This is a genomic window from Robertmurraya kyonggiensis, from assembly GCF_005116465.1.
In the GTDB taxonomy this organism is placed as follows: domain Bacteria; phylum Bacillota; class Bacilli; order Bacillales; family Cytobacillaceae; genus Robertmurraya; species Robertmurraya kyonggiensis.
Genome location: NZ_SWBM01000005.1, coordinates 57,672 through 173,014, shown reverse-complemented (window position 1 = coordinate 173,014; position 115,343 = coordinate 57,672). Strand labels below are relative to the sequence as shown.

The window sequence follows — 115,343 nt, the reverse complement described above, 5'->3', positions numbered from 1 at the left end:
TTTAACTCCTTCAATTGGAAGTTCATTCACAACTGGCGCTAAGAATCCATGAATGATTAGTCTTTCCGCTTCTTTTTGAGAAATTCCACGGCTCATAATGTAGTAAAGCTGTAATGGGTCTACACGTCCAACAGAAGCAGCATGTCCTGCTACTACATCATCTTCGTCAATTAGAAGAATTGGGTTCGCATCCCCACGTGCACCTTCACTTAGCATAAGAACACGAGATTCCTGTTGCGCATTAGACTTAGAAGCACCATGCTCAATTTTACCAATACCGTTAAAAATAGAGCTTGCTTGATCCTTCATAACACCATGCTTCAAAATAAAGCCTTCGGAATTTTTACCAAAATGAACTACCTTTGTTGTGAAGTTTTGAGTTTGCTCACCACGTCCAACAACAACGGATTTCGTGTCAGCAAGAGAACCATCACCAATAAGGTTTGTTGTATTTTCAGAAATTGTATTCCCATCGTTCATTAGGCCAAGTGCCCATTCTATTCTTGCATCACGACCAGCATGGCCACGACGATTGACATAAGTAGTTGTTCCTTTAGCAATTGTATCAACCGCACCATATTGGACTTTTGAGTTTGTATTCGCAATCACTTCAGTCACGATATTGAAGATTCCATTGGAAGAATCAACAGTAGAAATATAGTTTTCTACATAAGTAACAGAGCTGTTATCTTCAGCCACAACTAATACGTGGTTGAACATATTTGCTTCTACTTCATCATGAATAAATACGGCTTGAATTGGTGAAGATAATTCAACATTTTTCGGTACGTATACAAATACACCACCGTTTAATAATGCTGCATGAAGAGCTGTTAATTTATGCTCATCTACCTTCACGGCATCCTTCATGAAATATTTTTGTAAAAGGTCTCCGTGCTCTCTTGCTGCAGTGAAGATATCTACAAAAATAACGCCTTTTTCTTGAAGCTCTTTCGAAACTTTAAGAATAGAAGGACGGTTATTACGTTGAATATATAGATTCTGCTCTTCTACATCAACATCCACTAGAGCTTTCACATCAAAAGGAAGATCATGTAAAGATGCGAAATCATCACTTTTCACAATATGCTTTTCAAATTGTGTAAAGTTCCATTTATCTATTTTTGTTTTATCTGGTCTAGGTAGTGGTAAAGTTTCCACGCTCTCAAGAGCTTCTAGACGTAGAGCTGTTAGCCATTCAGGCTCGCCCATCTCTTTAGAGAAAGAGCTAACATACTCTTTATCAAATGGTAATTTAATTTCAGTTGTCATTTCGATCCTCCTAACGCTTATGCTTCTTGCCCAACTGTTTCGTCTTCAATGCCTAGTTCTTTCTTAATCCAGTCGTATCCTTCAGCTTCTAAACGAGTTGCAAGCTCAGGACCACCAGATCTAACAACACGACCTTGCATCATAACATGGACATGGTCAGGAGTAATGTAGTTAAGTAGACGCTGATAGTGAGTGATGATTAAGCACCCAAAATCAGGGCTACGCATTTCGTTAATTCCTTTTGATACAACTTTTAATGCATCGATATCAAGACCAGAGTCGATCTCATCAAGGATTGCAATTTTTGGTTCGATCATCATTAATTGAAGAATTTCGTTACGCTTCTTTTCTCCACCTGAGAACCCTTCGTTTAAATAACGTTGAGCCATTTCAGGATCCATTTCTAAGAATTCCATTTGAGAATCCATTTGACGGATGAACTTCATTAATGAAATTTCATCACCTTCTTCACGACGTGCATTAATTGCAGAACGTAAGAAGTCAGCATTTGTAACACCACTGATTTCGCTTGGATATTGCATTGCTAAGAAAAGGCCTGCACGAGCACGCTCGTCAACTTCCATCTCTAGAACGTCTTCTCCATCTAATGTAATGCTACCACTAGTTACTTCATACTTTGGGTGTCCCATAATAGCAGAAGATAAAGTTGATTTACCTGTACCGTTTGGTCCCATGATAGCGTGGATTTCTCCACCTTTGATTTCAAGGTTTACACCTTTTAATATTTCTTTACCTTCAATAGAAACATGAAGGTCTTTAATTGTTAAAGTAGATCCTGACATAATAATACCTCCGTAAATTAAAAGAAAGTTTTTATCTCGATTGTTTTTTCCAATCGTTATTCTCACTTTATTCTCATTACAATCTTATAACAAATGAAATTTGATAGCAACTCTTTAGCAACCTTAAAACAGATTAAAATATATCTTAAAAATATCTCTCCCATCTCCCTATGTATTACCTACAATCATTGAATTAATTGCCACGGTTTTCTACGGATTCAAAAATTTGTTCAATATATTTTCTCCATAACCACTTTATGTATGTATGCATGTTCTAATTGAGAATGAAGTTCAATTGAAATGGGGAAAAAGCGGTTCATTAAATGCTAGAATTGTGTATTGTGAATGAGAATGGTGGAAAACTGGATAACTTATGTGGATATCTTTTTTGTTTTTTTGGAATTTTTCGATTTTAACAGTAGTCTATGTGGATATCTCTGTTTTGGTCGGTAATCCTGGGGACATTTTTTCGTTTTCTACTGAGTTCTTATCCACATCAGAACATTTTGTGGATATCTTATCGGTTAATTCAGAAATTTTTGTCCACACTTCAAACCCATGTGGATAACCTGTTCGTTTTTCATCCGAATCGAGTAAAGTATAGGAAATCTCGATGCTTGTCCACATGATACCCACAAATAAAACCAGCGTCACAACAAATTCACGCTGGCTTGGCTTTTCATTATATTTGTCTGTTGAGCTGTCTTCTATCCAAATCAGCCACTAGACGTTGAGATTGAATATAGTCCTTTTCCCGTCTTCGCTCAACTTTCATTCGGACCTCGAGCTTTTGACTATAAGATGCGTAGGTCACCTTATGAGCACTGTGCATCGCCTTTTCCATTTCACTTGTGTAGTTCAGATTCAAAAAACTGATAGGGAACCATTCCTTTCGGTTTAGTTACATTTATTATGCTAGCAAACACATACCTGACTACACAAAGACGATATACAGAGATATCCACGCCTCACAACCACTGAGGCGCTATCTCCAAAGATTACCTAGCGCATCCTTACAATCGAAGCCAATTCCTTACAAATTGAAAAGGTACCTCTTAAAAGAGATACCCCACATCATTATTCAGATACTGGAACGACAGCACCTTCATATTTTTCTAAAATGAAATCTTGAATTTCTTTTGAACGAAGTACTTCAACTAGAGCTTTAATTGCTTCGCTATTTTCATCACCTTTATTAACCGCAATTACGTTAACATATGGTGAATCACTTTCTTCAATAGCAATGGAATCTTCAATTGGATTTAATCCAGCATCGATTGCATAGTTAGAGTTGATTAGTACAGCATCACCTTCATCATTGTTAAAGATTTGAGGTAATAAAGATGCTTCGTACTCAGCATCAAATTCTAATTTCTTTGGATTATCTACGATATCATCGATAGTTGCTTCTGTCTTTTCTACGCCTTCTTTAAGAGTAATCAAACCTTCTTTTTCAAGAAGAGATAAGATACGACCGTGGTCTGGAACTGAGCTACTGATGATGATGTGAGCTCCTTCTGGTAGTTCATCAAGGCTCTTATATTTCTTAGAATATACACCGATTGGCTCGATATGAATGCCACCAGCGTTAACAAAATCATAACCATTTTCAGCAATTTGTGCATTTAAGTAAGGGATGTGTTGGAAATAGTTTGCATCTAAATCCCCTGCTTCTAATGCTTGGTTCGGAAGAACATAATCCTGGAATGTTTCAATTTCTAGCTCTATACCTTTTTCTTCAAGTAAAGGCTTCGCTTCTTCTAAAATTTCTGCGTGAGGTACGTTCGATGCACCTACAACAAGAGTTATTTTTTCTTCTGTTTTTGCATCATCAGCATTTCCGCCTTCAGTTGCTTCTTCATCCTTGTTTGTACCGCAAGCTGCTAAAAATAGAATTAGTGCAAAAGGCAATAAAATCGTAAGCCATTTTTTCATTTCTTTCCACTCCTTATCTTTTATCTAATTTATTTGTTATAAAATCTCCAATAAATTGGAGGATAAACACGATAACTAAAATAACAATTGTGGCCATTAAGGTCACATCACCGCGAGAACGTTGGAAACCTTCGAGATAGGCTAAATTTCCAAGTCCACCAGCACCGATGACACCTGCCATCGCTGTGTAACCAACAAGGGCTATTGCCGTAACGGTAATCCCTGATACAAGAGCTGGCATTGATTCTGGAAGCAATACTTTGAATATAATTGTACTCGTCTTTGCTCCCATTGATTTTGCCGCCTCGATAACACCCTTATCAATTTCTCTTAAACCAATTTCAACCATTCTGGCATAAAACGGTGCCGCTCCGACAATTAATGCAGGCAGTGCAGCATTTTCTCCAATCATCGTATCGAGTATAAGCTTCGTAAATGGAATTAGAAGCACGATAAGAATAATGAAAGGAATTGAACGGAAGATGTTCACAAAAGCACTGATAATTTTATTGATAAAACCATTTTCCCAGATATTTCCCTTTGAAGTAAGAAACAGCAATAAGCCTAATAGAATCCCTAGAATAAAGGTTGCTAGAACAGAGATACCTGTCATATAGAGCGTTTCTCCAGTTGCTTCCCACATTCTGTCCCATTTTACATTTGGAAAGAGTTCATTAATCATTTTTTATCACCTCTACTCCAACCTGCTGTGCTCTAATAAATTCAATTGCATTAGATACCTCAGTTCCATTTCCATCTAGATGAATGAACAATGTTCCGTAAGAACCATTCTGAGTTTGCGAAATTTTCCCCTGCAAAATATTGACTGTTACATCAAACTTCCGAATCAAATTGGTTATAATCGGTTGCTCTGCTGATTCTCCGACAAACCCAAGTTGAACAACGGTTCCCTGAGGATATTGCTCAATTAAATGCTCAATCGTTTCTTTTGTTTCTTCCGGCTCTGTCACTTGTTGGACAAATCGTTTTGTGATTTGCTGCTGTGGGTTTTTGAATACTTCAAGAACCGGTCCTGTTTCCACGACTCTTCCGTCTTCCATAACAGCAACACGATGGCAGATTTTACGAATGACGTGCATTTCATGAGTAATTAAAACAATTGTTAATCCCAATCGCTTATTGATATCTACTAACAAATCCAAAATAGAATCCGTTGTTTGCGGGTCCAAGGCTGATGTCGCTTCATCACAAAGTAAAACTTTCGGATTATTCGCTAATGCTCTTGCGATTCCCACTCTTTGTTTTTGGCCTCCACTCAGTTGGGACGGATAGGCATCTTCTCTCCCATCTAGTCCAACGAGTTTGATTAACTCAGCCACTCGTTTTTGTCTCTGTCCTTTAGGGATACCCGCGATTTCTAAAGGAAACGCGATATTTTCTCTAACTGTGCGAGACCACAGTAAGTTGAAGTGCTGAAATATCATGCTAATTTCTTGGCGAGCTTTTCTTAACTCATTGCCTCTAATGCTTGAAACCTGTCTACCAGCTACTGTCACGGTACCTTCAGTTGGAAGTTCGAGTCCATTCAACATTCGAATTAATGTACTCTTCCCTGCACCACTGTAGCCGATCACTCCGAATATTTCGCCTTCATTTATCTCAATGCTGACATCATCAACAGCTGTCACTTTTCCGCGAATAGAAGAATAGATCTTTTTTACATTTTCTATTGAAATCAAGTGTTGTTCACCCCTTGCATATTTCCGATTATCCTCATCAATTTGCCCTGAATTATAAGCAATTGCTATCTTGCTAAACTTATCTTTAGCACCCAATTCATTTTCATTCACAATTCTAGGTACTGTTCTTGAAGTTTCCTGAAAATAAAAATGCCTTTCTGCAGACAAGCAGAAAGGCATGAAATATCAAGATTCCTTTCTCTCATCTATCAAAGCAATCTGCTTTGTGTGAATTGGCACCATTTCAATGTCGCACATTGACGGTTGCCGGGTTTCATAGGGCACTTCCCTCCACCTCTCTTGATAAGAGCGAGCTATGTAATTGTTTTTAAAGAAATAATAATCTGATAGTTATATTATCATGCCATAACAAGGGTGTCAAGTACAAAAGCGCAAGCGCCTTGCTCAGCCCCGACAGCTGCTTGCGGACCAGATGAGGAAGTTCGTTCTTCAACTTCATCATCTGGTCTGAAGCGACCAATGAAAAATTGAACTTTATTTTTCAAGAGAGGGGCTAGGCGCTGGAGCTAAACGTAGACACACTTAATAAAAAAGTTATACACAAAAGCGAAATCTACAATTTCCTATTAAAACGAAAAAGTTTTATCCCGCAATGAATTGATTTTGTTTCGGAATAGCCAGGATAAACAAGGACTCCAGTAACAACGAAGCTCGCATTGTAGATTTAAGATCGATCTCATTATTTTTGCTAGCAGTCCTAAGTTTAATCTCTCCTAAAACCAACTTGTTCAGGTCTGGATTCTTTCCTGAAATAACAACATCCACTCTTTCTTCCTGATTTTGATTCAAAATCAACTGGCCATTTTCTATTTTTAAAATAACTTCTTCCTCTTCTGAACGCAAAAGGACAGTCAATTGATTAGTTAACAATGAGGCAAGATGACCTCTTGTATTTACTTCCTCCACCAATACACGCAATAATTCCAACAAGCTAAATCCTCCTAAGTGTTGCTGGTTTCATACATATATTCGGCTAGTTCTCTTCCATTTCCTCTTATTTTCATTCGACAAAACACTTCGTAAGAGATCAGGAATCCACACAATTTCCCGAGAAATATGTAGTTTCATGCTATTGAGCTGTCTTTACTGTCGAAGGAACCACTTGGTTTAAGACTTTTGAACACTTTTAAGAAATAAAGAGAACCGACTAAGTACAGACCAGCCGTAATTGAGAAGACTATCGCATAGCCCCAGTAAGCACCATGCTCTATCACGATTCCGGTTGAGACAGGTCCCATAATCGCCCACCCCAGATTAAAAACCATCTGGTTTATGGAATTGGCTAGCCCTTTTACCGAATTATCGACCTTCGACATCATCAACGACGTCTGAATTGGATTACCTGCATTCATGAGCGCTTGTCTAAATAAGAACCCAACGGCAGCGAACCAAAGATTTTCGGTATAGGCGGTTAATAGGAGAAATGGCAAAGATGACAATTGTAAAATCACAACTGCTTTTACTTCTCCAAACCGTTTTACCATTAATGGACCTATGATCATTGCGACCGCAGTGGCAGCTTGACCAAGAGATATAATGAGTCCAATGACTGAATTGGAGGCGAAAAATCGATCTGCAAAATAGAGATTTAAATAAGGAATGACTAATCCCGCTCCGACACCTATGATTAATTGGGATACGGCAAACAAAAGAATAATTTTGACACCCTCTCGTTGTGAACGAAATTTTTCTCTTAATGGAATCTTTATTTCCTTTTCTTTCTTCACTTCTCTTACCTCATGAAAATTTGCAATAGGGATTAAAGCAATAAGAAAAATCCCTCCACCGATAAGTAAAGTAAGGCGAATGCTTATCAATTGTGAAAAATATATAGCAAAGAAATCCGTTAATATGCCTCCAAATAAATTCCCGATAACGCTCGCACCTGTCATTACCGCTGAGTAGATGCTAAATAGGTATACACGCTGACCAGGCTTTGAGTTTTCCGACAACCAAGGGATGGCTGACACCTGAAAGAATGCTATGGCTAACCCTGTTGCAAAAGCCAAACTTACCAATATGGATTGACTCTCAAAAATGCCTCTCATTAGCAACACGAGTCCTGCTAAGAACACTCCAAAAAGCATTGTTTTCTTTCGTCCAAAACGATCACTGAGTATCCCAGCTGGCACAAGGAGCAAAGCCGTTGCTAACGACGTCATTGAAATAACCTGGCCATTTACTTGCTCATCATAACCAAGCTCCCGAACATAAAAGTTATAAATCACCATGAAAACACCTAATCCAATTTGCACAAAAACATTGGCTAGTATCGTCAATCTGATGTTTTGATTGTAGCTTTTTATCTGTGAAGACCATTCTTTCAAAAATGGCATTAGAGTAATCTCCTTCTGATTATTTCGTATCCCTAAATATCATAATATCTCTCCATTTGAAAGTAAACAAAATTTTCGAAAAAATAAAAGACTCTACAAAAGAGCCTTTGCTATAATCGTTTCATACAAATAAGGTACTGAATGAAACGCATATAATTTTTCAATAATCTCTGATTCCTTGAAAATTAATAAACACGGGACACTTTCAACTTCCCATTCTAATGCCAATTGGGGAATATAATTTAAATCGCATTTTCCCCACGTTTGGTTAGGAAATAATTCGGCTACAACCTCAATCATTTTTCCAGCAACCTGACAGGTTCCACACAAGGGGGTATAGAGGTATAAAATAAAATTGCCCTCTCCCTTTAATTTTTCATTGATATCATCTTTATTCCATTCTTGCATTTAGTCCTCACCATCTCTATTTATCCAAAAACCATGCATGGACATCAATATTGGCCGCCAAAAGAACAGTAGCTAAGTGATGTTCCGGCGTCGTGGCAACCTCCCGATACATTTTATCAATATAGAGGTGTTCTGCCTCTGGAAGCTCCCGTATGAATTGTTTCCTTAGCTTTTCGCCAGCAGCATCGGCATCCACTAAAATGTACGCATCTTTTCCCGTAATATATTCGATTAGTTCATCTAACCGTGAGATGCTTATCGTTCCGTTTGTACAAATAATTTCAACAGGTTCTTTGACAATGCTTTGTACTTTTCGCTTATCAGTCGTTCCTTCAACGATAATGATCTTCTCTGCGTACATATCATTCATCTATATCACCTTTGGCATATTGGTAACTACTATTATATGTTTTCGAGAACGGAGAGTTCATCTCCTTCCTATTTTAGAAAAATACGAAGAATGATACTTTTCTCCTTCTTACAGCTAGCAGGTTACTATAAAGAGTGAACGTTCATATAGTTAGTGTTTCAAAAAAGCCAAAATAAATGAAAAACGCCCCTAAAAGGGAGCGCCGTTGAAAATTAGTCTTCGTTAATCATGCTTGCATACTCTTCTGCAGACATTAATTTCTCTACATCTGAAGCATCAGCTGGTTCGATTACAATCATCCATGCTTTTTCATATGGAGATTCGTTAACAAATTCAGGACTATCGTTTAATTCTTCGTTAATTTCAATAACTTTTCCGCTGATTGGAGCATATAACTCAGACACAGTTTTAACAGATTCCACACTTCCAAACGGCTCGTTCGCTGTCACTTCATCTCCTATTTCAGGAAGCTCAACGAAAACGATGTCCCCTAGCTCTGATTGTGCAAAATCAGTAATCCCGATACGTGCCTGTTCTCCCTCAATCTTTACCCATTCATGCTCTTTTGAATAACGTAATTCTTTTGGTGTAGCCATGTTAACCCCTCCATTATCAATTGATTGTTATATGTAGTATTACATTACATACTTTATTGCAAATGTCCTATTAATTAAAGAACTTCTCATACTCCTCTTCCTTGAAGCCCAATGTCACCTTTTCTCCATCAGTAAGTAATGGACGCTTAATCAGCATGCCATCAGTAGCAAGAATTTCAAGGAGCTCATCATCAGAGGCAGTTTTCACCTTATCCTTTAACCCAAGTTCACGATACTTCATCCCGCTTGTGTTAAAGAACTTTTTGAGGTCTATACCACTTTTTTTATACAGCTTCTCAAGCTCTTCTCGAGAAGGCGTATTTTCAACAATATGTACATCTTGATACGCAACATTGTGGGCATCTAGCCATTTCTTCGCATTACGGCATGTCCCACATTTCGGATACCAGTAAAAGGTTAATCCCATAATTTCACCTACCCCTGTAATGTTATCCAATTTTAGCTGAACACTGTTTTCGCATTGAAATGTTAAAATCCTAATACCGATTTTAGCGTAGTAAAAGCTATTTGGTGCTTCTAATTAAGTTTCCATACTCTTTTCTCATTAGTTTATCACTTAAAATCATTGAGAACATAAATTAATCCTTTAATTTTTCGTTCCCAAAAGCAACAAAAATGAGAAAAGAGCCTAGCTAAAAGTTTCTATTTGCATAGTACCATATTGGAATAATCATCACAATCATTCACGAAAATTATAAAGCTCCCCTCGTTAAAAGGGGAGCAAAGGCTGAGGGTTGCCTCTATTTACTTTTCTTCAATTTGTCTACAAACTTCTTACAGCACGTACTTTTCAGCATCAATTAGTTTTACAGATGCTTCACGTTTTTTCGCAATTACATTTGTTGGTGTGTGGCGAGTTAGCTTACGAAGTGTAGAAATCATCATACGAAGCATATCTCCATCCTCAGCAGCTACTAATGTTTCTTTTGCATCAGCTTCAATTTTATTAAATGCTTCTTGGCAGAAGATTTGAGTATAAAGAAGCTTCTGGTTACTCTTCTCTAATCCATTTTTCGCAATCGCTTTTTCCGTACGAAGCACGACAGATTCCATTGCATATACATTCGCAACAATATCAGCGATATTAACGAAGATTTCTTGCTCTTTTTCAACTTCTTTGCCGAATTTTTGAGCAGCTAAGCCAGCAGCAAGTAATGCGATTTTCTTCCCGTTATTCACTAACATCTTTTCTTGCGCTAATGGCTCATCACCTGGCTCTTCAGGCATTAACATCATCAATTCTTCTTGTAGAGCCATTACTTTTTGGAATAATGGCAGGTCGCCCTTAAGAGCTTTCTTCAAGTATGTTCCAAGTACTAATAAACGGTTAATTTCATTAGTTCCTTCGAAAATACGGTTGATACGAGAATCACGGTATGCACGAGCAATTTCGTACTCTTCCATGAAGCCGTAACCGCCGTGTAATTGAACACCTTCATCCACAACATAGTCAAGAACTTCCGTGTTGAAGAACTTTCCTAATGAGCATTCAATTGCATATTCAGCGATTGAAGCAGCAACAGCTTTTCCTCCGTTAACCTCTTCTTCAGTCAGCTTGCTCATGCGCTCTTCAAACAATCCAACAGTACGATAAATGGAGCTTTCAGCCGCATATAGTTTAGAAGCCATAGTAGCAATCTTCTCTTTTGTTAGGTTAAAAGAAGATAGTGGTGTTTTAAATTGTTGACGTTGGTTTGTATATGGAATTGTTACTTCCAAAGCACGCTTCGCTCCACCAAGAGCACCAACCCCTAATTTATAACGACCAATGTTCAAGATATTAAAGGCAATGATATGACCTCTGCCGATTTCACCTAAAAGGTTTTCCACAGGTACTTGTGCATCCTGAAGAATCAATGTACGAGTAGATGAACTCTTTATCCCCATCTTATCTTCTTCCGCGCCGGTAGAAACACCTGGGAATTCTCTTTCGACGATAAATGCAGAGAATTTATCTCCATCAATTTTCGCATAAACCACGAATACATCAGCAAATCCAGCATTTGTGATCCACTGTTTTTCCCCATTTAATACGTAATGAGTACCAGCTGAATTTAATTTTGCTACCGTTTTTGCACCAAGTGCATCTGATCCAGAGCTAGGTTCTGTTAATGCGTAAGCTGCAATCTTTTCACCAGTCGCAAGTTCAGGAAGGTATTTTTGCTTTTGGTCTTCGTTTCCGAATAACACGATTGGAAGTGAACCGATTCCTACGTGAGCTCCGTGTGTGATTCCGAAACCACCAGCAATCGCCATTTTTTCAGCAATAAGGGCTGAGCTTACTTTATCTAATGCAAGACCGCCGTACTCTTCAGGTACGTCTGCACCAAGAAGTCCTAATTCTCCTGCTGATTTTAATAGCTTTACAGAACGATCAAATTCATGCTTTTCAAGATAAGGTACTTCGGGTAATACTTCATTGACAACATAATCCTCTGTTGTTTTTGCAATCATTACTTGCTCATCAGAAAAATCCTCTGGTGTGAATACTTGGTCGTAGTTCACATCTTCAATTAGAAAGCTTCCACCTTTAATTAGGTTTTCAGTTTGATTTGACATGTGATTATTCCTCCATTCTATTTAGGAGGGGAGCAGAATCACTCCCCCAAAATTTGACTACAATAATTCAAATACTCCAGCTGCACCCATTCCTCCACCAATACACATCGTGACCACACCAAATTGTTGGTTACGACGTTTCATTTCGTGAATGAGAGATAGCGTTAATTTTGCACCTGTACATCCAAGTGGATGGCCAAGTGCAATTGCGCCTCCATTGACGTTCACTTTTTCTTCATCTAAGCCAAGCTCTCGAATAACTTGAAGAGACTGAGAAGCAAATGCTTCGTTTAATTCAAATAAACCAATATCAGAAAGCTCTAACCCAGCAAGTTTCAATGCTTTTGGAATCGCAACCACTGGACCGACCCCCATGATTTCAGGCGGTACACCACCAACAGCAAAGGACCTGAACTTCACGAGTGGAGTTAAGCCTTGTGCTTCTGCTTTTTCTCGATCCATTACTAAGACTGCCGCTGCTCCATCACTTGTTTGTGAAGAGTTCCCTGCTGTAACAGAACCTGTAACAGAAAAAGCTGGGCGAAGCTTCGCTAACGTTTCAACTGTTGATTCAGCACGAACACCTTCATCTTGGCTGAATAAGAATGTTTTTTCTACAAGCTTGTTGTTACTGTCCACATAACGATTCGTTACTTCAACAGGAACAATTTCATCCACGAATTTTCCTTCCTGAATGGCTCTAGCCGCTTTTTGATGACTGCGCACCGCAAAAGCGTCTTGGTCCTCGCGTGAAATTCCAAACTTCTTCGCCACTTCTTCTGCTGTATGTCCCATGCCCATATAGTACTCAGGTGCAGTTTCAGCCAATTTCGCATTTGGACGAACGACATGCCCCATCATTGGCACCATACTCATGGATTCCGCTCCACCAGCTAAGATTGTGTCTGCATGACCGATCATAATTTTTTCTGCTGCATAGGCAATCGTTTGAAGGCCTGATGAGCAATAACGATTCACGGTTACAGCTGGTACAGTATTAGGCAGTCCAGCAAGGGCACCAATATTACGAGCCATATTCAAGCCTTGCTCAGCCTCAGGCATCGCACACCCAATTATTAAATCGTCGATATTCCCTTCATAATTGCCAGCTCTTTTTAACGTTTCCTTAACTACAAGAGCTCCTAAATCGTCTGGTCGCACATTCGCAAGTGAGCCTTTTTTCGCTTTTCCGACCGGAGTACGTGCTCCCGCTACGATTACCGCTTCTCTCATCTCATTCCCTCTCTTTCATTCATATTCTGAAACTATCAATCTATATCCTATGAATACACCCATTTGTTATAAAACTTTTATGATTTTTGGAGATAGCAATGATTTTTGACGGCAGTCAAAAATCAATCCTCAATTAGTTACGTAACGGCTTTCCTTTTAAAAGCATATGCTGCATACGTTGCTGAGATTTCGGCTCTGCAACTAGGCTTAAGAACGCTTCTCTCTCCAAATCTAGCAAGTACTGCTCATCTACTTCTGTGCCATACGGAACCTTTCCTCCTGCAATTACATACGCAAGCTTCTTGGCTATCTTCATATCATGCTCAGAAATATAGCCAGAATAGAGCATAGTTTGTGCACCCAGTAATAACGTTGCATAACCTGGTTCGCCGACAACTGGCACTTTTTTACGGACAGGAGGCGTATACCCCTGTTCAGATAGGGCTAACACCACTTGCTTTGCATCATAAATTTGATGATCTCCGTTTACACTGATTCCATCAGCTTTGTTTAAGAAATTGTTATCGCGCGCTTCTTCTCCAGAAGTAGAAACCTTCGCCATCGCAATCTTTTCAAATACAGCATTGGCCACCTTTTGAAGATCAAATTCAACCCCATTTGGCAGACTGTTCAAATGCTTGATATAAAGCTCTTTGTTTCCGCCTCCACCAGGAATAAGACCAACACCCGCTTCAACAAGACCCATATACGTTTCAGATGAAGCTTGAATATGAGCAGCAGGAAGACAAACTTCAGCACCTCCACCAAGAGTCATACCAAATGGTGCAACCACAACTGGCTTACTGCTGTATTTGATTTTCAAGCTTGCCTGCTGGAAGTGACGAACAACCATATCAAGCTCAAATACATCGTCCTGTGCTTCCATTAGGATCATCGCAAGATTCGCACCTACACAGAAATTCTTGCCTTGGTTTCCGATTACAAGACCTTTGTAATTCTTTTCCACTTCATCAATCGCGAAATTAATCATCTGCAAAATATCTAGGCCAATTGCATTACTCTTCGAATGGAACTCAAGTAACGCTACGCCATCGCCGATATCAATTAAGCTCGCACCAGTGTTCTTTTTAATAACACCTTTTTGCTTTTTGATTTTTGCCAGATTCATAACTTTCAGATTTTCTTCTACTAATTTATATTCACCATTTTGGTAGAAATATAAGTCGCCATTCTCTTCTTCCTTATAAAAAGAAGTAAACCCTTTTGCAAGCATGTCTTTGACCCATTCTGGAACGGTTAAGCCTTGCTCTTCCATCCTTTGAACGGACTTCTCAATCCCAATTGCATCCCATGCTTCAAATGGACCTTGCTGCCAGCCGAACCCCCACTTCATTGCACGATCAATTGCTACAACATCGTCTGCAATTTGACCAAGAAGGTCTGCTGAGTAAACAAATACAGGACTATAAATATTCCACAAGAGCTCTCCTGCACGATCTTTCGCATAAACAAGCGCTTTCAATTTATTCGCTAAGCCTTTGGCTTGCTTTGCCATTTCAATCGAAGGTGCTTGCAGCTTTTTCCGAGGACCGTATACAAGTGTTTCAGGGTCTAATTCAAGAATTTCTTTTCCTTGTTTCAAGAAAAATCCTTGGCCAGATTTACTTCCTAACCAGCCATTTTCGATCATTTTCTGAATAAAAGCTGGAATTTCAAAGACTTCTTTTTCTGCACCCTCAACTTGGTCGTACACATTTTTTGCCACGTGAGCAAATGTATCAAGACCTACTACATCAAGGGTTCTAAAAGTGGCACTCTTCGCTCTTCCAATTAGTGGACCCGTTACAGAATCAACTTCCCCAACACTGTAACCACCTTTAACCATTTCACGAACAGTTACTAGTAGTCCATACGTTCCAATGCGATTGGCAATAAAGTTTGGTGTATCCTTTGCTTCAACAACACCTTTACCAAGAACATCTTCCCCGAACGTTTTGATGAAAGAAAGCACTTGTGGATCTGTATGCTTCGTTGGAATAACTTCTAATAATTTTAAATAGCGTGGTGGATTGAAGAAATGTGTTCCTAGGAAATGCTTTTGAAAATCCTCGGAACGTCCTTCGACCATTGCTTCAACTGAAATTCCTGATGTGTTAGAGCTGACAATGCTTCCAGGCTTGCGGTACTTGTCAACCTTTTCAAAAATCTGTTGCTTGATTGCTAGGTTTTCAACTACTACTTCAATAACCCAATCCACATCTTTTAATTGCTCTAAATCATCCTCAAAATTTCCAGCTTTTATTAGTGCAAGATTTTTCTTAGAAGTTAGTGGAGCAGGCTTTTGTTTTAACAGCTTTTGAATAGCTGTTTCACTAATTCGATTACGTACTTGCTTATTTTCTAGGGTTAACCCTTTTGCTTTTTCTACATCTGTTAATTCACGAGGTACTATATCCAGTAGCAAGGTTGGTATTCCAATGTTTGCTAAGTGAGCGGCAATGCCGGAGCCCATGACACCAGAGCCTAAGACCGCTGCTTTTTTGATTTGTTGGACCAAATACTTCTCCCCCTTTTTCGTTTGAATGAATGCTCATTCATTTTCTGTTCAAAAAATTTTCGAATTATAAAATTCGGGAATCCACCCTATGAAGGGCACAACAAAACTTATTAGACACTATAATCATAAAATATTTAGACTCTTTCTGCAATGATTTTTTTGAAAATTTAAACCGTTCATATTGGCAGTTAAGTTAGGGAATGTTATGGATGCAACTTTATTTTTGGAGGTGTTCGAATGGGCAAAAAACAGAAAGATCCATCAAAGGCTGGAGTTAGTGCTGCAAGTGTAGAAGGCAATGCTGGACCTGGCGCAGAAAAGGCACATAAGGATAAAAAGAACAGCCAGAACAACCAGTTTAAACGATAGACTCCTTACAAAGAGCCGTTTTGAATCATCACTCAAAACGGCTTTTGTCTTAAAATATATCTCCCTTTTCCATGCGGGATGCATAACGGAGTTCCGAATAACGGGTCAAAGGTTACCTCACACTCCATCCCAAATACAGACTTTACTAACTCGGAATTAATAACAAGTTCCGGTTTACCCTGTGCAAATACCTTCTTATTTTTAACAGCTACAATATTATGAGCATAGCGACAAGCTAGATTTAAATCATGGAGTACCATCACAATGGTTCTCTTCTCTTTTTCATTTAGCTCGAACAAAAGATCCAAGATTTCAATTTGATGAGTCATATCCAAATACGTTGTCGGTTCATCTAAAAGTAAAAACTCTGTATCCTGAGCTAAGGTCATAGCAATCCAAGCTCTTTGTCGCTGTCCCCCAGATAAGGAATCCACCAGACGATCCTTCAAACTTTCGATCCCCGTTGCAAGTAATGCCGCTGTTACCTTCTTTTCATCTTCCTCTGACCACTGCTTTAACCATGTTTGATACGGGTATCGACCTTGTTTAACAAGTTGCAACACCGTTAGTCCTTCCGGAGCAATTGGAGACTGCGGAAGAATTGCCAACTGTTTTGCAACTGCTTTCGTGGACATTTGACTAATCGCTTTTCCCTCTAAAAGGACCGCACCCGATTTCGGTTTCAAGAGACGAGCAATCGACCGAAGGAGTGTTGATTTTCCACAGCCATTTCCACCTATAAAAACAGTAATCTCTCCTTTAGGAATAATTAAATCCAACTCATCAATAATAACCTCATCCCCATAGGACAGCGTTAAATCTTTCGTTTCTATTGCCTCTGCCATGTTACACACTCCCTATGTATTCCTTGTTTTATAAAGCAGATAGATAAAGTACGGAGCCCCTATTCCCGCAGTAAATACTCCTGCTGGAATCTCTAATGGAGCAAACAGGGTTCTTCCGATTAAATCCGCGATCATCACGAGTATTCCACCTATTAAAGCAGATACTGGTAGTAACGCTCCAAAGGCAGACCCTACTAATCTTCTCGCCATATGAGGAGCCATGAGTCCCACAAAACCAATCCCTCCCGCGAAGGCGACAGAACTTCCAATTAGCCCTGTACTAATCATTAATAGCAAGAATCTTTGCCTCTGTATATGACTCCCAACTCCAACGGCAATTTCATCTCCAAGTTCTTGCACATTTATATTTCTCGACATCGTCCATGCAAGTACAACGAGGACGATAGTCCACGGAACAAGAATTTGAACATTTGCCCATGTTGAGCCATGAACGGTTCCAGTGATCCAAATATTCGCTTGATTCGCCCGATAAATCGGACCTAAGATCATCAGCAGGGTCGTGAACGCCTGCATCAGTGTAGATATCCCAATTCCTATAAGAACAAGACGAACGGGAGAGACACCATTTTTCCAAGCAAGAATATAGACTAGAAAAGCAATTACACCTGCCCCAATAAATGCAGCCAACGGCATCCATTGAATACTTACGGTAAGCCCACTTTTATCATCACTAAAAAAGGCTAAAAATCCAACAACTGCAACCGCTGCTCCTCCTGTAATTCCAAGAATATCTGGGGATGCCAATGGATTGCGAATCATACCTTGTAAAATCGCTCCCGCTACCGCCAAAGAAATGCCAACCATGAGTGCAACGATGATTCGTGGCAAGCGAAATGAAGTAACAACCAATCTCTCCAAATCTGCCCCGCCACCAAAAAAGACGTGTACAACGGTAAGTGGATTTATTTTCATATCTCCTAACCCAGTACTTAAAATAAACACTGCTATAGCCAAGAACGCCATCAAAGCAATCACTTTTCCAGCTTGTTTATCTAATAGAAAAGAAACTTTCTTATTGAACAATCGAATGCTTTTAAACGTATTCATTTCCCACCCCACCCCCTTCTTGCAATAAAAATAAAGAAAGGCGTTCCAATAATCGCAGTCATAACTCCGACTGGCACTTCCTGAGGCATAATCACATATCGGGCTAAAATATCCGCTACAAGTAAAAGTATACCTCCTAGAAGACCAGAAAAAGGGATAACCCACCGATGATCAATTCCAACCAAAGCACGTGTAATGTGAGGAACGACAATGCCGATAAAAGCAATTGGTCCAGCAATTGCAACCGCCCCTCCTGCTAATAAAATAATCACAATCGCTGTGACGATTTTTACTAGTCCTGTTTGAACACCAAGCCCTTTAGCAACATCCTCTCCCATGGAAAGGACATTCATTTTTCCAGCAAGGAGAATGGCTCCCAGCCAACCAATGATTAAGTATGGCAGTACAGCTGTTAATATTTCTAGCTTTCTTCCCTGTACAGAACCTGCTAACCAAAATAACACCTGTTCTAGCGCTGCTTCGTTGATGACGAGAAAGCCTTGTGTAAAGGACGAAAACATCGCGGCCATCGCGGCGCCAGCCAAGGTCAATTTCATCGGTGTTAGTCCTTCCCTACCGATAGTCCCAATAACATAAACACCAATGGCCGCTACAGCTGCTCCTAAAAATGCAATCCACGTAAATGCCTGCAAATTGCTAATTGAAAATAGGGTAACCCCTAACACGACTGCAAATCCTGCTCCTGCATTAACCCCTAAGATACCTGGAGACGCGAGTGGATTTTTTGTTAAGGTTTGCATTAATGCTCCTGCAATCGCCAGGCTACTCCCGACAGCTGCAGCAATGAGTGCTCTTGGAAGTCTAACCGTCTCAATCACTAAGTGCTCATTTGATCCATTGTTATTCTGTAGTGCCTCCCAAGCCATCCTCCACGTCGTATCCGTGTAACCATATACAATGCTTGCGCACATTAATAACAAAAGGAAAATAACTGTAAATAGGAGGCCAATAATTCTTTGACTATTATTCTTTAAAAGCATCAGTATATTACCTTTCCATAAGAAATTAATAATTAACTATCAAACTACTATCAAGTCTATAAAAAGGAAAATCTACTGTCAATGATTATGATAATCATTTTCAATTAACTATTGACACGTCTATGAAATCGCTTTAAGATAAATTTGTAATTGAAAATCATTATCACTTATACATATTAGGAGGTACTCATGAACCATCTTAAATCTATACTAACTATTTTCACGATCGTTTTTCTTTTGGCTGCCTGTGGCTCTAAAGAAACTAGCAGCGATACAAAAGGGGCAGCAACAAAGACTGAAGATACAAGTTATACAATCGAGCACGCTATGGGATCTACTCTCATTGATAAGGCTCCTAAAAAGGTTGTAATCCTAACAAATGAAGGAACTGAAGCTCTATTTGCACTTGGAATAACACCTGTTGGTGCGGTCCAATCCTGGACAGGTGATCCTTGGTATGATCATATTGCTAGTCAAATGAAAGATGTCGAGGTAGTCGGAACTGAAAGTGAAGTTAATCTTGAAGCTATTGCAAGTCTTCAACCAGACTTGATTATAGGAAATAAGGTGCGCCAAGAAGCTATTTATGAGCAACTCAGCCAAATTGCTCCAACCGTCTTTTCGGAGAACTTAGCTGGTAATTGGAAGGAAAACTTTGAGTTTTATGCAAAAGCTCTTAATCTCGAAGAAAAAGGAAAAGAAACACTAGCATCCTACGATGCTCGTATCGATGAGCTAAAAGGAAAACTAAGTGATCAATTAACGAAAAAGATTTCGGTCGTTCGCTTTGTTGCAGGAGATGTCCGTATTTATCAAAAAGATTCTTTTTCAGGCGTGATTCTGGATCAACTTGGATTTGCTCGACCTGAAAGTCAGGATGTCGATGAATTTGCCCTTAACGGTGTTACAAAGGAACAAGTTCCATTAATGGATGGTGATATTCTTTTCTATTTCACTTATGAAACTGGTGATGGTGCAGCAACTGAGCTTGAAAAAGAATGGTTGGAAGATCCTTTATTTAAGAATCTAACCGTCTCTAAGAATGGAGCAGTCCATAAAGTTGATGACGTCATTTGGAACACAGCTGGAGGAGTACTGGCTGCAAACAAAATGTTAGATGATATTGAGAACACTTTCCTAAAATAGATGATTGCTCGGCTCATACCCCTACAATAATGAGCCCCCTCTCGAAAAGAGTCCGATTTCATACGGGCTCTTTTCTCATTTCCCTCAAGAAAAATCCGGATAATCCTACCAAAAAAGGAAACAATATGTGTAGCTTTTTGGATAAGGGGATCTGCTCCGATGAAAATTCCATTCAAGAAAAAAAACACTGAAAAAGAAGCACTAGAAAAAGTCTTGTCTAAATCAAATGATTATAAAAATATTCATTTTACCAACGAGAAAACAAAAGTCGAGTTCTATCTAACTTTCATCGCAAGCCTCACGGATGAAAAAATCATTCACAAAGAGGCTCTCCCCTATTTGCTACATGGAGAGCTTTACAACCTAGATGATGTTCCAGAATTGATTACCATTGCTGAGACAGAAATTTCTACAAACCCAAAAGATATTGAATTAAAACTGTTTAATGGTTATGTTCTTGTTCAAGTAGTGGGAAACGAGGAACAATTGTGTTTCTTTGCCGCGCAAAGAGAAGTTGGTAGAAGTATTGGGGTTCCTGAGGTCGAATTTAGCGTTATTGGACCAAAGGAAGCCTTTGTCGAATCAATGAAACAAAATCTGAATCTGGTTAGAAAAAGGATTCCTGTTAAAGAGCTGGTGATTGAAGAATTAACGGTTGGAAAAATATCAAAAACAAAGGTCGCGATCATTTATCTTGAAGAGATTACTAATCAAGAAAATATAAATACGGTTCGGCAACGGTTACAGGACATTGACATTGACGGAGTTACGGATAGTTCCTTCATCGTTCAAATTATCTCAGATAATCAAAACTCTCCATTTCCACAGTTGCTTGACACAGAAAGGCCAGATCGGGTAACCGCAAGTATCATTGAAGGAAAAGTGGCCATCATCGTTGACGGTTCTCCTCATGCTTTGATCGGACCAACGACTTTAGTAGAATTGTTCAGTTCTTTTGAAGATTATTTTCTCAACTGGATTGTATCGTCCTTTTTCCGATTGATTCGACTATTTGCCGTAACCTTTTCCATTCTAGTTACACCTATTTACGTAGCAACCTTAAGTTATCATTATGAGCTTATCCCTCGTGATCTATTGAGTGCATTGGTCGCTTCACGACGGGCAATTCCTTTTCCACCAATACTTGAGGCACTCTTTCTTGAGTTAACAATTGAACTATTGCGAGAAGCTGGAGCAAGACTACCGACCAAGGTTGGCCAAACGATCGGTATCGTAGGAGGGATTGTTATTGGAACAGCAAGCGTAGAAGCTGGCCTAACAAGCAACGTCCTCTTGATTATCATTGCTCTAGCTGCGCTTGCCTCCTTTACAACACCAGTTTATAGAATGGGCAATACCATTCGCTTACTGCGATTTCCGTTTCTATTATTTGCGGAGTTGTGGGGATTGGTTGGAATTGTATTATCTTTTTGTATCATGCTGACTCATCTAATCCGTCTGACCTCCCTCGGGAGACCGTATTTAGAACCCTTATATCCACCGAGGAGACAGGATATGAAGGATGCTCTTATCAGGCTGTCATTTAAAAACCAAGCCAAACGCCCAGTTTTTTTACGTTCGAAGCATCCGTCACGATTGGATGAAAGAGATGCTAAACAGAAACAAGATATCGATGAATAGAGGTTTTGCATCATGAGTGTAAGCATTCCCGAAAACAAAAAAATCTCTCCTTTTCTCGTCTTCTTTGTCGTGCAAAAGATGCAATTCGGGATCGGTATATTAGGGTTTCAAAGAATTATCGCCAAAACCGCTGGGTATGATGCATGGATATCGATTATCCTGGCAGGAATAGCTGTCCATATCGTGTTATGGGCTCTTTTTAAAATGTTAGAAACCGTAAATGGAGATATGATTTCCATCCATACATTTGTCTTTGGAAAAATCGTCAGTAAAATATTCGGCCTATTTTTTATTCTTTACTACCTCTTATTAACAGTGACTGTCATAAGAACTTATGTGGAAATTGTACAAGTATGGATGTTTACTGACCTAACGACCTTTTGGTTTTCTCTAATCTTTCTTATTGTTGTGGTATACATCATTTTTGGCGGTTTCAGAACGGTAACAGGGATGGCTTTTTTCGGGATTGTCCTCCCCTTCTACGTTTTGGCACTCTTTTTATTCACACTTCCATATGCTGAATTCGATAATCTGCTTCCAATCTTAGATCACTCGATTTCAGACATTCTTTTAGGCAGTAAAAATATGTCCCTAACTGTGCTAGGGTTTGAGTCCCTGCTGATCTTTTATCCTTTTATCAAAGATCAAAAAAAATCAAAAAAATGGGCTCACTTGGCTGTATTTTCCACGACAATGATTTACGTATACCTAGCCATCCTTACCTTTGCTTATTTTCCAGAAAATCAGCTACAAAAGAACATTTGGCCAACCTTAACAATGTGGAAAATCATTATGATGCCTTTTGTAGAACGATTTGAGTATATTGGAATTGCCAATTGGTGCTTAATTATTTTGCCTAATGCAAGTATTGCTTTATGGTGTTCCAGCCGCATTGCCAAACGATTATTTTCAATCAAACAACGAACAACAGTTCCTATTTTGGCCTTTATTTGTTTAATCGCTACGAGCTTGCTGTTCACTCGAAAACAAGTCAATCTTCTAAGTGATTTAGTTGGACAAATTGGGTTCTACCTTAATTTTTTTTACTTTCCATTGTTACTGGTAGCTACCTTGATTGCGAAGAAGGTGAAAAAAAATGAAGTGGGTTCATAAAATCTTGGTTATAGCATCTATCGCATTTTTTCTGAACGGATGCGTTAAGAAAGAAATATTGGATGATATTAACCTCATTGAGGCAATTGGATTCGATTATGCAGGGGATGGAAATACCAGCGGAACAATTCTTTATCCCATTTACCAGCCGGACCAACCACCAGAAAACAAAACATTGACGGCAAAAGCACTTATTAAAAAGTCGATCCTGCAGGATATACAGCTTCAGGCGGCCAACCCAATCGTAACAGGAAGTATGGAGGCTGTCTTATTTGCAAAAGAGCTAGCCACGAAAGAAGGGGTTCTCGAATTAATCGATGCCTTTCAACGTGACCCTGGAGTGGGTTCAGGACTTTATTTAGCTGTAGTTGATGGAGAGGCAAGAGAACTGATGGATGGCAATTATGGAGTTAGAGGCAACGCTACTTTTATCTCAAATTTATTAGAGAATAACATTGAGAATGAAGATCTTCCGAAAACCAATTTGCAAAAATTCCTCTTTTCATATTATCAAGAGGGACAAACACCTTTTATGCCACAGTTAAAGAAAATATCAGATGAAAAGATTGAATTAAACGGAGTTTGTTTTTTTAAACACGGTAAGGTCGTTGAAACCATTTCATCGGATCAAATGTTTTTCTTTCGCCTACTCGTAGACAAATACAGCAATGGTTTACATAGGGTGAAGATAAAGGATGGAGAAGCTGCCGTCCGAAGCATTCGTTCTACCCACAATTTTGATTTGAGCAAACGATCCCCTTTAGAAATCACCGTAAAAATAAAGGTCCAAGGAATTGTCAATGAATATACAGGAAATGAAGTGAAGCCAGAGCAAATCAAGCAATTAGAAAATGCCTTTGGTGAAGAAATCAAAAAACAAAGTCAAGAACTAGTAGATATCTTTAAAGAGCAAAAAATAGATCCCGTTGGTTTTGGTCATTTTGTCAAAACTCGAAAACGAAAATATGATTTATCCAAATGGCTCGAATCTGACCTGAAAAATCTCACGGTCAAGGTTGTGCCAGATGTCACCATTACAGAAGCTGGCGTGATTGAATAAGGGGTATTGGGAGATCTTTAGAGGGCCGGTAGTGGCATTCTTTTGATTGACAACTATTACTCGGGACAGTCAATCTTGGTAATCAAACTGGCCTTGAGTGACAACTTTTTCTCGGGGGCACCTTATTTTGTCATTCAAATCACACTAGTTACCTTTTTTCAGACAAAGAACGGGCATCATGTACATTCATGATGCCCGTTCTTTCTGGAAAAACTATACGTCCTACTCTGAAAACATGTATTTTTTATAGTGATATCGAATCGAGAAGATTAAGCTGAGGGCGAGCATATTCCCCATCAACGCACTTCCTCCGTAGCTAATGAACGGCAGCGGAATCCCCGTAATCGGTAGAACCCCAATTGTCATACCGATGTTCTGGAAGACGTGGAACGTAATCATACTAATAACACCTACGCAAATATACGTGTAAAAAGCATTCTTCGTCTCCATGCCCACTCTTGTAATATGATATATCAGCAAAAAGAATAAGCTGATCAAAATACTTGAGCCAATAAAACCAAATTCTTCGCCTACGATACTAAAGATAAAATCTGTATGGCTCTCTGGTAGATAGACTTCTCTCGTTCCGAAGCCCTTCCCACTCGTTTGTCCTGAACCAATGGCAAGAAGCGATTTAGTCAATTGATAACCTGTTGTGCTAGAGTAATTGTAAGGGTCAAGCCAGGAATAAATACGGCCAAACTGATACTCTTTTACCCCTAAATACTTCTCCAATAAATCGGGCTTCCACAACACAAAGTAAAAAATAACGGAGATCAGTGAAACCCCAACCCCAAAGATTGGAACAAGGATTTTCCATGTGACGCCTGAAATAAATATCATTCCAAGCATGATCGCAAGGAGAACCAAGGAAGTTCCTAGGTCAGGCTGCTGCATAACGAGCAACAAAGGCGCTCCTGTTACGAACCCTATTTTCAGTAGGAGCCATACGTCCGTTTGGATCGTCTTATCCAAAGTCTTTTCATGATGATCAACAATCGTTCTGGCTAATGCCAGAATTAGAAAGACTTTTACAAATTCCGAAGGCTGTAGAGAACCTATGCCTGGTGCTCGGAACCAGCTTTTAGCCCCATTGATAACCGGAGCGATACTGTCCGGTGCGACAATCAAGAACGCAAGCAATGCTAAACCAAGCCCATATACATACCAGGATAGTTTTTTTAGTTGGTCTGAATCAAAGTTAATGACAACAGCAATAATTCCTGCGCCAATAACATACCAAACAATTTGCTTTAATAAAAAGTTTTCACCGTACTGCCCTGTTGATTGGGCACTATATATTGAAATACAGCTTGCAACAAATAGTAAAAACAAAATAAAGATTAAATTAAAGTCTAGCTTGGAGGACGTATTCTTATCGGTAGTCATGATGAATTCTCCTTAAGGTCTTGTACAATACTTCATTATATTTTTTTAAGAAAGAAATCACAACTTTTTATAAGGTGCTGGTTATTTTTACAAAATAACGTCTAGTTATATCCTCCCTTACCTGTTCCAAATTCGTTGGCACTTGTGGGATTGAGTACCCAATATAAAGTGGCGTTGTCACAAAACGCGGGACAATTTTCGCGAAAATAACATCGTCCACATGGTAAAAAAAGATGTTATAACTATTCGCTCGAAAAATAAAATCGTTCAAAATGTAATGGGCCGCTACTTGGATATATTTCGCAAAGGATTCTATTTGATTGAGGTCCGTCATTTTTACATTAAATTCATAAAATCCGACTTTCGGCTCGGTTGATAGAGAAAAAACAACACCATTTTCCTGATGAATTTCGTTTCCTTCAAAAACGGCAGCCGTCACTTTTTCCATATAGTCGATAGATTTCAAACCAATAATTTGCATATGTGGATGGGCAATCGTTCCTCCGGATAAAGGGCCATGGTTCTTGAAAAAAAGAACAGACTCAAAACGTCCACTTTTCTCCATTTCTAACCAATGCTTTATGGCAAAGGTGAACAATTTTACTAAATGCTCTTTTGCATACATAGAGAGCTCACTCGAACAATCATCTGTTTCAATTAATACTGTTTGATAAGCATTCTCCAGAACTGGGTACTTATTTTTTAGGAGAATAATAGAATCCTCTATAGCAATAATGTCAGTTAACGCTTCTCGAGCGCAAAATGGACAGCTTGTGTTTTTATTGCGAATGCTTTCTGGTTTCTGTACCCCAATAGATGTATTAAACAGTAAATGTGTATCCTTCATTCCCTCACCCACTTTATTTTCACATTTAATAATATGATTATGTTTTTTTCTATATTGTAGGGGATATTTATTAATTTCGCGAGCTTTTCAATTTGCGTTTAAATGTGAATAACTCGTGAACACTCTTAACAAAACTAAACAAAACTTAACGAAAAGTAACTTAAGTCACAGTAGCCAAACTTAAAGTTTAGTAAGTTGGAAATGAGAAAAATGCTGGGGGTGATTGTATTGCAAGATGAAACCTACACACCAGATGAACTTGCTAAGTTATTTAAGATATCCAAGCATACGGTTTACGAACTCATTAAACGAGGAGAGCTTCAAGCTTTTCGAGTAGGCAATAAAATGCGAATTGATAAACTTGAGGTGGAGCGATTTAAAAAGATCGATTCATCATCAGACATAAAAAATGAGCTTTCTACTAGTCTACAAATTGCTGGAAGTCACGATTTTTTAATTGAGCAGTTAATCAAGTATGTAACCAAACAGGCCGATTTTCTAACAATTCAGCCTACATACATTGGAAGTCTTGAGGGTTTGATGATGCTCTATCGCGGAAACTGCGATGTTGCAGCCCTCCATCTACTCGACCCATCATCAGGGGAGTACAATCTTCCTTTTATTAAAATGTTCTTTGTTCATGAACCACTAACTGTGATTCGGTTAGCAAGTCGCGAGCAAGGACTCATGATAGCAAAAGGAAATCCAAAAGGGATTCAGGATTGTCACGACTTAACGCGCAAGGACATCACTTTTATCAATCGACAAAAGGGCTCTGGAACTAGGTTTTTATTAGACTATACATTGGCAAATGAGAATATAGCCCCTTCTTCCATCAAAGGTTATGAAAATGAAGAATGGAATCATCTTTCCACAGCTTCACAAGTTAACCGAGGAATCGCAGATGCTGCTTTAGGCATACGTTCTGCTGCCGAACAGCTTAACTTGAACTTTATTCCTATTAAAAATGAACAATTTGATTTAGTCCTTCGTTGGAACAAAAAGAATGAAGAAGCACTACAGCATTTACTCGATATTATCCAATTAACTAGCTTTGAAGAAAGCATCCGCAATCTTGAAGGCTATAACACAGAAGAATTTGGGAAAATCATTTTTGAGAAAAAATAGGAGGCATGTCAAAATGAATTTTAAACGTTTATTATCAACATCCTTAATCGCATTCTTACTCCTATTCCTAGCAGCATGTGGGAATACAGACAGTACGAAGACTGAAGAGGCAGAAAGGGATACCGCAGCAACAGAAGAACAGGTGGAAGTCACTGACTTAATTTTAGCAACAACAACGAGTACGCAAGATAGTGGATTGCTTGATGCGCTTATTCCAATGTTTGAAGAAAACTTCCCTTACAAAGTGAAAACTGTTGCCGTAGGTACTGGTCAAGCTCTTGAAATGGGTGTTAATGGTGAAGCTGATGTCCTTTTAACTCACGCTCCTGCTTCTGAACAGGAACTTGTAGATAATGGCGATGTTCAAAATTACAAGCGTGTCATGTACAATGACTTTATCATCGTGGGTCCAAAAGCTGACCCAGCTGGTGTAAAAGGTCTAGAGGTTACAGAAGCATTCCAAAAATTATTTGATAGCAGTGCAGTATTCGTTTCTCGTGGAGACGATTCTGGTACACATAAGAAAGAATTAGAAATTTGGAAGTCAATCAATGTGACACCTTCAGAAAATGCTTCATATTTAGAAACAGGTCAAGGAATGGGGAATACTCTACAAGTTGCGGCTGAAAAGCAAGGTTATGTGTTAACTGATAGAGCTACTTACTTAGCGCAAAAAGCAAACTATCCTGATATGGACATTGCTATTGAAGGTGACGATGCTTTATTAAATATTTACCATGTCATGGAAGTGGATCCTTCTAAAAATGAGCAAATCAATAATGACGGTGCGAAGGCATTTGTTGAATTTATCGTAGATGAGGATACTCAAAACTTCATTGAAGAGTTTGGTAAAGAAGAATACGGCGAATCTTTATTCTACAAATATACAGAGTAATAGTAACAAAAATGCCTAGTGTTATAATAATGCTAGGTATTTTTTTGGAAAGGCAAAAAACACTCGATTAAAAGTGGTTTTGAATAAAAATAAGAGAAAAAATTCCGACTAAATCAAGAAATTCACCTAATTCTCTATTAATAAAAGGAATTTTTCCGGTTAAGTGGGCTCACCTGTCTGAACAATAACAGAGCCTTTTGAAAACCACATACAAAATACTTAGATTTTGTTTACAAAGAGAGTTGAAGTTGGATGGATTTACTACTAAATGGATTAAGACGAGCAATTGAGATGCTTGCCTCTGGCGATCCAGAAATCTATGAAATTACGTGGAGAACCTTACGGATTTCTTTGACAGCAATTTTGATTAGTACCCTCATTGGAATCCCTCTTGGCATTCTTTTTGGGCTAACCAAGTTTCCTGGAAGAAAGCTGCTATTAGTATTCATTAATATTGGCATGGGACTTCCACCCGTTGTCGCTGGTCTTTGGATAACCATTTTCCTTTGGCGGTCAGGTCCACTCGGCCACCTCTCTCTTTTATATTCGCCGATTGCCATCGTCTTGGCACAGGTGCTTGTCTCCTTGCCAATTTTAATCGGGCTTACATCAAGCGCATTTCAAGAAATTGATGAAAAAATGCGGATGCAAATTCGAGCCTTAGGTGCAACCAAGTTGCAAATGTTTAAAATCTTACTATTAGAAAACAGGGTTGCTATTCTTGCGGCTGTCATTGCTGGTTTTGGCCGAGTCATCGCTGAGGTTGGTGCTGCGATGATGGTTGGCGGTAACATCAAAGGCGATACACGCATTTTAACAACCTCGATTGTGATGGAGGTTTCCAAAGGGAATTTTGATATCGCTTTTGCTCTTTCCTTCATTATTATGACGTTAGCCTTTATTGTGACGTTTTGCTTAACGTTCCTACAGCAAAGGAGCCGAAAAATATGAGTACACTACTAAAATTAGAAAATATGACCTATGCTGTTCAGGATCGAACCATTCTTCGGGTCCCTTCTCTCTCGATTGAAGAAGGAGAAATCATCGGGATTATGGGTCCAAATGGAGCCGGAAAAAGTACTCTATTAAAGCTTTTGTCTCTACTTGATTCACCTAGTGAAGGTACTCTATTTTTCAAGGAAACGAAGCTATCAGCACATAAAGTCACGATCGAAATGAAGCGAAAATTCGCGATAGCCTTACAGCAATCCTTATTGCTAAACACATCAGTCTATCAAAATGTGGCCCTCGGCTTAAAAATTCGCAAGCTACCAAAGCAAGAAATCAACGCGAAGGTCGAATACTGGTTAGACAAATTTAACATCTCTCACCTTGCCAAAAAGCATGCTTATCACTTATCAGGTGGAGAAGCGCAAAGGGTCAATCTAGCAAGAGCCATGGTGCTTGAGCCTGAGGTGTTATTTTTAGATGAACCTTTTTCTGCGCTCGACTTTCCGACAAAGGTGCAGCTTCTCAAGGAATTGAAGGAGATTTTAAAAACAACCGAAACGACCACCGTATTTGTCAGTCATGACCTACTTGAAATAAAGTATCTAACCGATCGGCTTGCCCTTCTTATGAATGGGGAAATCAAGCAATTAGGGAACACCCTAGATGTCATTGAGCAGCCGAATGAAAGCACCGCTCCCTTCATTCAGGAGTGGAAGGAATTTATTCTTTGATTGAATGGAAAACAATTTAACATAAGCCCCCTGAAAAAGGCTCTTTTTCGTAATAAAATGAACATTCAATACAAAAATAGCCTATAAAAAAAGAGAGTAGCATGTGAGTTGAACATGCTACTTTATATATATAGGAGGTTTGGGTTGTTTGGGTTACTAACATACGGGAAAAATTACGTTTTGGCTATGCTTAAACTGGGTATAAGATTATAGAATATCGACTTGGATTAGGATAGCGATTAATAATTGAAGTAATAATTGGATGGATACTGCTACGTCGGTGTCAGTAGTTGATACTTCGATATCACGGGAGTTTTCAATGCAAATTGTTTGACGGTTAACTTGTTGAATTTGTGAGAATTGAAGTAAATCTTGTGTGATGGATTCAGCTTGTTCATCATCAGCAATCGTGATGTTGACAACAAGAGCAATCGCAATTTGGATGGCTGCTTGAATAGATACAGCTACTTGAGTATCAGTTGTTGTTACTCTAACGTCACAGCTATCTTTGATAACGATACGTTCATTTGATCTTTGTTCAATATCTGAAACTTGGTCAGCATTTTGAAGAATAGTAGCTTCGTTATCAGAAAAAGGGAATTGGCTAACTGGGTCTAGTGCGTTGAATCTTCTGTACTCGCCTCCTACATTGCTTCCACCGCATTGGCATGAGCTGTAGCCGCAAGTATTGCATCTGCTAGTTCCTTGTACGTACTCTGTTCTTCCACTTAACATTCATATCTCTCCTTTGCTTCTTAATTTTTCTTTCTTACTTTGTCCCTTAAAGTTTTTCGGGTTCTCTTTGGTTTCTCAACTGTTTCTGCTGGAGCAGTTTCTGTAGTGGTTTTTGATTTGTTTACAAATTCATTTACTTGCTGTTCCAAGTCTTTGTATAACTTCCTGATTTGATCTTTATCATCAGTTGAAAGTTCCCTTAACTTTAAGTCATCTTTTTTAAAAACATCCTTTACACGCAATCCAAGTAGTGTTTTGGACACCTCTTGCAGTTTGTCATTCATATCTCCCAACCATTTCACCCCCTTGAGCGCTTATATTAATTCATATGCCGTGGCCCCACTACGGTTGTGGGCTCTTCCACTAGTACTCATAGAAAAGGCGTTTGCACGATGGAAAAACGCCCTTGGTTCAATCTCCATGATTCACTTCTAACCAGCGGGATAATTCAATATATATAAAACAAATACAAGCCATTGATTTACTTTTTGCCTCTAAAAAGAAATGGAGGAATTCGATTGCACGATAGAATAAATTTTTCCCCTTATTTTAATGGTTGGTTTTTTGGAATAGTCTTCACTTTAATCATCGCTGGACTCATCTCTACTTATTCCCGCCCACTTACTTCAGGACATCTGAAAGATTGGTCTGATGAAGTTACAACAAATGATTTACTCGTTCGCATCCTCCAGACCGAAAATCACTATTTTTATCATGGCACCGAAGAAAGTTGGCCATATTCGTTATCCGACCTTGCCTTCGCATTCTTTACCAATGTTAAACCGACGGATATCCGTACTTTTCTTGGTAGAGAGCTCCCTGGCTACTCTATTTTTGATACAGAAATAGTCGTGGCTGGAGAAGGCACCGATTTCACGACTCTACCAATCGAATCTGCACCTCCAATGGAAGTTTTATTAAAAGAACGAGAGATTGCCGAAGAGAAATTGCAAACCGAAGAAAATGAAACGACGCCGATTGCACCTGGGAAAAGACCTGTCCTCACTTATCACACACATAGCTGGGAATCATTTATGCCGTTGTTGAAGGGTGTTACCGAGCCAGTTAATGCGGTAAGCTCTAGCGAAAAAGTAAATGTCGTCGGTGTAGGTAAAATGCTTGCCGATGCATTGAATCAAAAAGGGATTGGTACGGAGCATGATACAACGAATATGACAGAGAAATTGTTCGAGAATAATCTTGACTACTATGACTCTTATACTTTGTCTCGAAAAATCGTTCAGGAAGCAATGGCAACCAATAGTGATTTGAATTTTCTCATTGATATTCATCGTGATGCATCTGAGAGAAAGATCACAACGAAAGTGATTAATGGAAAGTCCTATGCCAAAATCTTTTTTGTCGTAGGTAAGGAGCATAAGAATTACGAACAAAATCTTCAAGTCGCTATGGACCTCGATAAGAAACTAAAAGAGAAATACCCAGGCATAAGCCGTGGCGTTTTAAAGAAAGGAAAAAATGAAGGAAATGGAGTATATAATCAGGACCTTTCTGATCGAGCATTATTAGTCGAATTTGGAGGCGTGGAAAATGAATGGTCCGAGCTTCAAAACAGTGTTGAGGCGTTTGCGGATATTTTTAGCGAATACTACTTAGAAGCCGAAGCTGTCAACGGGACCCCTTAGAAAAAAAACCTTTTTCCAGTATACTAGAGGAAAACAAAGCTGGTGACGAAATGAAATTTGCAATTATTACGGGAGCTTCAAAAGGATTAGGTGCAGCAATCGCCACAAGATTATTAGGAGAAGATTTTGGAATCTTCTCTGTTTCAAGAATGGAAAACGAGGATTTACGGAAGCATGCAGAAGAACAGAATCTGTTTTGTGCACACTTTCCATGTGATTTATCAGATCCAAAAAGCATTGAAATAACTTTTTCGGAAATTGTGGAAAAATTAGGCGATACCGACGAGTTATGGGTATTCAACAATGCCGGAGTTGTGGAGCCGATTGAAAAAGTTGGAAAGCTCGATACGGAGTCTGTCGTGCAAAATCTGAACGTGAATCTACTTGCTCCTATTCTTATTACCAACCTACTAACGCAACGTTTAGCGAAATCTAAAGTTACTTTTATTAATGTGACGTCGGGAGCAGCGGAACGACCAATTCATGGCTGGAGTACATACTGTAGTACAAAGGCAGCTGTGAATATGTTTACCCAAGCAGGAGCACTAGAGCAAGAAACCTCTAAAGGGAAGCACGTCATGATCGGCTTCAGTCCTGGCATTATGGACACAGACATGCAGCAAACGATTCGTTCTTCATCAAAGGAAGCTTTCCATGATATTGAAAAGTTTAAAAGCTATAAGGAAGAAGGACAGCTTCGCAGTGCTGCTACAGTTGCGAACGCACTAATAGATTTACTGTTATCGGGAAGTATTGTGAATGGCGAAATCTATCATGTGAATAAATTAATTTAGATTTCATGAATAAATCTCTCATATGGGGTAATACTATTAGCACAAGTGTAATTCCCCCTTTTTCTGGACCTCTTAATTGAGAGGTCTTTTTTTTTTTGCATAATTCACGAAATGAAATGAAACAATAAGGAAAAAAGGAGTTATGCATATGACGAAAAAATATAATAAGGGCAGTAAAAATCAAAACGCACCTGATACTGAATTCGCTCAAGAAGTAGCAAGTGGAGATAATAGTAAGGGAAACAAAAGGAATAAGGCTAAGCATGCTAAAACTGACGTAAAGAAAACTCGACCATAGTTAACTTGGTCGAGTTTTCTCTTATTTTATAGGGAAAGGGGTAATTCACATGTCAAAAGTTCCTACTTTAATTCAGCTAAGATCTCATCAATTTTAGCAAGCTCAGATTGTAAGCCGCCGCCACTTAGGTACCATAGTGGACCATCAAGATAGATAATGTGATTATTTTTATAGGCTTCTGTTTTCTTCACGATATCGTTTTCCATATCCGCATCGATATTTGACTCTCCACCTATAGCTGCAGTACGGTCGATTACGAATAACACTTGTGGGTTAAACTCTAGAATTGCTTCGAATCCGAAATTAGAACCGTGAGAAGAAGCTTCGATATCTTCAGTTACTGGCTTGAAGCCATAGATATCATAGATATAACCAAAACGAGAGTTTGTTGCGAAACCAGATAATTTTCCTTCATTATACATGGTCACTAATGACGTGTCATAGTTACCAGCTAAAGTCTTCACTTCTTCTAACTTAGAATCAAATTTTGCAAGATACTCTTTCGCTTCTGCTTCTTTACCAAATAGCTCTGCTGCAAGGTCTACTGAAGCTAAGAATGTATTCCAGTAGTCATCTTGAGAAGTACCAACAAAGACAACTGGTGCAATTTCTTTTAATTCTTCATAGTATGCAGACTGACGACCAGAGATAAAAATAACATCAGGAGCCATTTCAGCAATATCTTCAAGTAATGGTTCTTTTAAACCACCTATACTTGCATACTCATCAGAAGAATAAGCTTCAAGGTGCGCTGGTAAAGTAGAGTCTTTCGCAACTCCTACAATTCCCTCTACACCAAGTGCATCTAATGTATCTAGGAAACCATAATCAAATACGGCAATTTTTTCTGGCATTTTATCGAATGTCACTTCTTCGTAATTGATGGTTCCTTTGTCTTCACTTTCAGATGAAGCAACTGTTGAAGATACCGTCATTGGATAAACTGGACTTTGTTCCCCTGCTACTTCCGTTTCTGCTGATTGTTCTTCAGACGCTGTCGTCTTATCCGTTTCCTCTGATTTAGTTTCTTCACTTGAACTACATGCAGCAAGTGTTAAAAACATTGCTAGTAAAATGCTAGATAGTAACCATTTTTTCATGATTCTTCTCTCCTTATGTATATTCTTTTCTTCATTGGTAATGATAATCATTATCATTGATAACAATTCTCATTATAAAGAGAGGATTCTATTCCGTCAATACAATTTTGTAAATTATTGAAAATTTTATAAAATGGTTGATCTACACTTCTAGTACGCAATGAATACACCCCAACATTCTTATATGAGACTCATCACCACTAGGAGTTGTTCATGCGGACACTTTTCACTGGATTCTTGTAATAGTTGTCTTCATGACGGGTTCGATACAACTGAAAAAGTGTTAATTCTAGAAAAAGTAGCTTTTTTTGAGGTGCATAGATTTTCTAGTATAGAAACCTGGCTTAGAAGCGAATCCGATCGCCACTTTTTTCAAAACTCAAGTTCCATAATGCCATTCTCGCCTCTCATAGTAGGCGAAAAGTAGGCCTAGAGAATACAGTTCAACCAAACATTTCTCTAGGCTCTATCGAATTAAGTATGAGAATTGAAGTACACACAAATACGGCATCCATTCTGTTCTTGAATGGGAATATCCATATCGTAAATATCGCGCAATGCATCAGAGTTAATAATCTCGTGAGTTGGTCCATTTTTCACAAGCTTACCGTCCTTCAATGCGACAATACGATCTGAATAGACAGACGCGAAATTGATGTCATGTAAAACAATGACAACCGTCTTCCCAAGCTCATCTACAAGTCCACGTAAAATCTTCATAATCTGGACTGAGTGCTTCATATCTAAGTTATTTAGAGGCTCATCAAGCAAGATATAGTCTGTATCTTGCGCGATGACCATAGCAATAAATGCACGCTGCTTTTGCCCACCTGATAATTCATCTAAAAACTGATCCTCCATCTCACTCAAGTTCATATATTCAATCGCTTGATCAACGAATTTTTCATCCTCTGCTGTCAGGCGGCCTTTAGAATAAGGATAGCGTCCAAAAGCAATAAGTTCGCGCACCGTTAATCGAACATTAATATAGTTTGATTGCTTCAAGATAGAAACACGTCTCGCAAATTCATTCGATTTCCATTTTTGTACATTATTTTGATCTAGTAGTACTTCTCCTGTATCAGCATTTAATAAGCGGCTCACCATCGAAAGAAGTGTAGACTTACCTGCACCGTTTGGACCGATAAATGATGTAATCGTACCAGATTCTATTTTTACAGATACGTCTTCTACAACAGGCTTTTTCCCAAATCGCTTCGTTAATCCTTTGATTTCAATCATCCTGCTGCCCTACTTTCTTTTAATAATAAGTAAATAAAGTAAATACCACCAACAAAGTTAATAATGACACTTAACGTCGTGCGCAATTCTAAAATATGCTCAACCAAGAATTGCCCTCCGACTAAGGCAATAATACTAATCAAACTAGCGCCTAAAATTAAGACCGAGTGCTTATATGTAACCAAATACTGATAAGAAAGATTTGCCACAATCAAGCCAAAAAATGTAATTGGACCAACTAGTGCTGTTGAAGTGGCAATTAATACGGATGATAAAACCAAAATATTCATTACCATCCGGTCATAATTAACACCTAAGTTCATCGCATTTTCTCGACCCAATGACATGACATCTAGTTTTCCCATAATGCGATAACCGTACATAAACGCTAATATCAATATCCCAATTGAGATATACAATAAATCAGCTTTCACATTTGTGAAGGTTGCAAATAAACGACTTTGTAAGCTTAAATATTCCACAGGATCAATCAACACTTGTAAAAAGCTCACCAAACTACCTAACAGCGTCCCTAAAATCATTCCGATTAAAAGGAGTAAATAGATTGGGTGCTTATCGGCACGGAATAAGAATCGATATAAAACGAGTGCGAATAGTACCATTGCTAAAATAGCGATGCCGAAATTCAAATATCTATTCAATACCCATATCGACATGGACCCTGCGAAAAAGTAAATGATTGTTTGGACGACTTGGTACATGGAATCGAGTCCCATAACAGAAGGCGTTAGTATTCGATTGTGAGTTATTGTTTGGAATACCACGGTCGAATAGGAGATGGCAATCCCTGTTACGACCATTGCCGAAATCTTAATCATTCTTCTTGGAAAGGCGTAATCAAAACCACCTTTAATATCATAAAACGCATAAAACAACATACTAATAATTGCTAGAATCGCTAAGAGTATCAACTTCGTACTATTTTTTCGCATAGGCTCTCCCCCTAAATAACATAATTAAGAAGATCGCACTACCGATTACTGCCACTGTCACGTTAACCGGAATCTCATATGGATGAATAATTACTCGTCCTAGAATGTCACAAATTAATAGAAAGACAATTCCAAGTACAGCTGTGTGTGGAATTGTTTTTCGCAAGTTATCCCCCAAATAAAGAGAGACAATATTAGGCACAATTAAACCTAGAAACGGAATAACCCCTACAGTTAGTACGACGGTTGTAGAAATAATAGCAACAAGGATCAGACCCATATTTAAGACAAGCTTGTAGCTAAGTCCTAAATTTCTCGCAAAATCCTCCCCCATTCCAGCAACGGTAAATTTATTGGCATACAAATAGGCTAAAATAACCGCTGGAATACTGACATAAAGTAGCTCATAACGACCTGAAATAATCAGGGTGAAGCTTCCCATTAACCAAGATTGAATATTTTGCAGAAGGTCTGCTTCATACCCAAGAAATGTCGTAATCGAGGACAAAATGTTTCCATACATGATGCCGATTAGTGGTACAAAAATAACATCCTTGAATTTAACACGATCTAGAATTTGCATAAAAACGAGGGTTCCCGCTAAAGCAAATACGAAGCTGAAAATAATTTCCTGCAAATACGTCGTATTTGTAAAAAATAGCATAGAAATTAAGATTCCTAGTTTCGCAGCATCTAATGTTCCAGCAGTCGTTGGAGACACAAATTTATTCCGGCTCAATGACTGCATAATTAAACCTGCAATGCTCATTCCTGCCCCTGCCAATATGATGGCCATTAGACGAGGCACGCGGCTAATTAGGAAAATTTGTGTTTCATCTGACTCCCAATCTAGCAACTCACTCGGCTTAATATCAATGGCACCAATAAATAGCGATAGAAAAGACAGGACGATAGCTGCAATTATCAACATCCAAAGTCTCATGTATAATCCTCTTCATCTGGTTATTCTTGGAATGGTAATTGAAAATGATTATCATTCTAAGTACGGTTTCATTATAAATAAAAAATATTCAAAATTCAACCTTGAAACATGGGAATTAGAGGAAAAGTAGGCAACTAGTAACTTTTAAAAGTTTTTTGGCAATTAAAAAAGGAGCTCAACACGAACTCCCTACTCTTCATATATCATTTTCCTAGTCATGCCACCATCGATAATTAAATTCTCACCCGTAACAAAATCATTCTCCGTTAAATATATACAACCGCGAGCAATATCTTCTGGCTTTCCTACTCGTTTGGAAAAATGCTGAGCATGGTCCCTTGCAGATAGCTGGGTATAATCCCCTGTTTCAATCCAGCCTGGTGAAATCGCATTAACAGTAATGCGGTCCTCTGATAGCGATGCTGCTAGGGCATGGGTAATTGCGACGATTCCACCCTTTGAAGCAGCATAGGCTTCTGAATTCGGCTCCGACATGATTGCTCTTGTTGAAGCAATGTTAACGATCGCTCCTCCATCTGCGTTCTGGCGCATATATTTAGCACCTTCCTTTGAACAAATGAAGACACTTCTTAAATTTGTATTGAGAATATCATCCCATTCGGTCACCGCTAAATCATACACATTCTTAAACTTGCTGACGCCTGCATTGTTGATGAGAATGTCGATTTTTCCGTATTCTGCAATGGCCGTTTTCATTAAGTTTTGAATATCCTCTTCGCTTCTTACATCTGTTCGCACGAACTTAGCATTCATTTGGCGTTCTAACGCTTTGCCTTTTTCTTCGTTCATATCCGCGAGTACAACTTTTGCTCCCTTTTCTGCATATGCGAGGGCAATGCCTTTTCCGATTCCGTTTGCTGCACCAGTAACGATCACTACTTTATTCATTTCATTCCCTCCTATTTATCTTCATTTTTACAGAATAAGGAATCCTGTGCAAATACTAAAGGCGCTCACTTAGGTGAACGCCACTAGTTCGTTAATTATCAATCCATTTCGTCACTTCTGAAACAGACTTTCTTTTTCGAGGAGCGGGAGTCATATCAGGATAGCCCAGATAGACGAATCCGACTACTTCTCCCTTGTCTGATAAACCAAAATGCTCTCGCATTTCCGGGTCGTAAGTTGGCTTACCTGTTCTCCATACCGCTCCAAGCCCTAGCGCATGTGCTGCTAAAAGCATATTTTGCACCCCAGCATGAACAGCAGCAAACTCTTCCTGTAAAATAATCTTGTCCCCTTCACTTGGCTCAACTGCAGCCACGATAACAACTGGAGCACGAAATGGATTTTTCTTCGCCTTTTCTAGCTTGCCTTGATTTTCTTCTGTCGTCGGATCATCCATCCCTTTTGCTGCGATTCGAGCAAGAGTTTCTCCTAGTCCTTTACGTCCATCGCCTGTTAAAACAAAGAATCTCCATGGCTCTGTACGGTGATGATTCGGTGCCCAAGTAGCCGCTTCTATAATTTGTTCAATCAGTTCTGTTGGTACTTCCTTATCTTGTTGAACCTTCCCAATGCTACGTCTTGTTTCTAGCGCTTCAAATAGTTCCATTTCTCCTACCTCCAATTCAAATCTCTTAAAAGTATATGTAGCTTTTTTGTTAATTTCTCTTTATTCGGACATATCCTGCTGTTTCTAATAGTTTAGTATACATGATTTTTTATAGTGAAGTGGAGTCTCATATCGGAATTGCCCTCCCTCCGTCTCTATGGTTAGCTTTTTCTAAAATTCCAAAAAAAATCACTTTATTTAGATATAAAGAGTTGATAAAATAATATAATCAGTGTGTAGAGATATTGGTATTAGTTTTACTGACCAAAAATATATGTCGCAAGATACGTCTACCATCTGAAATTTTTTTTATTTCGGAGGGAAAGACATGTATAAGGAAGAAAGACTGCCTCAAAATGCGAAGGAAGGCATATTATTTTTATTGATTATTTCAATTATTTCAGTAAACACTATTGCCCCGATTATTATGGGATTAGAACGTGGCTTTAGTAAAGAAAATTATTTAGAAACGCTAAAGATTATTCCGTTTATGTGGATTATCGTTGTTTTGTTAGTAAGATTAGTTGCAGGGCCAGTAGTTGGTAAAGTGATACCAAAATTCGTAGGACAAACAGATGGATTTAATGCCAGAGTTTTAATGAATACGTTTATGAATGTTACCGTCTTATCAATTCTTCTAACTATTATTGGAACTTGGGTTGGCACAAAACATATTAGCTTAGAACCTTTTCAGAACTTCTTTCACAGTTGGTTCAGAAATTTTGGTGTAGCATTTTGGATTGAGTTGTTGATTGCTCAGCCAATAGCTAGATTGGCAATGAAAAAAATTCACGCAAGACAGTCTAGACAAGCTAGGATGATTTGAAATAACTTAGCATTTATTATTAATATAACGCTTGGGGTACAGTTCAAACTACCCCAAGCTTTTTTTGTGCTTTTTATATTGTTCATTAGCCTGTTATTTATCCTTCTCTCCACGTTATCGGAAATCAGATACTCTTCCAATTAACAAAACTCAAAGCTTCACTTTCTGCAACCTTAATGCATTTAAGACAACCGAAACCGAACTAAAAGCCATCGCTGCTCCAGCTAACCACGGAGCAAGGAATCCAAGAGCAGCGATTGGAATACCAAGAGTATTGTAGCCAAAAGCCCAAAAGAGGTTCTGCTGGATATTGCGAATCGTTTTTCGACTCATAAAAATGGCATCGGCAATACTATTCAAATCCCCTCGAATCAGGGTAATATCAGCAGCCTCCATTGCCACATCGGTTCCAGTTCCAATTGCCATACCAATGTCTGCCACTGCAAGGGCTGGTGCATCATTGATACCATCACCGACCATGGCAACTTTCTTCCCTTGCTGCTGAAGCTTCTTCACTTCATTCGCTTTTCCTTCTGGAAGAACCTCAGCGATATAATGGTCAATTCCCACCTTGTTCGCAATTGCCTTTGCTGTTTCCTCATTGTCCCCTGTAATCATGTATACGTCTAAGCCCATTTCTTTAAGGCGAGTGATCGCTGCCACAGATGTATCTTTAATCGTATCAGCCACCGCAACAAGACCTGCAAACTGACCGTCCACCGCAACGAGCATCGCCGTCTTTCCTTCTTTTTCTAGGGTGTTCATTTGCTCTTCTGCTCGACCGAAATCAATTTCTTTGAGCCCCATCAATTTTCGTGTTCCCACATAGAGCTCCTGTCCATCTACAATGGCCCGAATACCGTACCCTGGTATTGCCTCAAAATCAGACACATCTTTTAATTCAATTCCTCGACCCTTAATTCCTTCAACAAGAGCCACCGCTAGAGGATGTTCTGATTTTCTTTCGGCACTTCCTACCAATGCTAAAAATTCCGCCTCATTCATCTCTGTAAAAACATCGGTTAACACAGGTGTTCCATTCGTCACAGTACCTGTTTTATCCAAGACAACTGCTTGGATCCTGTGCGTCATTTCTAAATGCTCTCCGCCTTTAAAAAGAATGCCATATTCAGCAGCACGTCCAGACCCTGCCATAATCGATGTAGGCGTCGCAAGCCCAAGCGCACACGGACAAGCAATGACAAGAACCGCAATCAGTTTTTCCAAGCTTTCCGCAAAATCTCCTGGTGTGACAAAAATGAACCATATTAGGAAAGTTAGGACCGCAAGTCCTACTACTATCGGTACAAAAATTCCTGAAATCTTATCGGCTAACCGTTGAATCGGCGCTTTAGATCCTTGTGCTTCTTCCACGACCTTAATAATTTGTGCAAGAGCAGTATCTTTTCCAACCTTGGTCGCCTTCACCTTCAGGAATCCATTTTTATTAATCGTCGCTCCAATTACTTCATCGCCAACCTTTTTATCAACGGGGACACTTTCCCCAGTTAACATCGATTCATCGATTGCCGAAAAACCTTCCGTAATCATACCGTCGACCGGTATTTTTTCACCAGGCTTCACGTGAAAAATATCTCCGCTTACGACTTCTTCTAATGGAATTTCAACCTCGACTCCCTCACGCTCTACAATCGCCGTCTTTGCCTGCAAGCCCATCAACTTTTTAATCGCTTCAGAAGAACGGCCTTTGGCCTTGGCTTCGAACAGCTTTCCTAAAATAATGAGCGTAATAAGAATGGCACTCGTTTCATAATAGAGCTCCACTGTATGCCCAGTGTGTATACCAATTGAATCAAAAGATAAATACAAACTATAAAAATACGCAGCAGACGTTCCTAATGCGACGAGAACATCCATATTAGCACTCTTATTTTTCAAAGCTTTAAAAGCAGAAATATAAAATTGGCCCCCAATGATAAATTGCACTGGAGTCGCTAGCGTTAGTTGGAACCATGGATTCATAAATAGGTCTGGCACATAAATAAAGGATGTGAATTCAAAATGACCCACCATCGCCCATAATAGAGGCAAGGATAGTAGAACCGAAAAAATAAATTTCACGGTCTGCTTTTTGATCTCTTTTTCCCGATGGTCGACCGACTCTTTACCTTCGTCCTTCATGCGAGCTCCGTATCCGAGTGCCTGCACTTTTTTTATAATATCGGTTGTTGAAAGCTCAGTTGGATTGTACTCGACCGTAGCCTTCTCTAACGCGAGGTTAACATTGGCGATTGTTACGCTTTCTAACTTATTAAGACCTTTTTCAATCCTGGCAGAGCAAGCTGCGCAAGTCATCCCGGTAATATCGAATTCGGCCTTTTCTGTTACAACATCATAGCCAAGGTCTCGAACCTTTTTTTGAATAGCTTCTACATTGATTACCTGAGGATCGTATTTCACAGAGGATCGTTCCAAAGCTAAATTGACATTCGCTTCTTCAATTCCCTCTAGTTTTCTTAACCCTTTTTCAATACGAGTCGCACAAGCCGCACAGGTCATCCCTGTTATTTGCATATTTGTTTCTTTCATTTCGTTCGCCTCCATACCCCGTTAGGGTATATTAAAAGGATAAAAGAACGCGCTATTTGAATGGTAGCACGTTCTTTTATATTTTGTTATGCTACATCGTAGCCTTGATCGTCAATCGTTTCTTTAATTTGGTCAAGAGTAACCTCAGCGTTATTAAAATCGATCGCTACAGTACCCTCTTCAAGGTTTACTTTGACACTGTTCACGCCTTTAAGTTCACCAACGCTACCTTCAACTGCTTTTACACAATGACCACATGACATCCCTTTTACATTTAAAATCACATTTTCCATTCTGTATACCCTCTTTCCCTATTTTTTTATTAGCTTTTGAATCGTTACAAGCAACTCATCAATCGCTTCATGATCGCCTTCTTGAACTCTATCGACAATACAGCTTTTCATGTGGGCCTCTAGTAAAATTTTTGCCACACCATTTAAAGCTGCTGTTGTTGCTGAAATTTGCGTGATGACATCATCACAGTAGGTATCTTTTTCGATTAAACCTTTAATTCCACGAATTTGCCCCTCGATTCGATTTAATCGAGTCACTAAGCTTTTCTTCGTTTCCTCTGAATGGTGGCTCTTTCGATGATTATGCTCATGACCACAGTTTTCCTTCATCTCCATTCGCATAACCTCCTTTGATCTAAATATTACTATACCCTCATAGGGTATGTAAAGTGACAAATCTCAAAACTTTTCGGAGGATTACTAACTAAGACTTCAGCCGTAGTGCAAAATAAAGCTTAGGATCAATGATTATTATTACACTTTCTATTATGATGGGATTATAAATGAATTGACGGAGGAATTTTTGACAATGAAACGAATTTTACTGATATTTTTAATCATTGCTGGGGGATATATTCTTTTTACTAGCGTAGGAAGCCTTACCTGGTTTGCAAATAAAGATCAAACACAAGCAGATATTACTGATAAAATTGACAACATTGAGTTTAACATTGCATCAGCAAGTGTCACGATTATTCCGGAAAATCGGGATGATTTAGAAGCTCAACTAACTGGAAAAGGAAAGGTAACTGTTAAGCAAAAAGGCGATACGATTACAGTTGAATACAAGCAAAAGTGGTTCTCTTGGTTCCAATTCTTCAATCATTCCAAGCTTACCGTATATGTACCAGAAGACTATAAAGAAGACATGGTGATTGATATCGGCTCGGGTAATTTGGATGTGTCAGGGGAATCTTCTAAACAGCCTTATAAGGTAAACCATCTCATTTTAGATATGAGTTCGGGGAATGTCGAATTGAATGATTTAGTCGTGAATGAATTTGCTTTTAATGGCTCTTCAGGGAATGTCGAAATCCATTCACTTGATTCAAAAACGGCCAGTGTCGATGTTAGTTCTGGCAATGTAAAAATTTCCGATTTTGCTGGTGAGTTAGAGGCCGATATATCGTCCGGAAGATTTGACGCACAGTTTGCTGAGTTAAGGGATTCCATTAGCATCGATGTAAGCTCAGGGAATGTTTCACTAGATTTACCGGATAAAGCTGATTTTGCTTTGGAAGGAGAAACGGGCTCAGGAAATATTTCAACTAGTCTCCCATTAAAAATAGAAAAGCAAGACAAACATGAGATCAAAGGTACCCATGGTTCTGGTCAGCATGAAATTGAAATAGATGTATCTAGTGGAAATGTAGAAATCCACTAACAAACAAAGGCCCTCTGAATGGAGGGTCTTTTACTTTAGTTAAGAAGCACTTGCTAATGTTTCTGCTTCCTTTTTTCTTTTTATAAGGACTAGAGTGTAAGCAGCAATTAATACGATTAAGAACACAATCGAAAATCCATAAATGAAGTGATACCCCTTATAAGTCGCGATAAAGCCAAGTCCAGTTGAGCCGATGGCCATACCAAGGTCCATTCCGGAGAAATACATCGCATTAGCTGTCCCTTGCTTCTCTTTTGCCACTGCTCTTACAGCAATAGCTTGAAGTGTCGGTGTAACCACCCCATAGGCAATTCCATAAAACAATCCCGCTAGAAGCAATGTCCATGTATGTTCCGCAATCGATAATAAAAATAAACCAACGATTCCGCTGAAGACACCAGGATAAATAATTACTTTATGACCATAACTATCAAACAAACGACCAGATAGTGGACGTACAAGGACCATCATAATTGAAATGACTAGAAAGAAAAAGGGAACTGAATTTCCTAGGCCGACCTCTTTTCCCAATTCCCCCATAAAGCTAATGACACCGCCCAATGAGATCGTAAAAAAGATCGTCATGATTGAAGGCAATAATGCATTTTTATCAAAAGCATACGCTTTGAAGGAAATTTTCTTTTTTTCAGACTGCGATGCCTTTGAAGGTTTTACAAAAAAGGAAATTAGGATGGTAGCTAGCGTCAAAAAGCACGTCAAAATGATCATAAAATTATAGGAAAAGTACTGAAGAATGGAAAGTGCTAACATTGGTGCGATACTTGTGCCCACGCTTGTAGCCATGCCATAATAGCCAATCCCTTCGCCAAGGCGATTGGTTGGAATGATGTTCGTTGCCATTGTCGCGAGAACAGTGGTTAATATCCCGAATCCTACCCCATGAAAGGCTCGCAAAATCAATAGTGCCCCTACCGATTCCTGATTAAAGCTCAAGCCAATCGTAATGGCAACAAAGCTCAAACCTATAATGTTTAAAATCATCATGTTGACCTTATTCATCAAATAACCGATGAGGGGACGAGTAATAATGGCTGCCAGCATAAAGACCGTCGTCATTAATCCCCCTTGTGTTGGATTATCCTTTACATCAGTAATATAAGCCGGAAATCCTGCCGTTAACATTTGCAAACTAATGAAAAATAAAAAAGCCATTACCACAATGGCCACGTAACGTCCTGTCCATAATCTCGATGTTTCTTTCATAGATGCGCCTTCTTTCTTATTCTTCTTCTAGTAAATGTTCAATATTAGTTTCTAGTGAATGTAATACTTCCTGAAAAATCGCTAGCTTTTCCTGCTCAATTCCGTTAACGATTTTTGTGAAGATTTCCTCGATAAAATGGGTCAGTTCTTCAACTAAAGCTGTTCCCTTTTCGGTAATTTCAATTAAAAAGGAGCGACGATCCGTCGGATTAGGAATTCTTCTTACTAACTCTCGCTTTTCAATTAGATCTAAAATTTTCGTAAGAGTCGCCTGATCCTTATCTGTTTTAATAGACAATTCCTTTTGGGGGATTTGACTGGATTCATGTAATGTCCGTAAGACAGCCCATTGCTCAGTTGTTATATGATATGGCTTCAAATAATGATTGATAATGCGCGTCATTTTTTTACTAAGACGAACTGATGCAGAGCCAATAAATTTATCCATCGACATAGGTGATTCCCTCCACTTGAACAATATGCTTATTATAACCCCTATTTTAGTTTGTGTAAATATAGTTTGTACAAAAACTATATTTTATTGATTGCACGGGATTGGGCTTGGATTGCACGGAATCCAATGGGAAATGCGTATAATTAGTGGTTAATTGCGTATTTTCCAAAACAGGTCACTTTCAAATACCTATTTCAGGATAAACACAAAAGAGGAGAAAAACGCCCCTACGTTTTTCTCCTCTTCCTCTTATCTTTGTGTCTGTAATGATATTTCAGCTGTTTCATGACGAATGGTAGCTTGTGCGGCTGCGAGTCTAGCGAGTGGCACACGATAAGGTGAGCAGCTCACATAATCAAGACCTGTGACATAGCAAAATTCAATCGAACTCTTTTCTCCGCCATGCTCGCCACAAATTCCTGTCTTAAGATATGGCTTTGTTGCCCTTCCAAGCTTCACGCCCGTTTCAACCAGCTTTCCAACGCCATCTTGGTCGAGCACAGCAAACGGGTTTTCCGGCAACACTTTGTTTTCTATATACGCCTGCAAGAACTTCCCTTCCGCATCATCACGACTATAGCCAAACGTCGTTTGTGTTAAATCATTGGTTCCGAAAGAGAAGAAATCGGCTTCCTCAGCAATTTGATCAGCAGTTAATGCTGCACGTGGAATTTCAATCATCGTACCGATTAAATAATCAAACTCCTTCCCTGTCTCTTCTTGTACCTGAAGAGCGGCATCAATCACCAGCTGACGCATCTCTTTCAACTCATTAACATGACCCACAAGCGGAATCATAATCTCAGGCTTCACTTCAAGTCCTCTATCAGCTAAATTTGCAATCGCATAAAATATTGCTTCTGCCTGCATTTCGTAGATTTCAGGATAAATCATCCCGAGACGACAGCCACGGTGGCCCAGCATTGGATTGAACTCATCCAACTGACGAACCTTTTTCAACAATTGTTCTTTTTCCATCAATTCAGTAGAACTCGGATCAAGAATCTGTAGCTTCGTTACCTCAACTAACAACTCCTCTTTATCTGGTAAAAATTCATGTAACGGTGGATCTAACAAGCGAATCGTTACAGGAAATCCTTGCATTGCTTCAAATATCCCTTCAAAGTCTCCCTGCTGCATGGGTAATAATTCAGCTAGCGCCGACTCACGTTCTTCCAGGTTAGACGCTAAAATCATTTTTTGCACAATCGGAACGCGCTTGGCATCCATAAACATATGCTCCGTTCGGCATAATCCAATTCCGCCTGCGCCAAATTCAAAGGCCTTTTTCGCATCCTCTGGATTATCCGCATTGGCACGAACTCCTAATTTCCTAGCTTCATCCGCCCATGCTAAAAGCAATTGAAACTCCTCTGAAAGCTGTGGTTCAATCATTGGAATCTCACCAAGCATGATTTCACCGGTTGCTCCGTCAATCGTAATCATATCACCGTGATTCACAACAGTATCGCCGATTCGAAATTGCTTTTCCCTTAAATCAATTTTCAATGCTTCACAACCGCAAATACAAGCTTTTCCCATTCCCCTGGCAACAACAGCAGCATGACTCGTCATTCCTCCACGGCTTGTTACAACTGCTTGCGCCGCGATAATGCCATGGATATCATCTGGCGTCGTTTCAGGTCGAACAAGGATGACTCTTTTTCCATCATTCCCTAGTTGTTCCGCTTCATCTGCATCAAATACGACAGCTCCGGTCGCAGCACCTGGTGAAGCTGGCAATCCTTTGGCTAACTGATTACGTGGATAAGACTCATCAATTCGTCGATGAAGAAGCTGATTTAGTTGATCAGGATCAACTCGAAGAAGCGCCGTCTTTTTATCTATAATCCCTTCCTCCACCATTTCAACTGCAATTCGAATCGCAGCTTGTGCCGTCCTTTTTCCCGTCCTTGTTTGCAAAATGAACAGCTTTCCTCGTTCTACTGTAAATTCAATGTCCTGCATATCGTGATAATGCTGCTCTAGCAGATGGCACGTTTCCGCGAATTGTTGAAACACCTCTGGCATTTCATTTTCAAGGGTCGCAATTGGTTGTGGCGTACGAATGCCAGCGACCACGTCCTCCCCTTGGGCATTAATTAAGTATTCTCCGTACAGAACATTTTCACCAGTTGAAGGATTTCGTGTAAAAGCAACGCCAGTTCCTGACTCGTTTCCTGTATTTCCGAAGACCATACTCTGAATGTTAACTGCAGTACCTAAGTGGTCCGGAATCTTATTTAAACGACGGTACACAATCGCCCGCTGATTGTTCCAAGAATCAAACACACTATTAATCGCAAGAAATAACTGTTCTTTTGGTTCCTGAGGAAATTCTTTTCGTGTCCGGTCTTTGACGATTTTTTTATAACCAGCAATCACCTCTTGCCAATCTTCTGCTGATAACTCTGGGTCAGATGTGTATCCATGCTTTTCTCGATATTCTTCTAAAAGCTGTTCAAAGAAAAAGACATCCACATCAAGGACAACATCGGAAAACATTTGGATAAAGCGGCGATACGAATCATAGGCAAAGCGCGGATTGTTTGTTAGCTTGGCCATTCCCTCAACTGTTTCATCGTTCATTCCTAAATTCAAAATCGTATCCATCATTCCTGGCATCGAAAAAACAGCACCTGAACGAACAGAAACAAGCAATGGATTGGATGGATCGCCTAGTCGTTTCTCAGTTGTTTGTTCAAGTCGGGCCAACGCTTGTAAAATTTGCTCCTGTACGTCCGGAGAAATCTTTTTCCCCGCATCATAGTAAGCATTACAACTTTCTGTAGATATCGTAAAACCGAAAGGAACAGGTAGCCCAATCGAGGTCATTTCGGCAAGATTGGCTCCTTTTCCCCCTAGTAATTCCTTCATACTGCTGTTTCCTTCATTGAACATATAGACGAATTTTTTCATTGTAAAAGTTCCTCCCCATGTTATCTTTTCAGTATTTTTAAGATGGAATCAGCAGTTTCTTCGATTGCTTTGTTCGACACATTGATGACTGGACAGCCGATTCTTTTCATGATTTTTTCAGCGTACTCTAATTCCTCTAGAATTCTTTCAAAGCTTGCATAGTTCGCCTCAGAAGTTAATCCAAGGTTCTTCAGTCTTTCTTTTCGAATGGAATTCAGCTTATCAGGACTTATGATAAGACCCACGCATCTACTTCGTGGAATTTTATACAGCTCCTCTGGTGGTGCCACCTCAGGTACTAATGGAACATTCGCAACCTTGAATCCTTTATGCGCTAGGTACATGGATAATGGTGTTTTTGACGTCCGCGACACGCCAATCAGAACAATCTCAGCACGAAGCAATCCCCGAGGATCGCGGCCATCATCGTATTTCACCGCAAATTCAATTGCTTCAATCTTTTTAAAATAGGAATCATCTAGTTGTCTCATCAGCTTTGGCTTATTTTTCGGACTCTTATTAAAGGTTTTACTAAAGGCGGTCATCAACGGACTTAATAAATCCACGGTCACAAGCCCTTCCTCTTCGGCCCTTTTATCGAGATATTCCTTAAGAGACGGAATCACTATGGTGTAAGCAATGATAGATGGAACGTCATTCGCCATGACCAATACATCGTCGATATCAGCGAAATCAGCCACAAAGGCATTCCGTTTTACTTCCACAAAACCACCATTAAATTGTGTAGCCACAGCTCTTACGACTAAATCAGCTGTTTCTCCAACTGAGTCTGACACGACAAATACTGTTTCCTTTCCTTCCAAGATCCCAATTCCCTCCCATATCCACCTGAATAATGATGTTATATATCTGTGTCCACTACTAAATGTGTTATACTTATTAATATATAGTATATTATATTTATGTTCAATTTGGAAAATAGTTTTTACTTTTTTTATGACAAAATTAAGAAAATTCGATGCAACGCAAAAAAGCTCCCCCTCAAGCAACATGTGTCTTCTTGAGGGGGAGCTTTTCGATATTAACATCTTTGGAGACCCAACCATGACATCACCAAATTAATTTTCACTATTAGTCTCGATTAGGAGCTAACACGAGAATAATGATTTTTAGCGATGTGTGTTTGTTCCGAAGAAGGAATTAATTCACATGGTTAAAATGGAATTCAAACCCCTTAATGAAACAATCTTATCGGATTAGCACCGATTTAAGCTCTTTATTCCTTTATCCGGATTATGAGCATCTTCGCAAATGTATTCATTTTTGAAGGATGGTGAGATACCGAATGAATACCATACGTTTTTACCATTTCAATTAAATTTATGGTTGTGATCCACTTCATCTACGTACAAGAATTATAGGTAGATGATTATTTCATTCCCAGTCACTCAATTGAAAAGAATTGTATGATATTTTACCCTTCAAAAACTAGAACACCTGCTCCACCTTCCCGAACCAAAACTAGGAATAACCTTTAATACTCGTTCACAGTCGGAACGAACACGAATGGTTGAGCCTCCAAAGATGTTAACTTTTATCTCTTACACTTATATTATAACAAGTAATTTTTAGAATTATCGGAATTGTTTTGACAGAACTGTGAACTTTTTGGAAAAAGCAACGGGATGAAAACTTAATAGGTTCCGTTTTTCGCATCAAGTCTCGAAAGCGGCAGTTGGGGGTTATGGTTAAGCACCTGGTTCGAATTATAGACGGAAAAGTTCCGCTTAATTAGAAATTAGTATTTAAAAAGGCTTATATAGACGGAGAAATTACGCTAATTGGCTCGAAAAACTTCAAAATGAAGGATTTTTCTTTGTATAATCGGAAATACTCCGCTTATATATCCCGAAACGAGCTCCATTCTGTATATAACCGGAAAATCTCCGCCTGTTTTCCTATTCTGGTTATTCGACTGAGGACGTGAAATCATATTTAAAAGAGTGTGAACGGAACCCTTTCATCCAATTGCAAACATATCTAATGCACACCATTCTTCGGATCCCATGATTCTTGAAGCTTACGTATATAAAGAATTTGGCCGGTATGATATAACGCGTGATTCGCTAGATGAGCAATGTCTGTTGACCATTTCCTAATCGTTTGTTCATCCGCTGCCGCGACCGTTTCCTTCCATTCTGTCATCAGATTGGTGATTCTTGTAGTCGTCTCAGACCAAGTGAGTTCCTCCAAATTATTGAATGACTCATCATTATTTTCGACTACTTCTGGGTTCGGTATCCCTTTGACTTTATTCAAATATCGCTGATTGTAATAAATAAGGTGGTTTATAATTTCAAAAATCGAATTGGTCGAACCTGTTGGCTTCCATTGCGCCTCTTCCTCCGTCAACCCATCAAGTGAATTGAGCAAAGATACAAACCATGTATTCTGATCATGACAAGCACTTAATTGCAGTAACAAAATTTCTTTAGCATTCATTTTCATGTTCCTCTCTATTCGAATTTTTTCTTTCCCATAACACTTCTATTTATTTCTCGATTTCCCTCCCTAGAACATAAAAAAGAGCCTGGAGAAAACTCCAAGCTCATTTTTGATTAAAGATATATTCGACGTCATCATCTTTTGCTTCGATTTTAAGGTTGTACTCATCGATGAACCATGCATCTTTATCATTAAAGAAAAATGTAATTCCTTCGACTTCATCCTTCACCGCAATGTTTCCTGCTTTTCCGAATGAAATACCTAGAAAGTAATTCGGATGGACAGTCGGAATACCACCATATAATTTCACAAAAAATTGAACGTAGTCGCCTTCTTGTAAGTCCATTTCTTCTTTATACCACTTAGCTGCTTCTTGACTTACAGTAAAACTCATATTTTTCACCTCATTGATTGTCTGCTACTTTCTATTATCCAACTTATAAGGTGATTTTACTACTATTTCGCCTTAATTATGCCAAAGTAGAAGATTCTTCAATAATTGCTAAGCGCTCTTCTACTTGTTCAGGAGTTAACCCATGTTGGGCAACATAACGATTTCTTGGATGAACGCGGCATTCATGTGAACAACTACGTAAATATTTGTGTTCATTTTCTTCTGAGCTAAAAATTTTATCGTTACACTCAGGGTTTGCGCAATTCACATAACGCTCACAAGGTTCACCAGTAAAATGGTCGCGCGCCACTATAACATGCTCCACACGGTTTACAGGAACAGCGATACGCTCATCGAACACATAGCATTGTCCATCCCATAATTGACCTTGTACTTCTGGATCTTTCCCATAAGTCACGATTCCACCATGAAGCTGACCTACATCCTCAAAGCCTTCACGTACTAACCAGCCAGAGAATTTTTCACAGCGAATACCACCTGTGCAATAAGTTAGAACTTTTTTACCTTCAAAATTCTGCTTGTTTTCGCGAATCCACTGTGGAAGCTCACGGAAATTTCGAATATCTGGTCGAACCGCACCACGGAAATGACCTAAATCAAACTCATAATCATTACGCGCATCGATTACAACTGTATCAGGATCCTGCATAGCCTCGAAAAATTCTTTCGGACTTAAATGCTTTCCAGTAAGTTCGTTTGGATTAATGTCATCCTCTAAACGAAGCGTTACTAATTCATTACGTGGACGAACGTGCATTTTCTTAAATGCATGACCTTCTGCTTCGTCAATCTTATAGACCATCTCTGCAAAACGAGGATCAGCCTTCATTGCTTCCATATATTTTTCAGTTGCTTCAAATGTTCCGGAAACAGTTCCGTTAATTCCTTCATGAGCAACAAGAATTCTTCCCTTTAAACCTAGTTCCTTACAGAACTGAAGATGCTGTGCAGCAAACTCCTCATGGTTTTCAATTGGGACATACATATAATATAACAACACTCGGTATTGTTCTGTGTTTTCCATTTTTAAATCACCTTTCTGAAATAGATCTATATCAAAGGCATTTCGCCTCATAAGAAAAGCGCAAGGCGCCCGCCTATCGGCGACAAGCATAAGACGAGCCGGCGTAAAGGTTGTTCTTTAACCTTCTCGACGGATTGGCTTATGACCAAGGAAAAAGCGTACTATCTTTTTCATTCGAGCCGTTGGCGCCTGGAGCTAGACAATTCTCAAAGTAGAGATTTACACTTTCTTATATTACAAAAAAGCAGTACCTTTCCATTATAACGGAAAGGTACTTAAATGTTCACTTATAAAATTCTCCAGGAATTTTCCCAAATTTTCTTCTATGGTATAATAGCGGGTCCTTGTTCTCATTAACGATGTCGATTACTTCACCGATCAGAATCATATGGTCTCCTGCTTCGACCGTTTTATAAGTTTTACATTGTAGTACACCTAGTGCTCCCGAAATAATGGGAAGATTGTGTTCGGAAGTTTTCCATTCACAGCTGCCAAATCGGTCCGTACCTTTCATGGCAAAAAGCGAGCAAATATCGCTTTGATCATCTGCTAATACATGCACCGCAAATTTATCCGTATTAACAAACTGTTCATAGGAAGAAACTTTTTTATCAATCGACCAAAGGATCATCAACGGGTCAATCGATACAGAAGCAAAGGAGTTCACCGTTAGCCCAAGCGGGGTTCCATTTTCATCTATTGTCGTGACAACCGTAACGCCCGTGGGGTAATTGCCCATTACGTCTTTAAAGGTTGAAACTTGATCCATATCCTCAACTCACCTTTCTATTCTTTATAGATGCGCTTTACACGCTAATCACATTGTTTATATATATTAACTATTATGGCGGCTTTTTCTAGGTTTGTCGAATATCTGGATTCATTCATGAAGCTGCTTCTTCATTTTTTCCAACAGCGCTTCAGAAGTCTCAGCTGTCACAAACTCACCATTGATCATGGCGTAAGGTGCTTTCTTGCACTCCTTACACTTACTTTGACATTCATATTCTTTATAGTTCACATTTTTCTCGTTAAAAAAAGCATTGTATTTCGGGAACGTTTCTTCTGATAAAAAGCGATCGAGATTTTTTCCACAAAATTCAACAGTTAGCTTTTTTTCTTTCGAAAATAATTTAAATAGTTTCACGGACTACATCCTCTGTTAATCTTGAATCAATTTATTTATTCACTAATGGAGCTAGCTCTAAACATTAATAGATCGGATTTTGACGAATCCATTTGGTCGCCACCCATTTTTCCCCGACTACAACGGGAATGCTACTATGTACGGACAAACGATCGACTTGATTTTGGCTGTTCGTATAGTGAAAATAGACAGCCGAGCCTTTTTTCGGAACAATCGAGACACCAGCCTTTGGAAAAATCGTTTCTCCACCTTCTTCTACATCATTTAAGTAGAGTAATAGAGTTCCAACACGTTGTCCACCTTTTTTCTCATCGACTTTCCCAGAAGGAAAATAGTCAAAATGAGCCTTATACTCTTCTCCCACATGATAGTTCAGCACTTGGAGTCCTTCACCATTTTCAACCGGATACTGAGTAAGTTCTTCGAATCTTTTTTCAAGCTTTGTGACGAGATCATTTTCATGAATCGTATAATACATGCCTTTACTCGTTCGACCAGGTGCTACTCTTTCTTCTCCCGTTACCGAATCTACCACTCGTGACGGCTGTAATCTCTCTTTTGATAAACTGATTAGTTCATCACATTCATCATCACTTAGAACATTGTCCAAATGAAGGATGAACGGCTTTTCAATTCTTGCAAGCACCTTAATTTCACGGTCACTTGTATAAATCGTATTTCCTCTTTGACCAATCGCGGGTATTTCATATTGATATGGGAGCTCACTCTTTGCTTCAGGCGACTTTACTGCTCCATTTCCAACAATCTGAAAAAGACTTTCGTAAGCATACCTTGGATTAAAACCTTTTTTCACAAGGGCATCTGCTATGACAACCGGACTAACTCCACTATTAAGAGTTGTAATAATCCACTCTTTTAGTTCATCGGAGATTTGTTTGATGGTTCCCACCGCTATTCCTCCTCACAGGCTTGCAAAATTGAAAAATCTAACACAATTTTACCATATTCAGAAAAATTAGATGCAGTTAAAGCTTTGATAGCTAAATACCATTTCTGACAACAAAAAAACAAGGTTTGTAGTAGATTGTTCAAACCTTGTTTTTCATAAAAATCACAAGCACAATAACTCTTGCACTTCATTGATCTTCAATTTAGAAATATAAGCGTTCTTATTAGTCCCATAAAAGAATGCAAGATATGTCTCACCAGATGCCTCAATTTTTGCTACTTTTCTCAAGTTTACTAAATAGGAGCGATGTGTTTTGAAAAAGTTCTTCGGCAAACGTTCCATAAGGTTTTGCAGAGGATCTGACGTTTCAAATTGTTCTGACTCTGTATGAATAATGGTTTTTCTTCCTTGTTTTTCAATGAAAAGAATATCATCTAATAAAATGTATAAATAAGTATTATTCGACTTTATAGCAAGTTTACTAAAATTTTTGGGTGCTGAAATCTCAACTTTTTTCTGATACCCAATCATCTTTTTTGCCTTTTCCAAAGCAATAAATAAACGTGTTCTTTCAATTGGCTTTACTATATAATCTACCGCTGATAAATTAAATGCCTCGATGGCAAAATCATCGTGCCCCGTCGTAAAAATAACTTGTAAATTAGGGTGAAGTTCTTTACAAGCTTTTGAAGCTTCAACCCCATTTAAGTCTGGCATACTAATATCCACTAAAGCTAAATCGGGCTTTTCTTTCACAACCAATTGAATGAGTTCTTCTCCCGTTGTTGCTTCCCCAATGACTTCAAATTCAGGCAAAAGTTTTGTAAAATGCACTAAAATGGTTCTGGAAGAGAGGTCATCATCTGCTATTATCACTCTTATTTTCTCCATGTACATCTCTCCCCTTGTTTTGTTCATTATATGAAAGTACCCTAGAAAGTCCAAATACCGGACCTAAGTACATTCATTTTCAGTAAAATGAATATGAATTATTCATCGGATGAATATCCTTATCCTTATTTTGAATGAATTGGTTGATTCTAAATATCCCCACGTACTCCTATTCCTACAGTTCTTATAAAAATAGGAGACTCTTCCTATTCTTAAAATAACCATTTAGGATCAAAGAAAGCGATCTACATTAAATAGATCGCTTTAACCGCTCTTCTTTTATATCATTGGATTAATATATAGGAGAATTAAAGCTAGTAATATCCGCCTTACTATCGAATACTTTCAGAAGAACCATCGTAATATCATCTTTTTGTGGAACCCCTGATGTAAAATGGTTAATTGTGTCAATTACCGCTTTTTCCACTTCCTTGACATCTTTTTCTTTACACTGCAACAAGGTCTCTTTAAGACGTGTGATTTGATATAGTTCCCCTTCTTTATTTTGGGCTTCAATAATGCCGTCCGTATAGAAAAAGACCATATCTAAATCTTCTAGTTGAATGGATTTCTCATGATAAATTTGATTAGGGAGACCTCCGACCATAATTCCTTTTACTTTCGGAAGTTCTTCAATCGTATTACTTTTTCCTCTTATACACAAAGGAAGATGATGCCCTGCGTTCGAATAAGTGAAAGTTCCAGACTTCGGATCCCAATCAGCACAAAACAAAGTAACAAACGATTTTAATGTCCTTAAATCCTCATATATCGCTTGATTCATGGCTGTTAACGTTTCACCAGGACCTTGTGTACTTTCTGCTGCGCTTCGAAAAGCTCCCCTTGTCAAAATCATCAGCATCGCAGCTGGAATTCCTTTTCCCATCACATCGCCAATGACAATACGAATTTTCCCATTAACCAATGGATAAAAATCATAATAGTCTCCACCAATCAGCCTTGCAGGCAAAGAATTCCCGGACACTTGTCCTCCCTCAACCTTTGGAGTCTTTCCATTTAAAAGAGCCGTTTGAATATTCCTTGCAAGATTTATTTCTCTCTGTAAGGATTTTTCAAGTTCATTTTCAGGAGTACCTTGATCAAAATGAAAGGTGAAATTATCAAAATACATCAAATGTCCTCCTTATGAATTTCCTCTAAAATATGGTATAATCCCACCGTTTCAAATACTTGGTGTGTCATTTCATCGACACCATGAAAAGCTAGTTTGAAGTTCTTCTCCTTAGAAAGATAAATGGCATTCATGATGGAACCAATTCCTGTTGAATCAATAAATTCCAACTCACTAAAATCAAAAATCAGCCTCTCAATGCTATCTAGTTCCTCTAAGTAAGGTTCAATTATACTACTAGTAGAAATGTCCAAAATCCCTTTTAACTTTAATGTCTTTGTCGAGCCAGTTTGTATTCTTTGAATGATTAACTCCATTTATACTCCTCCCCACTTAGAGCTTCAACCTACTCATTTGATGCATCAAGTTGCTGGCAATTTCAGAAAGCTCTTGAGATTGGCCATACAACGATTGTAGTAAATCAGATAATGTTATCGTTGTATTCGTAGTTGCAGATGTTCTTTCATTGGCTACTTCGCGCATTTTGTCCATTTTAGCAAGGATGTCTTTCACCTGGTCATTTGAATTATGTGGTTCTAGGAAGTTCTCTACTGAATCCAAGAACTCCGTGATTTCGAATAATTGTTCTCTTGCCTTCATGGTCGTTTCTGTTGAGAGTGTATATATTTTCTCGACAGACTGTGATGCTTCCTCTTCTAATCCTTCAGATAGCATCTGTGTTTTACTTGCTTCCGTCTCAATTTCTTTCACCAATTGATTTAAATTATTCGCCATCTGGTTCAAATCAGTTGAAAGTTTCGTTAGCTCAGTTCCATCATTGACATCACTTTCCGCGGTTAAGTCTCCCTCTTTTAATAAATCAATTTGAGAAGTTAACTTTTGGATATTGATATAGATTCTATTAAATAATTGATAGATTAAGAGGAAAATACTTACAATCGCTATAATTCCCGTTACAATCAAAATAATGGATTGTTGATGTAAAGGTGCTATTATTTTTTCATAATCGAATGCAATATGAATAACCTGCCCATTCTCTTGCGGCAAGAATAACTTATAGACTTTCTTTCCATCAATCTTTTCAACAAATTTTTGGATCTTTGGGTTCTCTACCATCTTCTTCAAAATCTCTGCATCATTTTTTGTTTGATATTGAAAATCTCCATAAACAATTTTCTTCACCGGTGGCCAATATTGACTTTCTAACTCCGGGTTTTGAAAGACTTTTGGATCTAAGATGGAAATATCCTTAACGAAAGGATTTTCCTGCTCAATGTCTTTAATTATTGATTCTGGTCCAACACTTTCCGTAAATTGGTATACCTCATCTGCAGCAATATAAGGATTTAGAATATAATTTGTCCCTTCTTTATGAAAATAAGCATATTTGAAAAATACTGGTTTGTCTTGATAGGTTCCAGATTGCATAATGGGCAAAATAACTAGCCCTTTATCGGAGTATAATCCAGGAATTTGGATATCTTCTCCCATTAACACCTTTTCAGTTTGTTGATAAACCATATCACCGAAACTCCTCGTACTAAAGCCGATTTCATTTGGATCAGTAGATTTCACAACAACAATGTCATTATCCTTTTTCTCTAAAATTGATAAACCAGCAAGATTTAAGTTATCTTTAATCTTGATTAGTTCAGTATCCGAAAGCTCTTCAGCATTTGATTCATCAAGAATATCTCCAATATACTGTAGATATCCTGCCATTTTTAGATCTATTTGATGTTCGATACTTTTTGAAGCCAAATCGCTTCCATTTAGACCTTTATTAATACTATGGGAAATTAAAGTCGTTTGAGTATCGAGTTCATAATTAACTTGTTCTTTCATCAAGTATAATTGAACACCGCTTGATATAATTGAAATAATTACCATTATCCCTAAAGTGCGTGTTAAGAATTGCTTCCTTAGTGAAACTTGTTTTTTAGTCATCTGCTCACCTCACCTCTTATTCTTGCTCAGTAGCTTTCTTACGTAATGCAACTTTATCTATTTTCCCTTGCACCATCGGAAATTCTTCAATGAATCTTATTTGATCTGGTATCTTATATCTAGCAATACGAAGATTACAATATTCATATAGTTCCTGACTGTTTAGGTCGCTCCTATTCTTTTGCACAAACGCAATAATTTGTTCTCCAAAAACAGGATGCGGAATTCCAACGACAACTACTCTTAACACATCCGGGTGTTTTTCTAAGATGCTCTCAATCTCTCCTGGAATAACTTGTTGACCACCTTTTTTGATCATGTCTTTTTTGCGGCCTACAAGTTCAATTTTTCCATCATCGTTAGTTCTTCCTAGATCCCCTGAGAAAAACCATCCATCCTTATACACATCATTAGTCAAATCAGGTCGTTGATAATAACCTAAAAACGGTCGTTCTGATTGATATAAGAGTTCTCCAATTCTTTCTTCCGATTGAGAGTCAAATTTATATTTGATATTAGGTAACAACGTCCAATTCATATCATTGCGAATATCGTTTTCTGTGTACATTACCGTTCCAAACTCAGTAATCCCTAAAAAGCTCATGATCTTAGCTGGGAAGTCTGAATATGTTTGTAAAAATTCTTTGGTCACTAATTCTCCAAATACACATAGTAAAGATACTTGATTTAATACTTGCTTCCCTAAGGATTTGCTAAATAAGTCCATAGCTTTAAATAGAGATGGAGTCGAAATGAATTTTTTGCTAGCATGACTTTCGAAAAGTTGAATGATCTCTGGAAAATTGAAATTCTCCGATAGTACCAAATGTGTCTTGGACTGCATAGTTGATAGTATCCACGCTAGACCAAACACCCCCGTTGCCGGAGCTAAAAGAAATAGTTTATCATTTTCAAAAATATCCAGCCCTATGTTAATCCCTTTTCCTACCCTTTGGACGAAATCCACATCGTATACAATCCCTTTTGGAGTGCCAGTACTTCCGGATGTACATCCAATTATTTGAATTTGTCCTTCTTCAAGGGGATATTTTTCTCCGATATGAATAGTTTGGTTCCACTTCATATCCTCTTTATTTTCCAAAATAATTGTCTCTTTTAGATTTGAAGCAGCCCATTGATTAATTGTCTCCCATAAATGAAATCCATTATGTTCAGTCACTGTAAAGACTATGTGAGGACTAACAAAATCTAAAACAGAAATTAAATCTTCATGGCGTAGAAGCGGACTAAGGGGTACAGTGATTCCCTGTAATTTACTAATTGCCAATGCTAAAGAAGTGAAATCATAAACGGAAGGCACAATCAATGCGATTCTCTTCCCCTTTATATCCCCTAGCGTTTCAAACAACTGCACATATTCTGCAACACCCTGCTGGATGTCTCTATAAGAAAAATTGCCTCGTTGAGTAGAAAGGATCTCCTTATTGAGGTCAAGATCTTGTTCAAAAATCCAATCGTAGAAATTGTTCATTATTTGCTCTCCTCCATTGTCATCAATTGATACAATGATCCAACCGTTTCTAAATCTTTATCACTTTGTAAATTGAACGAACCTAAACCAAATCTAGCTGTAAGCTCTACGATTAAATTCACCATTTGTAAGGAATCCACATCTAGCTCATCTCGAAAAGATGCATCCTTATGAATTCTGTCTAATGGAACTTTAGAGACATCAGCAATGACTTGTCTAAACTCTTCAAAACTCATCCTTCATTCCCCACTTTCCTTGAAACCACTCAATCGCTTTCGTGCGAATTTCCGGTAACTTGTAATTGCAGCAATGCCCTTCATCTTCATACTCAAGTAGAATTTTTCCAGAAGGAAGATTCTCAAATAGGCCGTAGATATCTTCATCCTTCACCATTACATCTTTTTTCCCATGAACGAGTAAAACAGGTTTTTGTAGTTTAATCTGAGGATAGTCTGGAATGATTGTTTCGTCCGATACAGCAAACAATCTTTCCATGAAATAATCAGGCATTTGAATTTCTTCATTTCTAAATGCTGGTGAAACGGCAACTGCCTTAGAAACTTTTTCATTACCACTTCCATAAATAGCCCAGGCTGCTCCAGAACTTGTCCCAAAAAGGAAAATGTCATGAGCAGGAAAAGTATTTGATGCATACTCAATCATCATGTCTACAAATCGTTCCCAGCGAAGTCTTGTCGCTTTCAATCCATGTCTTGTAAACGTTTCTCCTTGTCCTGGTCCATCAAAGCTAACAACTACATAATTTTTTTCTACAAAATCCATCTCATAAGAAAAGAGCTCTTCTTTTGTTGAATCAATAGGATTGATAATAATGATAACCCCTTCAGGATTGTTGGGAATTCGAACTCGACCGTAATAACTGTTCTCATCGATAAGTAACTCCACATACTCAGTCTTTATATCAGAAAGTTGATCTGCTTTTTTAACAACTAGCAAGCTTTTCATCAACCAATCTAGTTTTTCCCCTCCATGTTCGGGAATTAACCATTGATTGAGTTGATAATAGAGGGCTGCTATGCGGTAAACAGATTCCGCTTGTTCCACAAACCCAACCTTTTTTATTGATTCCGCCATTGTGTATTTTTCCTCTGCTAGTTCACCCCAAGTTTTAAACCATCGTTCCTTTGCTATGATGGAGTGTCGTAGCTTAGCTAAATCGTGATAGGAAACCCCATGTACAATCCAACGGTCCCAAAACCCTTCAAATAAACTTGCCGTTAAGAGTGTCTTATCCATGGTGCTCATGATATTTTTGTGAATGTCAGTTGATAGCACTTAATTGCCCCTCCTTTTCTTCCCAAGCATCAAATGTCAAAATGATCGTAGACCCGCTTGGGGATGTATATAAGAAAATTTGCTTTGCCATTTTCATCATGAGGGTAAAACCTTGTCCCATTGATTTTTTCGTGGAATATCCCGCTAACAACACCTTTTTAGGTAACTGTTCAAGAGGAAAACCAGGACCCTTATCTTCGATCACAAACCTAATTTCATTGGCATCTTCATTTTCGATCAAGGTCATTTTTCCTTCTTCAGCATGCTTGATTGTGTTTGTAATGGCTTCGGACAATACAAGTAACCAACTCATCATCTTTGCTTTATTTAACTCTCTTTGTTCAAATCTCTCTTTTGCTAGATTACGATTTTTTGGAATGTCCGAACTTTCTTTAATAGTACCTTCGCAAATAACATCACCTTTTTTATATTGCGATAGCTCTTCTTTGGAAATGAGCAAAAATTTCCCTTGGCTAGCTGCATGGATGACATCACGATAAATTCTCCATTCCACATCGTCTTCTTTGACCGTATCTTCATTCCCTTTTACAGAAGACAGACGAGAAAATAAATCCTTTTGATGAATTTCATATGCCTTCAACATCGCATTTTGAAAATTCATATGGATGTTCAAACTCTTGATTTCTTTAACAATATCTTTTTGGTCCTTGTCCCATTCCAGCATTTGTTCCGCCAAGTAGAGAGTCATTTCAGTTTCCTTCAATTCTTCTACTGGTGGATAGGTCCCTGTTGAAAGAGACATATAAAACAAAGCTTCCCAATCTAGGGAATCCAGATTGAGATACTGACCCAATTTTTTTGCTAGAAAGCCTCGGTTGGTCTTAAAAATTAATTCTGCATATGATATATCTGAGGGCGGAGACGGAAGCTCTATATATTTTGTTTCAGTAGATTTTTTAAACTTACTAAAAAACCGTCCCAACTTTAAACTGGCCTCCTTATAATATTCCAAGAGGCGGCATAATCGTGATCTCGTCGACAAAGGCGCCTTTTGGCTGATCAATTAGATAAAGAAAATGACTAGCGATTGTTTCTACAGGAATCATGTTAGACATCTCTGGCTTCGGGTCGATTTCATCCCAAAAAGTACTACTTACTGAACCTGGTACGACCGATGTGACTTGAATCCCTCTATGTCTAAGCTCCGTTTGCAAAACCTTTGTTAACCCCATAACCCCGAATTTCGATGCAGAATAACCACCACAACCCTGTAATGCTGTTGTACCTGCTATCGAGGCTAAATTTATGATGTGACCGATGCCGTTTTCGACCATGTGCTTACCAAAATATTTACACGTTAAATACGTTCCACGTAAATTGACTGTCATCATCCGATCAAAATCTTCCGTACGAGAGTCAAGAACACTTTCAAAAACACCGAAGCCAGCTGAATTAATAAGGACATCAACCGTTCCAAACTGCTTAACAGCTTCTTCATAGAATCCTTTTACCGAGTCCTCATTAGTGACATCTAAGGGCAATTGCAAGACATTTCTCTCTAGCTGCTTTACATTGCTCCTACTCCCCAGAACGAGATTTCCACCGGACTGATGAATTGCATCTGCAATTGCTTTTCCAATTCCCTTACTAGAACCAGTTATCGCCACCGTTTTTCCTTTTAAGGACTCTCTATTCTCCATCTTCTTCTACTCCAGGACCGTAATATTCAAAGTAATTCTTTTCTGTTTCATACAAACCGATTTTGAACAACTTTGGTAGTTTTGGTGCAAGTAATTGCCAAATGACTACCGCTACATTTTCAGAAGTTGGGTTGAGTTCTTTAAATTCTTCCGTATCTAAATTCAAATGTTTGTGGTCAAACTTTTGAAGAATTTCACGATCGACAATTTGATCCATTTTCGCTAAATCAGCAATCATGCCAGTCACAGGATCTTGTTCTCCGCTAAGCGTTACCTCTAAATAGTAGTTGTGACCATGTCCATATGGATTATTGCATTTACCGAATATATCTAGATTCTCTTCATCAGTTAATTGATTACTATGCAATCTGTGAGCTGTACTGAAATGATACTTTCTTGTTAATCGAACCATAGGGGAATTCTCCTTTTCAGAATATAGGAAATCACTTTCTCTCAAGCGAATTTTGTGTAGTTGACAGTTTTCTAGTTTCCCATCTAATGCATTCCAAATATATGAAACTAAATTTTCTGTTGTTGGAATATTTTCTTTAAAGAAGTCATTTTCCTTATTTAAAAATTTTCCATTTAGATTTTCTTCGACAAATGCTTTTGCAACCTTATCTATATCCGTAATATTCACGACAATGCCTGAGTGAGAGTCAAGATTCCCTTTAACCATTACTTCCAATGTGTAATCATGTCCATGACCATTCTTATTTGCACAAGGACCAAAAATAGCTTCATTTTGTTCTTCCGTCCAATGCTCAATACGATAGGAATGCATAGCAGAAAAGGACAATTTTCTTGAGAGATAAAGCATATGTTTTCCTCCTATTAGTCTCTTGCAAGAGCACGCTCAAATTCTTCAACAAGAGCTACATTATTTTGAAACGCACCTCTTTTAACCGTAGTCACGGTGGCAGAACCAGGCTTCTTCACACCTCTTGCACACATACATAGATGCTGGCCTTCAACACTAACAATGACTCCTTCAGGGTTAAGGACATTCATAATGGCATCCGCCATTTGCGTCGTCATTCTTTCTTGAACCTGCGGTCTCTGCGATACTAGCTCTACTAATCTTGCGAATTTGCTTAAGCCGATAACTCTCCCCTTTGGAATGTACCCAATATGGGCTTTTCCAAAGAACGGAATGAGGTGATGCTCACAAAACGTATAGTAATTAATATCCTTCACCACAACCATGCCGTCATAATCTTCGGCGAATGTAGTTGTGAGTGCTGTCTCAGGATCGACTCCCACTCCTGCAAACACTTCCCCATACATCTTTGCTACGCGTTTAGGAGTTTCTAATAAACCTTCTCGATTTGTGTCCTCTCCAATTAAATCTAAAATTGCTCGTACATGCTCTTCGATTAATCCTTTTTTTATTTCAACGCTCATTTTTAAGCCCTCGCCCTCTTTTTTGCATTAAAAAACGCTCACCAAAAATGATTGGTGAGCGTCGATCGTATACAGGTTACTTGACCTATATATCAACAACTATTTCCAATCCTTTTCGGTAACCCGGCGGTCATAGCTCTATCTCCCATTTCTAGGTAATGAAGCCTTAGATCCGTAGCTTTGCGTCCTTATTTTTCAATAAGTTTGCTATTATCGAAGGAAACTATATTCTATTCATCGACATATACTAAATCTTTACGAAGCGGTACATTGTACCTTTCCATCCAATTGTTTCCTAAAAATTCAACTCGCACTCAATTTTGAAAGGAAATGACTTCATCACCTAAGATATCTTCAAGCTGAAGCATTTCAAATACTTCTTTAACCAAAGGTTGAATATTCTTAATGGTGACTTGAACTGCCTCACTATTCTTTTTTAACGTTTGTATCAAGTTCAATAACAGACCTATTCCTGTTGAGTCCACAAATGGGACTTCCTGAAAGTCAATTTCAATGTGAGAAAATGATTGAAGAGCAGGGATAATTTCGTACTCCATGATTTCTGTTACTTCAATATCCAAATCTCCATGAAATTGAATGGTTGCATATTGTTCATCTTGTTTTAGGTTATAGGAAAACATATTTAAGCTCCTCATCTCAATTTAAAAAACAATTCTTTCATTCTCATCTAGTCTTGCGGTTATATCCCTTTGTTCTTTTTGAAAAGTATATTTTGCTTTTCCTATCTGGATCACTGTTCCCTCTTTTGCAAGTCCAATTTTTATCTTTCCATTGCTCGGAACCATAATTTTGCTGACTACTCCGCCATCTGATCCTGCTTCTTTAATAATCACACCAAGTCTTGCATATACTTCTCCTCCCCTTAAGACACCGTGAATGACTAAATTTCCACCTGCATGAATCTTAGAGTTATAGCACCCTTGGCCGTTAATAAGGACATCTCCACCGGAAAAAATAAGACTGTTGTGGGCATATTTCATCTCAACTAGACAATCTTTATCCTTTTCTGGATCATGCTTCTCAATCATTTCTTCTATTCTTTTTAGTAGTGAACTTAATCCTTCAATTGAATGATATTCATTTGAAATCGATGAGAGGAAACATAATCTCAATTGTTCCTCTAACATAACCAATTCGCTACTTAATAACTGTCCTCCACTTTTGGTCAATTCGCTAAATTGCTTCACAGAAATAATTAGCGACTTAAATTTCTTTTCAACCAATATTTTGATTAACGAAAGAAGCCCCTTCCTGGCAAAATCGGTCGTTTTAAATGCAGGTAAGTTCATTAATTGTTTGATGGATGCATTCATTGCAACCATTTGTTCCTGAATTTGAGTTAAGATGAAAATCAATTCAGAAGCAAAAACATTTTGTTGTCCAGCCGAGATCGTACTATTGATCGAATTTCCACTAACGATCACTGTTTCTCGAGAAGTTACAGTACTTGAAAAAACATTCCGATATATACTGATTTGGCCATCTGCTTCAACTAGCATGCCATCCTCCACATTTCCAAGAACATCTATGTCTCCTTTAAAACGAAGATTACCCGATGTAAAATTGATATCTCCTGGATGAACAAGCTTTTGCATAATCGATACTTTGGTCAGCAAACCTTTCCCTTCAATTACTGGTCTCCCTGATTCTGTTGCCACTATTTTTGTCCCATTTTCGATCAATGACACTCCTTTTCCAGTATGTATCGTTAATGGAAAAGTTGGCTTTGGAGGAATCGGTTCATTAGTTACCGTAGCTCCTGGCAATCCAGGCTTTTGCATATGGACAAGAGCGATGACTTGCCCTTTTTGTACAGTAGGAATCTCTTTGACCTCGCGAAAATCAAGAGATCCATCCGCTCGTTCTTTAGGTCCCACCCTGTTTTTCGTTTCAGTGAGAATCTCTATCCTTCCGTTCTCACCATCCTTCGGTGCAATACCCGTGGCTATGATAAATTGACCTGGTTTTTCTGTATTCACGGCTTTCACGATTTCATTATGATTAAAACCATGGATGACACGTAATTCTTCTAACTCCTCCAGTATGCCTTTATATTCAAGATTATTAATAACCTCTATCTTCTCTTCTGCTTCAATATTTATGTGAAAGTCCGGCTCCACATCTTTAACTTTATAAGTCTTTCGTAGACCAGGCTTCACATGTAAAAACACATTTAATCTTTGCGCATCCATAGTGATTTCCCAACTAGGCTCGACCGTCTCCTCAATCGTCTCAATTTCAAATTGGTCATCTTTTGTCGCAACAGCTGTTCCTTTCACCAGTTCACCGTTTTTCAATAGCTTGATTTCTTTACAAACGGTAATCGTAGGATACTTCAGTTCAGTTGGTTCACAATAAATACGCCCGTCTTTGATCCAAACCTTCCCTACCTTATCCTGCGTTATGAACGAGCCTTGTTCTCTTTTGAATAAATCAGTAACTTCGGGGCTATATGGGACTTGTTCAATATTCTCTAAAACCTTTGAAATAGAATGCTCTATTTCTTGTAGTGAAACTTCAAAAGCATCCTCTATGACTTTTAGCCCTTCCTCTTCAAGTTTCGTTAGCTTCACAACTGCCTCTTTTGAGCGCAGACGCATAAAGCCTTTTGATTCTTGTTGAATAATCTCTATGGCAACCTGTTCTTGCTTTGTTCCTAATATGTCTAGTCCTTGCTGAATGGCTTCCTTTATGTCTTTACCTCTTGAGAGGATGGATTGTCCCATTTTATTCACCCCTTTGTCAGTCTCTCTTACCATTTTCGTCCGCATAAATATCACTAGCCTAAACTAGTAATATAAGAGGAGAGAACCTGCATTCTTTGTGACATAAATGTAACTTTTTTACTATTTTATGTCCATTTGATATTGGGCACGATAGGTCAATATATCGACATCTTGATACAATAGTCGGACACCAAGAGACAAAAACAGCACATTTCGACAAATCCGCAAAAAAAAGATATCCATAGTGGATACCTCTTTTACAATAAATATTAAATTCTAACTGATAAATTTCCCTTAATAACATTTAGTAAGTCGGAGAGATCAAAAGGCTTTGTGACGTAATCTTTAAATCCCATTTCTAATGCAGACCTAATATCCTTTTCCATCGCATTTGCACTTAACGCAATAACGGGAATCCCTTTAGTTTCAGCACTACATTGTAATTGTTGGAATACATCAAATCCGCTCATATCTGGAAGATGAAGATCTAACAAAATTAAATCGGGATTCTGATGCTTTGCAATCTCCAAACCTGTCTTTCCATTTAAAGCACACATTAAGGAGTAATTCGGTATTTTCGCAAAAATCTGCTCAACCAATTGTAGATTAGAATGTTGATCCTCAATATACAGAATCTGATAAGAACTTTCTTCTAGGAGTACAGTTTCTTGCGAGCGAACAGCTGATTTACTCATTTTTTCTCTTAGCATTTGTTCAAGCGGAAGTCGCACCCAAAAATCACTTCCCACTCCAGGTACACTGCTAACCCCTACTTCTCCTCCCATTAACTGAACAATCTGATGGACGAGCGCCAATCCTATCCCTGTTCCTTCAATATGAGCATGATCTAATCTGTAAAAAGGTTCAAATATCGTTAGTTGTTCATTTACCGGAATACCCACTCCCGTATCTTTCACATGAATTTCGATAAATGTATCCTTGCAATTGCAAAGAATCTCTACTTTACCAGCTTCACGATTATACTTAATGGCATTATCCAATAAATTAAGAATTATTTGCTTTAAACGCACTTGATCAGAGTAGACATATTTTTCATGACATTCACTTTTTTCACTCATAATCGAAACCTTTTTCATTTTTGCGGTTGATTCCACAATCCTGACACATTCATCAATCACATTCCCTATTTGGAATGTATCCTTGGTAATTTTCAATTTTCCCGTTTCAATTCGAGCCAAATCAAGAATTTCATTTATAAGACTTAACAAATGTCTACCGCCTTTTAATATTTCCTGATTGAAACTTTGCTGCTGAGAAGAGAGTGTTTGATCGAGTTCTAATAATTGAGAAAAACCGAGTATTCCATTTAGCGGCGTTCTAAGTTCATGACTCATTTTTGATAAAAAGTCTGATTTCGCCAAATTGGATTTCTCCGCTTCTTCTTTGGCTACGATGATGCCACGCTCCATCTTCCTTTGAATGGTGATATCTTCAAATATCCAAAGATGATGCTTATTCTCTTGATCAATATTAAATGGAGAATATAATCTCTTTAAAATTCGCTCTTTGTTGGTCACAATTTCATCAGCCTTTGGTTGATTATTGGCCAAAATTTCAAGATATCGCTCTTCTTCTTTTGGTTTATCTTTAAAAATAGTGACGGGTACATCATTGAGCATATTTTTCCCTATTAATTCAAGGATTGGTTCCTTCATTTCAAACATCTGACAGAAAGATAAATTTAGAGCAATAATATTCACGTCACTATCTGTTACAATCACTCCGTATGGCAAGCTATCAATCAAAGTTGTATTGAGGGCATTCACTTCTCTTAGTTTCATTTCCTGTTCTTTTTGCCAAGTAATATCCGACAAGGTCAACAGCACCTCTGGAGTACCTTCCTCCCACAAAGGTTCAAGAAATTTTGTATTCACTGAAAACCATTTGTTCTTACCATTTTTTTTGATACCAATTACTTTTTTCGTGAAATCCTCTCCCGTCTTAAAAGTGACATGCACTGGAGAGTTTTCTTGAGATAATGGACTTCCATTTTCATCGATCAATGAAGATGTTTCACCAACTTGGTCCCAATCAATTATGTCGCCCTTTGGAATATCAAACATATGATAAAAGTTATTATTTAATGGAATGGCTCTATGATCTTCTGTGCAAATCAAAATCGCTTCAGCCATTTCACTTAGAATATTTCGATAAAATTTTTCCCCTTGCTTATGAAGTTGCTCTGCTTTTTTCCGATCTGTAATATCCACACCAGAACCGATTACTTCAACCACTTTTCCATTTTTAACAACAGGACTTAAGGTAACGTAATAATCAATATTATTGAAGGCAGTCTCAAAGCTTGTGATTTCACCATTCCACGCTTTGTTATAACTACTTAGTATGGATAGCGCAGATTTCTCTGGAAGAAATTCCGATAGCCTTTTTCCTAAAACTTGCTTTGAATTTCCATGCAGGCGGTAAAATAACGCTCCTTCTGCTAACGTATGGATAAAGTCATCTCCGATTTTGATGAACTTTAACGTCATTCCTTGCTGCTTCCGAAGCGTATTCACGAGGCTTTTTTGTGATTTTTTTATCCGTTCCTGATAAGCAACTATATCACGATTGTCCCTTGCTATGACAAAGACACCTACGAATTGATGATCTAATATGATCGGTACAAATGTAATCATCATCGGAATCCATTTGCCTTCACCAGTCTTCATCCATGTTTCAAAATCCTTGTTATTTCCGTCTTGTAGGTTTTGAAACTTCTGTTCTATTCTTTTCTGATCCCCTTTCTTAAACAGGGTAAAAAGATCATTAGAAAGAAGGTCTTCTTTTCTGAAATTTAATATCTCTGTTACTTTAGCGTTGAGATCTGTAATCTTCCCAGTTGCATCAACGGTCAATACAACATTAGGGTTAAGTTCTACCATCGATCGATAATAAACTTCGGTAACTCTTTGCTGCTTCTGTGCACGATTTTTATCAAAATAGGTAACAATGAATAGAATAGAAATCATCACAGTTGTAACAAAACCTAATCCATACGCCCATGTATTGGGAGAGAACTCACTAGTGAACACATCAAAACCGATCGTATTATGAGGAGGATTTAATGGTTTTTTCCCAATGATTCTTACCGACTTAAGAGAAATATAGTGTAAAGATGACATTCCCAATCCCATAATAAAGGAGCTAGCAAGCATTTTTGAGATAACAAATCTTTGGCTTATCCAGTTGCTAAACAAAAGAAAACTTGTTACAGCAAGAATGATAAAAACAATAACCATCGAAATGATGATAAATGAGAAATTATAGTTGGTCTCAAGCTGCATGGACAGCATTCCCAGATTTTGCATCCCAATAATAGCTAATCCCATAACGGCAGCATAAAGACCTATACTTAATACAGAAAGATTAAAATATATTACGATGAAAAAACCTATAAAAGATAGGATGAATGCTACTAACAATGAAAGGAGCGTTAATCCTGCTTGAAAGGTAACAATTTGATGTGTATCATAGGCTAACATACCAATAAAATGCATCGTCCATATTCCCACGCCCATAATGAATGAGCTCAAAATCAACCACTTATATTTATTCTGCTTATTTGTTACCCGAAGTCTATCAAACATTGTAAAAGCAGCATATGACGCGATAATTGCAACCAATACTGACAACAATACAAGCTTTCCATCCAAATCCCCTGAGTATCCCATCGACTATTCTCCTATTTTTTCAGAATATCTCTCATCATATTAGAATTTGCTCGCTCAGACAACCTGAATCTTCTCTCCAAAACTGACAATTTCTACAGTTTTCGATAACCGTATAGACAAGAAATTCCCCTATACAATCAGCCATTCGGACATATTAGGCATCCATATCTCCATTTGCTCAATATTTCAAAAAAAATAGTCTTTCATTTGTTAATATTAAATTCAGCAATTAGGTCTAAAGATTTATTTTCCATAGTTCAGAGGGGTGTATAGGTAGATGAACAATATTTTTAGTAGCCAATACACAATTTTATCTATTGTGTTGGTATTACTCATTATGTTTGCCTTTTTATATCGAAAGACTCAATTTAAAAACAAGAAATTCAGTATAGCTTCATTTAATTCCTTAATACAGCATGATCCTGATGCGATATTCATATTAAACCGTGATGGCATAATCATTGATGGAAACATCTCCATAGAAAAAGTATTCGGTTATACCCTAGATGAAGTGAAGGAACGGAGCTTTCTATTTCTTTTGGAACACAAGTTTCACACTCTTTTCAGTTTACGATTCGGACAAGCGATCATTGGGAGTCCAAAGGAAAGCCAGGTTGTAGGATTCCATAAAGATGGATCCCGAATCATCCTAAGCTTAAAATGTACCCCTCTTTTGGAAAAAGAGAAATCACTCGGCGCTTTTGTCGTAGTTCAAGATATAACAGAACAGGAGCAAGTTCGAGCAACTCTCTATAAAACGAATGAAAAATTAACTTGTTTCTTAAATAACACAGCTGATGCTATTAACATCACAAATTTGAATAGCGAAGTTATCTTTATCAATCCATCCTTCGAGAAAATGTTTGGATGGTCAGAAGACGAACTTTTAGGGAAACCTTTACCTATTATTCCTTTAGATACAAAGGAAGTTGAGAAGGAAAAAAGACAGTCTTTACTAAAAGGTGATTCCATTAATAACTGGGAGGAGAAATTTATTCGAAAAGATGGCTCCCGTATCTATGTAAATACATCTATTTCAGCATTAAAAGATGAACACGGAAATATTGAAGGATTTGCTTCTATTACTAGAGATATTTCAGAACGCAAAGATGCTGAACAAAAGCTTCTTTCTAGCGAAGAGAAATATCGTCTAATTGCCGAGAACTCCAGCGATTTAATTCGAATTGTTGATAAATCAGGGCAAGTTTTATATGCCTCACCATCACATAAAGCATTATTAGGCTATTCTCCTGAAGAGATCGTAGGAAGACCTTTTCAAATAGACGTTCATCCGGAGGATGTACCACGCCTTCTCAAAGAATACGAAGTCATGAAAAAGATCCCGAAACCAACAACGATGGTTTATAGAAGACAGCATAAAGACGGTCATTATATTGATATTGAAGCATGCTGTTCACCTTTTCTAAGTGATAATCACGAGCTTAGTCACTATATTGTCGTAATACGGGATATCTCTGAAAGAAAACAATATGAAAAGAAATTACGAAACCTAGCGTATCATGATTCACTCACCAAAGTTCGCAACCGTAGATACTTTCACGATCAGTTGGTGCATACCTTACATGACTCTGAGAAAAACAACAAAAAGTTTGCACTTCTCTATCTAGATTGTGATCGCTTCAAATGGGTGAATGATACAATGGGGCATGATATAGGAGACGAACTCTTAAAGCAATTTGTTACTAGAGTTACGGAAGTAATTCCTTCATCTAATTCCATTTACAGACTAGGTGGAGATGAATTCGCCGTGATTTTACTAGATACACAATCGAAGGAACAAATTGCAGCGATTGCAGAAAGGATTAATTGGGAACTACAAAGACCGTGGGTTATAGACGAACATCGTTTCGTCACCACTAGTTCAATTGGCATTAGTATTTATCCTTATCATGGACAAAATAAAAGTACCTTAATATCTCATGCTGACCAAGCACTCTATCAAGCAAAGCAAGCTGGAAGAAACTCTTACAAGTTCTTCACAGATGAGTTCGAAAGAAAGTTCGATCGGTTAGTCATACTGGAAAACGACTTAAAGCAAGCTATTCGCAACCAACAGTTTCAACTTGCTTATCAGCCACAAGTGAATATTCGAACCGGCATGGCCAATTGTTTGGAAGTGTTATTACGCTATAACCACCCTGAACTTGGGAACATTGGGCCAGAAGAATTTATCCCGATTTGTGAAAAAACAGGGCTCATTGATGAAATAACCCTTTGGATAATCGAACAGGTAGGAAATGAATATAGAAAGTTGAACAAACATGGCTATTCACCTGTCAAATTTGCTATCAACCTTTCACCGATCTCGTTAAGTACTCAAGATGGTACTAAACAAATTATCCAAGCCATTACAAAAGCAAATATCCCACCTTATTTGCTAGAATTTGAAATTACGGAACTAGCGTTTCTAGATAACCTTGATGAAATATCACAAAGATTAACTGAATTAAAGCAATTAGGTGTTAGCGTTTCTCTAGATGATTTCGGCTCAGGATATTCCTCATTAATTTATTTCAAACAACTGCCAATTGACAAAATCAAAATTGATAAGACCTTTATTCAGGATGTTGTTAATGAAAATGGTAAAAAGGCACAAACTGTTATCAATGCGGTTTTATTTTTAGCAAAAGAATTACATCTGGACGTTGTATGCGAGGGTGTAGAAACAGAAGAACAGCTAATATATTTATTAAAAAGCAATCTAACCTACGCACAAGGCTATTATTTTAGTAAACCTATTACAGATATAGAAATTGAAAAGTTAAGATTTATGGAAACAAAGGAAACAGGCGAGAAAGTTATCTATTTTTAAACTACTCCACTCCCATGTATGTAAACTTACATGGGAGTCTTTCTTTTAGCCCCATGTTATTACACATAACTCTTTTTGAATTCGGGAAATGTAAGATATATACCTGAACTCAATTTTTTTCCTTCAATAGAGTTTCACATGGAGGTTACCAATGCATGTTTAACACATGGCTAAGCTATCCTAAATATTTTCGTTATAGCTTCTTTCTATTATTGAGTTTAGGAATTGTCTTGAACGGGTTTATTTTTGAAAATGAAAGCAATATGTATTTGTTGTATATCCTTAGTGTTGTTTTTTTAGGGATTGGTTTCTATAATAGTTCCGCTTTACTTATCATCCTTCTTACAACCATTGTAGTAATATGTAGGTTTTATCTCATTCCAGACGAATTTCCTACAATTACAACTTTCTTTACGTATTTACTAACTTACCTTTTAGTATCATTTATTTCTAGAGCATTAATGAGGTTTGCACAAAAGGTAAGAAATGACCATTTGGAACTTACGACAGCACTCGCCAATGCCTTGAATTCTAGAGATCCATATACTCGGCATCATTCTGAGAAGGTCTCGAAGTATGGCCTAGAAATTGCAAAGGAAATGGAATTATCTGCGGAATTATGCGATGTTATCCGGATTGGGGGGTTACTCCATGATATCGGAAAAATTGGAATACCTGAAGATATATTAACTAAAAAGGGAAAGTTAACTGAGGAAGAATACAACATTATCAAAAGCCACACAAGAATAGGTTATAAAATCATTCAGCATATATCAAATTTCGCTGAAAATGGAGTCTTAGACATTGTTCTTTATCATCATGAAAGATACGACGGTAGAGGATACCCATCCGGGTTAAAAGGCAAAGAAATCCCATTGGTGGCACGTATCATCGCAGTTGCAGATACATTTGATGCCATGACATCAAACCGTGTCTATAGAAAGAAATTAGACTTTAACTCTACATTAAACACACTTCAGCAAAATAAAGGGACACAATTTGACCCTGAAATAGTGGATGTCCTTTTGAGAGTACTTGAGAGAAAAAAGTAAAAAACGAGAGCCCACGCATCATTATTAATGTGTGGGCTTTTTATAGGTGAGATGCCGCTTAGATGAAAAACGAGTAGCTTCTCATCCCGTAAGGATATTCTCACTTGGATAACGGATTTTTGTGTTATCCTGTTTCGCTAAAGACATGACGAGCGTGAGTGGACCTAGTTTTCCTAAAAACATCATAAAGATGATAATTAATTTCCCCATTATCGTTAATTTTGCCGTTACACCCATTGAAAGTCCTACGGTTCCAAATGCAGATATGACCTCAAATAACAACGGCAAAAACGGTTCTTTTTCCGTAATATTCAACAAGAACACTGCCACAAAAATAAAGGCGAGGGCAACACTCGAAATCGCCAATGAGCGGAAGACAATTTCGTAGTCTATTGACTTTCTTCCAACAACTACTTCCTTTTTACCTCTTAGATAGGTGATCACAGCAAGGACAATGACAAGGAAGGTCGTCAGCTTGATACCTCCACCCGTTGAGGCACTGCCGGCTCCAACGAACATAAGCAGGAGCATTAAAAAGATCGTTGATTCATCTAAACTGGCAATATCTAATGAATTAAAACCTGCCGTTCGTGGTGATACCGCTTGGAAATACGAAGCCCACAATTTATCCCATAGGGAAGCTAAACCTCCTAAAGTATTAGGGTTGCTATACTCCAAGGTAAAAATGAGTAGCATGGAAACAATATTAATCACGAATGTCCCGACGATCATTAATCTACTGTGAAGGGACATTTTTTTATAGCTCTTTTCCCGCCACAATTCGATTAAAACGGTGAATCCTAATCCTCCAGTTATGAATAATAGAGAGATCACAATATTAACAATCGGGTCCCCTACAAAACCCATTAAGTTATCTGGCCATAGGGCCATACCTGCATTATTAAAAGCAGAAATAGAGTGAAAGAAGCTATAAAACAGCCCTTTTCCCCATCCCAAATCAGGTACCCATCTCAACGCTAAAAAGAGCATAGCAATCCCTTCAATGGCTAAAGAAAAAATGAATAAATTCCGAACTAAATAGATCACGCCACCGATGGATGTCTGATTTAGGGATTGTTGAATCAATATTCGATCCTTCAAACCAATTTTCTTCCCTAATGCCATATAGATTAGGACAGCAAAGGACATAATTCCAAGTCCGCCTAATTGAATTAATGAAACAATCACACATTGACCAAACAAGGTATAAACACTCCCTGTATCAACAACTGCGAGCCCCGTCACCGTCATGGCAGAGGTTGCTGTAAAAAGAGCATCAATGAAGTGAATCGGTTCATTTGTTGCAAAAGGAAGCATTAATAATCCCGTTCCAATGAGAATCGAAACAAAGAAAATCAAAATCAAAAGTTGCGACGGGGAAAGATTGATCTTCCTATAATCCATCATTAAACCCCTTTCTTGTCAAAGCGATTGATATCTTCGTTTCGACCAATTACCACCAGGACATCCCCTCTCAAAATTTCCATATCTGGCGGCGGTGAAACAAAGATTTCTTTTCCTCTTTGGATCGCGACAATATTACAACCAAATCTTGCGCGAATATCTAATTCAGATAACGTTTTATGGTTGATCAAATCTGATGCAACAACCTCAGCTATTCCAAATTCCTTTGATAATTCGATATGATCAATGATTTTTTTCGAAGCGATATGATGAGCAATCCGCAACGCCATGTCACGTTCAGGATGAATCACGCGGTCTACACCAATTTTTTCAAGAACTTTGGCGTGATAATCATCATGCGCTTTTGCCCACACTTGCGGGACACCAATTTCTTTTAATAGCAAAGATGTAAGGATACTTGATTTAACATTGTCTCCGAAGGAAACAATTGCACAGTCAAAATTACGTACTCCCAATTTTTTTAAAATGTTTTCATCGATTTCAGCTGCCACGACGGAATGGGTGGCAAATTCAGAGTAGGCGTTGACCTTCGCTTCATCAATATCTACTGCTAGCACTTCAATATCCGCTTCTGATAATGCTTTGACTAACGTGCCGCCAAACCTTCCCAAACCAAAAACAGCAAACGACTTCTTCATCAAATGACTTCCTTTCCAAATTCAACACAGTAATCTTTGTCAAAAAAATAGACACAAAAAAACCATTCCTAATTAAAGAATGGTCAATGTGATCATTAACCCTTCTCTCACACAGTGCTTACGAGGTTAGCTGTCGGATTAGGGATTGAGAGCACCCCTTCCTAACAAACTTAGTTTGTTAAGATTCACCCCAAGATAAACGCATGTTCATCAAAAATGGTTCCCCCGCTCATAAGATTCAGCAAAAAGGTTTGATTATTAAAATGGTAAATAACAAAAATAAGATACTCCTCTCGGGAATTAATGTCAACATTTTTCTAGTAAATATATCCACCGAAAAAGAAGTTATACTGAATTAGGAATAGTTTGGGGAATGGTCCTTTGAACAAACTAAATCTGTCTTTACTGCCCACCTTATTTACGAAAAGCACCTAATCCTCTGCTTATTTCCTCCGTTTGTTGATAGACCTTTTTATAAAGGGCAAAAAGCTCCCGATACTTCACCACATTTTCCTCAATCGGTTCATACGTTTTCACAACTCTCGAGAACAAATCAGCACAATCATTTATGGATGCATACCAACCGCATCCATATGCCGCCAGCATCCCGGCTCCGATCCCCGGTCCTTGTTCACTCGAAAGCTTTTGAATCTTCGCATTAAAAATATCAGCTTGAATTTGTAGCCACATATCATTCTTTGCCCCACCACCAATGGAGACGATCGTTTCGATATTCTTGCCGCTTTCTCTGAAAATTTCTATCGATTCATTTAAAGAAAATGTGATTCCTTCAATGACAGCTCTTACGAAGTCAATTCGTTTATGAGATCCATCGACTCCGATAAAGCTTCCTCTGATCAGTGCATCCGCATGTGGGGTTCTTTCTCCTACGAGATAAGGCGTAAACAAGAGTCCATTCGCGCCAATAGGAACATCTTCAATTCCCTTTAACACCGCAGAAAAATCTTCCTGCTCAGCAAAAGTATCCTTAAACCAACTTAAACTATAGCCTGCTGCTAGCGTTACTCCCATTGTGTAAAACGCATTTTCTTTCCCGTGATTAAAATAGTGGACCTTCCCACCGAAATCACGTCCTTTATCTTCTTCATATGATAAGACAACACCCGAGGTTCCAATGCTGCATAATGATTTCCCATCTGATAAAATCCCAGAGCCAATTGCTCCACAAGCATTATCCGCACCGCCAGTAAATACCTTCGTACCTATAGAGAGTCCTGTTTGTTGAGCAATTTCATTTGTGATCGTCCCGACAAAAGCATGCGATTCAACCAATGGTGGACAAAGTGATATATCCACCCCAACCGCATTACATATTTCAGAACTCCATTCCTTCTTGACCACATTCAGCAATAATGTGCCAGCTGCATCAGAGTATTCACTATTTAGCTCCCCTGTTAAACGGAATCGTAAATAATCCTTCGGCAATAAAAAAGTTTTTGCTTTTTTATAGATATCTGGCTCATATTCTTTAACCCATAATAGCTTAGGTAATGTAAATCCCTCTAAGGCCGGGTTTCTAGCAACATTTAATAATGTGTCCTTACCAACTAGCTCATAGATCATTTCACACTGCTTCGTTGTCCGAACATCATTCCAAAGAATGGCATTTCGAAGAACTTCATTATTCTGATCTAAGAGCACTAGTCCGTGCATTTGTCCTGAAAAGCTGATTCCTTCTATCGCTTCAATTTCACCCTCAAATTCCTTCACCAACACTGATAATGCCCTAATCGTTTTATGAACCCATTCCTCAGGATCCTGCTCACTGTGCCCTGATTTTTCTTGTATAAGAGGATAGACCTGCGAAACTTCTCCACACACTTCCCCTAATTGATTGAGTAATAAAACCTTCACAGCACTTGTTCCAAGATCTATTCCGATTACATATTTCATCGTTCCCACCTACCACCGTTATTTTAGATGATGAAAAATGTGCTGGAAAACGGAACCCCAGCACACTTTTGCAAAGATTTATCTTACCGAAGCCACCTGAGCTTCTAATAAATATTGATTGACAATCGCTTTTAAGCGCTCTTGACGTCCAGACTTATTCTTGATGTCCCCTAAAGAAAGAGCATGCTGCTCGAGTTTATGGAAATCTGTCTTACCTTGCACAATATCTAGACCAATTCCTGATGTATAGCTTTCATAGCGATCGGCGATAAAGTCCTCTAAAACGTGGTCCTCCAGTAGTCTGTTGGCCACTTTCAAACCAACCGCGAAGGCATCCATACCTGCAATATGTGCATGGAATAAGTCTTCTGGTTCAAATGAGCCTCTACGAACCTTCGCATCAAAATTCAATCCACCAGAAGCCAGCCCGTCATTTAATAGAATTTCATACATAGCAAGAGTTGTAGAATATAGGTCGGTTGGAAATTCATCGGTATCCCAACCAAGTAACATGTCGCCTTGATTGGCATCGACTGAACCTAACATACCATTAATTCTTGCCGTTCTTAACTCGTGCTCAAACGTATGACCAGCAAGTGTAGCATGGTTTGCTTCAATATTGAATTTGAAATGATCAGCAAGGTCATATTTTTGCAAGAAAGCTAACCCTGTTGCCACATCAAAATCATATTGGTGTTTTGTTGGCTCCTTCGGCTTCGGTTCAATGAGAAATTGTCCTGTAAAACCAATTTCTTTTGCGTAATCGACAGCCATATGGAAAAAACGTCCCAAGTTATCAAGTTCTAGTTTCATGTCTGTATTGAGGAGCGTTTCGTATCCTTCGCGTCCACCCCAGAATACATAGTTTTCAGCGCCTAATTCTTTTCCAATCTCCAATCCCTTTTTGACTTTAGCTGCGGCATAGGCAAAGACATCAGCGTTTGGCGCAGTTGCAGCGCCGTGTAACCAGCGAGGATTGGTGAAATTATTGGCAGTATTCCATAGCAATTTTGTTTTGCTTGTTTTCATATATTCTTTTATTCTTGCGACAATTTCATCTAAATTCTTATAGGTTTCTGCGAGAGTCCTACCTTCAGGAGCAATGTCAACATCATGGAAACAGAAATATGGAACATTCAGCTTTTCAAAAAATTCAAAAGCAGCTTCTACACGAGCATTTGCTTGATACATTCCTGATAAATGATCCCAAGGGCGCTGCATCGTTCCTACTCCAAATGGATCGGAGCCGTCCGCTGTGAAAGTATGCCAGTAAGCAACAGCAAAACGCAGGGTTTCTTCCATTGTTTTTCCGCCTATAACTTCGTCTGGATTATAGTGCTTAAATGATAAAGGATTCGATGAAGATGGACCCTCATATTGGATGTTACCGACATTTTTAAAATAAGACATGATACATACCTCCTAAAAATGATAGATTAATGAAATGGTTTACATTATGATATTAGTAGCCGATTTATTTTTAAAATGAATCGAGAAAAACCGCGATTAACTAAAGCTTCAGGAGCGATCAATTTATGAACAAGATGAGCAGTGTCCTCTACAATATCCTTGAGTGGATTACCCGATTTGCTTACCTTCAGCTCATATGGGTACTTTTTACATTAGTAGGAGGCTTCCTCTTCGGAATCTTCCCAGCCACCATGGCCATGTACGCTATTATTCGTACTTGGTTAAGAGGAGATACAGAGATTGCTATACTTCAAAGCTTTTGGAAATTCTATAAAAATGATTTCCTAAAAAGCAATCTACTAGGTGCAATTCTTCTGGTTATCGGCGCCATCATCGGACTTGATCTATACTATATTCAGCAAACAGGTGATACATTATTATCTTGGACATCTGCACCGTTGTTTGCTTTTATGATCTTATTTCTATTGTTTGTTTTCTACCTTTTTCCAGCTTTTGTTCATTATGATCTAAGTAATTTTTCAATAATGAAAAATGCGTTTTTCATCATGCTTATTCATCCACTTCATAGCTTACTTATGCTTCTTTGTCTGGGCTCACTCGCAGTCATCATGTACATAATACCTGCGTTAGCATTTATTTTCGGCGCTAGCACAGTTTCTTTTATCACGATGTGGCTTTCTCTCCATGTATTTAATCAAATATCAAAAAAAGGCTAATTATCCTTTTACAGCACTAGATGACAGACCTTCAACAACTTTGTTGCTAAAGAAAATAAAGGCAAGTAAGATAGGCAACACGCTAATGACCAAAGTAGCACCAATCGCTCCCCAATCCGTCATATATTGACCGATAAAATTCTGGATTCCAACTGTTAACGTCTTAAAGTGATCCGAGCTAATAAATGTATTAACAAAGACAAATTCATTCCAGTTATAGATCATGTTAATAATAACGGTCGTTGACATAACTGGAATCGTCATGGGAAGGATGATTCGAAAAAACATCTGTGGAACAGAACATCCGTCAATAATTGCTGCCTCTTCAATCTCACGAGGCAAAGTATAATAGAAACCAAGTAGAATCATAATCGTAATCGGCAAGTTATAGGCTGTATACGTGATCACAATTGACCAAGGACTATCGATTAAATTCACACTTAAAAACATTTTAAATAGAGGTATGATCGAAGAATGAATCGGAATCATCATCCCAACCATACATAATCCAAGCACCAGCTTACTAAGCTTCCACTTCATCCTCGTGATAGCAAAAGTAGCCATACTTGCAAATAAAACAGTGAAAAGAATCGCTAGTACAGTAATCCAAACACTGTTCCAAAAATAAATCCCAATTCCGCCTTCCCATACCTTCGTATAATTTTCCCATCTAAATTCGGATGGCAAAGCAAAAGGGTCCCCAGAGAAAATTTCCCGATTGTCTTTTAATGAGAACAGAAATAACCAAACGATAGGAAAAATTTGAAATATCGCAACAATAGTCAATGATAAATAGAGTAAAAAGGAACCTAACCGCTTCATAAGGAAAAAGCCTCCTTCCTAATACTGAATTTCCTCTTTTGTCGCTGTCAGCTTACGAACAATGTAGGTTACAACAAGAGTAATGATTAACAACAAGAATCCAATCGCACTTCCATATCCGAAATTATTGGTATCAAAGGCTAATTTGTACATATATGAGGCCATTACTTCACTAGCACCATTCGGTCCCCCACCCGTCATGACATAGATTAGATCAAAGTATTTTAAAGAACCAACCACTGCTAAGACAATCGTCACCTTCACAATCCCCATAATTAAAGGCAATTTGATCCGAAATGCGATTTGAACAGGTGATGCTCCGTCAATTCTCGCCGCTTCAATAATAGAATCAGGGATATTTTTAAGTGCGGCATAGTAAATCAAAATATAGAAACCTGCATATTGCCACAGAATGGGTATAAAGATGGCGTACAAGACAATCGATGTTTCTGCCAACCAAGCAGGAGGATTTTCAACACCAATTTTCAAAAGGATTTGATTTAACATACCACTTGTAGGGTTATAAATTTTAATCCACAGCTGAGCAATCGCCACAGACGACAAAAGCATAGGAATTAAATAAATTTTTCGCAATAGATCTGAACCTTTTATTTTTGATGCCAAAATTAGCGCTATCGCCAAATAGATTAATAGGCTTAAAGTAGAGAAAATTGCTAATAAAAAGGAATGCCAAGCACTGTCCCAAAATTTTGCGTCCTGAAGTGCTGCGGTATAATTTTCCAATCCGATAAACGTCATTGCACCAATTCCATCCCAATCCATAAACCCGTAATAGCCCGACAAGACTAATGGAATGAAAATAAATATTCCAATTAAAAGAAGGGCAGGAAGAACGTACAATGCGATGATCCATTTATTGGACATTACCTTATCCATATCATTCAACCCCATATCAGGTAAGTAGAAAAGGACACTTAACAAGAAAATGTCCTTTTCTCTTTCTGGTAATTTATAAGTTTAATATTTTCTTATTGTGCAGATAATGCTTCCTCATGTTTTTTGGCAAAATCTTCTGGTGTTGCTTCCTTCCCAAATAGTGCTTGGATCTGTGTTAAATGAACCTCTGCAACTTCTGGACTCATTTGTACATCAGCAAATAAGGTAATGTTCGTTGCATTACTTAATTCATTTAATACATCAATATACATTTGAGGAAGTTCTAAAGAATCTGCCTCAAGCTTTGTTGCAGGAATAACCCCTGCTTGTGTAACAGATTTTTCTCCCCACGCTTTAACAAAGTAGGAAACAAATTTCTTCGCCTCTTCCTTTACATCTGAATCTTCAGAAACAAATAAGCCTACCCCAGGACCACCAACATGGCTAGTAAGTTCACCCTTGCCATCAACAGTTGGGAAATTGAAGAATCCAATTGAATCTCTAAATTCTTTTGGAACATCTTCATTTGTTGTGTAGTTTGGCAAATCCCATGAACCAATTAAGTACATGGCAGCCTGGCCATTCATAAACATACTTTTCGCTTCTTCATCAGCCAAACCATTGAAACCCTTTACAAAAGCGTTCATGTCAACTAGATTCTGAACTTCTTTTGCAGCAGAAACGAGTGCAAGGTCTTCAAATGAACCTGTACGATTGATTGCACTAGTTAAAACGTCTGCTCCTCCAATTCGATCTGCTAGATACATATACCATAATGAACCTGTCCAACGGTCTTTATTACCGAGCGCAATTGGTGCAACCCCATTATCTGTAAGTGTTTTGATTACGTTTTTAAATTCGTCATATGTCTTAGGAGCTTCAAGGCCGTATTCATCAAAAATTGCCTTATTGTAGAAGATAGTAGCAATGTTTAACTCTAATGGAAGTCCGTAAGTCTTTCCATCAATAGCGTACGCTTCTGCCGTACCAGGTACAAAACTATCTTTTAAATCACTTTGAAGGATATCATCTAGAGGAGTAAATTTTTTGCCATCAACATAGGGTGTCAAATAGCCTGCTGCCCAAGTCATCCCTACATCTGGAAGTTCATTTGAGGTGGATAACACTTTAATCTTATCTTTATACTGTTCATTACTTAAAACTTCTACTTCCACATTCACACCTGGATTATCATTTTCAAAATTGCTAATGATTTCTTCTACGATTGTGTAGTGTGTTTTTGAACTGCCCTCTGGCCAAAGGTGCATAAATTTAATCGTTTTTTCGTTACCCGATTCACCTGAGCTCGAAGCTTTCTCTTTGTCTGAATTTGAGCAACCAGCAATTACAAGGATGGATAAAAACAAAGTAAATAGTAATGTAATCGCTTTCTTTTGTTTCATACATTAACCCCCTAAAAAGTGTATGATGCTTATTTTCTAAGCTCAAGATTAGAATATCAGAGAAAAGATCGTTTGTCTAGTGGATAAACTAAGTGTATAATGAAATTATTAAGTGTTATAATAGAACAAATTTTATAGAAAGAGTTGAACGGCTTATGAATCACAAAACATGGAACCAGCATGTTGTTAAACAGGAAAACAAAGCATTGGTTCTAAAAACGATTATCCAGCTCTCCCCTATTTCAAGAGCAGATATCGCACAAAAAACGGGCTTAAATAAGGGAACCGTCTCTTCTCTTGTCAGTGAGCTATTAGAAGAACAATTAATTTACGAATCTGGTCCAGGTGAATCTAGCGGTGGAAGAAGACCCGTTATGCTCCTCTTTAATCAAGTAGCAGGATACTCCATCGGGCTTGATTTAGGAGTTAACTATCTGCTTGGAATCGTGACTGACCTTCAAGGAAACATTACCCAAGAGAAAATCATAAAATTTAATAACTTGTCCTATGAGGACATTAAGAAGAAATTATTCGACATGATTGACAGTCTTATTTCTCTAACACCAGAAAGTCCTTACGGAATTGTTGGAATTGGAATTGGGGTACCAGGTACTGTTAGCAAAAGTGGAAAAATCTTATTAGCCCCTAATCTTAACTGGCAAAATGTTGACCTCAAATCGATTCTTAAGGAAAAATATAACGTTCCAATTATCATTGAGAACGAAGCCAATGCAGGTGCCTATGGAGAAAAATTATTCGGAGCAGGAAAAGAAGCCAAAAACATCGTATATGTAAGCGTTGGAATTGGAATTGGTGCTGGTCTTATTTTGAACAATCAACTTTATCGAGGGAATAACGGTTTTTCCGGTGAGATCGGCCATATGACAATTGAGATCAATGGAGCAAAATGCAGCTGTGGAAATATGGGATGTTGGGAACTTTATGCTTCTGAACAAGCACTTGTTAAAAACGCCAAACACTCTGGCCTATTGGACTCTTCAGCAGAACTAGATAATTTATTGGAACTTGCAGAGTCGGGTGATGAACTAGCGATCCAACAATTCGAACACATCGGGGAATACCTTGCCGTTGGGATTAATAATATTATCAATATTTTTAACCCTGAGCAAATCATTATTGGAAATCGCATGGCGTCTGCTGAAGGCTGGTTAAAGCATGCGTTAGAAAAAAGAATGCTTGCACGAACACTATGGTTTCAGCAAAGAGATTTAGAAATTAATTTTTCCGAACTATCCACTCATTCTGCAGCTTTAGGAATTACAGCCTTTGTCGTGGAGAATTTTTTCAATAGTGATCTGCAAAAGTTTTCTCAAGCACTGTGAGTTTTAAATTTTCAATATAAAAATTTATTTCAAGAGGTGGAGAAACATGGCAACGATTCAGAATCCAATTTTAACAGGCTTTAATCCGGATCCAAGCATTTGTCGAGCAGGAGAAGATTACTACATTGCAGTTTCAACCTTTGAATGGTTCCCTGGTGTAGGGATTTACCATTCAAAGGACCTTAAAAATTGGAGGCTAGTAGCACGCCCCCTCAATCGGGTCAGTCAATTGAATATGATGGGTAATCCTGATTCAGGTGGTATTTGGGCTCCTGCATTGTCCTACCACGATGACAAGTTTTGGTTAATTTATACGGATGTTAAAGTAACGGAGGGCCAGTGGAAAGATTGTCATAATTATCTTGTCACTTGTGACACCATTGACGGTGAATGGTCTGAACCAATTCACCTTAATAGCTCCGGCTTTGATCCATCGCTGTTTCATGATGAGGATGGTAAGAAATATTTTGTAAATATGCTCTGGGACCACAGAGTTGGACATCATAATTTTTATGGAATCGTTCTACAGGAATTTAGTGTCGAGCAACAAAAATTGGTCGGGAAACCTGAGGTCATTTTTAAAGGAACCGATATTATGCTTACAGAAGCACCTCATTTATATAAGATAAATGGGTATTACTATTTATTAACAGCTGAGGGTGGAACAAAGTATGATCACCAATCAACCATTGCTCGCTCCGAAAATTTACGTGGTCCATATGAAGTGCATCCAGAGAATCCACTGATTAGCTCGTTCGCTCATCCAAGAATTCCATTGCAAAAAGCAGGTCACTCATCCATTGTGCATACACACACAGACGAATGGTTTTTGGTTCATCTAACAAGTAGACCATTACCACGTGATGGTCATCCATTATTAGATCCTAGAGGCTTTTGTCCACTTGGAAGAGAAACTGCTATTCAGCGTTTGGAGTGGAAAAATGATTGGCCATATGTCGTCGGAGGAAATCGTCCGTCGTTAGAGGTGTCTGGTCCAAATATAGAAGAAGTAAAATGGGAAAGGGATTACCCTGAGAAAGATGATTTTGACGCATCAACGTTAAACCTTCATTTCCAATCACTTCGTATTCCATTATCAGAAAACATTGCATCTCTTTCAGACAATCCAGGTCACTTAAGACTTTATGGAAAAGAGTCCTTAACATCTAAGTTTACACAAGCATTTGTAGCGAGACGTTGGCAGCACTTTAATTTTAAAGCAGAAACGAAAGTATCTTTTCATCCAGATACATTCCAACAATCTGCCGGATTAGTAAACTATTACAATACGCAAAATTGGACATCTCTACAAATTACCTGGCACGAAACAAAAGGAAGAATTCTAGAGCTTGTCACTTGCGATAATTTTGTCTTTGCTCAACCTTTGAAGGGAAAAGAAATTATCATTCCAGACAATAATGAATACGCTTACTTACGTGTCGAGATTAAGACAAACGTTTATCAGTACTCCTATTCCTTTGATGGTGAAGATTGGAATACGATTCCGATTGAATTCGAATCCTATAAACTATCCGATGACTATATTCAAGGCGGGGGATTTTTCACAGGAGCTTTTGTTGGCATGCAATGCCAGGATACATCTGGGCAAAACAAGCACGCTGATTTTGATTACTTCATTTATAAAGAAAAATAGTAGTTTTAAAGATGAGACCAGGCACAAATGCCTGGTCTCCTTAGTTTAATAACTTCTCCATCGCCATCACATCAACAAACTTTCCTTCTAGCACACCTTGATTCTGAAAAATTCCAACCTGGCGATATCCTTGTTTAAGATAAAGTTTTTGTCCCGACTCATTAAAAGGAAATGTGAAAAGAACGATTTTATGGAAGCCGTTTGCACGTGCAGCCTTATCAAGCGAAGTCAATAGTTGGCTCCCTATTCCTTTCCCTCTTGCACTTCTCTTAATATAAACAGAAAGATCTCCAACACCTGCATAAGCACATCTGTTATTGTATGGGTTTAAGGATGCCCACCCGAGAATTTGGCTTTCCTCTTCCGCAACTATAACTTTATAGCGTTCTGAATGGTTTTGGAACCACTCTTCCATGTAAGCAAGATCCTTGGTTTCCGTTTCTAGCGTTGCAATTCTGTCTTCAATTCCTTCGTTATAAATGTTCTTGATCTCCTCTAGATCTTCAAAGCTTGCCTCTCGAATAAACATTTCTCTACACTCCTTCCCCTACTAAACAACCCTTCAATGCGTTGGTACTAAATGCTTTTTCATTAATTTATATCTGATCCATATTAATTCGTACATCATTTTCCAAAATCCTACTTAACTTTTGAAAAATCTCTTCTGCAAAAACTTTATAGCCAATTTCCGTTAAATGTATCCCATCATCACTGATTAAATCTTTAAAGTCACCAGCCCACTTAATGGCACTTCTTACGTCAATACTCATAACATCTAATTCTTCCGCCAATTTCTTGAGTGCACGATTGTAACTACTATGCCAGTGTTCAATTCCTCCAACTTTGCAGATCCAGTCACTTACTTGTGAGCTAAAATTCTCCGTGATTCGTTCATAATATCGAACAGGGTCCAATGGTGGCAAAGTTGATAGGATTGGAGTGATTCCCGCTTCTTTAATTTTTATCACGATGGATTTCAGATTGTTTATATATCGTTCAACAGGAACGGTTGCTTCATGTAAATCTGTCGGATTTTTTGCTACCTCCGCCCAGGCAAAGTCACAATCATTCCCACCGATTTCAATGATGACATAATTAGGTTTTTCTTGAATGACGTCACGATCCAATCTAGAAATAAGTAAATCAGAGTTGTCATTAAAAACGCCTTTATTCATAATTTGGATGTCTTCATCATATTGACCTTTATTGTTATTTAGAAATAACTCTTGCAAGACTTTTGGATAATTGTTCTTTAAAATTTTCAAACGACCTTTAACAAAAGATACGCCTCGAGTTAGACTATCTCCAAAGCATATTATTTTCATATCCAACCCTCCTCAAGATTCGATATAAATATAACAAAGTAAACTGTTTGAATACAATTCTTTGAACCTAACTTCATCAAAAATCCGCTCCTTAAACTGTTGAATTCGCCACATTTTTGAAGAAAAAATCAGCAATATTGGGGAGAAACATTCCGATACTTGTCCAAACCGATATTTATGAAAAAGAATACTCTATATTACCTCTTGATTAATGAGGAATTTTTTAAGAGAGGAGGCGATAGCATGAGTGCAGCAAGCGATATCCTTGCATCATTACCTCCAGGTTACCCTGTGGATCGAGTTTGTGTAGATGGTACTTTCCAAGATACTACAAACTTTGTCATCGTTAATAATGGACTAGCCTATTTCAATAGTCCACAGGGACTTCTAGTGTTTAACGTCAGCAGTATTGATGGTTTAGATTTAACTGCTTAACTAAGAAAGAGCAGAAGATTATCCAAAAGATCTTCTGCTCCCTTTCAATTTTGTATATGTTAAAACTTAATCCCATCAATTTTATTAGCATCAATCATCTTTATAGTTTCATTTTCTTTAAAATAAACCACATAGTCAGAAGTCATGGAAATGAACTCTGTAACCTGTATTGGTACTCCCTTAATTATAATTTGATTAACTGGATAATTAGGTTTTAACTTTTGTAGCTCTTGAATCAAGGGATTTTGTGCATTTAATAACTCGTCGATTTTCTCCTGTAATTCCTCAATCTTGCTATGCAATCTGCTTACAGCTTGCTCTTGTTCTTCATTTTGAACGTTCAAGGAGTTGCGGAGTTCATCCTTGATTTCTTCAACCTTATTGCCCAATCTGTTTAAATTCACTTCTTGTACCTTGTTTTGGCTGTTCAGTGACTCCGTTACACTTCCCTGTAACTCTTCAATCTCACTATGCAATTGAGTTACTTTCTCCTCTTGCTCTTGGTTTTGAGCACTAAGTGCGTCCGTCACTTTCTCTTGCACTTCTTCAATTCTGTTTTGCAATTCATTAGTCCGATTCACTAGTTCCGTATTCTGTGTGTTCAGAGCGTCCGTTACACTTTCCTGCACTTCTTCAATTTTGCTATGCAATTCGTTAACCCTATCTTCTTGTTCTTTACTCTGCGAGTTCAGCAAGTCCGTAAAGTTATTCTGTGCCTCTTCAAGGCTACTAGTCAATTCTTCTACTTTTCCCTCTTGCTCCTGGTTTTGAGCGTTAAGCAAGTCTATTAAGACTTCTTGTACTATCTCAATTTTACTATGCAATTCGGCAGATCTTTCCGCTTGCTCCTTGTTTTGTACATTCAGGGAAGCAGTTATACTTTCCTGCAACTCTTTCATTTTATTTAGAAGGTCGCTTACTTTTTCCTCATGCTCTCTATTTTGAACGTTAAGCAAAACTGTTACTTCCTCAATCTTACTATCCAACTGGTTAACCACTTTTTCATTTTCGATACTTTGTATGTGCAGCGCATCACGAAATTCATCTTGTATTTCCTCTATCCGACTATGCAGCTGATTCACATTCTTCTCTCGCTCAGCATCTAGTTTGTTTAGAGATGCTAGTAAATTCTCAATCTGTGTTTGCAACTTACCTATATTTGTCTTCTGTTCTTCGTTTTGCATGTTCAGGGAATCCATTAACTTTTCTTTTATTTGCGCAACCCTACTCTCCAATCGACTCTCATACTTCCCACGGGCAACGCTCTCGGCTTTCATCGAATCATAAAGCTTTTTCTGTAGCTCATCTATCTCAAAGCGCAATTCATTTAAGTTCTTCTTTTGCTCCATACTTTGTATCTTAAATGATTCGTTGACCCTCTCCTTAAACCGCCGAAGTCTACCTTGTAGACGCACCATCTGTTTTTCCAGCTGACTATTTTGCTCAGTGAACTCACTAAATGCTTTTTCAAACTCTTTCTTCATTTCTTCTGTTTTATTAAAAATAAATATCTTTTGATTTGAACTAATACCTAGTTCTTCTCGGTTTGTACACGTTAAGGGATAAACGATACAGGAATTATACCAGGGCAACTTACCTCTCTCCTTAGAAAAATATATATGGCCGGTTTTCTCTCGTTTATGTATCGTATGAAATCCCAACAAAAAAGGTTGGGCATCTGTTAAATACCCAACCTCAATTCAGAATGAATTACTTATTTTTATAAAAATATTTCACATCCATATCAATTACCCTGCACAGCAAGCATCTTTCTCTCCATCATTTTTCTCATTGCAGCAACTCTCATCTTTGACTTCTTCAAACTTTACATCACAGCAAGTTTTGTCATCGTTTTTTTTGAACCACGCCATTTTTTCTCACCTCCTTTAAATCAGATAAAATAGAAACCCAGAAATTGAAGCCATTAATACAACTGATACAACAAACGCGGACACCAACCGTTTTTGAAAAATCGAGTTTAGTAAAGTTACTTCTGGTAAGCTAGCTCCAGTTGAAGCAATCATCAAAGCCATTACTGGTGGAAAGGCCATCCCTTTTGCAATCAAAATCTGCGATAAAGGAATCATTGTTGATAAACGTACATACAAAGGGATACCGATAATGGCGGCAATCGGTACTAACCACCATTTGTCATCACCCAGATAGGATGTAATCCATTCTGTCGGTACAACCCCATGGATAAGTGAGCCAATCCCTGCCCCAATTAACAAAAACGGATAAACAGTTTTCATCAAGCCAATCGTTTCTTTAAAAGCACTTTTGAAGCTGAATTTTATTTCTTGTTCCGTGAATCCTGTCATTTTGACTTTCTTTACTGCCTTCGCGAAGCCAAGTTTTTCAAGTCCTAAACCAATGACGATTGAAAGAACGGTAGTTACAATTGTATAAACGACCGCAACTTTGATTCCTAGTAAAGCTGCCATCAACGTGATAATTGTCGGATCTAACACTGGTGATGCGAATAAAAAGACCATCACAATCCCAAAGCGAACATTCTTGTTTAAGAGATTCACAACAACTGGAATCGTCGAGCAGGAACAAAATGGGGTAATAAAAGCAAATCCAATTGCAGCCACCACCCCGATAAATGTGTTTTTACCCGATAAGAATTTGTTGAGTTTTTCGTAAGGAACCAATCCTTGCAGTAGACTTACAAGAAAGGAAATCCCAATAAACAAAACGGTTAATTCTAAAGCAATTGATAAAAAATCACGGAAAACCTGATAGAACATTTCGTAGCCCTCCTCTAATAGTTGTATTTCGCAACTATTTATTATTTGTAATTTGCAACTATATCAAATAAGGGGAAATTTACCCCTGGATATTCCCACAGCACATACTTGATTTTGCCATAGCATTATTTAAAAGCTTAATAGAGCGAATAACCGTTTCTTTTTCAAAATCATTCATATGAGAAAATACATCATTTAAGAAGAGATTCATTTGTTCATCAATCGTCGTAGCAACATACTTACCTTCTGTAGTTAAGGAAAGAATTTGAATTCTTCGATCCTCTGCATCTGGAGTTTTCTTCACTAAATTCATCTTCACTAATGACTGAACTTGGCGACTAAATGTTGTAATATCAATTCCTAACGTATCGGCAATCTGCTGCATCGAAGGATTATGCTGATGGTCAATCTCATAAAGAATATGACTTTGAACTAGGGAAATCTCAGTCCCTCCAGTAGTACAGCAATTCTTATTTAGAAAGCCAAAACGGCGTGTCATCACTTGAAACAATTCACGTAAATTTTCCATTTTTTCCACCTCTGACTTTATTATACAAATAAAATTGCAAAATGCAACTATTTATTTTAGAAAGATGCCTATCATCTTTCTAATCTTGCACCTTTTGCACTTTCACTTTCCATCAAAATCCCTTTTCCTCGCAGTTGGAGATTAATAAATCCATATACAGAAGACAAAATCATTATGCAGCCTGAAAATATATAAATCAATCGTACGCCAAGGAGATCTGTTAATGCACCAATGCCAAGAATTGAAACGAGCGAAACAAGCTGAATTAATGTTGATTTGGCTGCCAGTATTTTTGTTAAAGTGGCTTCATCTGTACTGCTTTGATATAACGTTTCTTGGGCTAAGTCCCTCATTTGATAGGACGGGCCCATTAATACGACCAATAGTAATGCCAAAATTGGGCTAGAAACGAAACCATATGCAAAAGTCAAAAGACCGAATGCCGCCGACCCGATTAACATAAAAGTGGTTAACCGTCCTTGAAAGATTTTTGAGAAGCGAAAAACTAAAATGCCTCCTACAATCGTTCCTAAGTTGTATCCACCATTAATATATCCCCACCAGGTCTCCCCTTTACCTAGTGCATCCTCCACATATGTTAACGTAACAGCCCCAATCCAAATCATACCCACCCACGCTTCCATGAGGTCCATCATGATCAGAACTTTAAGCCCTTTATGGTTAAAAAGATACTTCCATCCCATGGTTAAACGTTCTACGAGACCACTTTGCGCCTGAATATCGGTAGATTGATCAACTTTTACTAGTGATAGGCTGATGATCGAAATCAAAATTAAACCACAGGTAATATAAAGGGTTTGCTGCTTGCCGAGAAAAGCGATTAGTACTCCACCAAATGTCCAGCCAGCAAATAAAAACGTTTGATCAACGCTTGAAAGAAGACTATTGGCTTTCACACGTGATTCTTCTGGCACAACCACTTTTACAATGGATGATTTTATCGGTGCAAAGATCCCATTAAAAAAAGAAATAACCGCTAATACGATGAAAATGATAAAAATAAGCGAGGAAGTTAGCTCTTGAAGAAATAGTAATAACAAGATTGTCAGAAATACCAATTGAGTAATCTGTGAAAACCTTAATATATGAGTGGGTTTAAATTTTTCCGAAAGGATCGGTAAAGTCAAACTACTCATCATGCGAAAGAATATACTTACCAACGTAACTAATGCTGCTAATGTAGTAGAGCCAGTTTCGTCATAGAGATGCAACACAACAACCATCGTATACAAGGAAAATCCAAAATTCGTAGAGCATTGGCTCACTAATAAAGCATAAAAAGAACGGTTCATTTTAATTCCTCGATTCTTTACTTTTAACCTTATCTTTTTTTCCTACACACGTATATCATTTCATGACTAGCATTCGTTATCGAGGATTCATTCCAATCCCCATACAAGTGAACAATTTCAAATCCACTTCCCGACAAAATTCTCTCCATCTCTTTTGGAAATACATATCTTAGACTGATGTTGGTGCTTACCTCATCGACTATCTCTCCATCCGTATTCTTATATTTTCGGATAGTTGTATAATGTTGAATTTGCTTTAGGGAATCGTAGTTACTAATCGTATACTCATCTGCTGTATGGCCAGTTTCACTATCCGTATAACTTTTCCAATATTCTTCTGTACTTGGTTGCAACAATTCATCCCCCGTAGGAAACCTCGTCCCAAAAATGAAGACACCATCCATTTCAAAATGCTTGTGAACAGAGGCTAAAAATGCATCTTGCTCTTCAATGGTAAGAAAGTGTTGAAACGAGTTGCCCACTGAAAAAATCAATGGAGACTTTATATCTAAATCTAGTTTTGTACAGTCTTGCTCCACCCATCGAATAGGCAAATTGAGGTCCATTGACTTTTGTTTCGCTTCATCCAACATTCCTTTATGTACGTCTACTCCTACAAGTTCATGGCCACTTTTAGCCATAGGAATTGTAATTCTACCAGTGCCACATGCCAAATCAATGATTGGGCCCTGCTTTTTGGATACCCACTTCAATAACAACGGCAGCTCTGTTCTGTAGTGGTCATTTTCTTGATCATATAGAATCGGGTCATTGTATTCTTCTGTATTATCAATATTCATGTTTGTCTCCTAAATTAAGTTTAAGTTATTTTATCATAAATTTCTGAAAACAAAAGATAAAAATAAGGATATAGGGTTACTGTCTTATTCAAAAAAAATAAGCTGCTCATCAGCAGCTTCAATTAATTTTCCGCATGTTCTTTTCGAATGATGATGACAAATAGACTTGCCAGAAAACAGAAGATTCCAGCTCCTATAAAGGCGTAGGAGTAGGTGTCGTAACGCTCAAAAATGACGCCTCCTCCGTATGCTGCTACTGCGGCTCCCACTTGGTGTGCAGCAAAAATCCAACCATAAATAATAACGCTTTTTTCTAATCCAAAGACATTCCTTGCAATGTTAATTGTTGGAGGTACTGTCGCAATCCAATCCAAACCGTAAAAAACGGTAAAAATCATCAGCAGGGTAAGCGAACCTTGTTGGAGAGCATAAGGCAATAACAACAATGATAAGCCTCTTAATGCATAATACCAAAAGAGTAGCCATCGATTATCAATACGGTCAGACAGCCAACCGGATGCCGTTGTCCCGACTAAGTCAAAGACCCCCATGATCGATAAAAATGATGCAGCCGTAACAGCTACAATCCCAAAGGAAACGCATAATGATACAAAATGAGTACCGATTAATCCATTCGTAGAAAGTCCGCATATAAAGAAGCTTCCTGCTAACAGCCAGAACTCTTTATATTTAAAGGCATAAAAAAGAGTCTCGATAGCCGATTTGAACGGATTAATTTTAGTATGATTCGGCGGTTCTGAAGGTAGTTCCTCTGCGGCTCCATAAGGATTTAGCCCAATCTTTTTAGGCGAATCCTTCATAAAACTCCAGATCAGTATGAACATGACCATACTAAGAATTAAAATAATGATAATCGCATTTTTCCAATTAGAAACTTCAATGACATAGGCAAGCAAAGGCAGTAAAAGTAACTGGCCGGTTGCCGTACTTGCAGTGAGAATCCCTACGGCCAAGCCTCTTCTTTTTACAAACCAAGTATTGGCAATAAGAGGACTAAGAACCGTGAGAAAAAAGCTCGAACCAAGACCATTGAGCACACCCCATATCAAGATTAACTGCCATGGCTCCGTCATCAATAGCGAGAGGATCAAGCTTATCATTAGTGTCCCCATGGAGATGAGCATCATTTTTTTGATTCCGACGGATTGGACGATGGCTCCCATAAACGGTCCTGAGAAACCATAGATGAACAGGCTCAACCCGAAAGCAAGCGAAATCATCGAGCGATCCCAGTGAAATTCCTCTTCAAAAGGAATCACGAACACGCCCGATGAAGACCGTACAATCCCTGCCACGATGACCGAAAAGAAGGTCAAGAATAATATGATCCAGCTATAATGTAGTTTCCCCATATGCCCTCCTAATTGTATCCGTTACTTTGTTTCAAGCTTAACGAACTTCCTTTTACCAACTTGAATAATCGGTTCTTCTGATGTATCTACTTGAAGATATATGTCATTAACCTTCGCTTCATTAATCCGTACCCCACCATTTTGGATCATTTTTCGTGCTTCCGTTTTTGATGTTTGTAATCCTAATTCTACAAGTAGATCTACTATAGGAAATTTTTTATCCCCTTTCCATGTTACAACTGGAATTTCATCCGGCAGTGAACCTCTTTGAAACACAGCCTTAAAGGCTTCTTCTGCTTTTTCAGCCTCAAGTGCATTGTGGTAAATGCTTACGATTGTTCTAGCAAGAAGCATTTTTGCATCTCTTGGATGTAAATTCCCTTGCTTAAGCTCTTCTTTGATTCGACTCTTTTCTGCTAATGATAAATCCGTAACCAGATCAAAATACTTCGGAATTAATTCATCGGTTATCGACATTGTTTTTCCATACATATCATTTGGAGCATCATCTACACCAATATAATTATTCTTTGATTTAGACATCTTTTCAACGCCATCAAGCCCCTCAAGCAACGGAAGTAATACAACGACTTGCTTCTCTTTTCCAAAATGTTCTTGCAAATGTCTTCCCATCAACACGTTAAAATGCTGATCTGTTCCGCCAAGTTCTATATCACTTTCGAGTTCAACAGAATCATAGCCTTGCATTAAGGGGTAGAAAAATTCATGTAATGAAATTGGTTTTCCTGTAGCGTATCTCTCTGAAAAATCATTTCGCTCAAGTAACCGCGCTACTGTAATACTTGATGACAATTTTATAATCTCTTCCAGATTAAGCTCACTGAGCCATTTTGAATTGTAATATAGCTCTACTTTTTCCATATCTAATACTTTACTAAATTGTTCGAAATATGTTTTCGCATTATGAATGACCTCTTCATTCGTAAGTTGCTTTCTCACCGTTGCCTTTCCAGTTGGGTCACCTATTTTACCAGTAAAATCTCCAATGATAAGTTGGATGATGTGTCCGTTTTCCTGAAACTGCTTCAATTTATTTAACACTACAGTGTGCCCTAAATGAACATCCGGAGCAGATGGATCTAGTCCTAGCTTTACTTTTAAAGGCTGTTGTTTTAATAATAACCTTGCGATCTTATTCTTGAGTTCAATTTCAGGAATAATTTCTGCTACTCCATTGTTATAAATCTCAAATTGTCTCTCAACTTCTGCCACTTGCTCACTCGTCAATTGTTCTAAAAAGTTCGCCAAAATGTTCGCCTCCCATTATCGGAAAAATATAAAAAACCACGCCCCTAAAAAAGGGACGTGGTTTACGCGGTACCACCCTTATTGAAGATTTCTCTTCCACTCATAACGAATAACGGTTCGTCCGTTCTTTACTACTAAATGTTCGTAAAGAAAGCTCAAGGAGGTAATTCGCACTTATCTTTGTACTGATTCACACCTACCATCAGCTCTCTAAAACAGGGAGATAAGTTACTACTGTTTCCTGTCATCACTTATTTTCAAAATATTTCTATATATCATAACTTTGTATTGCAGAAATTTCAAATAAAATATTCCATGGCCTATTAGTTTTATCTACTTTCAAAATCTTGCTTCAACATCGAGTACATATACAAATCATCAAATTTCCCACTTGTGTACTCGTATTGGCGTAATAGCCCTTCTCTCACAAACCCTTGTTTTTCAACAAGCTTTTGTGATGGAAGATTTGGCGGTTCAATTAACGCTTCGATGCGATTCAAGTCCATATGTTCAAAGCTATACTGAAGGATCGCGCCAATTGCCTCGCCCGCGATTCCTTGCCCCCAATATTCTTGACTAAGTTCGAAGCCAATTTCCGTGCGAGAATGCTGAGAAACCCTGTTATGAAAACCACAGCTGCCAATCATTTTTCCCTGCTCTTTTAAACTAATTCCCCACCGGATGCCCGTTTTGTTTTCAAATATGGATTGGTACCATGAGATCTCGTCCATTACATCCTCAATTGTTTCAAAAGGATCTAATCCATAATATTTCATGACCTCTTCATCAGAAAGGTACTTCAAAATATCTTCAGCATCGTCTTTTGTTACTTTTCTTAATACTAGTCTATTCGTTTCCAGTATAGGAAATATTTCAATCTCGATTGTCACAGCAAATCATCCTTTTTTGAATATTTTTCTTTTTTCAATACACATCTCCATTTAATTCCACAAAAATAGCGTTAATCCTCCAAAGAATTAACGCTACCCTTTAATTTCAATATGCTGATTAGATATATTTCGCTGTTATCGACTGTTCACATTGCTTAATCTCTGCTGGTGGACCTTCATAAAGAATCTTTCCACCTTCTGAACCACCTTGAGGACCAATATCAATGATCCAATCACTTTGACGAATGACCTCTACATTGTGTTCAATCACGATGACCGTATTCCCCTTTTCGACCATCTCATTAATAATATGAAGAATATTTGATATATCGGACAAATGTAACCCTGTTGTTGGCTCATCAAGAATATATATATGTCCGCCTGCTTTTAACTCCTTCGCTAACTTCAGACGCTGGCATTCTCCACCTGATAATGTGGATAATGGCTGACCAATTGTAAGATAAGAAAGTCCAACCATTTCTAGACTTTTCAATTTAGCTTTGATATCCTTTGTTTCAAAAAAGTCTAGGGCCTCTTGTACAGTCATATCCATAACTTCGACTATATTTTTCCCTTTATATAAATACTCCAGCACGTCCTGTCGATAACGATTTCCTTGGCATTCACTACATTCCGTTTCCATCTTATCCATGAAGGATAAATTCAGTTCAACGGTTCCAGTTCCACCACAGGTTGGGCAAGCTCCTTTTGAATTATAGCTGAATAGCCCAGCATCTACTCCATTTGCATCCGCAAACGCTTTTCGAATCCCATTCATAATTCCTAAAAACGTAGCGGCATTTGAACGACTTGTTGTATGAATAGGATTCTGATCAATTTGTAAGGCGTCAGGAAAATCCTTCGCAAATACTTCGTTCACAAGTGTACTTTTCCCTGAACCAGCCACTCCTGTCACAACAGTGAATACGCCTTTTGGAACGCGAAGACTAACATTCTTTAAATTATGTAATGAGCTTTTCCGACTTTCATAGAATTCTGTAACAGTTCGTGGATTCGTATTAATAGGTGAATGTTTGTTTAAAAATCGAGCAGTTAAAGTATCGGTTTGCAGTAAACTAGAATAATCTCCACTATACATAATATTACCGCCATTGCTCCCTGCAAGTGGTCCAACATCAACGATATGATCGGCAATTTGAATAACATCCGGGTCATGCTCCACAACAAGAACGGTGTTTCCCTTATCTCTCATTTTCACGAGCAAATCATTTAACCGATAGACATCTCGTGGATGTAGCCCGGTACTTGGCTCATCAAAAATATAGAGAAGACCAGTGAGGTTACTCGAAAGGTATTTCACCATTTTCACACGCTGTGACTCGCCACCAGATAAAGTCGCTGTTTCACGATCTAAACTCATATATCCTAGGCCGATTTCACATAGATTCGTTAGGCGTTCAATAATACTATCAATGACAGGCTTAGCGTCTGGCACTTCCCATGTTTTCAACACATCAATTAATTCGTTTAACTGCAATGCTGTGACATCATAAATAGAATAATCGTGAATTTTAGAAGAAAGGACGTTGTCATTATAACGTTTGCCCTCACAAGAATGGCATATCGTATTCGTTGTGAACTCCTCTAATTGTTTCATCGCCTTCTTTGAAACTTCCTTTTCTCTATTAATGTTTTGGCGCATGAATCGAACAACTATGCCTTCATAGGTAGCATTAAAATCTCCAAAGGACTTCATCTTAACTTTTTCAGGTTCCGCATATAATAATTTCTGGCGCTCTTCTTCTGAATAATCTTTAATTTTTTTATCATTATCAAAGAACCCAGTCTCCGCATATGATTTCCATTGATAGGTTCCTGGAGAATAGCCTGGTAACAGAATGGCACCTTCATTTAGCGATTTATTCCAATCGATTGCTGCATCCACATTTAATGTGATAACCTTGCCAATCCCCTCACAAACTGGGCACATCCCACTTGGATCATTAAAGGAATACGCATTGCTGTATCCGAGATGTGGTATTGCAAATCGTGAAAAAAGTACTCGGAACAATGGGAGAATATCCGAGATTGTCCCTAATGTCGAGCGGGCATTTCCACCTAAGCGTTTCTGGTCCACGACAATTGCTGTTGAAAGATTTTGGATTTCATCAATGTCGGGGCGACTATATTTTGGAAGAAAGAGTCTCGTAAAATTACTGTAAGTTTCATTTAATTGACGTCCTGCTTCTTGGGCAATCGTGTCAAACACAATAGATGACTTTCCTGAACCAGATACGCCTGTGAAAACAGTAATCTTTCCTTTGGGAATTTGCAAATTGACATTCTTGAGGTTGTTTTCTCTTGCATTGACTAGCTCGATAAATTGTTGTTTCATTCAAGTCCTCCTTAAAAAATCTTCAACCTTTTGTACGGCTAATGTGGCTCATAAGTTCCCAGAAAATCCATCCAAATATCATTTTTTCGAATCTAATTTACTTAGAATCAACCAAATTACTCTATCACTCCTCAAAAAGACTTGAAATTAATTACCCCCAACCGATAAATGGGCGACCCCTCTCATTGAAGAATCGCCAGTTCGTTAGTTTCTATTTTCCTTATTTACTTTTAGTATTTCCTTCAAAGTATTATGTATATTTTGTAGACTGATCAAGATAACTCCAAGCATAATAAACGTTATGATTTCCCCTGTGTATATGGAAACGATCGCTAGAATTACCGCATATAATCCATATAGCAAACCATTCATTTATTCTCACCTCACCATTTTTTACAATTTTCATAAAAATCAAACGTGAACATGAGAAAAATCATTCTTGATTTTCCTTAGCCCACTCTAGCGCTTTCAATTCTATTTCTTTAACAAATGCATCCTTACCATTTATGTAGGATTCAATATCATAAGGAAATTGCTCTGCCAATTTCTCTTTGAGCGCACCATAACTTTTCCTTTCATGCGGATGATTTAGGAAATAGTCCCGAAATGCTAAATGCCGTTCTATTTCAGTACTTCCAACTTGATAGACATGAACATGATGAGTCCGATTGTCCCCACCCTTTTGAAAATACCTGCGTCCTGATATTCCATTCTCACCCTTCGATTCATATCCTATATTTTGCATCTCTTCATTATATTTATCAACGAGAGAAATATCTTTAACCACAGGCATGATGTCTATAATAGGCTTGGCTTTTAACCCTGGTACGGCCGTACTACCAATATGATGGATTGCGACCATTTCATTTTCAAATACAAGTTTTAGTTTATCTGCTTCTTCTGCAAAAAGCACAGCCCATTTCTCGTCATAAGAACTGACTTCAACCTTTCTCAAAGCAGCACCTCCTCCCTCTTTTACTTCGCTAGAAAAGACTTTAATCCTCCTTCCATTAAAGCACGATTCTTTAACATATAAAAAGGCTCGATTCCACTCACAAGCGTCCTCGAGCCTTCCCATTTATAAAATCAAATCCCCATCTTCAGCCGCTTCCTCTTCGTTCACAATTAGCTGATGACTTCTCATTAATTGGTAAAACCATTCACGATTTGCATAAGTCCTTCTTTGATTGATGTAACTTGACGTCCGAGAACTTTTTCAAAATCATTGCTTACAATTTCCAATGTTCCTTCACGGATATCCTTTTGAATGTTCACAATCATTGTGACCACAAAATCTGGTAATCCTGCTCCTTTTATGATCTCACTATAGGTAGCGTCATCAACTTGTTGAACAGATACCTCTTTGCCCAATACTTCTCCAAGTATCGAGGCTAGCTCTTCTTGTGCTAATAGTGGACCAGACAGTTCATAAACGGTATTTTCATGGCCCTCTCCTGAAAGAACTGCTGCCGCAGCTTCTGCATAATCCTGCTGCAACGCCCAACCAACTTTCCCCTTTCCTGCAGAAGTCACCCATGGTGCTCCAGCTAAAACTCCTTGAATACTAGAGATTTCATTCTCAAGATACCAGTTGTTACGTAGGAAAGAATAAGGAATGCCCGAATTTAAAATCGCTTTCTCTGTTGCCTTATGAGTTGGTGCCATGAAGTTTGTACTTTCTTGTGCATTCGTAATGCTTGTATAAGCAATGAATCCTACCCCTGCACGTTTGGCTGCTGCTACTGCATTGCCGTGCTGACGAATTCTCGTTTCATTATCTCCGTCTGCAGAAATAATAAGCAAACGATCAATTCCTGCAAATGCCGTATCCAATGTTTCTGTGTGATCGAAATCACCATGACGAACCTCAACACCACGTGCGCGTAAGCCTTCTGCCTTCTCAGGATTTCGTACACTTACTGCTAATTGCGTTGCTGGTACGGTTTCTAATAACTTCTCAACGATTTTACTTCCTAATTTCCCTGTAGCCCCTGTCACTAACCATTTCATGAACTATTTCTCCTCCCAAAACCTCATTATAGTTGTAATCAATACGGTTACATGTAACTATATTAATTACAATCAAGTACTATGTCAAGTAATCCAAACTTTTTATCGTTTTGGTATTCTTTTTGAGTATAATAATAGTTGTAACCATACTAATTACATGGAAAAAAGTTGGTGATTTATCATGTCCATTAGCAGCCGATTTGCTGTAGGTGTTCATATATTAACATTGATTGAGTTCAATAAAGATGGGGTGAGCTCATCTGAATATTTGGCTGAAAGTGTCAACACGAATCCTGCCCTTATCAGAAAAATTATCGGGATGCTAAAAAAGGCAGAATTAGTTGAAGTGCATCCAGGGATCGCTGGGGCAAATCTTGCAAAAAAATTATCCGAAATCACATTGTTAGATGTGTATAAAGCAGTAAATGTTGTTCCGGAAAATGAACTATTTAGCGTGCACGAAAATCCAAATCCCAAATGTTTGGTTGGACGAAATATCCAAGAAACAATTATTCCCATACTATCGATCGCACAACTCGCTATGGAAAAGGTACTTGGAAGCGTCACGATCGAAGACATCTTTGAGGCTATTGTGGAAAAAGAGAAGCAGAAATAACTTATGATAGGCTCCGTTACATGGTTAAGGAGCCTATCTTATAGGAACAAAATCTTACTATCAAAATGAATCCTATTAAAATGATGAACGATATAATATTGACAAGACAGCCTTTGATTTATCTCTTTCCTTATCAGACACTTTTCCCCCCTCCCTAGTCCCTTTCTTTTTCATTTCGAAAACTTTCATTCATCTAACTCTTCAAGCAAAAAATTAATGAGTTCATCAATTTCATATGTTTTAAAAACGACCCCCTTAGTATCAAAAACGGCATAAGCTGGTTCCTTTTCAAATTCAAATACTGGATGACTATCGATGGATTCATTTCTAATGAATGCAATTTTATTCGTGTTAATCCCTTCTCGCTCGAAATCATCATAAGAAATTTCAGTTCCTGCTACATAAATCGAATATTTTCCATTTTCATCAGAAAGAAGATCAGGAGCATACAAATTTGGAACAGAGGCGTCTTGATTACTACTTCCCACCATCATAATCGTCATCAAAAATAACAAATAGCCCAATCCATTTTTATTACGTATTTTCAATGGACTTTCTCACTCACCATAAATATATAAATCAATCCTCCTATTCATTCTTAGAGCTATTTTCTTCAGAAGAATAAATGTTTTTTGAGGCTGTAACCACTTATTCAAATGTAATCAATTCTGAAATATATCTATTAATCCCGCCTTTTAAAACCACTCCATGTCCTGTGCACAAATATTCTATTTCAAATTGGTTCATTGCTTTTAATCCCTTGATAAATGAATCAAAATCGCGCTTTTTTCTCATTTCTTCATTTTGAGACCATTCCGAAACGAATTTTTTAAACTTTTCTCCAGTTACATCTCCATCTTCAACAACCTGACCATTTATTGGTTCCCCAAAGAAACAAATATGGTCTCCACAAAACAATACCTTATCTTTTTTGTGGTAAAGGGCCACAGAACCTTTTGTATGATGACCTAGGAGTACATGCTCGAGATTGTCTACTTCTCTAAGATTCGTATTGAATTTTCCCCTGAGTTCCTCAGGTACCAACTGTAAATCTTTTTCGTGAATATATCCTTCAACATTTTCAAGGAATCGCACTCCTCCAATATGATCCCTGTGTCCATGCGTCGCTACGAATCTAGTAATATTTTCAATACCAATTTTCTTCATTTCTCCTGAAAGATGTTCAAAATGCTCTTCCTTTCCAGAATCAATCAAGGTGACTTCATCCCCTTCAACTAACACATAGCAGTTATTGAACGAATTCCAAGACTCATCCCAAAGCAAAAACCCATAGACATGATCCGTTATTTTTTTGAAATATTTTTCCATATTGATTTCAACTCCTTTTTCAAGCATTTTACTTCATTTAAATCATAAACTTGTAATGACTGACTTAGGAGGGATTGAATTGACGGAAAAAATTCTGCTTTTTGCAGATCCGGGTATAGACGATTCATTGGCGATTATTTACGCTCTTCTAAATCCGAACATTGAGCTTGTTGGCATTGTCACAAGCTACGGAAATGTTTCAAAAGAACAGGCAACAGCAAATGCGTATTATTTACTTCAGCTCGCTAATCAAACCCAGATTCCCATTATTCCTGGTGCTGCAAATCCAGTTGAGCAAGAAGAGGCATCGAATATCTACTATCCAGAAATCCATGGAGCGGAAGGGATGGGACCGATCCGACCACCAGGCGACCTGCAATATCAGGTTCACTCTTTTGAAACCATTAGAACCATCATAAATCGCTATCCAAATGAAATCGTTATTGTTGATACAGGCCGTTCAACAAGCTTAGCGACCGCATTGATACTTTTTAATGAAGAAATAAAAAAAGTAAAAGCATTTTATCTAATGGGAGGAGCCTTTTTTGTACCTGGAAACGTCACCGCATTAGCAGAAGCGAATTTTTATGGAGATCCTACAGCTACGAACTACGTACTAACACATGCACATAATTTAACAATAACTCCTCTTAATGTGACCCAATACGCGCTTCTCACTTCTGAAATGGTTCAGCGCTTAACACAAGAAGGAAATACTCCCTTTGGGGCATTACTTTCACCTATCTTCGAGTTTTACTATAATGCTTACCAAAAAAACATCCCTAATATTCAAGGTGCGCCCATACACGATCTTTTAACGGTGATGATTGTAGCCAATCCTACCATCGTGGAGTATGTTTATTATGATCCTAAGGTGATCAACGGGGACAGTGAAGCAAAAGGTATGTCCTTTATCGATATTAGACCCACCAGTCCAAAAGGAAAAACGAGAATTGCCGTGAAACTAGACTATGAGAAGTTCGTCGAGGAATTTTTAAACGTCATGTTGATATTAGATTAGGAGGGAGTAATCTCTCCTTGATCTATTTTAGAAGATTGAGCATCATATTTAAGAACGACCCTGCCTGAGAATCTTTTTCGGCTTCATCCTGTTTCAAGATTAACTCCTCCATGTAACTAAAAAAGTAAATCCCCTAAATCAGAGAGCAGTGTTGTCGTAACTTTAATTGTTATTACTGGTCCAGCTTCGATCGAAATAAACCTATCATCCATCTCAAGAATAATTGCAGAAAGAAATTCGCTGCCGTTCTCTTTAAATCCATATCCACTAACTCTTTTGATATTATTTTGTTCCAGAAAAAAGCTAGAACTCATGATGGTATGTTTTTCCTCAAGCCAATCTACTGATTCATAATCCAATGGTTCAGGAGTATCCTGTTCTTTTAGTAGCAGAATATCATCCCCTAAATCTGTCTCTTTCCAATTTATCCGCCAATAGATTGTTTCCGAAGAATCAGGTCTTCTTATTTTTAGAATGGGTTCCATACAAATTAGACTGATATCTTCAATGCTTTGGTATACGCCAAGTTGGTTCGCATAAATCCATAACAAGCTTCCTTCGATTGACTTAAAACTAGTCCAATCCTTTTTCATATTACACTGTCTCCTCTACGTTCTCCCAACCAAGCACAAGTTCAGGTAGCCACTTTCCTCCGATTTCTACTTCGACTTCTTCTATGTATTTCGCTCCAAGCGCTTCATAAAAATGCCGCGAAGGATTATCTCTTAAAACAAGGACCAGCATCGAGTTGAATCCCATTTCTTTCAATTCAACCGCAATTGGTTTCACTAACTCCCGTCCAATCCCTTGTCCCTGATACTCTTTTAAAATATAAATAGCATAAATTTCCCCAACGAACCCTGTATATTTTCCGCTTCTCTCTTTCCCACCAGAGGAAAAACCAACGATTTCACCAGACTCGGTTTCGGCCACATATACACCGCCATTAGGGATGTTCCGAATCCATCTCTGCTCGAAATTGTTATAGGATAAACCATTTAAGAAATCGTCTGGAACAATATTTTGATACGTTGTTCTCCAACTATCTACATGTACTTTGGCAAGCCCTTTTGCATCGGATAAATCTGCTTTTCTAATATTGAAAGATTGATTCGTCATATATCTTCCCCCTTTAAAACAACAGTTCAACACAAAGTGCCTTAATCCTCCTTTTATATGGTATAATTAACCAAATAATTGCAATTGGAGGAATGCCTTTTGAACATTGGTGATGTATTATTTCAACTAATTATGTTTCTTTTACTCATTGGTCTCTTTAGTGTGGCCTTTGTTATCCTTTGCTCGGGTCTTAAGAGAAACTCAACGAATAAAACGATTGAACTTGAAAAAAAGCTTGATAGAATCATTGAGTTACTAGAAAAAGAGAAAAGCTAATCCCGTTTCCTTATTCTCGTACCAAAGAACGCCAAAATAATCGCTGGAACGCCGACTATTATCTCGCCGAACACATAATGGTTCCAACGAAAGAGTGCAAAGAGTATAAACAGAATTCCTGTCAGTACAGGATATTTTATCGTCCTCGCTTTATTGTTTTTTTTGCCTAATCGCATAGCCAAGAAGGACAATTCCTCCTATGACAAAATATAGTTCGATCATCGCCACGCTCCCCCATAATTATCTAATTCAACATACTCTTTCCATTTCCCTACATATTCCATTTCATCAAAAAACTGACCTGCTATCATCACAGGTCAGTTCATACTCTCTATCTATTGTTTTGGTGCTACAACTTGCGATATATATGCCGCGACATTTTGAATTTGTTCTTCTGTCAAAATGTCCGCAAACGCTGGCATTGTGGTTCCACCAGCTTTGACTCGTTCAATAACCTGTTCAGGATCATCAGCTATTTCGCTAAGCTGAAGGTCTGGTCCGTTATGTCCAGCAGTACCCTCATTGCCATGACAAGCAAGACAGTTACCCTCATAAACCTCTAGACCTTCATCTGGATTTGCAGTTGCAACGGCTTCCTCGGCATCACCTTCAGCATCGTCCCTTACCACCGATCCAGATTCAATCGCACCGTCTAGTGCGAAAGTCCAGATGGAATCACCGTGTTTCGAACCAGCAAGTGAATTACCTGCTACAAAAACAGAAATGTACTGAACACCATCTACTTCATAAGTGACTGGTGGAGCGTTCACACCTGCATCCGTCATAAATTCCCAAACTTGTTCACCTGTTTTTGCATCATATGCAATGAATCTTCCATCATTATGACCAACAAAAAGAAGACCTCCCTTAGTAGTTAAGGCACCACTATAAGCACTATCCTCCCAAACTTGCTGCCACGCGATCTTATTTGTTGTCACATTAATCGCCGTAACCGTCCCTCGCCTTGGCGCATCTTCAACAGGTGCGATAAGACTACCAAGATACATTTTTCCTTCTTCAATACTTGCTTCATCATACTCTTCTAATTCCATTCTAGAAAATGCCATATATTGATCCGTTGCTAATACATACATAAGACCTGTATCAGGATTATAGGCTGCTGGTGGCCAGTTCGCCCCTCCTGCTGCTGCTGGTTTTGTGAGAACAGGTTCATCCCAGAAAGGCTCAAACATGGCAGTTGCAACTTTCCCCTTATAATTAGGTACCTCTTTGGCAACTTCTTCAGCCGTTACAACTTGAGGTACAAACGAATCCCCTTTAGGGAATGGCTGAGTTGCTGCCGTTTTTTGCCGCTCGTCCTGAGGGACAGGTAGTTCTTCAATTCCTACTAACGGCTCCCCGTTTGTACGGTCTAAGAGATATACCCAACCTGTTTTACCCGCTTGAGCAAGTCCTTTCACTGGTTTCCCATCCATCTCTGTATCAAATAAGATAACTGGATTTGGAGCATCATAATCCCAAATATCATGATGAACCTCTTGGAAATGCCATTTGTATTCCCCAGTTTCAGCATCAATCGCGACAATGGAAGAAGCAAATAGATTATCCCCTTCACGCATACTTCCATCTACATCCGGGCCAGCATTCCCTGTTGAAAAATAAATCATTCCTAACTCTGGGTCTACCGCTGGTGTTTGCCATACTGGGGCTCCTCCACGTTTCCAAGCATCATTGTCACTTGGCCATGATTCATAACCGATTTCTCCTGGTCCTGGAATTGTATAGAATCGCCAGAGCTCTTCACCACTCTTAGCATCAAGGGCTGTTACCCGACCTCTTGTTCCATATTCACCCCCGGAGATACCTGTGTATAGTTTTCCATCATAGTAAAGAGGTGCACTTGTGATGGTGTAACCTTTTTTCCAATCATCGATTACTGTTGACCAAACTTCCTCACCTGTTTTCTGATCTAATGCCACAAGTGTTGCATCTAAGCGTCCAACAAACACCATTCCATCACCAATTGTTACACCGCGACTAGTCCAGCCGCAACAAACGGTTGTTAAATCTGGAAGTTCAGGCTTGTAGGTCCAAATGATTTCCCCATTTTTCACATCAATGGCTGAAACTTCATGTGCACCAGTGATTACATACATCACGCCATTATACACAACGGGTGATGCTTCCCCTGAATACTTAAACTCTAATCCAGAGCCTAAATTAGTGACCCACTTTCCTTTAAGATTTCCGACGTTTGACGTGTTGATTTCATCCAAAACAGAATATCGCTGATTGTAGACATCTCCCCCGTTTCCAATCCAATTCTCTTTTGGAAGCGCTGTCAATTCACTCGCAGTAAATGCTGGAGCAATCGGATCTAGGACAACAGGTTGTTCAGGTTTTGTAACCTCCTCTTCTTCTACAGGTTCTACAACTGCTTGCTCCTTATCGCCAACTGTTCCTAGAAAAATAGCAAAGCCAACAAGTAGAACGAAGGCACCTAAGAACCCCATAATAACGACAAGATTCCTTCTTTCCAAGACATTTCACCTACCCCTTTTTATATTTATACCCCTAGTTATCAATATATTTTGACTATTCTTAAAAATTACTTTATCATTCAAATTTCACAATTACAACATTTTAACTCAAGAAAAAGGAGAAAATTTAGTTATATAGAAATGGGTACAAGAACCTGTTCATTATTCAACACTTCACATGAATATACAGCCACTGATTTTTTCGGCACAAAAAAATAACCGACATCACAACGCCGGTTATTTTAGTATTTGTATTAATGATTTCTCCTCGCGAAGTCGACGAATCGAAACTTATCTGGTCGATGTCGAGACTCGGTAAATTGAAATAGTGTCGCATCATCGAGGAAAGCATAACTTTTAATGACAACAACATTACTAAAGCCTTCAAGGTCTAAAAGTTCCCTATCCTCTTCTGTTGGTTCAGTAACAACGATTTCTTTCTTTGAAAAGCCAATCGTTAAATTCAGCTTATTTTCAATGTATTCATAAAGTGAGTCTGCACAGATTTCCTTCGTTAAATCGGGAATCAGATTTTGAACTAAGATGTCCTTATCCAAAATTACCTTTTGTCCATCAAACTCTCGCGTTCTAACAACCTTCCACACAAGGTCTGTAGAAGATAGCTGCATTTGTTTCTTCATTGATTGACTCGGCTTTTCTAAGGAAAGCTCATTGACAATCGTCCGGACCTGGTTGTCCAATTTTTGTGATATCTCCTTAAAACTAACCAAGCCAGAGACAGGGAAATCAAATTTATTCACATTCAGGACAACTGAACCCTTTCCTCTAATTTTTTGAATGTAACCATCCTGCGAAAGAAGGTTGAGGGCCTTTCGAATTGTTTCTCTTGATGTATCATAGATGTCCGTCAGCTCATTTTCTGATGGAAGAAGACTATCCGGCAATAATTCTCCCGACTTTATTTGCTTTGAAATCTCATTGTAAATAGCTAAATATTTGCTTTTCATTTTGGACTTTCCCCAATTGACATTATTTTAGGAGATACACAATGGACTCATAAGGGCGAAGCTGAATTTTTTCGATATCTGTCGGTGAATCTTGATAATTGGACAGCAAGATTTCAACAGAATGGCCATTCAGTGACTCAGGTAATTCAAAAGTCGTTTCTTTTCCATAAAAGTTATTAATCACAAGTAGCTTCTCATGCGAATTGCTTCGCACATATGCAAAAATATCCTCATGATCATCTAATAACAACTGGTAATCCCCATCTGTTATGATATCATACTCTTTTCGAAGCTGGATCAGCTTTTGGTAATGATAAAAAATGGAATCCTTATCTTCGAGTGCCTTCTCCGCATTGATTTCCTTATAGTTTGAAGCAGTAGGAATCCAAGGTGTCCCAGTTGTAAAACCAGCATTCTTCTCGTCATTCCATTGAACCGGCGTTCTCGAATTGTCTCTCGATTTTTGCTTCAATATCTCAAGAATCTCTTCCTCCGAACGACCTTCTTCCTTCATAATCTGAAACATGTTCAACGACTCTACATCTCGATATTCATCAATGTCATTGAATTTCGGGTTCGTCATGCCAAACTCTTCCCCTTGATAAATATAAGGAGTTCCCTGCATCATATGAATCACTGTCGCTAACATTTTTGCAGATTCTTTATGGTATTCTTTATCGTTTCCAAATCGAGAAACAACACGTGGCTGATCATGATTACACCAGAACAAAGCATTCCAGCCAGAACCTTTATTCATCTCAACCTGCCACTTCGATAAGATATCCTTTAATGCTTGAAAATCAAATTCCGCTTTCGTCCATTTTTCCCCATTCGGATAATCTACCTTTAGGTGGTGGAAATTAAATGTCATATTAAGCTCTTCACTCTTTGGATTCGTATACTGTATGCAATTGTCAATTGACGTCGATGACATCTCGCCAACTGTCATAATGTCATATTTCGAAAAGACCGCTTGATTCATTTCATGTAAATATTCATGTATTCTTGGTCCATCTGTATAAAATCTACGTCCATCCCCTCGATCATCATTTGGAAAAGACTGATCCTTCGAAATCAGATTAATGACATCCAGACGGAATCCGTCGACCCCTTTTTTCAACCAGTACTCCATCATTTTATAAAGGTCTTTTCGAACAGCTTCATTTTCCCAGTTTAAATCGGCTTGCGTCACATCAAATAGATGTAAATAATATTGCCCCGTCGCTTCATCGTATTGCCAAGCTGAACCGCCGAATTTCGAGATCCAATTCGTCGGTGGATCTCCTTCTTTTCCATCTTTCCAGATGTAGTAATCACGATATGGATTGTCCTTTGAAGTTAAGGCATTTTGGAACCATTCATGGGCAGTCGATGTATGATTGATTACGATATCCATGATGATTTTGATCCCTCGTTTATGGGCTTCTTCTAATAACTGATCGAAATCCTCCATGGTACCGTACGGCTCATAAATGTTGTAATAGTCACTAATGTCATAGCCATTATCTTTTTGCGGAGATTCATAAATGGGTGTTAACCATAGAACATCCACACCAAGTTCTTTTAAATAGTCCAATTTTTCAATGATTCCTTGAAGATCACCCTCACCGTTGCCGGTCGTATCGTTAAAGCTCTTCGGATAAATTTGATATACTACTGCTTTTTTCCACCAAGGCTTATTCATGATGTGTGCACCTACCTAATTTTTATTACGAGAAAAGCCCAAGGCGCCCTCTACAATAATATTGTATGGCGCCTAGAGCTAGAGATTTTATATAAGGATATTATCTTTTACCAAGGCGCTCATATGCATTTACGCCCATTTTTGTTTTTGCAAAAACCATAGTAAGAATGATTGGAACGATAATCGCTACAAGCATTGAAACTGTGAACATAAGCATATGTGGTACCTGAATGGATAAAATCCCTGGAAGACCACCTACACCGATAGAGTTCGCCATAACGCCAGAACCTACAGAGATAATGGCTGCAATCGATGAACCAATCATTGCCGCTAGGAATGGGAATGTATATTTTAAGTTAATCCCGAACATCGCTGGCTCTGTAACCCCTAAGTAACAAGAAATCGCTGCTGGAATCGAAACTTGCTGTTCTTTTTCATCTTTACGATTTAGAATAATCATCGCTACTACGGCAGAACCTTGCGCAATATTTGATAAAGCAATCATTGGCCATAGATTCGTTCCGTCAAACTCACTCATTAATTGTAAGTCAATCGCATTGGTCATATGGTGAAGTCCTGTAATAACAAGTGGTGCATAAGCAAAACCAAACAGTGCTGCAAACAACCAACCAAATGCTGAAGTTAATCCAGAATACACAATATTAGAAATCCATGAACCAATCGTCCAACCAATCGGTCCTAAAACAACATGTGCAATAAGTACTGCTGGAATAATTGCAAAAAACGGAACAAATATCATTGAAACAACACTCGGAATAACTTTACGCAATCCTAACTCTAGGTAAGAAAGAACAAATCCGGCTAGAATCGCTGGAATGACCTGTGCCTGATACCCAATCATATCTACATGAGCAAACCCAAAATCCCAGAATGGAATTTCTGTTGCACCAGCAACTCCATATGCATTTAGCAATTGCGGAGAAACTAACGTAATACCTAAGACGATACCAAGAATCTGAGTTGTACCCATTTTTCTAGAAATGGCCCAAGTAATTCCGACCGGTAAGAAGTGGAAAATAGCTTCCCCAATCAGCCATAGGAACGAATGAACACCAGCCCAAAACTGGGATGCATCAATGAGTGATTGCGTTCCATCATTCATCATTTTGATTTCCATGACGTTTCTGAAACCTAAGATTAGACCACCTACTACTAAGGCAGGAATTAATGGTGTAAAGATATCAGCTAAATGCGCGATCATACGTTGAAGCCAGTTCATGTTTTGCTTTGCTGCTTCCTTCGCATCATCCTTAGATGCAACATCAGACACGCCTGCAATTTTTGTAAATTCATTATAAAAAGAGGAAACCTCATTCCCGATAATAACCTGAAATTGTCCTGCCTGTGTAAATGTCCCCTTCACAAGGCCGATTTCTTCCACCTTTTTGACATCAGCTTTTTTTGCATCCTTTAAAACAAATCTCATTCTCGTTGCACAATGTGTAACAACCGAAATATTTTCACTACCACCAACATGCTCAAGCAATTGTTTCGCATCGTTTGTGTACTTACTCATTTATACTTCCCCCTTACGTTATGACTAATATATATGATTGCGTTTCCAAAACAACTTGTATATACAACTTGTTTGCGTTTTCATTTTATCTTGTATATACAAGTAAGTCAATCAAATATTTATTTTTATTTTTCACCAAAATTTTTCCATTTATTGATCTTTTGATTTTGAGTGGCTAAAACAAGCCCAACCGATGTCGTCAGGTTAGGCTTTGAATCAACAACCTGCAAACGGTTGTTAATGACTCATTTTCTGGTATCCATACCATTTTGCTTTCATCCGGAGTACGGAGATGAACGATTTCTACCCCTTTTGTTTTTAATTCAGTAATCGTGTAACCATTATTTAAACTATCCCATTCTGTTGCAGGAACCAGGAGCAGCCCTTGGACATCATCCCCTGCTTTTACCTCTTCCAAATTGTCCACGTTGGCAAAATATATAGCGAAATAAATATAGGGCCCAACTGGTAATCCAGCTCGATATGGCTTATCTGGGAAAGGGTTCGTTACTCTTTCAAGTAAATAGGGGGCAATCTCATCCTTTACTTGAATTTTTTCCACAGTTTTAAGATCCATGTCATGAAAAAAAGTTACCGGTGAAGATTCAATTCGGACATCTACACTTATTTCTTCCTTCGCCTCACGAATCGCACAATCTAAAATCGTTTCATTCGGTTCCTGACCACCCCCAACAGCACCTACTCGCCATGTATTTTCCATTTCATCTGGCAATCCATCCGGGTTGAGCGTGATAAGAATTTTATCCCCTTTGGTGACAAGAACTCCTGCACAAAATGGTTGGTTATGTGTTATTTCTGCAATATGAACTATGTTTTTCATCCATTTCTCCTAACTTCAACTAGAATATATGGTATACTTTACCAAATTATTATAAAAGTTTGAATATTTAGATGAATATGTTTCAGATATGATGTTGTACGCGAGCATTCGAAAGGAGCATGTTAAGTTTGGAAACAAAACTCAATTGGAATGCAAATTTATATGATGGCAAGCATGCTTTTGTTTCGCAGTTTGGCCAAAATTTAATCGAATTATTAGAGCCAAAATCGGGAGAAAGAATTCTTGATCTTGGCTGTGGAACCGGTGACCTTGCCAATCAGTTATTTGAAAATGGTGTGAATGTGGTAGGTGTAGATAACTCTGTGAATATGGTAGAACTAGCAAAAAATAAATATCCACAAATCAAATTTATCGCTCTAGATGCAAAAAACTTGGCATTCGATGGTGAATTTGATGCCGTATTCTCAAATGCTACTCTTCATTGGGTAAAACAACCGATTCAAGCATTGCAGGGCATTTATCACAGCTTAAAGCCAGGCGGGAGATTCGTTGCGGAATTTGGCGGGAAAGGGAATGTTCAAACCATATCAAATGAGATAGTGATGCAAATTGAAGCAGCAGGTTTCAAATTTAAAGAAGAGCATTTCCCATGGTTCTATCCAAGTATCAGTGAGTACTCGACTCTTATGGAAGAAGTAGGATTTCGAGTTACCTTTGCTCAGCATTTTGACCGTCCAACCCCATTGAATGGAGATGAGGGATTAAGAAATTGGATTCAGATGTTCGGGAGACAGCTTTTTACAGGTGTTCCTGAAGAAAGTAGAGCTCACCTCATAACAAAAATTGAAAATAAATTAAAAGGCAGTTTATATAAAGAGGACAATTGGATTGCCGATTACAAACGTATTCGCGTGATTGGAAGAAAAGAATAACTAAGGGGAGGACCTGAGATTGGTCCTCCTCTTTAAATTTGCCGATACTTTCTTAAAAGATATTTAACGTATTTATGAAAAGCAATTAAAATGATATAAAGGATCGGATATATAATGACGGAATACCAAAACTTCCAGCCATGGTAGTAGAAGGTCCCACTCCAAAGAAACAATATTTCATATATATAGGCGAAAATGGACCACGCACCTATGTAGATAGTTTTACTTAGGAATTTGTTTTTATAAGGAAAGTAATTTAGAAAAACAACACTAACTGGTCCATAAATGAAGATGGCATA

Annotated in this window: 112 protein-coding genes, 3 riboswitches and 1 other annotated feature (2 of these 116 cut by a window edge); of the genes, 24 read left to right on the top strand and 88 right to left on the bottom strand. The window is 38.3% G+C overall.

Features of this window, described 5'->3' with window-relative positions; genetic code table 11:
• From sufD to FA727_RS18370, 16 genes are all read right to left on the bottom strand, one after another.
• Nucleotides 1-1,272, bottom strand: the 5' portion of a protein-coding gene (gene sufD / locus FA727_RS18445; protein ID WP_136833011.1) for a Fe-S cluster assembly protein SufD. It extends 39 nt beyond the left edge of the window; the window shows 1,272 of its 1,311 coding nt (coding positions 1-1,272); the start codon lies at nt 1,270-1,272; the stop codon falls past the left edge of the window.
• Nucleotides 1,273-1,289: 17 nt separating this feature from the next.
• On the bottom strand, nt 1,290-2,075 hold the full coding sequence (sufC, locus tag FA727_RS18440) for a Fe-S cluster assembly ATPase SufC (protein ID WP_136833010.1): 786 nt from the start codon (nt 2,073-2,075) through the stop codon (nt 1,290-1,292).
• A 423-nt stretch (nt 2,076-2,498) separates the two neighbouring features.
• Nucleotides 2,499-2,702 (bottom strand): hypothetical protein, encoded by a 204-nt coding sequence (locus FA727_RS18435; RefSeq protein ID WP_136833009.1) that lies wholly within the window; start codon nt 2,700-2,702, stop codon nt 2,499-2,501.
• A 55-nt stretch (nt 2,703-2,757) separates the two neighbouring features.
• Nucleotides 2,758-2,943: a YuzK family famiily protein gene (locus FA727_RS18430; protein WP_136833008.1), complete on the bottom strand. Its 186-nt coding sequence runs from the start codon at nt 2,941-2,943 to the stop codon at nt 2,758-2,760.
• Nucleotides 2,944-3,152: 209 nt separating this feature from the next.
• Complete coding sequence (locus FA727_RS18425; RefSeq protein WP_136833007.1) at nt 3,153-4,010, bottom strand: MetQ/NlpA family ABC transporter substrate-binding protein; 858 nt, start codon at nt 4,008-4,010, stop codon at nt 3,153-3,155.
• A gap of 13 nt (nt 4,011-4,023) precedes the next feature.
• Nucleotides 4,024-4,692 (bottom strand): methionine ABC transporter permease, encoded by a 669-nt coding sequence (locus FA727_RS18420; protein ID WP_136833006.1) that lies wholly within the window; start codon nt 4,690-4,692, stop codon nt 4,024-4,026.
• Complete coding sequence (locus tag FA727_RS18415; RefSeq protein ID WP_136833123.1) at nt 4,685-5,710, bottom strand: methionine ABC transporter ATP-binding protein; 1,026 nt, start codon at nt 5,708-5,710, stop codon at nt 4,685-4,687. The genes FA727_RS18420 and FA727_RS18415 overlap by 8 nt, the downstream gene beginning before the upstream one ends.
• Before the next feature lie 199 nt (nt 5,711-5,909).
• Nucleotides 5,910-6,020: riboswitch (SAM riboswitch) on the bottom strand.
• A 293-nt stretch (nt 6,021-6,313) separates the two neighbouring features.
• The gene (locus FA727_RS18410) at nt 6,314-6,661 is read right to left on the bottom strand and encodes an SCP2 sterol-binding domain-containing protein (RefSeq protein WP_136833005.1); all 348 of its coding nucleotides are present in this window, start codon (nt 6,659-6,661) and stop codon (nt 6,314-6,316) included.
• Nucleotides 6,662-6,795: 134 nt separating this feature from the next.
• Nucleotides 6,796-8,067: an MFS transporter gene (locus FA727_RS18405; protein ID WP_136833004.1), complete on the bottom strand. Its 1,272-nt coding sequence runs from the start codon at nt 8,065-8,067 to the stop codon at nt 6,796-6,798.
• A gap of 93 nt (nt 8,068-8,160) precedes the next feature.
• On the bottom strand, nt 8,161-8,475 hold the full coding sequence (locus FA727_RS18400) for a thioredoxin family protein (RefSeq protein ID WP_136833003.1): 315 nt from the start codon (nt 8,473-8,475) through the stop codon (nt 8,161-8,163).
• A gap of 16 nt (nt 8,476-8,491) precedes the next feature.
• Nucleotides 8,492-8,845: a toprim domain-containing protein gene (locus FA727_RS18395; protein ID WP_136833002.1), complete on the bottom strand. Its 354-nt coding sequence runs from the start codon at nt 8,843-8,845 to the stop codon at nt 8,492-8,494.
• Between the two features lie 212 nt (nt 8,846-9,057).
• On the bottom strand, nt 9,058-9,441 hold the full coding sequence (gene gcvH / locus FA727_RS18390; protein WP_136833001.1) for a glycine cleavage system protein GcvH: 384 nt from the start codon (nt 9,439-9,441) through the stop codon (nt 9,058-9,060).
• 70 nt (nt 9,442-9,511) lie between these two features.
• Nucleotides 9,512-9,868, bottom strand: coding sequence for an arsenate reductase family protein (locus FA727_RS18385; protein ID WP_136833000.1), 357 nt, complete (start codon nt 9,866-9,868; stop codon nt 9,512-9,514).
• 368 nt (nt 9,869-10,236) lie between these two features.
• Nucleotides 10,237-12,021: an acyl-CoA dehydrogenase FadE gene (locus tag FA727_RS18380; RefSeq protein ID WP_136832999.1), complete on the bottom strand. Its 1,785-nt coding sequence runs from the start codon at nt 12,019-12,021 to the stop codon at nt 10,237-10,239.
• Between the two features lie 57 nt (nt 12,022-12,078).
• On the bottom strand, nt 12,079-13,254 hold the full coding sequence (locus tag FA727_RS18375; protein ID WP_136832998.1) for an acetyl-CoA C-acetyltransferase: 1,176 nt from the start codon (nt 13,252-13,254) through the stop codon (nt 12,079-12,081).
• Nucleotides 13,255-13,387: 133 nt separating this feature from the next.
• Nucleotides 13,388-15,772, bottom strand: a complete 2,385-nt coding sequence (locus tag FA727_RS18370) for a 3-hydroxyacyl-CoA dehydrogenase/enoyl-CoA hydratase family protein (protein ID WP_136832997.1) — start codon at nt 15,770-15,772, stop codon at nt 13,388-13,390.
• Between the two features lie 237 nt (nt 15,773-16,009).
• Between FA727_RS18370 and FA727_RS18365 the strand changes: the two genes are divergently transcribed.
• Nucleotides 16,010-16,141: a YuzL family protein gene (locus tag FA727_RS18365; protein WP_136832996.1), complete on the top strand. Its 132-nt coding sequence runs from the start codon at nt 16,010-16,012 to the stop codon at nt 16,139-16,141.
• Nucleotides 16,142-16,173: 32 nt separating this feature from the next.
• Here FA727_RS18365 and FA727_RS18360 read toward each other — a convergent pair whose 3' ends face one another.
• From FA727_RS18360 to FA727_RS18350, 3 genes are read right to left on the bottom strand one after another with little or no spacing between them, the layout of a single operon-like run.
• Nucleotides 16,174-16,986, bottom strand: a complete 813-nt coding sequence (locus FA727_RS18360) for an ABC transporter ATP-binding protein (RefSeq protein WP_136832995.1) — start codon at nt 16,984-16,986, stop codon at nt 16,174-16,176.
• A 12-nt stretch (nt 16,987-16,998) separates the two neighbouring features.
• On the bottom strand, nt 16,999-18,054 hold the full coding sequence (locus tag FA727_RS18355; RefSeq protein WP_136832994.1) for a FecCD family ABC transporter permease: 1,056 nt from the start codon (nt 18,052-18,054) through the stop codon (nt 16,999-17,001).
• Nucleotides 18,051-19,055, bottom strand: a complete 1,005-nt coding sequence (locus tag FA727_RS18350) for a FecCD family ABC transporter permease (RefSeq protein ID WP_136832993.1) — start codon at nt 19,053-19,055, stop codon at nt 18,051-18,053. The genes FA727_RS18355 and FA727_RS18350 overlap by 4 nt, the downstream gene beginning before the upstream one ends.
• Nucleotides 19,056-19,244: 189 nt before the next feature.
• On the opposite strand from FA727_RS18350, the gene FA727_RS18345 reads away from it, so the two are divergent.
• From FA727_RS18345 to FA727_RS18330, 4 genes are all read left to right on the top strand, one after another.
• Complete coding sequence (locus tag FA727_RS18345) at nt 19,245-20,201, top strand: ABC transporter substrate-binding protein (protein WP_136832992.1); 957 nt, start codon at nt 19,245-19,247, stop codon at nt 20,199-20,201.
• 159 nt (nt 20,202-20,360) lie between these two features.
• Nucleotides 20,361-21,842 (top strand): spore germination protein, encoded by a 1,482-nt coding sequence (locus FA727_RS18340; protein WP_136832991.1) that lies wholly within the window; start codon nt 20,361-20,363, stop codon nt 21,840-21,842.
• Between the two features lie 12 nt (nt 21,843-21,854).
• Nucleotides 21,855-22,955 (top strand): GerAB/ArcD/ProY family transporter, encoded by a 1,101-nt coding sequence (locus FA727_RS18335; RefSeq protein WP_136832990.1) that lies wholly within the window; start codon nt 21,855-21,857, stop codon nt 22,953-22,955.
• A complete protein-coding gene (locus FA727_RS18330) occupies nt 22,939-24,015 on the top strand; it encodes a Ger(x)C family spore germination protein (RefSeq protein WP_136832989.1) in 1,077 nt (358 codons plus the stop codon). The genes FA727_RS18335 and FA727_RS18330 overlap by 17 nt, the downstream gene beginning before the upstream one ends.
• A gap of 222 nt (nt 24,016-24,237) precedes the next feature.
• On the opposite strand, the gene FA727_RS18325 is transcribed toward FA727_RS18330, so the two are convergent.
• Together FA727_RS18325 and FA727_RS18320 are read right to left on the bottom strand one after the other, a co-directional pair.
• Entirely contained in the window at nt 24,238-25,404 is a 1,167-nt protein-coding gene (locus FA727_RS18325) for an FtsW/RodA/SpoVE family cell cycle protein (protein ID WP_136832988.1), read from the bottom strand.
• 67 nt (nt 25,405-25,471) lie between these two features.
• On the bottom strand, nt 25,472-26,251 hold the full coding sequence (locus FA727_RS18320; protein WP_136832987.1) for a DUF4931 domain-containing protein: 780 nt from the start codon (nt 26,249-26,251) through the stop codon (nt 25,472-25,474).
• A gap of 228 nt (nt 26,252-26,479) precedes the next feature.
• On the opposite strand from FA727_RS18320, the gene FA727_RS18315 reads away from it, so the two are divergent.
• The 4 genes from FA727_RS18315 to FA727_RS18300 all read left to right on the top strand — a co-directional run bounded on the left by FA727_RS18315 (nt 26,480) and on the right by FA727_RS18300 (nt 29,956).
• Complete coding sequence (locus tag FA727_RS18315) at nt 26,480-27,379, top strand: substrate-binding domain-containing protein (RefSeq protein WP_136832986.1); 900 nt, start codon at nt 26,480-26,482, stop codon at nt 27,377-27,379.
• Nucleotides 27,380-27,392: 13 nt separating this feature from the next.
• A complete protein-coding gene (locus tag FA727_RS18310; RefSeq protein WP_136832985.1) occupies nt 27,393-28,274 on the top strand; it encodes an ABC transporter substrate-binding protein in 882 nt (293 codons plus the stop codon).
• 252 nt (nt 28,275-28,526) lie between these two features.
• Entirely contained in the window at nt 28,527-29,225 is a 699-nt protein-coding gene (locus tag FA727_RS18305) for an ABC transporter permease (protein WP_136832984.1), read from the top strand.
• Nucleotides 29,222-29,956, top strand: a complete 735-nt coding sequence (locus FA727_RS18300; protein ID WP_136832983.1) for an ABC transporter ATP-binding protein — start codon at nt 29,222-29,224, stop codon at nt 29,954-29,956. The genes FA727_RS18305 and FA727_RS18300 overlap by 4 nt, the downstream gene beginning before the upstream one ends.
• 207 nt (nt 29,957-30,163) lie before the next feature.
• Here FA727_RS18300 and FA727_RS18295 read toward each other — a convergent pair whose 3' ends face one another.
• Both FA727_RS18295 and FA727_RS18290 read right to left on the bottom strand, forming a co-directional pair.
• Nucleotides 30,164-30,691, bottom strand: a complete 528-nt coding sequence (locus FA727_RS18295) for a spore coat protein (protein ID WP_136832982.1) — start codon at nt 30,689-30,691, stop codon at nt 30,164-30,166.
• A 20-nt stretch (nt 30,692-30,711) separates the two neighbouring features.
• Nucleotides 30,712-30,984, bottom strand: a complete 273-nt coding sequence (locus FA727_RS18290; RefSeq protein ID WP_136832981.1) for a hypothetical protein — start codon at nt 30,982-30,984, stop codon at nt 30,712-30,714.
• 225 nt (nt 30,985-31,209) lie between these two features.
• Here FA727_RS18290 and spoIIP point away from each other — a divergent pair, with 225 nt between their 5' ends.
• The 3 genes from spoIIP to FA727_RS24470 all read left to right on the top strand — a co-directional run bounded on the left by spoIIP (nt 31,210) and on the right by FA727_RS24470 (nt 33,429).
• A complete protein-coding gene (gene spoIIP, locus FA727_RS18285; RefSeq protein ID WP_246041958.1) occupies nt 31,210-32,337 on the top strand; it encodes a stage II sporulation protein P in 1,128 nt (375 codons plus the stop codon).
• Nucleotides 32,338-32,387: 50 nt separating this feature from the next.
• Nucleotides 32,388-33,131 carry a (S)-benzoin forming benzil reductase gene (locus FA727_RS18280; protein ID WP_136832980.1) on the top strand — a complete coding sequence of 248 codons (744 nt, stop codon included), beginning with the start codon at nt 32,388-32,390 and terminating at the stop codon, nt 33,129-33,131.
• A 148-nt stretch (nt 33,132-33,279) separates the two neighbouring features.
• Nucleotides 33,280-33,429 (top strand): hypothetical protein, encoded by a 150-nt coding sequence (locus FA727_RS24470; RefSeq protein ID WP_170209288.1) that lies wholly within the window; start codon nt 33,280-33,282, stop codon nt 33,427-33,429.
• A gap of 62 nt (nt 33,430-33,491) precedes the next feature.
• Here the strand turns inward: FA727_RS24470 and FA727_RS18275 are convergent, their stop codons facing one another.
• The 6 genes from FA727_RS18275 to FA727_RS18250 all read right to left on the bottom strand — a co-directional run bounded on the left by FA727_RS18275 (nt 33,492) and on the right by FA727_RS18250 (nt 39,243).
• Entirely contained in the window at nt 33,492-34,529 is a 1,038-nt protein-coding gene (locus FA727_RS18275; RefSeq protein ID WP_136832979.1) for a siderophore ABC transporter substrate-binding protein, read from the bottom strand.
• Nucleotides 34,530-35,003: 474 nt separating this feature from the next.
• Nucleotides 35,004-35,771 carry an iron ABC transporter ATP-binding protein gene (locus tag FA727_RS18270; protein ID WP_136832978.1) on the bottom strand — a complete coding sequence of 256 codons (768 nt, stop codon included), beginning with the start codon at nt 35,769-35,771 and terminating at the stop codon, nt 35,004-35,006.
• The gene (locus tag FA727_RS18265) at nt 35,768-36,724 is read right to left on the bottom strand and encodes an iron chelate uptake ABC transporter family permease subunit (protein ID WP_136832977.1); all 957 of its coding nucleotides are present in this window, start codon (nt 36,722-36,724) and stop codon (nt 35,768-35,770) included. The genes FA727_RS18270 and FA727_RS18265 overlap by 4 nt, the downstream gene beginning before the upstream one ends.
• The gene (locus FA727_RS18260; RefSeq protein WP_136832976.1) at nt 36,711-37,667 is read right to left on the bottom strand and encodes an ABC transporter permease; all 957 of its coding nucleotides are present in this window, start codon (nt 37,665-37,667) and stop codon (nt 36,711-36,713) included. The genes FA727_RS18265 and FA727_RS18260 overlap by 14 nt, the downstream gene beginning before the upstream one ends.
• 189 nt (nt 37,668-37,856) lie before the next feature.
• Nucleotides 37,857-38,576, bottom strand: coding sequence for an SDR family oxidoreductase (locus tag FA727_RS18255; protein ID WP_136832975.1), 720 nt, complete (start codon nt 38,574-38,576; stop codon nt 37,857-37,859).
• Nucleotides 38,577-38,667: 91 nt separating this feature from the next.
• Entirely contained in the window at nt 38,668-39,243 is a 576-nt protein-coding gene (locus FA727_RS18250) for a nitroreductase family protein (RefSeq protein ID WP_136832974.1), read from the bottom strand.
• 328 nt (nt 39,244-39,571) lie between these two features.
• Here FA727_RS18250 and FA727_RS18245 point away from each other — a divergent pair, with 328 nt between their 5' ends.
• On the top strand, nt 39,572-40,069 hold the full coding sequence (locus tag FA727_RS18245) for a DUF2798 domain-containing protein (protein WP_136832973.1): 498 nt from the start codon (nt 39,572-39,574) through the stop codon (nt 40,067-40,069).
• A gap of 150 nt (nt 40,070-40,219) precedes the next feature.
• On the opposite strand, the gene FA727_RS18240 is transcribed toward FA727_RS18245, so the two are convergent.
• The 3 genes from FA727_RS18240 to FA727_RS18230 form a co-directional block, all read right to left on the bottom strand.
• Complete coding sequence (locus tag FA727_RS18240) at nt 40,220-42,619, bottom strand: heavy metal translocating P-type ATPase (protein WP_281280917.1); 2,400 nt, start codon at nt 42,617-42,619, stop codon at nt 40,220-40,222.
• 86 nt (nt 42,620-42,705) lie between these two features.
• Entirely contained in the window at nt 42,706-42,912 is a 207-nt protein-coding gene (copZ, locus tag FA727_RS18235; protein ID WP_136832971.1) for a copper chaperone CopZ, read from the bottom strand.
• An 18-nt stretch (nt 42,913-42,930) separates the two neighbouring features.
• Nucleotides 42,931-43,248, bottom strand: a complete 318-nt coding sequence (locus tag FA727_RS18230) for a metal-sensitive transcriptional regulator (protein WP_306461677.1) — start codon at nt 43,246-43,248, stop codon at nt 42,931-42,933.
• 193 nt (nt 43,249-43,441) lie between these two features.
• Here FA727_RS18230 and liaG point away from each other — a divergent pair, with 193 nt between their 5' ends.
• Nucleotides 43,442-44,296 carry a LiaG family protein gene (gene liaG / locus FA727_RS18225; protein WP_136832970.1) on the top strand — a complete coding sequence of 285 codons (855 nt, stop codon included), beginning with the start codon at nt 43,442-43,444 and terminating at the stop codon, nt 44,294-44,296.
• Nucleotides 44,297-44,335: 39 nt separating this feature from the next.
• Here liaG and FA727_RS18220 read toward each other — a convergent pair whose 3' ends face one another.
• The 24 genes from FA727_RS18220 to FA727_RS18110 all read right to left on the bottom strand — a co-directional run bounded on the left by FA727_RS18220 (nt 44,336) and on the right by FA727_RS18110 (nt 71,078).
• Nucleotides 44,336-45,520 carry an MFS transporter gene (locus FA727_RS18220; RefSeq protein ID WP_136832969.1) on the bottom strand — a complete coding sequence of 395 codons (1,185 nt, stop codon included), beginning with the start codon at nt 45,518-45,520 and terminating at the stop codon, nt 44,336-44,338.
• 16 nt (nt 45,521-45,536) lie between these two features.
• Nucleotides 45,537-45,974 carry a MarR family winged helix-turn-helix transcriptional regulator gene (locus FA727_RS18215; protein ID WP_136832968.1) on the bottom strand — a complete coding sequence of 146 codons (438 nt, stop codon included), beginning with the start codon at nt 45,972-45,974 and terminating at the stop codon, nt 45,537-45,539.
• A 249-nt stretch (nt 45,975-46,223) separates the two neighbouring features.
• On the bottom strand, nt 46,224-48,893 hold the full coding sequence (ppdK, locus tag FA727_RS18210; protein WP_136832967.1) for a pyruvate, phosphate dikinase: 2,670 nt from the start codon (nt 48,891-48,893) through the stop codon (nt 46,224-46,226).
• Nucleotides 48,894-48,913: 20 nt separating this feature from the next.
• Nucleotides 48,914-49,717: a pyruvate, water dikinase regulatory protein gene (locus FA727_RS18205; RefSeq protein ID WP_136832966.1), complete on the bottom strand. Its 804-nt coding sequence runs from the start codon at nt 49,715-49,717 to the stop codon at nt 48,914-48,916.
• A gap of 1,177 nt (nt 49,718-50,894) precedes the next feature.
• On the bottom strand, nt 50,895-51,356 hold the full coding sequence (locus FA727_RS18200) for a DinB family protein (RefSeq protein WP_136832965.1): 462 nt from the start codon (nt 51,354-51,356) through the stop codon (nt 50,895-50,897).
• 106 nt (nt 51,357-51,462) lie between these two features.
• Nucleotides 51,463-51,753: a HesB/YadR/YfhF family protein gene (locus FA727_RS18195; RefSeq protein WP_126405360.1), complete on the bottom strand. Its 291-nt coding sequence runs from the start codon at nt 51,751-51,753 to the stop codon at nt 51,463-51,465.
• Nucleotides 51,754-51,829: 76 nt separating this feature from the next.
• Nucleotides 51,830-52,798, bottom strand: coding sequence for an oxygen-dependent tRNA uridine(34) hydroxylase TrhO (gene trhO / locus FA727_RS18190; RefSeq protein WP_136832964.1), 969 nt, complete (start codon nt 52,796-52,798; stop codon nt 51,830-51,832).
• A gap of 283 nt (nt 52,799-53,081) precedes the next feature.
• Nucleotides 53,082-53,567 (bottom strand): flavin reductase family protein, encoded by a 486-nt coding sequence (locus FA727_RS18185; protein ID WP_136832963.1) that lies wholly within the window; start codon nt 53,565-53,567, stop codon nt 53,082-53,084.
• Between the two features lie 111 nt (nt 53,568-53,678).
• Nucleotides 53,679-53,945 carry a DUF1450 domain-containing protein gene (locus FA727_RS18180; protein WP_136832962.1) on the bottom strand — a complete coding sequence of 89 codons (267 nt, stop codon included), beginning with the start codon at nt 53,943-53,945 and terminating at the stop codon, nt 53,679-53,681.
• A 64-nt stretch (nt 53,946-54,009) separates the two neighbouring features.
• Entirely contained in the window at nt 54,010-54,855 is an 846-nt protein-coding gene (locus FA727_RS18175) for a 2OG-Fe(II) oxygenase (RefSeq protein ID WP_136832961.1), read from the bottom strand.
• A gap of 162 nt (nt 54,856-55,017) precedes the next feature.
• On the bottom strand, nt 55,018-55,746 hold the full coding sequence (locus tag FA727_RS18170; RefSeq protein ID WP_136832960.1) for a LytR/AlgR family response regulator transcription factor: 729 nt from the start codon (nt 55,744-55,746) through the stop codon (nt 55,018-55,020).
• A gap of 292 nt (nt 55,747-56,038) precedes the next feature.
• Complete coding sequence (locus tag FA727_RS18165) at nt 56,039-56,878, bottom strand: PP2C family protein-serine/threonine phosphatase (protein ID WP_136832959.1); 840 nt, start codon at nt 56,876-56,878, stop codon at nt 56,039-56,041.
• Nucleotides 56,878-57,195: an STAS domain-containing protein gene (locus FA727_RS18160; protein WP_136832958.1), complete on the bottom strand. Its 318-nt coding sequence runs from the start codon at nt 57,193-57,195 to the stop codon at nt 56,878-56,880. The genes FA727_RS18165 and FA727_RS18160 overlap by 1 nt, the downstream gene beginning before the upstream one ends.
• 16 nt (nt 57,196-57,211) lie before the next feature.
• Nucleotides 57,212-58,786 (bottom strand): methyl-accepting chemotaxis protein, encoded by a 1,575-nt coding sequence (locus tag FA727_RS18155; protein ID WP_136832957.1) that lies wholly within the window; start codon nt 58,784-58,786, stop codon nt 57,212-57,214.
• A gap of 16 nt (nt 58,787-58,802) precedes the next feature.
• Nucleotides 58,803-60,278 (bottom strand): class I adenylate-forming enzyme family protein, encoded by a 1,476-nt coding sequence (locus tag FA727_RS18150; RefSeq protein WP_136832956.1) that lies wholly within the window; start codon nt 60,276-60,278, stop codon nt 58,803-58,805.
• Nucleotides 60,278-60,514, bottom strand: coding sequence for an acyl carrier protein (locus FA727_RS18145; protein ID WP_136832955.1), 237 nt, complete (start codon nt 60,512-60,514; stop codon nt 60,278-60,280). The genes FA727_RS18150 and FA727_RS18145 overlap by 1 nt, the downstream gene beginning before the upstream one ends.
• Entirely contained in the window at nt 60,504-61,574 is a 1,071-nt protein-coding gene (locus tag FA727_RS18140; RefSeq protein ID WP_246041956.1) for an alpha/beta hydrolase, read from the bottom strand. Before FA727_RS18140 ends, FA727_RS18145 begins: the two co-directional genes overlap by 11 nt.
• Nucleotides 61,561-62,337 carry an ATP-binding protein gene (locus FA727_RS24465; protein ID WP_170209287.1) on the bottom strand — a complete coding sequence of 259 codons (777 nt, stop codon included), beginning with the start codon at nt 62,335-62,337 and terminating at the stop codon, nt 61,561-61,563. The genes FA727_RS18140 and FA727_RS24465 overlap by 14 nt, the downstream gene beginning before the upstream one ends.
• Nucleotides 62,338-62,533: 196 nt before the next feature.
• Entirely contained in the window at nt 62,534-63,235 is a 702-nt protein-coding gene (locus FA727_RS24460; RefSeq protein ID WP_170209286.1) for an SDR family oxidoreductase, read from the bottom strand.
• The gene (locus FA727_RS18130) at nt 63,225-64,055 is read right to left on the bottom strand and encodes a 6-carboxytetrahydropterin synthase (RefSeq protein ID WP_136832954.1); all 831 of its coding nucleotides are present in this window, start codon (nt 64,053-64,055) and stop codon (nt 63,225-63,227) included. Before FA727_RS18130 ends, FA727_RS24460 begins: the two co-directional genes overlap by 11 nt.
• Nucleotides 64,056-64,069: 14 nt before the next feature.
• Complete coding sequence (folE, locus tag FA727_RS18125; RefSeq protein WP_136832953.1) at nt 64,070-64,639, bottom strand: GTP cyclohydrolase I FolE; 570 nt, start codon at nt 64,637-64,639, stop codon at nt 64,070-64,072.
• 114 nt (nt 64,640-64,753) lie between these two features.
• Nucleotides 64,754-64,858: riboswitch (cyclic di-GMP riboswitch) on the bottom strand.
• A gap of 95 nt (nt 64,859-64,953) precedes the next feature.
• The gene (locus FA727_RS18120) at nt 64,954-65,280 is read right to left on the bottom strand and encodes an STAS domain-containing protein (protein WP_136832952.1); all 327 of its coding nucleotides are present in this window, start codon (nt 65,278-65,280) and stop codon (nt 64,954-64,956) included.
• Nucleotides 65,281-65,301: 21 nt separating this feature from the next.
• The gene (locus tag FA727_RS18115; protein ID WP_136832951.1) at nt 65,302-67,386 is read right to left on the bottom strand and encodes a FapA family protein; all 2,085 of its coding nucleotides are present in this window, start codon (nt 67,384-67,386) and stop codon (nt 65,302-65,304) included.
• A 269-nt stretch (nt 67,387-67,655) separates the two neighbouring features.
• Nucleotides 67,656-71,078: an ATP-binding protein gene (locus FA727_RS18110; RefSeq protein ID WP_136832950.1), complete on the bottom strand. Its 3,423-nt coding sequence runs from the start codon at nt 71,076-71,078 to the stop codon at nt 67,656-67,658.
• Between the two features lie 277 nt (nt 71,079-71,355).
• Between FA727_RS18110 and FA727_RS18105 the strand changes: the two genes are divergently transcribed.
• Both FA727_RS18105 and FA727_RS18100 read left to right on the top strand, forming a co-directional pair.
• Nucleotides 71,356-73,911, top strand: a complete 2,556-nt coding sequence (locus tag FA727_RS18105) for a bifunctional diguanylate cyclase/phosphodiesterase (RefSeq protein ID WP_136832949.1) — start codon at nt 71,356-71,358, stop codon at nt 73,909-73,911.
• A gap of 155 nt (nt 73,912-74,066) precedes the next feature.
• The gene (locus tag FA727_RS18100; RefSeq protein WP_136832948.1) at nt 74,067-74,963 is read left to right on the top strand and encodes an HD-GYP domain-containing protein; all 897 of its coding nucleotides are present in this window, start codon (nt 74,067-74,069) and stop codon (nt 74,961-74,963) included.
• An 81-nt stretch (nt 74,964-75,044) separates the two neighbouring features.
• Here FA727_RS18100 and FA727_RS18095 read toward each other — a convergent pair whose 3' ends face one another.
• The 4 genes from FA727_RS18095 to xylA all read right to left on the bottom strand — a co-directional run bounded on the left by FA727_RS18095 (nt 75,045) and on the right by xylA (nt 80,350).
• Nucleotides 75,045-76,367, bottom strand: coding sequence for a TrkH family potassium uptake protein (locus tag FA727_RS18095; protein WP_136832947.1), 1,323 nt, complete (start codon nt 76,365-76,367; stop codon nt 75,045-75,047).
• 2 nt (nt 76,368-76,369) lie between these two features.
• Nucleotides 76,370-77,026: a potassium channel family protein gene (locus tag FA727_RS18090; protein WP_136832946.1), complete on the bottom strand. Its 657-nt coding sequence runs from the start codon at nt 77,024-77,026 to the stop codon at nt 76,370-76,372.
• Nucleotides 77,027-77,125: 99 nt separating this feature from the next.
• A riboswitch (cyclic di-AMP (ydaO/yuaA leader) is annotated at nt 77,126-77,280 on the bottom strand.
• A gap of 160 nt (nt 77,281-77,440) precedes the next feature.
• Complete coding sequence (gene xylB / locus FA727_RS18085; protein ID WP_136832945.1) at nt 77,441-78,940, bottom strand: xylulokinase; 1,500 nt, start codon at nt 78,938-78,940, stop codon at nt 77,441-77,443.
• Between the two features lie 78 nt (nt 78,941-79,018).
• Complete coding sequence (gene xylA / locus FA727_RS18080; RefSeq protein WP_136832944.1) at nt 79,019-80,350, bottom strand: xylose isomerase; 1,332 nt, start codon at nt 80,348-80,350, stop codon at nt 79,019-79,021.
• A gap of 125 nt (nt 80,351-80,475) precedes the next feature.
• Here xylA and FA727_RS18075 point away from each other — a divergent pair, with 125 nt between their 5' ends.
• Nucleotides 80,476-81,087, top strand: a complete 612-nt coding sequence (locus FA727_RS18075) for a YesL family protein (protein ID WP_136832943.1) — start codon at nt 80,476-80,478, stop codon at nt 81,085-81,087.
• Here the strand turns inward: FA727_RS18075 and FA727_RS18070 are convergent, their stop codons facing one another.
• From FA727_RS18070 to FA727_RS18060, 3 genes are all read right to left on the bottom strand, one after another.
• Complete coding sequence (locus tag FA727_RS18070; RefSeq protein ID WP_136832942.1) at nt 81,088-81,909, bottom strand: carbohydrate ABC transporter permease; 822 nt, start codon at nt 81,907-81,909, stop codon at nt 81,088-81,090.
• Between the two features lie 18 nt (nt 81,910-81,927).
• Entirely contained in the window at nt 81,928-82,806 is an 879-nt protein-coding gene (locus FA727_RS18065) for a carbohydrate ABC transporter permease (protein ID WP_136832941.1), read from the bottom strand.
• Between the two features lie 92 nt (nt 82,807-82,898).
• A complete protein-coding gene (locus FA727_RS18060) occupies nt 82,899-84,209 on the bottom strand; it encodes an extracellular solute-binding protein (protein ID WP_136832940.1) in 1,311 nt (436 codons plus the stop codon).
• 155 nt (nt 84,210-84,364) lie between these two features.
• On the opposite strand from FA727_RS18060, the gene FA727_RS18055 reads away from it, so the two are divergent.
• Both FA727_RS18055 and FA727_RS18050 read left to right on the top strand, forming a co-directional pair.
• The gene (locus tag FA727_RS18055; protein ID WP_136832939.1) at nt 84,365-85,552 is read left to right on the top strand and encodes an ROK family transcriptional regulator; all 1,188 of its coding nucleotides are present in this window, start codon (nt 84,365-84,367) and stop codon (nt 85,550-85,552) included.
• A gap of 46 nt (nt 85,553-85,598) precedes the next feature.
• Nucleotides 85,599-87,206, top strand: a complete 1,608-nt coding sequence (locus FA727_RS18050; protein ID WP_136832938.1) for a glycoside hydrolase family 43 protein — start codon at nt 85,599-85,601, stop codon at nt 87,204-87,206.
• A gap of 40 nt (nt 87,207-87,246) precedes the next feature.
• Here the strand turns inward: FA727_RS18050 and FA727_RS18045 are convergent, their stop codons facing one another.
• Together FA727_RS18045 and FA727_RS18040 are read right to left on the bottom strand one after the other, a co-directional pair.
• Nucleotides 87,247-87,735 (bottom strand): arsinothricin resistance N-acetyltransferase ArsN1 family A, encoded by a 489-nt coding sequence (locus FA727_RS18045; RefSeq protein WP_136832937.1) that lies wholly within the window; start codon nt 87,733-87,735, stop codon nt 87,247-87,249.
• 67 nt (nt 87,736-87,802) lie between these two features.
• Complete coding sequence (locus FA727_RS18040) at nt 87,803-88,531, bottom strand: SGNH/GDSL hydrolase family protein (protein WP_136832936.1); 729 nt, start codon at nt 88,529-88,531, stop codon at nt 87,803-87,805.
• A gap of 243 nt (nt 88,532-88,774) precedes the next feature.
• On the opposite strand from FA727_RS18040, the gene FA727_RS18035 reads away from it, so the two are divergent.
• Nucleotides 88,775-88,966 (top strand): hypothetical protein, encoded by a 192-nt coding sequence (locus FA727_RS18035; RefSeq protein WP_136832935.1) that lies wholly within the window; start codon nt 88,775-88,777, stop codon nt 88,964-88,966.
• A gap of 59 nt (nt 88,967-89,025) precedes the next feature.
• On the opposite strand, the gene FA727_RS18030 is transcribed toward FA727_RS18035, so the two are convergent.
• From FA727_RS18030 to FA727_RS17980, 13 genes are all read right to left on the bottom strand, one after another.
• Complete coding sequence (locus tag FA727_RS18030) at nt 89,026-90,627, bottom strand: coiled-coil domain-containing protein (protein ID WP_158318910.1); 1,602 nt, start codon at nt 90,625-90,627, stop codon at nt 89,026-89,028.
• A gap of 87 nt (nt 90,628-90,714) precedes the next feature.
• Nucleotides 90,715-90,837 (bottom strand): hypothetical protein, encoded by a 123-nt coding sequence (locus FA727_RS24980; RefSeq protein WP_281280915.1) that lies wholly within the window; start codon nt 90,835-90,837, stop codon nt 90,715-90,717.
• Nucleotides 90,838-90,852: 15 nt separating this feature from the next.
• A complete protein-coding gene (locus tag FA727_RS18025; RefSeq protein WP_136832933.1) occupies nt 90,853-91,719 on the bottom strand; it encodes a permease in 867 nt (288 codons plus the stop codon).
• Between the two features lie 79 nt (nt 91,720-91,798).
• On the bottom strand, nt 91,799-92,248 hold the full coding sequence (locus FA727_RS18020; RefSeq protein WP_126405393.1) for a MarR family winged helix-turn-helix transcriptional regulator: 450 nt from the start codon (nt 92,246-92,248) through the stop codon (nt 91,799-91,801).
• Nucleotides 92,249-92,319: 71 nt separating this feature from the next.
• Nucleotides 92,320-93,561 (bottom strand): MFS transporter, encoded by a 1,242-nt coding sequence (locus FA727_RS18015; protein WP_136832932.1) that lies wholly within the window; start codon nt 93,559-93,561, stop codon nt 92,320-92,322.
• Nucleotides 93,562-93,590: 29 nt separating this feature from the next.
• On the bottom strand, nt 93,591-94,361 hold the full coding sequence (locus tag FA727_RS18010; protein ID WP_194138547.1) for a class I SAM-dependent methyltransferase: 771 nt from the start codon (nt 94,359-94,361) through the stop codon (nt 93,591-93,593).
• A gap of 122 nt (nt 94,362-94,483) precedes the next feature.
• Complete coding sequence (locus FA727_RS18005) at nt 94,484-95,734, bottom strand: MFS transporter (RefSeq protein ID WP_136832931.1); 1,251 nt, start codon at nt 95,732-95,734, stop codon at nt 94,484-94,486.
• A 21-nt stretch (nt 95,735-95,755) separates the two neighbouring features.
• Complete coding sequence (gene tyrS / locus FA727_RS18000; protein WP_136832930.1) at nt 95,756-97,003, bottom strand: tyrosine--tRNA ligase; 1,248 nt, start codon at nt 97,001-97,003, stop codon at nt 95,756-95,758.
• 48 nt (nt 97,004-97,051) lie between these two features.
• Nucleotides 97,052-97,260, bottom strand: a binding site (T-box leader).
• Nucleotides 97,261-97,332: 72 nt separating this feature from the next.
• Nucleotides 97,333-97,893 (bottom strand): GNAT family N-acetyltransferase, encoded by a 561-nt coding sequence (locus FA727_RS17995; protein WP_246041954.1) that lies wholly within the window; start codon nt 97,891-97,893, stop codon nt 97,333-97,335.
• 118 nt (nt 97,894-98,011) lie between these two features.
• Nucleotides 98,012-100,249 carry an ATP-binding cassette domain-containing protein gene (locus FA727_RS17990; protein WP_136832929.1) on the bottom strand — a complete coding sequence of 746 codons (2,238 nt, stop codon included), beginning with the start codon at nt 100,247-100,249 and terminating at the stop codon, nt 98,012-98,014.
• A gap of 204 nt (nt 100,250-100,453) precedes the next feature.
• On the bottom strand, nt 100,454-100,621 hold the full coding sequence (locus tag FA727_RS24455) for a hypothetical protein (RefSeq protein ID WP_170209285.1): 168 nt from the start codon (nt 100,619-100,621) through the stop codon (nt 100,454-100,456).
• A 61-nt stretch (nt 100,622-100,682) separates the two neighbouring features.
• The gene (locus FA727_RS17985) at nt 100,683-101,204 is read right to left on the bottom strand and encodes a GrpB family protein (protein ID WP_136832928.1); all 522 of its coding nucleotides are present in this window, start codon (nt 101,202-101,204) and stop codon (nt 100,683-100,685) included.
• Between the two features lie 188 nt (nt 101,205-101,392).
• Nucleotides 101,393-102,259 (bottom strand): SDR family oxidoreductase, encoded by an 867-nt coding sequence (locus FA727_RS17980; protein ID WP_136832927.1) that lies wholly within the window; start codon nt 102,257-102,259, stop codon nt 101,393-101,395.
• Between the two features lie 181 nt (nt 102,260-102,440).
• On the opposite strand from FA727_RS17980, the gene FA727_RS17975 reads away from it, so the two are divergent.
• Complete coding sequence (locus tag FA727_RS17975; RefSeq protein WP_136832926.1) at nt 102,441-102,875, top strand: Rrf2 family transcriptional regulator; 435 nt, start codon at nt 102,441-102,443, stop codon at nt 102,873-102,875.
• Between the two features lie 185 nt (nt 102,876-103,060).
• Here the strand turns inward: FA727_RS17975 and FA727_RS17970 are convergent, their stop codons facing one another.
• Both FA727_RS17970 and FA727_RS17965 read right to left on the bottom strand, forming a co-directional pair.
• Complete coding sequence (locus FA727_RS17970; protein ID WP_136832925.1) at nt 103,061-103,423, bottom strand: hypothetical protein; 363 nt, start codon at nt 103,421-103,423, stop codon at nt 103,061-103,063.
• A 100-nt stretch (nt 103,424-103,523) separates the two neighbouring features.
• Nucleotides 103,524-104,204, bottom strand: coding sequence for an MBL fold metallo-hydrolase (locus tag FA727_RS17965; protein WP_136832924.1), 681 nt, complete (start codon nt 104,202-104,204; stop codon nt 103,524-103,526).
• Between the two features lie 55 nt (nt 104,205-104,259).
• Between FA727_RS17965 and FA727_RS17960 the strand changes: the two genes are divergently transcribed.
• Nucleotides 104,260-105,225: a nucleoside hydrolase gene (locus FA727_RS17960; RefSeq protein WP_136832923.1), complete on the top strand. Its 966-nt coding sequence runs from the start codon at nt 104,260-104,262 to the stop codon at nt 105,223-105,225.
• A 116-nt stretch (nt 105,226-105,341) separates the two neighbouring features.
• Here FA727_RS17960 and FA727_RS17955 read toward each other — a convergent pair whose 3' ends face one another.
• Together FA727_RS17955 and FA727_RS17950 are read right to left on the bottom strand one after the other, a co-directional pair.
• Nucleotides 105,342-105,818, bottom strand: coding sequence for a hypothetical protein (locus FA727_RS17955; protein ID WP_136832922.1), 477 nt, complete (start codon nt 105,816-105,818; stop codon nt 105,342-105,344).
• Nucleotide 105,819: 1 nt separating this feature from the next.
• Nucleotides 105,820-106,344, bottom strand: a complete 525-nt coding sequence (locus FA727_RS17950; RefSeq protein ID WP_136832921.1) for a GNAT family N-acetyltransferase — start codon at nt 106,342-106,344, stop codon at nt 105,820-105,822.
• A gap of 99 nt (nt 106,345-106,443) precedes the next feature.
• Between FA727_RS17950 and FA727_RS17945 the strand changes: the two genes are divergently transcribed.
• Entirely contained in the window at nt 106,444-106,620 is a 177-nt protein-coding gene (locus FA727_RS17945) for a DUF4083 family protein (protein WP_136832920.1), read from the top strand.
• A gap of 335 nt (nt 106,621-106,955) precedes the next feature.
• On the opposite strand, the gene FA727_RS17940 is transcribed toward FA727_RS17945, so the two are convergent.
• The 5 genes from FA727_RS17940 to FA727_RS17920 all read right to left on the bottom strand — a co-directional run bounded on the left by FA727_RS17940 (nt 106,956) and on the right by FA727_RS17920 (nt 114,151).
• Entirely contained in the window at nt 106,956-109,121 is a 2,166-nt protein-coding gene (locus FA727_RS17940; RefSeq protein ID WP_246041952.1) for an outer membrane protein assembly factor BamB family protein, read from the bottom strand.
• 254 nt (nt 109,122-109,375) lie between these two features.
• Nucleotides 109,376-110,089: a trehalose operon repressor gene (treR, locus tag FA727_RS17935; RefSeq protein ID WP_136832919.1), complete on the bottom strand. Its 714-nt coding sequence runs from the start codon at nt 110,087-110,089 to the stop codon at nt 109,376-109,378.
• Between the two features lie 22 nt (nt 110,090-110,111).
• Nucleotides 110,112-111,773, bottom strand: a complete 1,662-nt coding sequence (gene treC / locus FA727_RS17930; protein WP_136832918.1) for an alpha,alpha-phosphotrehalase — start codon at nt 111,771-111,773, stop codon at nt 110,112-110,114.
• Nucleotides 111,774-111,873: 100 nt separating this feature from the next.
• Nucleotides 111,874-113,310 (bottom strand): PTS system trehalose-specific EIIBC component, encoded by a 1,437-nt coding sequence (gene treP, locus FA727_RS17925; protein WP_136832917.1) that lies wholly within the window; start codon nt 113,308-113,310, stop codon nt 111,874-111,876.
• Nucleotides 113,311-113,509: 199 nt separating this feature from the next.
• Nucleotides 113,510-114,151: an NUDIX hydrolase gene (locus FA727_RS17920; protein ID WP_136832916.1), complete on the bottom strand. Its 642-nt coding sequence runs from the start codon at nt 114,149-114,151 to the stop codon at nt 113,510-113,512.
• Between the two features lie 128 nt (nt 114,152-114,279).
• Here FA727_RS17920 and FA727_RS17915 point away from each other — a divergent pair, with 128 nt between their 5' ends.
• Nucleotides 114,280-115,044: a class I SAM-dependent methyltransferase gene (locus FA727_RS17915; protein ID WP_438646635.1), complete on the top strand. Its 765-nt coding sequence runs from the start codon at nt 114,280-114,282 to the stop codon at nt 115,042-115,044.
• 32 nt (nt 115,045-115,076) lie between these two features.
• On the opposite strand, the gene FA727_RS17910 is transcribed toward FA727_RS17915, so the two are convergent.
• Nucleotides 115,077-115,343, bottom strand: partial view of a CBO0543 family protein gene (locus FA727_RS17910; RefSeq protein ID WP_136832914.1) — the 3' portion only. 195 nt of this gene lie beyond the right edge of the window; 267 of the gene's 462 nt are visible here — the last part of the coding sequence; its start codon lies beyond the right edge, outside the window — the gene reads right to left on this strand; the stop codon is at nt 115,077-115,079.

Bases quoted from the DNA above. Each gene is read 5' to 3' on its own strand.
- sufC (WP_136833010.1), bottom strand. From the start codon at position 2,075: ATGTCAGGATCTACTTTAACAATTAAAGACCTTCATGTTTCTATTGAA.
- FA727_RS18435 (WP_136833009.1), bottom strand. From the start codon at position 2,702: ATGTGGACAAGCATCGAGATTTCCTATACTTTACTCGATTCGGATGAA.
- FA727_RS18425 (WP_136833007.1), bottom strand. From the start codon at position 4,010: ATGAAAAAATGGCTTACGATTTTATTGCCTTTTGCACTAATTCTATTT.
- FA727_RS18420 (WP_136833006.1), bottom strand. From the start codon at position 4,692: ATGATTAATGAACTCTTTCCAAATGTAAAATGGGACAGAATGTGGGAA.
- FA727_RS18405 (WP_136833004.1), bottom strand. From the start codon at position 8,067: ATGCCATTTTTGAAAGAATGGTCTTCACAGATAAAAAGCTACAATCAA.
- FA727_RS18400 (WP_136833003.1), bottom strand. From the start codon at position 8,475: ATGCAAGAATGGAATAAAGATGATATCAATGAAAAATTAAAGGGAGAG.
- FA727_RS18395 (WP_136833002.1), bottom strand. From the start codon at position 8,845: ATGAATGATATGTACGCAGAGAAGATCATTATCGTTGAAGGAACGACT.
- gcvH (WP_136833001.1), bottom strand. From the start codon at position 9,441: ATGGCTACACCAAAAGAATTACGTTATTCAAAAGAGCATGAATGGGTA.
- FA727_RS18385 (WP_136833000.1), bottom strand. From the start codon at position 9,868: ATGGGATTAACCTTTTACTGGTATCCGAAATGTGGGACATGCCGTAAT.
- FA727_RS18380 (WP_136832999.1), bottom strand. From the start codon at position 12,021: ATGTCAAATCAAACTGAAAACCTAATTAAAGGTGGAAGCTTTCTAATT.
- FA727_RS18375 (WP_136832998.1), bottom strand. From the start codon at position 13,254: ATGAGAGAAGCGGTAATCGTAGCGGGAGCACGTACTCCGGTCGGAAAA.
- FA727_RS18365 (WP_136832996.1), top strand. From the start codon at position 16,010: ATGGGCAAAAAACAGAAAGATCCATCAAAGGCTGGAGTTAGTGCTGCA.
- FA727_RS18360 (WP_136832995.1), bottom strand. From the start codon at position 16,986: ATGGCAGAGGCAATAGAAACGAAAGATTTAACGCTGTCCTATGGGGAT.
- FA727_RS18355 (WP_136832994.1), bottom strand. From the start codon at position 18,054: ATGAATACGTTTAAAAGCATTCGATTGTTCAATAAGAAAGTTTCTTTT.
- FA727_RS18350 (WP_136832993.1), bottom strand. From the start codon at position 19,055: ATGCTTTTAAAGAATAATAGTCAAAGAATTATTGGCCTCCTATTTACA.
- FA727_RS18345 (WP_136832992.1), top strand. From the start codon at position 19,245: ATGAACCATCTTAAATCTATACTAACTATTTTCACGATCGTTTTTCTT.
- FA727_RS18340 (WP_136832991.1), top strand. From the start codon at position 20,361: ATGAAAATTCCATTCAAGAAAAAAAACACTGAAAAAGAAGCACTAGAA.
- FA727_RS18335 (WP_136832990.1), top strand. From the start codon at position 21,855: ATGAGTGTAAGCATTCCCGAAAACAAAAAAATCTCTCCTTTTCTCGTC.
- FA727_RS18330 (WP_136832989.1), top strand. From the start codon at position 22,939: ATGAAGTGGGTTCATAAAATCTTGGTTATAGCATCTATCGCATTTTTT.
- FA727_RS18325 (WP_136832988.1), bottom strand. From the start codon at position 25,404: ATGACTACCGATAAGAATACGTCCTCCAAGCTAGACTTTAATTTAATC.
- FA727_RS18320 (WP_136832987.1), bottom strand. From the start codon at position 26,251: ATGAAGGATACACATTTACTGTTTAATACATCTATTGGGGTACAGAAA.
- FA727_RS18310 (WP_136832985.1), top strand. From the start codon at position 27,393: ATGAATTTTAAACGTTTATTATCAACATCCTTAATCGCATTCTTACTC.
- FA727_RS18305 (WP_136832984.1), top strand. From the start codon at position 28,527: ATGGATTTACTACTAAATGGATTAAGACGAGCAATTGAGATGCTTGCC.
- FA727_RS18300 (WP_136832983.1), top strand. From the start codon at position 29,222: ATGAGTACACTACTAAAATTAGAAAATATGACCTATGCTGTTCAGGAT.
- FA727_RS18295 (WP_136832982.1), bottom strand. From the start codon at position 30,691: ATGTTAAGTGGAAGAACAGAGTACGTACAAGGAACTAGCAGATGCAAT.
- FA727_RS18280 (WP_136832980.1), top strand. From the start codon at position 32,388: ATGAAATTTGCAATTATTACGGGAGCTTCAAAAGGATTAGGTGCAGCA.
- FA727_RS24470 (WP_170209288.1), top strand. From the start codon at position 33,280: ATGACGAAAAAATATAATAAGGGCAGTAAAAATCAAAACGCACCTGAT.
- FA727_RS18275 (WP_136832979.1), bottom strand. From the start codon at position 34,529: ATGAAAAAATGGTTACTATCTAGCATTTTACTAGCAATGTTTTTAACA.
- FA727_RS18270 (WP_136832978.1), bottom strand. From the start codon at position 35,771: ATGATTGAAATCAAAGGATTAACGAAGCGATTTGGGAAAAAGCCTGTT.
- FA727_RS18265 (WP_136832977.1), bottom strand. From the start codon at position 36,724: ATGCGAAAAAATAGTACGAAGTTGATACTCTTAGCGATTCTAGCAATT.
- FA727_RS18260 (WP_136832976.1), bottom strand. From the start codon at position 37,667: ATGAGACTTTGGATGTTGATAATTGCAGCTATCGTCCTGTCTTTTCTA.
- FA727_RS18255 (WP_136832975.1), bottom strand. From the start codon at position 38,576: ATGAATAAAGTAGTGATCGTTACTGGTGCAGCAAACGGAATCGGAAAA.
- FA727_RS18250 (WP_136832974.1), bottom strand. From the start codon at position 39,243: ATGGAACTATTTGAAGCGCTAGAAACAAGACGTAGCATTGGGAAGGTT.
- FA727_RS18245 (WP_136832973.1), top strand. From the start codon at position 39,572: ATGTATAAGGAAGAAAGACTGCCTCAAAATGCGAAGGAAGGCATATTA.
- FA727_RS18240 (WP_281280917.1), bottom strand. From the start codon at position 42,619: ATGAAAGAAACAAATATGCAAATAACAGGGATGACCTGTGCGGCTTGT.
- copZ (WP_136832971.1), bottom strand. From the start codon at position 42,912: ATGGAAAATGTGATTTTAAATGTAAAAGGGATGTCATGTGGTCATTGT.
- FA727_RS18230 (WP_306461677.1), bottom strand. From the start codon at position 43,248: ATGGAGATGAAGGAAAACTGTGGTCATGAGCATAATCATCGAAAGAGC.
- liaG (WP_136832970.1), top strand. From the start codon at position 43,442: ATGAAACGAATTTTACTGATATTTTTAATCATTGCTGGGGGATATATT.
- FA727_RS18220 (WP_136832969.1), bottom strand. From the start codon at position 45,520: ATGAAAGAAACATCGAGATTATGGACAGGACGTTACGTGGCCATTGTG.
- FA727_RS18215 (WP_136832968.1), bottom strand. From the start codon at position 45,974: ATGTCGATGGATAAATTTATTGGCTCTGCATCAGTTCGTCTTAGTAAA.
- ppdK (WP_136832967.1), bottom strand. From the start codon at position 48,893: ATGAAAAAATTCGTCTATATGTTCAATGAAGGAAACAGCAGTATGAAG.
- FA727_RS18200 (WP_136832965.1), bottom strand. From the start codon at position 51,356: ATGAATGCTAAAGAAATTTTGTTACTGCAATTAAGTGCTTGTCATGAT.
- FA727_RS18195 (WP_126405360.1), bottom strand. From the start codon at position 51,753: ATGAGTTTTACTGTAAGTCAAGAAGCAGCTAAGTGGTATAAAGAAGAA.
- trhO (WP_136832964.1), bottom strand. From the start codon at position 52,798: ATGGAAAACACAGAACAATACCGAGTGTTGTTATATTATATGTATGTC.
- FA727_RS18185 (WP_136832963.1), bottom strand. From the start codon at position 53,567: ATGGATCAAGTTTCAACCTTTAAAGACGTAATGGGCAATTACCCCACG.
- FA727_RS18170 (WP_136832960.1), bottom strand. From the start codon at position 55,746: ATGGAGAAAATAAGAGTGATAATAGCAGATGATGACCTCTCTTCCAGA.
- FA727_RS18165 (WP_136832959.1), bottom strand. From the start codon at position 56,878: ATGTATTTTGATAATTTCACCTTTCATTTTGATCAAGGTACTCCTGAA.
- FA727_RS18160 (WP_136832958.1), bottom strand. From the start codon at position 57,195: ATGGAGTTAATCATTCAAAGAATACAAACTGGCTCGACAAAGACATTA.
- FA727_RS18155 (WP_136832957.1), bottom strand. From the start codon at position 58,786: ATGACTAAAAAACAAGTTTCACTAAGGAAGCAATTCTTAACACGCACT.
- FA727_RS18150 (WP_136832956.1), bottom strand. From the start codon at position 60,278: ATGAACAATTTCTACGATTGGATTTTTGAACAAGATCTTGACCTCAAT.
- FA727_RS18145 (WP_136832955.1), bottom strand. From the start codon at position 60,514: ATGAGTTTTGAAGAGTTTAGACAAGTCATTGCTGATGTCTCTAAAGTT.
- FA727_RS24465 (WP_170209287.1), bottom strand. From the start codon at position 62,337: ATGTCTCTTTCAACAGGGACCTATCCACCAGTAGAAGAATTGAAGGAA.
- FA727_RS24460 (WP_170209286.1), bottom strand. From the start codon at position 63,235: ATGGAGAATAGAGAGTCCTTAAAAGGAAAAACGGTGGCGATAACTGGT.
- FA727_RS18130 (WP_136832954.1), bottom strand. From the start codon at position 64,055: ATGCTTTATCTCTCAAGAAAATTGTCCTTTTCTGCTATGCATTCCTAT.
- folE (WP_136832953.1), bottom strand. From the start codon at position 64,639: ATGAGCGTTGAAATAAAAAAAGGATTAATCGAAGAGCATGTACGAGCA.
- FA727_RS18120 (WP_136832952.1), bottom strand. From the start codon at position 65,280: ATGTTTTCCTATAACCTAAAACAAGATGAACAATATGCAACCATTCAA.
- FA727_RS18115 (WP_136832951.1), bottom strand. From the start codon at position 67,386: ATGGGACAATCCATCCTCTCAAGAGGTAAAGACATAAAGGAAGCCATT.
- FA727_RS18110 (WP_136832950.1), bottom strand. From the start codon at position 71,078: ATGGGATACTCAGGGGATTTGGATGGAAAGCTTGTATTGTTGTCAGTA.
- FA727_RS18105 (WP_136832949.1), top strand. From the start codon at position 71,356: ATGAACAATATTTTTAGTAGCCAATACACAATTTTATCTATTGTGTTG.
- FA727_RS18100 (WP_136832948.1), top strand. From the start codon at position 74,067: ATGTTTAACACATGGCTAAGCTATCCTAAATATTTTCGTTATAGCTTC.
- FA727_RS18095 (WP_136832947.1), bottom strand. From the start codon at position 76,367: ATGGATTATAGGAAGATCAATCTTTCCCCGTCGCAACTTTTGATTTTG.
- FA727_RS18090 (WP_136832946.1), bottom strand. From the start codon at position 77,026: ATGAAGAAGTCGTTTGCTGTTTTTGGTTTGGGAAGGTTTGGCGGCACG.
- xylB (WP_136832945.1), bottom strand. From the start codon at position 78,940: ATGAAATATGTAATCGGAATAGATCTTGGAACAAGTGCTGTGAAGGTT.
- xylA (WP_136832944.1), bottom strand. From the start codon at position 80,350: ATGTCTTATTTTAAAAATGTCGGTAACATCCAATATGAGGGTCCATCT.
- FA727_RS18075 (WP_136832943.1), top strand. From the start codon at position 80,476: ATGAACAAGATGAGCAGTGTCCTCTACAATATCCTTGAGTGGATTACC.
- FA727_RS18070 (WP_136832942.1), bottom strand. From the start codon at position 81,909: ATGAAGCGGTTAGGTTCCTTTTTACTCTATTTATCATTGACTATTGTT.
- FA727_RS18065 (WP_136832941.1), bottom strand. From the start codon at position 82,806: ATGGATAAGGTAATGTCCAATAAATGGATCATCGCATTGTACGTTCTT.
- FA727_RS18060 (WP_136832940.1), bottom strand. From the start codon at position 84,209: ATGAAACAAAAGAAAGCGATTACATTACTATTTACTTTGTTTTTATCC.
- FA727_RS18055 (WP_136832939.1), top strand. From the start codon at position 84,365: ATGAATCACAAAACATGGAACCAGCATGTTGTTAAACAGGAAAACAAA.
- FA727_RS18050 (WP_136832938.1), top strand. From the start codon at position 85,599: ATGGCAACGATTCAGAATCCAATTTTAACAGGCTTTAATCCGGATCCA.
- FA727_RS18045 (WP_136832937.1), bottom strand. From the start codon at position 87,735: ATGTTTATTCGAGAGGCAAGCTTTGAAGATCTAGAGGAGATCAAGAAC.
- FA727_RS18040 (WP_136832936.1), bottom strand. From the start codon at position 88,531: ATGAAAATAATATGCTTTGGAGATAGTCTAACTCGAGGCGTATCTTTT.
- FA727_RS18035 (WP_136832935.1), top strand. From the start codon at position 88,775: ATGAGTGCAGCAAGCGATATCCTTGCATCATTACCTCCAGGTTACCCT.
- FA727_RS24980 (WP_281280915.1), bottom strand. From the start codon at position 90,837: ATGGCGTGGTTCAAAAAAAACGATGACAAAACTTGCTGTGATGTAAAG.
- FA727_RS18025 (WP_136832933.1), bottom strand. From the start codon at position 91,719: ATGTTCTATCAGGTTTTCCGTGATTTTTTATCAATTGCTTTAGAATTA.
- FA727_RS18020 (WP_126405393.1), bottom strand. From the start codon at position 92,248: ATGGAAAATTTACGTGAATTGTTTCAAGTGATGACACGCCGTTTTGGC.
- FA727_RS18015 (WP_136832932.1), bottom strand. From the start codon at position 93,561: ATGAACCGTTCTTTTTATGCTTTATTAGTGAGCCAATGCTCTACGAAT.
- FA727_RS18010 (WP_194138547.1), bottom strand. From the start codon at position 94,361: ATGAATATTGATAATACAGAAGAATACAATGACCCGATTCTATATGAT.
- FA727_RS18005 (WP_136832931.1), bottom strand. From the start codon at position 95,734: ATGGGGAAACTACATTATAGCTGGATCATATTATTCTTGACCTTCTTT.
- FA727_RS17990 (WP_136832929.1), bottom strand. From the start codon at position 100,249: ATGAAACAACAATTTATCGAGCTAGTCAATGCAAGAGAAAACAACCTC.
- FA727_RS24455 (WP_170209285.1), bottom strand. From the start codon at position 100,621: ATGAATGGTTTGCTATATGGATTATATGCGGTAATTCTAGCGATCGTT.
- FA727_RS17980 (WP_136832927.1), bottom strand. From the start codon at position 102,259: ATGAAATGGTTAGTGACAGGGGCTACAGGGAAATTAGGAAGTAAAATC.
- FA727_RS17975 (WP_136832926.1), top strand. From the start codon at position 102,441: ATGTCCATTAGCAGCCGATTTGCTGTAGGTGTTCATATATTAACATTG.
- FA727_RS17965 (WP_136832924.1), bottom strand. From the start codon at position 104,204: ATGGAAAAATATTTCAAAAAAATAACGGATCATGTCTATGGGTTTTTG.
- FA727_RS17960 (WP_136832923.1), top strand. From the start codon at position 104,260: ATGACTGACTTAGGAGGGATTGAATTGACGGAAAAAATTCTGCTTTTT.
- FA727_RS17955 (WP_136832922.1), bottom strand. From the start codon at position 105,818: ATGAAAAAGGATTGGACTAGTTTTAAGTCAATCGAAGGAAGCTTGTTA.
- FA727_RS17950 (WP_136832921.1), bottom strand. From the start codon at position 106,344: ATGACGAATCAATCTTTCAATATTAGAAAAGCAGATTTATCCGATGCA.
- treR (WP_136832919.1), bottom strand. From the start codon at position 110,089: ATGAAAAGCAAATATTTAGCTATTTACAATGAGATTTCAAAGCAAATA.
- treC (WP_136832918.1), bottom strand. From the start codon at position 111,773: ATGAATAAGCCTTGGTGGAAAAAAGCAGTAGTATATCAAATTTATCCG.
- treP (WP_136832917.1), bottom strand. From the start codon at position 113,310: ATGAGTAAGTACACAAACGATGCGAAACAATTGCTTGAGCATGTTGGT.
- FA727_RS17920 (WP_136832916.1), bottom strand. From the start codon at position 114,151: ATGAAAAACATAGTTCATATTGCAGAAATAACACATAACCAACCATTT.